We start from the raw sequence: 115,343 nt of genomic DNA, 5'->3' as shown, positions 1-115,343 counted from the left end.
ATTACAATTGGTTATTCTAACATTTTCACAACCGTCAACATCAATTCCGTCATTGTTCCAGTATGCTCTGCTTTCCACTTTCATAAAATCAATAACAATATTTTTGCATTCTCTAAAGCATTGCACCCAACCTGGACTATTTTTTAAGGTAATATGCTTCATGGTAATCGAATCGCATTTTACAAACGAAATCAGTTTTCCTCTTCCATCTTCTGGACGCATTCTTCTATAATTGTATTTTGGATCAATACGAACACCTGTATGATGCAGACTGTCAATTGCCAAAGCCAATTCCCTTCCTTGCCCGTTTATAATTCCTTTTCCGTTTACTGCAATGTTTTTGGATTCGTAAGCTAAAATCAAAGCTCTAATTCCTTCAAATTTAGGATAATCATCTGGATTAGTGCTTCCTAACAAAACGGCTCCGTCTTCAAAAAACAATTCAACATTATTCTTCAAAACAATACTTCCAGAAAGAAAAGTTCCTTTAGAAAAAACAACTCTTCCTCCTTTACTTTTATTTGCGGCATCAATTGCTTTCTGAATGGCTTTTGTATTTAAAGTTTTACCATCTCCAACTGCACCGTATTTTTTAATATCAAAAATCTTTTGCGCCGAAACGGTTAATGAAATACAGAAAATAAACAGTGTAATTATAATTTTGTTTTTCATGTTTTTTATTTTTTCATGCCACAAAGGCACAAAGACACTAAGTTTTTTATTTATTCTTTCAATGTTGCAGAGACACAAAGTTTTTTTAAGTCTTTTTCTTTCAATAAACTTTGCGACTTCGCGCCTTTGTGGCAATTACAAAATCTTACCAGAAAACAGTGTACAAAGCCACTAATATTCCGCTAATGATAAAAGAACCGACTATAAATTCTGAAGAAACTTTAAACATGGATTTGTCAACTTCTATCTGATGTTTTTCTGCTTCTTCTTCTTCAAAAACTGGTTTCGCTAAACTAATTCCAACCATTATAAATACGATGATGAAGAAAACGATAGTCATTCGGTCTAAGAAAGGATAATCAGGAAAAGCACCTTCTGTCCACATTGGCAAGAATTTCAAAACTGCTGCAATTGGCACTGTCAGCAATGCACCAGCCAATCCGGCTGTTGGAGTTGTTTTTTTCCAGAACATTCCCAACAAGAAAATCGCGAGAACTCCCGGAGAAAAGAATCCAACGTATTCTTGTATAAATTGATACGCCTGATCTAATGATTTTAATGCTGGAGCTACAAAAGCTGCAATAATCATACAAACCACAACGCACCATCTTCCTGTACGAACCAGCTTTTTTTCTGATGCCTGAGAATTGAAGTATTTTTTATAAATATCTAAAGAAAAAATGGTCGAAATACTATTTGCTTTTCCTGCTAAAGAAGCTACAATTGCCGCCGTAAGAGCCGCTAGCGCAACACCTTTTAATCCCGCAGGAAGCAAATTCATTAAAGTAGGATAAGCATGATCTGGTTTTAAAACTCCCGCTGCATCAACCATTTCCTGTTGAAACATTCCATTTTCATGCATTACAAACATGGCAATACCAGGTAAAACGGCAATAATCGGAACTAATAATTTTAGAAAAGCGGCAAATAAAATTCCTTTTCGAGCTGTTTTTAGATCTGCTCCCAAAGCTCTTTGAACGATATATTGATTGCATCCCCAATAAGCTAAATTATTAATCAGCATTCCGCCCACTAAAACGGATATTCCTGGCAATTCATTATAATGCGGACTGGATTTGTCTAAGATCATGTGCAAATGATCTGGCGCTTCTTTAGCAATAACGGCCAGTCCTTTTAGAATATCTTTCCCAAAACCAAACTGATCTGACAGTAATGTCAAAGCTAAATAAGTTGTTACCAAACCTCCTAAAATTAAAACAATAACCTGAAACATATCCGTGTATCCAATTACTTTCATTCCGCCTAAAGTCACGATTACAGAGAACAAACTCAAACCAATTACGCAAAACTGAAAGCTAACAGGAGCAATAGAAGAAATGGCTAAAGCACCTAAATAAATAATTGAAGTAAGATTAACAAACACATAGATTAAAAGCCAGATAATTGCCATAATTGCACTTACTGTACCGCTATATCTTTTAGCCAAAAATTGAGGCATGGTAAATATCTTATTCTTCAAATAAATTGGCAGAATAAACATTGCCACAATAATTAAAGTCGCGGCAGACATCCATTCGTAAGAAGCAATTGCCAGTCCAATAGCGAAACCCGAACCGCTCATTCCTATAAAGTGCTCTGCTGAGATATTAGAAGCAATTAAAGAAGCTCCAATTGCCCACCAAGTAAGCGATCCTTCGGCTAGAAAATATTCGTTAGAACTCGTTGATGCAGTTTTCTTGCTTCTGTAAATATACATTCCATAGGTGGTTACTATGACAAAGTAGATAAAGAAAACAATGTAATCTGCGGTTTGTAATACATTCATAATAGTGTGGTTAGGCGTGGTTAGTAAGTAAAATGCATTTTAAAATCCAATAGGCATCAAATTTTCAGAAACCATTTTCTTTTATATAAAAAGTACAGTAAAATAAGCTGTACGACGGTGACAGATAATGCAGCAAAAAAGGGCTGCCAAATGATCGGTGTAAAATTTATAAGTCCGCCGAAAATATAATCTGCGGTATGTTTAAAATCGACTAAACCTTCTGCAGCGATATAAATTAAAATAGAATTTGAACCAATTAAAATCAACGGAAATACCCATTTTTGAAAACCAAATAAATCGATTATCACATAAAAAAAGACAAAGAATAAAATACTAAATCCGCCAACAAAACATACAAATGAACTGGTCCATAAATGCTTGTTGATTGGAAAACTGATATCCCAAATCAAACCAGTTACAATTAAAACTACAGCTGCTAAAGTCATCAAAAGCAATTTTACATTGATTGAAAATGGACATTTTGCTTTTAAAAATGTGCCAGTAAAAACGCCCAACAAAGCGGTTGCAATAGCAGGAAGTGTCGAGAATATTCCTTCTGGATCGTAAACTGTACTGTGCAATCTTCCTGGCAATAAAAGACGATCAATATATCCTTCTAATGAACCTTCTTTGGTTAAAACTCCCGCTCCAAAATCTGGCACCGGAATCCATTTCATCGCTGCGTAATAACCTATCAGAATACCGAAAAACCAGATTAATTGCTTTTTTAAATCAAAATTCAGAAAGATGATTCCAGCAAAAAACCAAGCTAATCCTATTCTTCCTAAAACACTCGCAAAACGCGTTTGATCAAAACCATCAAATCGTAACAATCCATTTACTACAAATCCGAGAACTAGTAAAATACAAGTTCTTCTAAGCATTGATAAATATATTTTTCGCTTTTCGCTTGACGGTAAATCTTTTGGAGATTTCACACCTGCCAATTGCATTTTCTTTTCGAAAGAATATGGCATTGAAACTCCGGCAACAAACAGAAAAACAGGAAAAATCATATCATAGAAGGTAATACCATTCCATTCCGCATGATGCAGTTGCGATGACATCCAGACAAAAATAGGAATTGGAGCCGCTTTAGCCAGAGCATGAACAATATGTTCGCCACTCATGATCCAAAACATCACAAATCCGCGCAGTGCATCTAAGGAAATTAATCTTCCGCTTGTAGGGTTACTCATTTTTATAGTATTCAGTGGTCAGTGTTTAGTGGTCAGTTTATATCTAGTGGTCAGTGTTCAGGACTTTAATGTTCAGTTTAGTTTGTCTTTATCAACAAACTGCGGCTAAAACTGAATACTAAAATCCTGACCACTGATCACTTTTAAAAAAGTGGTTTAATGATAAATCCGTAGCTGTATTCGCTTTGTGTTAGAACATATTGTTCGTGTGGCGGTGCGCCCCAACTGTTGTCTCCTCCTAATCCGCGTTGGGTTAAGTCTACACAAACTACTACTTCTTCTCTTGGTGTGATGTCGCTGGAATGAATATTCTTTTTAGAAATTCCACCATCAAAATCACTCGGATAATTATTTAAAGTACTCATACCTAAAGGCTGCAGACCTTTTATTTCAATGCCGTTTCCTTTATTCGCTGATAATTTAAACCAGCGTACATCTGTCTTATATCCATTTTCTTGCGGGCGTGTATATGGCACATATTGGTCTGCAACTTTACTGGTATAAATTCCTTTTAATGATGACGTTTTTCTGTCAGGATAATTTTCCAACGGTCCTCTTCCATAATAATCCAGATTTTCTAATGTGTTCTTTAAAGTGAAAATCATTCCGAAACGCGGTAACTCTGGCAGCGGATTATTTCCCTTTTTATAAAAAGCCTGAATCTCTAAAGCGTCATCATTTCCTAATGCGTATTTGATGGTATAATCAGAAGCAACATCATTCAATTTTAATTTGGCTATGATATATTTCTTGCCGTTTTCTTCGCTTTGCTGAATGCTTTCCAGCGACGTATTTTTTCCAGCCGTTCTCCAAACATTTGTTCTAATCTGCATTTTATTTCCAATATCATTATCGGTTGGGGCTCTCCAGAAATTTGGTTCAGGATACTGTTTAAAATATTCCTCGCCTTTTAAGCTGTAGTATGAAATCAATCCAGACGTTTTACTAATTTTAACCGTAACATTATCCGAAGTCAAAACAAACTGATCTTTTTCATCTTGAATTTTTGCTGTATTTGCTTTTTCTGATTTTTCGAAATATTTCCCGTCTTCGATTACAAATTGTTCTTTAGCAATTTCAAAGTTCTGAGGCAATAATTCTGAACCTATTTTCGTGTAAGCAAAAACATTCAACAAATATTCTGCACCTTCTTTTGACTTTAATTTTGGTAAATCAAGTTTAAACTGTTTTTTTGTTTTCGGATCTAATGCAACATTAAAAGTTCCGTCTTTAATTACTTTTCCATTTTCTAAAACTTCATATCTAAAGTTGTATTTATTAAGGTTTGTAAATCCGAAATCATTATTAATTTCAATTACACCGTTTTTAATGTCAACCGCTTTAAACAAGATATTCTGATACACTTTCTTTACTTCAAAAGCGCCTGGATGCGGTGTTCTATCGGCATAAACTAAACCATTGTGACAAAAATTTTCATCATTTAAATAATTCTGACTTCCCATATCGCCGCCATAAGCCCAGTATTCCCTGCCCGCTTCATCTTTTCTTTTATACCCTTGATCTACCCAATCCCAGATAAAACCGCCTTGCATATTTTTGCTGCCGCGAATGATATCCCAGTATTCTTGAAAATTTCCGCTGCTGTTTCCCATTGCATGCGAATACTCACACATGATATACGGACGACTCACTTCTTTTCTTGCCGCATATTCTTTCATGTATTCAATCGTTGGATACATTGGACAAACAATATCTGTATTTTCATTTTCTTTTGCCTGTTCAAACTGAACCAAACGGGAATTATCTCTTTTTTTAATCCATTTGTAAGCTTCGTGAAAAACAGGTCCGTTGGCACTTTCATTACCTAATGACCAGATAATTACAGACGGCATATTTTTATCTCTTTCAACAAGGCTATAAATTCTATCCAAATGCGCTTCTCTCCATTCTGGAAGATAACCCGGATTCGTTTTGGGATTCATCCATTTTAAAGGCTGTCCTTCTACTCCCATTCCATGACTTTCGATATTGGCTTCATCCACCAAAAACAAACCATATTTGTTACATAATTTAACCCATAAAATATTGTTCGGATAATGACTGCAACGAACTGAATTAATATTCAGCTGTTTCATCATTTTAATATCTTTCATCATCGTAGCTTCGTCCTGATAATGTCCCGTTTCTGGATTGTGTTCGTGAATATTGACGCCATGAACCATTAATCGAACTCCGTTTACCAATAATTGACTGCCTTTTAATTCTACTTTTCTAAATCCGATTTGTGTTCCAACGGTCTCTACAATTTCTCCTTTTGCATTTTTCAAAGTCAGAATCAACGTGTATAAATTAGGCACCTCACTGCTCCATAATTTGGGGCTTGATACATTTTGAGTAAAATTTAAAGTCTTAGTTTTTGTAGCTTCTAAATTGACATTCAACTCTTTTACAAATACATTTTTCCCAGAAGCGTCAACCAGTTTAGCAACTAATTTTTGATTGTTAACCGAAGTTAAAGTCAGATTTTTTAAACTCACATCCACATTCAAACTTCCATTTTTGTACTTCGCATCTAAATCTGGTTTGGCAAAAAAGTCGGCAATACGAACATTATCTGTGCTGTACAAATACACATTTCTGTCAATTCCAGAAAGTCTCCACATGTCCTGATCTTCTAAATAAGAACCATCACTCCATCGGTAAACTTCAATCGCTATATCATTTTTTCCAGGTTTTAGATATTTCGAAATATCAAATTCTGCTGGACTTTTAGTGTTTTCCGTATAACCTACTTTTTCTCCATTTACCCAAATATACATGGCTGAAGTTCCTGCTTCGAAATGAAGAAAAACATGGCGGTTTTTCCAATTTTCTGGCAGCATAAAATCTCTTTTATAAGATCCAACCGGGTTATCCCAATGATTGATAAATGGCGGATTTTTTTCGAATGGATATGTAATGTTGGTGTAAATTGGCACGCCGTATCCGTTAAGTTCCCAATTGGAAGGCACTTGAAGTTCTTTCCAATGCAGCGTACTGAAATCCGTTTTGTAAAAATCTTTTGGGCGCTCGTCTGGTGTTGGCGACCAAGAAAATTTCCATTTCCCGTTTAGAGAAAAATACCAAGGTGAATTTTCATATTTATCCAATATAACAGAATTTTCATCTGCAAAAGGAAGAAAAGCAGCGCGGGCCGGTTCTCTGTTAATTTGAAAAACCTCTGGATTTTCCCAATCGTTGCGGACTTTTTCCTGAGCAAAAACCAATGTATTGGAAAGTACAAGCAGGCTTAATAAAAGTATTTTGGTTTTGATATTCTGCATTATTTTGGTTTTAGATAGCTGGCAATTATTATTCTAACACTTAGAAACATAGTTTTTCTTTTATCAAAAAGCGCTTCAATTATTTCAAAAAATAGCTATGCGTGGAAACTAGTTTCTTCTATAAATCTTTCACACTCAAAAGAAAAAACTATGTTTCTATGTGTTTAAAATAAACTTTTAAAACTTCAATTTCTCTGGCAAATATTTAGCAACTAATTCTTTATAATAAGGAAGTAGTGCCTGCACATCTGGTTTAACCGGAGCTTTTGTATACAAATCGTATGGATTGAATTTTCTAACCCAGTCAAACATTTCAATGTCTTTTTCGTTCATTAAATGCGAGTAGGCATTTTCTTTATGTTGTGAATAAAATGAATGATAACGAATCATATATAAAGCCGGATCCGGAAGGTAATCTTTCATTATCTGGTACAAATATTCGTCATGTCCCCAGCTCATTTTTACATTATCCAGTCCGCAGTTTTCTGTATAAACTCCAAATTTGGTATTAAATCGCTCGTCTGTAAAATCCGGATTTTCTTTAAAAAATTCTGAATACACGATTTTATCTGAATATGCACAGCCAACAGGAAATGTATCTCCTACAACTGCCCACTGCGGCTCTCCAAACAAACATAAAACTTTACCTAAATCATGGATAAAACCTGTCAATACAAACCAATCTGGATGACCGTCTGCGCGAATAGCTTCTGAAGTCTGTAAAAGATGCTGTGTTTGATCTAAGTCAATATCTGGGTCGCTGTCGTCTACAAGCGTATTCAAAAAATCAACAGCTTCCCAGATTGACATTTCTTTTCTATTAAACTGCAAAAAATCTTGTTCTTTACTGCATACAAAATCATAGGTTTGATAAGTATGATTTATTCTGTAAAATTCCTTAACTGTTTCTACTCTTTCTGAATCGACATAATTCCTAAATTCTTCCTTTTGCTTTTCTTTTACACTTTCATTTTCTTCAGAAGGATCAGGATATCGAATCAGCAAATCATCTTCCCAGTCATCTAAATTGTTCAACGGATTGTCTGTATCTATATGTTTTTTCATAATGATAAATAGTTAAAAGTTACAAGACAAAAATAGAATTACATATTCCGTTCAAAATGGATTAATACATCAAAAACATGGATAATTCTTGTTATTGTAGGATTTTTACATTAAAACAAATCTAAAAACCTGAATATTTGTTTTTTGTCATTTTATGGAAGTCGAAATTATATTAGAATTTCTATATAGGAAATTGCCAATGTTGGTCGATTTTCGAGTGTGGTCCTTCCTTCGTCAGGATGACAAGATTGAAGATTTGTATTTCAAATATAGCCCGTGGTTTCAACCACGGGAAACGTTGTAAGGAAAATTAGATTGTCGATATGCATTGTGTCCCCATGGTTGAAACCACGGGTTATGTTTTTGATAATCTAAAAAAATCTTTGTCAAAGTTTAAAACTTTGACAAAGATTAATCTCCTATAAATTCGTGAAAAATAGTGTAATGCGTGGCAAAAAAACTAATTAATCAGTTTGCTAGGTGGGAAACCAAATTGTTTTTTGAAGCACCTGCTAAAATACAATGGATCATTAAAGCCAACTAAATTGGTTACTTCAGAAACATTGTATTTTTTACTTTTAAGCAATTCCGCAGACTTTTTAAGACGAATCGTTCTAATAAATTCGTTTGGAGCTAAATCTGTTAATTCCTTAATCTTTCTGTAGAGTTTAGAAGAGCTCACTCCAAGCTTATCGCAAAGAAATTCGGTAGAAAGATCGACTTCGCTTAAATTATCGTTGATCAAATTGGTTACTTTTTCCATAAATTCTTCGTCAATAGGAGAATGCGTCAGCATACTTACTTTACTTTCAACTTCTCCAGAGAATTTTTGCTTAAGTTCCAATCTTGATTTGATCATGTTTTCAATTACCGTTTTAAGCAACAATGGCTCAAAAGGTTTTACTAAATAAGCATCAGCTCCTGTATCGTAGCCTTTTACTTTATCCATATTTTCTGAAAGTGCCGTAAGCATAACCACTGGAATGTGGCTAATGAACTCGTCATTTTTAAGCTGTCGACAAAATTCCAAACCGTCCATAATTGGCATCATGACATCAGTAACACATACAATCGGTTTAATTTGTCGGCAGATTTTTAGACCTTCCTCACCGTTTTCTGCATCGTACACTTTATAATAATCCGACAAATAATCAACCAGATATTTTCTAAGTTCGCTATTATCCTCAATTACAAGAATTTTCTCTTTTAAATCGGTGTTTTGAATAATTTTCTTAGCCGCTTTTTCAGGAATAAGCATACTTAGATTATCGTTTTTAATAGCATATTCAAACACTTCCTTGTGCACGTAAGAAGCACGATCAATAGGAAGTTCAACTTTAAATGTACTTCCTTTTCCTTGAGTGCTTTCTACAGCAATATTTCCTTTGTGAATCGCCACCAAAGATTTTACCAAAGATAAACCAATACCCGATCCTGTATTATTGGCCTTACTGTTTGAAGCCTGATAAAAACGCTTGAAAATCTTCTCCTGACTTTTTAACGGAATACCAATTCCATCATCAGTTACTTCAATAACCAAAATATCTTCAACGGTGTCTTTTAATCTAATATACAAATCGACATTTCCGTTTTTGTTGGTAAATTTTAAAGCATTAGATAAGAGATTGTACAAGATTTTATCGTACTTATCATTATCAATCCAACCGTTTATTTCATCATCTTCAGAGATAAAATTGAGTTTAATCTTTTTGTTATAAGCCATTTCTTTAAACGAATCAAAAATATTTTTTGAGTACGTCAAAATATTGGTCTCCGTAACTTTCAATTTCAATTCGCCCGATTGTGCTTTTCTAAAATCTAATACTTGATTTACCAAATTCAATAATCGGCTTGCGTTCTGATAAATCAGATTGTATCTGCTTTTTTCGTAATCTGTTGCATGGCTATTTTCTTCCAGCAATTGTTTCGCAGGACCTAAAATCAGGGTCAAAGGCGTTCTTAATTCATGAGAAATATTGGTAAAGAAACGCAGTTTTTCATTATTCAGCTTGATATCATGCTCTCTGTTTACTTTTTCGGTAAGCAGTTCTTGCTTTAAGCGAATTCGATTTTTGATTTCTTTCCTAACAAAATAGAAAACACCAAACAAAATGGCAAAAAACATTAAAAAAGAAGTCGGCGTTAGCCAGAATGGAGGCAGGATTTTTATTTTATAAGAAACTATTTTGCTCCAATATCCATCGCTGTTGCTTGATCTGATTTTAAAAGTATAATTGCCCGGATAAAGATTCGTATACTGCACAATTCTTGAAGTGCTATTGGCTGTAATCCAATGTTTATCAAACCCTTCCAACATGTATTGAAACTTATTTAATTTTTCGTTTGCGAATGAAGGAGCTGAAAACTGAAGAGAAAAGTTGCGATTTTTATGGCTTAATTCAATTTCTTTTCCGTAATTGAGATCTTTTGAAAGGGGAATTTCTCCATTTATTTCCATTTCTGGAAAAACTTCTTCGTTCTGAATTTTAAACTCTGAAATCACTGGTAATGGCGACCAATTATTTCTTTTCATTGCGGGTGGAGAAAAAGAAATAATTCCGTTTTTTCCCCCTAGAAAAATATTAGAATTATTAAAATAAAAGAAGCCGCTAGCGCTAAAAACATCCAATCGGTTTCCACTATTTACATGATAAATGCTAATATCTTTTAAATTCGATTTGACAAAAGCAATATTATTGTTGTTGATATTCAGCCAGAGATTTCCACTTGCATCAGATAAAATATCGGTAATCCATTTACCAGAAAGCTCTTTTAGATTTTTTACAGGTTCAAATTCATTCTTTTTCACATTGTACAAACACAATCCAAAACGCGTTGAAGCCCAAATTTTACCTTTAACGTCTACCAAAACATCACTTACATTTTCGTCGTGCGGAACTCCTTTTTCTTTTATGAAAAGCGACGAATAGGTTTCTATTTTTCCTGAACTAATATTATATTTTACAACACCAGTTTCAGTAGCAAACCAAACATTATTTTTGGCATCTCTCTCGATAGCATTAATCTGAAAACCTGGCAAAAGTTCGTTAGAAGCCTGCACTTGAAGTGTTTTAGTATTTAAAACTACGGCACCTTCGCCAAATGAACCTACGATCATTAAGTCGTTACCAATTTTGCTAAAAGCAAAAACAGGCGACTTTTCAAAACCAACTTTAATTTCTCTGGAAGAATTTGTAGCATAATTGTAAACCAAAACATTTCCATCCCAAAGACCACAGTAAAAAATCTTTCCATCATCTGAATAAATGCTGGCAATATCTTTTCCTGTATTGTGCAAAGGAGTTGAGCTTTTTGTATTCGAGATAAAAAGTCCGTTGTGGTAGGTTGCGACAATAATTTTCTGATCGTACGTTTTTGCAAATCCTCTAATTCTTGGCGCTTGATTGCCAATAGAACGTGAAATATCTTTGTTTAATGTAAACTGATTTTCGTACGGATCATATTTGTCCAAACCGTCTTCAGTTCCAATCCATAAAACGCCAGATTTATCAAAATAAAGAGCTGAAATTAAATTATCGACAAGCGAAGTATCATCAGACAAAATAGAATAATACCATTTGTAATTTCCATTCTGAATGTCTTCTAACTGGTCGCAAACCAACAATCCGCCTAAAGTTCCTACCCAATATTTACCATCTGGAGCACGAGCAACAGATAAAAAATAAGGTCCTAATGCACCTCTAACCTGTTTGTTTTCGATATATAAATTAACAAACTGATTTGTAGTCTTATCTAATTTGTATAATCCTTCACGAGTTCCAACAAAAATATCCTGTTTTGCATCTTCATAAATAAAGTTGATGTACGGATTTTTTATATTGGAATAAGGAACAGAAAGCGTATAATTGGTAATTCTGACAATGGCACCTTTGGCATCCATTGTAATTTTGGCAACAGATGAATTTTCATAACTTCCAATCCAGACATTTCCTTTTTTATCTTCGAAAATTTCTTTAACGTAATCAAACCCTTTTAATTTAATTCTCTCAAATCGATTTTCATTCAAAAAGAACAGATACATTCCTTTTGTCTTCGTACCAACCCAAACTCTTTTGAATTTATCTACATAAACCGATCTTACTTCATCATCTGGCAAACTGTTTGGATCATCTTTTTTATGAAAAAAAGTGGTAAAAACATGGGTATCCATTTTGAAAAGCGTCAATCCTTTTCGCGTACCAATCCACAAATGATTAGAAGCTTCGTCAAGTTCTAAAGCTGTGATATCATCATTGTATAATTTATTTTTTCCAGGAGTTGAACTCATGTAGTTTTTAAACTGATAACCATCGAAACGGTTTAGTCCTGAGAATGTTCCAAACCACATGAAACCTTTTTTATCTTGTACAATATGGCGTACTGAGTTGTGAGACAATCCATTATTGTCATTATAATGCGCGAATTTTATACTCTGTGAATAAGAATGATAAAAAATGGCAGATAATAAGAATACTAAAAAGAATTTTTGTCTCATGAAAATAAATTATAAATGCAATTTAATCTTTTTGAATTAATAAATATCGGAATTATTTAACAGACAAATTATCAATTTTACTATTTTTTAAGTCAATTTTAAAATGATCTGAAGGTTGACCAAACATGGTTTTAAGAAATATTTCTGCCCATAAAATCAGTTTTGCATCATTTGATTTTTTTAACTGCCTGCATACTAACTCGTATTCCTTTAATCTTTTCTTTCCAATTTCTGGAATAGCAAGTTCATCAGCGTTCTTTAATCTGTAAAAATCGAAAATCATATCAAATCCTGTCCAAGATTCAAATTCAGAAAACACAAGGGAATTTTCCTTTAAATCCTTGGTAATTTCTTTGGTGTCTTTGCCTATTTCTAGCAAATCTTTTCCTGAAAGTTTTTCTATCGACTTTAAGAAATCAGCCGGAAAATCTTCAGGTAAGAATCGCAATCGAACTAATTCTTTTAAATGCCATTTTGTAAATGCTGCATAATCCTTTGCTTTTAAAATATCTTTATCCCAAATGTTTTTGCTATTAATTTCTTTTAAATGAGCATATTCTTGTTCGTAAAAAGGAAATAAACTATTGAATTTAGCCACTTTTCCGATGACAATCGTTTCGACCTCGAGATCTGAATCCGAATGAATCGTCAAAATTTTATAAGCTGGCATATAAGCCGCAAGCGATGGTGTCTGAATATTGAAAAGTGTATTCCCTTTTGCTGTCGTTCTAATGCCTGTATCGTTAATGTGCATGTGTCCGCCAAAATGAACCTGAATTCCAGCATCTGCAAATTGTTGCGCCACTTCTTCACTTGGAACCCTTGACAACTGCATTTTATTAGCACCAAAAAGCTGTTCTAGTTCTGATGAAGCATTATTATTAAATTCAACCAGTGGATAATGACTGAAAGCAATCAGAATTTTTCCTCTTTGTTTGGCTTCTGAGGCAACTTTTTTTACCCAATTAATTAAATGGCTTTTGTAAATTAGAACATTATTGTAACCTATATTAGCTCCTGAAAAATCATTTGGATTATTGGACTGACCCGATAATTTCTCATTCGGAACATATGCATTGGCATCAATAGCCAAAAGCCAAATTCCATTTACTGGCTCGACCAAATAACTGGCATCCGGCAAAGACAAATTGGTGTTTTTAATGAGGTACGTTCTTTTTTCTAAAACAGATTCGTTTTGAGCTTTTTCGAAATTATATTGTTCATAGCTATAATCAGAAAATGGTGTTTCCCAATATAAATCGATCTTTTTTGGAAAGAAACCAAAATCGCGCATTTCTTGAATTGTTTCTTTGTAACCCCAATTTTTAATATCGGCTGTTATAATGGGCTCGAGCTCACTTTTGCTTTTGCTAAAATTATTTGGAGAACTGCTGATAATCTGTTCCTTTCCATCTTTTCCTAGAAAATCGGTTTTGACAGCATCTTGAGCAAACGGTTTTACTACATCATGATTTCCTGTGGTCACAAAAAACGAAATGCCATATTTCTGGGAATATTCATTAAGAATTTTTCTCAATCTGCGAACGTGGACAGGCTGTCCGTCATCGCTAAAATCGCCTGGAAGCACTACTTGTTTAATGCCTCTTTTTACAATGTCATTTAAGGCTTCTAAAAAAGCAAAATAGTTTTCGTTGAAAATTCGTGTAGAATGCAATTGCGCATTCATAGTTCTGATATTAGCATATTCGCCCGTTACCGGATTTTGAATGCCTTTATAGTCGCTGTCTTCAAATTTGGCATAAATATCCTGTAAATGAGCATCGGCTATAAAAGCAATTTGAACTTCTTTTTTAAAAGTCTGCTGTGATTTGCAGGAATTTAAAGAAAGTAATATTACTAATATAGCCGATATTCTAAACATGTATTTTGTATGCGTTTATTTTTTAATATATGCTTCCAATTTATCTAAAGTGTTTAATTCTGTTTCTCTCGCACTCGAAGATATAATTGAAGTCTCTAAAGTTTTTGCAGGTTTTGAAATCAATAAATATTGTGTTCCGTCGTCTGTAGTTTTTTCATAATCTTTTGGATTGTACATAATTGCAGCACCAACTTCAACAATCTCAGCAGCTACGTCTTCTGGATGTTTTCCCCAAACTGCGATATAATTATTTCCTTTTTTCGTTTGGCAATCTTTAAAGTAATTCACTCCTGTAGCAAATTGCACTTTTTCTCCAGTTAAAGAAACCGCTTCTACTTTAGCTTCTCTTTTTCCAGAAAACACCGTAACACGAACTAAAATGTCAACTTTTTTTCCTTTATATGGAACACCTCTCGAAATCATTTCCATCCAAGAAGTTGTATCTGTTTTGCCCACGCGCGCTAAACGATTTGTCACTGGATTTAAAGGAACTAATTTATCTCCGTCCCAAAGCTTAACACCGCCTAATCCTACAGTTGATGCTACTTTGTAATAATCAGCTCCCCATCCTTCTTTTTGCTGTTGCGGTGTTGGGTACCAATTTGCTTTTCTTAATTCTAAACCTGGTTTCGCTTTAGAATAAACATCGATTGCTACTTTGTCGCTGAAATAAATTCGCAATGCCATCCATTCGTTTTCAACTGCTGGACCGTGATGACCGATTGTTTTATATAAATCTCCTGATTCTGAGCCAATATCTGTTAAATAAGTAATTTTATCAGACTTCATATACAAACTGGTATCTGTATTATTTTGTCCGAAACAAATGCAGCAAAAAAGTAAAGAGGTTAAGATAGATAATTTCATAATTGATAAAAATAAAGTTTAAGTGTAATTCCTGTAAATTTAAAAACAACTTTCAACAATTTACCAAGAATTTTGCCTAATGTTCTGAAATTATCATTTTATACTGAAAATGTGATTTTTTTTAAATTGATATCTTCCTTTTCTTTATCTGCGAAAACTTTGCTTATAATTATTTTTAACTCATAGAAACATAGATTTAAATACTTTTAAATGGCGTTTTCACTTGCAATAATGCACATAGTTATATGTAAAAACTGGTTTTTCTGAAAAACTCTCTTTTAGACAAACCTATGTTTCTATGCGTTTATGATTAAATCCATATTATCTATCTGTTACTTTTACTAAGGCCGGATTTATCCCTAACGGATTCTTGATGATTTTACAAATTAGAGGGAACTCGGGATTTTTGATAATCCACATTTCCGTTTCATCAATCTGAGCAATCACATGTAACGTTTCTACCGTTTTTCCGTCAATTGAAACACTATTTTTATCTTCGCTTTTATCTAAAATGTAAGTCGTATTATTATAAACAAACGAACCTTTCTTTAATAAATCTTGATAAGCCGATCTAGAAATCATAAAAAAAGTTTCACTTGGTTTTAAGTTTAAGACTGGAGCGTACTCTCCTTGGTTGAAACTCAATTCTGTCCCATTCTTTACCGCTTCGGGAAGCATTACAATACTACTTTTTACACCTCTAGTCTCCAGTTTAAAAGTTAGTCCATCACCAACGGTTTGAGCTGTCAAAGTCAAAGTCCTAGTCTGGCCGTGAAGCTTGCAGACATAATTAAGTTCTGTATTATTCTTAATTGTTGGTACGTAATTCTGTGCTGTTCCATTCTGATAAACAATGCAGAAAAGAAACATTAAAATCATATTTTTCATTTTGCTTATCCTTTTATTTTTTTGGCGGTAAAATCACAGTTCCCCAAGCTGAAGGTTTAGAATCCATTTCTAAAATCAATTCTCCTCCATTATTGATATCATCATGTGTTATCCACGCTTTATCATACGGTTTTCCATTCAAAAGTGCTGATTTTATATATCTGTTTTTATCACTCATTTTTTTAGTAGTGATTTTAAAATTTTTACCGTTTTCTAATTTTATAACTGTTTCTTTTATGAAAGGTGTATTGATCAGATAATAAGGCTGTCCAGCATTTGGATATAATCCCATCATATGAAAAGCAAGCCAAGAAGACATTGCACCAGAATCATCATTTCCTGGTAAACCTTCTCGCGAAGTATTGAAACTTCTTTTTATAATTGCTCTGATTCTATCGCTGCTTAAATAAGGCTTGCCAATCCAGTGATATAAACACGGAGTCAAAAATGAAGGTTCGTTGGCAACATTATACAGTTCTGAATCAAAGAAAGTATTCAATCTGCTCTCAAAGGCTTTTTCTCCTCCAGATTTTTTTACCAATTCTGGCACATCATGCGGAATGCTTAATGAATATTCCCATGAATTTCCTTCGTAAAAGAAAACGCACCAATGACATACATACCAAGGAGACTCAATGATCACAGGTGTATATTTGAAAGTTGGCTTTTGGATTTTTGACTCTCCGAAAACAACATCATCTAGCCACTTTCCTTCTCTATCTTTCGGCATGATAAATCCTTTTGCGCCATTATTTTCGTAGTCTCCTCTCCACAAATTTTGCCAGCTATCGGCTTGTTTTATGTATCTTTCATAAAGATCTGTTTTGCCAAGTCCTCTTGCCACGATTGCAATATTATAATCGTTATAGGCATAATCAATAGTTCGATTTCCTGCGCGGTCGGTGCCGTACGGAACGTATCCTAATTTTAGGTAATCTATAAGTCCGCCTCTGCCTTCTCTTTCTTCATTTCCTCCTGGTGGCACTTCAGCATCTTTCAACATAGCTTGCAAAGCCAATTCGTAATCTATTCCTTTTAAATTTTTCACAAAAGCATCTGCAATTACAACTTCAGCATTTGATCCTCCTTGTGTTCTTCCGTTATCGTTTCCACTTCTACCCTCAGGAAGATAACCTTCACGCTTGTAAATATTTAGCATGGCATTAATTATTTCCACTTTTCGTTTAGAATCAATTAAAGTGATTAGAGGACTTGACGTTCTAAAAGTATCCCAGATGGTATAAAAATCATCATAATACGGCTCGTCATTTGTCCACAATGGATTTTCCCCAGTTCGGTTCACAGGCATAATCATCGTGTGATACAAACCTGTATAGAACATTTTCTTATAGTCTTCTGATGTATCTTTAGAAAGCTGGATTCTGCTTAGCAAGTTTTCCCATTTGTTTTCTAAAGTCTTTAGCACCTCATCAAAATTCCAATGCGGAATTTCAACTTCTATATTGTTTTTTGCTTTTAATTCACTTAAAAATGAAATTCCTATTTTGACTTTCAGTTCTTCTTTTCCATTTCCGAAAGAGAGCAGAGCTGCAGTCTTTTTTCCTGAATCAAACTGGGCTTTTTCATTATAAAATTTTCCGTCTTTAAAAGTGACATATTTTGCTATTGGCTGGTCAAAAACTGCCCAGAAATAAACTGTATAAGCGCGTCCATTGTTCCAGCCTCCGCGAATTCTGCTGTAGCCTCTGACTTCTGTTTCTGAGACAATTTCAATCTGAGAACCTACAAACTGCTGCGCTTCTCTTGCCTCTGGAATCTTTTCTTCTCCAAGAAAAAATCCTGGATCGATTTTTAATTCTCTTGATTTGTTTTTAGGGTAAGTAAAACGGTAAAAAGATACTTTCTCTCCTGTCGTAATCTCTGTTTTAATATTATTTTCTTTAAAGACCGTTTCATAATATCCCAGTTTTACATTTTCCTCGGTTCTGAATGAAGTTTGATCCATTTTATCCAAAGCTCCTGAAAATGGCATAATTTGGATATTTCCATATTTTGGCCCTCCACCTGTTCCGCTTACGTGAACTTGACTAAATCCTGTTACTTCTTTTGGCATTGGAAGCCAGCCGCTATTGGGACTCGAAGTACAGTCTGGACTTGGTTTCACCATTCCGTACGGACATGATGGACCGATAAAAACTCTACCAACTCCTTCTGAACCAATCATTGGGTCAACATATTGGTATACAGTTTGAGCATTTACGGCTATTGTAAACAAAAATGATATTCCTAAAAGTATATTTTTACTATATATTTTCATTACTTATTTATTTCTTTACGGACTAAAAAAACTTTACTTTGACATTTCTAAAATCAACTCTCCACCATTCGTAATTTCCTGATGTGAAAGTGTGAAATTCTTAACTGCTTTATTATTGAATTTAATGCCCTTTATATATACATTTTCAGGACTATTATTATTGGCTTTAATCACGAATGTCTTTCCTGAATAATATTTTGGATTTAAATCAATTGAGATTTTATTGAATATTGGGCTTCCTATTTGATAAACAGCATCTTTATCTGTTCCTCCATTCATTTGAAATATACCTAATTTTAGCAAAACATTCAAACTTCCCATTAATCCTTGATCTTCATCACCGTTATAACCAGTTGATGGAGACAATCCGCTGAAGGTTTCTTTAACTACATTTCTCGTCCAATACTGGGTTAAATCTGGTTTTCCTAAAACGGTAAAAATGTTTGAAGTCTGCATGGAAGGCTGATTTCCAAAATTTATCGGAATTCGGCTAAACTCTGGATGCAATTCGGCATCGTGCGATGTACCAGAAGTATAATTTTGCTTTTTAGCGGTTTCAAATTGCTCATTTAATTTTGTAACGGCTTTTTCTTTTCCTCCCATTAAATTCGCTAAACCTTCAATATCATGCGGTACAAACCATGTTGACTGTGCTCCGTTTGACTCAATAAATCCGTTTTCATATTGATAGGGATCATAATTTTCCCTCCATTTTCCATCTACATTTTTTGGGCGCATCCATCCAATGGTTTGATCAAAAACATTTTGATAGTTTTTTGACCTTTTCATGAAATAATTATAATCTTCTTCATGGTTTAATTTTTTCGCCAATTGCGCCAAAGTCCAATCTTGATAAGCATATTCTAAAGTCTGACTAGCTCCGTCTTCATGGCTTCCAAAATTGCCTTCTGGAAGCGGATACGGAACATATCCTTTTTCTAAGTAATATTTTAAACCTCCTCCAATATTGGTTTTGTGCTCATAACCGGCTTTTGACATAATTCCGTCTGTCATATGCCCTTTTTTAAGCGCAACATAAATGTCTTCCAAATCTTCTTTTACAATTCCTTTTTGGATGGCGCTTACAATAAAAGGTGTTGCCGATGCTCCTGTCATTACATAGGTATCATTTCCTCCCGAAGGTCCGCGCGGAATAGAACCGCCATCTTTGTAATACTGCATTAACGAATACACAAATTCTTCCATAATTTCAGGATATACCAATCCCCAAAGATTATTGATTGTCCATTGTGCACCCCAAAAAGCATCAGAATTATAGTGATTGAACTTAGGTTTTCCATTTGCGTTTAAGGGCAAGTGCCCTACCCTGAATTTTTCCCCTGTATTGTCAGGGTAGGATCCATTTGCATCACTGATCATTTTTCTCCCTTGCAGAGCATGCCATAGATCAGTGTAAAATCTTCTTTGTTCGGTTTCTGTTCCGCCTTCTATTTTTATTCTTCCCAACAAATTACTCCATTCGTTTCTGGAATCTTCAACCGTTTTATTAAAATCCCAATGGGTTAATTCGGTTTCAATATTGTTATTAGCATTTTCAATTGAAGTGTATGAAATACCAACTTTCATTAGTATTTGATTACTTTTTCCATTAAAAACAACCAAATAATTACCCGTTACATTATCTTTTTCGACAGAAGCAATAGGCTGATTTGTTTTGACTTTAAAGAAAACCGTCAATGGTTTTGGGCGTCTAAAATTGGTGCTTAAAACTAATGATCCTGAAAGTTCATAATCATTGTTTTTTTCTAATTTCCCATCGAAATTGTCACAAGGCCCTAAAATAGTGTTCAGATTAAAAAGTATTGCTTTTTGTGCTTTTTTAGGAAAAGTATATTGATGAAATCCGACTCTAGGCGTACTGCTCAATTCTACTTTTATCTGATATCTGTCTAATAATAACGAATGATATCCTGTTGTAATGATTTCGGTTTGATGGCTGAATTTGGAATAAAAATCTTTGAAAACAGTACTTTTATTAGCTTCCGAAATTGTTACTGGCATTATAGACACTCCCGATAATTGCCATTCATGAACATGGCTGAAACCTTTAACTGTATCTGTAGTATATTTATAACCGCCTCCCCAATCGCCTTTAATCTCTGTGTCGGGATTTAAATTAACCATACCAAACGGACGGCTTGCTGATGAAAAGTAAAACCATCTTGAATTTTCGGTGTCCAACAACGGGTAAACCATATCTGATAATTTTTTCTTTTGTAAAGAAATGGTTTGTTGCGCATTGCACGACACTAAAAAAATAAGGGTTAAACTTATGGCAATATGTCCTATTTTATATATTTTATTCAGTTCCATTATGCTTTTTGTATTGATGGGGACAAGATTAGGCAACGATTTTTTTGTGGTAATTAAATTGAAGACCTTGCAGGATTTAACCAAGAATTTTCGGGTTAAATATCCTGAAATTAAAAGAATGGCACAAAGCTTAATCTTTCATTGATTTTTAATAACCGCATTCGATTAAGCTTTGTATGCATTCAAAAAATGAAAACTAAAACTAATGATTGAGCAACTAACCAATCTGTTTTCTTTTTTATTAAAAAGGAGAAGATTTTTTAGGTTCTTCCCCTTTTCAAACTAAAACTTGCTACCATGAGCACTTAACTAACTTTATGTTTAATATCCATCATTCTGTATCAGAGCTGGATTTAAAACCATTGCATTGGTTGGAATTGGGAAAACACGACGATAAGTATCAGTATTTGTTTTGTAGCCCCAAGATCCTTCATATTTTCCAAAACGAATCATATCATTTCTATGCCATGCTTCCCAAGTAAATTCACGGCTTCTTTCTTTGTAAAGTTCTTCTAAAGTTACTCCGCTTAAAATTGCAGATGTTGTACGGTTAGAACGAACCATGTTTACTAATGCATCTGCACTTTGTCCTAAGGTTACAGCTCCTCCACGAAGAATTGACTCCGCTTTCATTAAAAGTATATCTGAATAACGCAAGAAAGGAACGTCGTTCTTTTGGTTACGATTTGTTGAAGTCGCGTCTGGATAGAATTTAATATTTCTATATCCCATGTTCCATGCAATTTCGTCATTTCCAAGATCAAATAAAGGTTCACTTTGACGAGGTATAATATTTGGTGTCAAATTTACTTGATAAGTATAAGCTGCTCCACCGTCAGATCCTGTATAAAACTGGTCGTATCCTTTTTTAGTTGTCGTCACCATAACGGGAGTAACACCGTCATTCATATATTGAAGACCTGTTAACCATTGTTTGTTACGAATATCATTAGCATCATTAAAATAAGCATAGAATTCTGGCAGCGTGCTTCTAGGCGCACTTGGCGTAAAAGGAAGACCGAACTTAGCTCTTTCAGAACGTGGAACATCATAACGTGCGTGATACATTTGTCCGTTGTACCCAACTGTAACAGCTGCTGGATCATAAGGAACTGCAAAAATGAATTCTTTCATCTGCGGTCCGTTATTTGGATAAAACATTTGAAGATAAGTCGCTCTTGGTTCAACAGAATACAATCCAGAATTAATAACTTCATCACAAGCCGCAATACAATCTGTATAACGTGCTGTTGCTGTATATACCTCAGCATTCAGATATAATTTAGCCAACATTGCATTTGCAGTTTGTCTGTTTGGTCTTCCATAAGTAGTAACTCCAGAAGCTGGATTTAAATTAGGAATAGCGCTTTTTAATTCTTTTTCGATAAAATTGAAAACTTCTTTTCTCGGTGTTTTAGCCTTAGAAGTAAAATCTCCATATAAAGTATCCAAAGGCACATCTCCATAACTGTCCATTAACATGAAATAAGAAATCGCGCGCATTGTTTTAATCTCTGAAATCAACGTTTTTTTCTCCGCCCCTTCTGGCATTGTCTGTCTTAAAATTGATATCGTCTGATTGCTTGTTCCAATTACCTTAGACGACCAATCCCAAAGACTTCCTATGATTCCGTTGTCAGCATTCCAATCGTGGTAATGCATTGCAATGTAGTTTCTATTATCAAACCAGTTTCCTCCTCTTGCAGGCAAAATAGCTTCATCTGTTGATAAAGACTGTGACCACCACCAAGCAAATGAGAATTCACCTCTGAAAGCTACGTAAACTGGGCCTGTAGCCTGAATATATTGTGTTGAGTTTTGAGGAAATACTTCAGGTGTCAATTGTGTTGTAATAGGCACCTCTAGATCATCACAAGACCATACCATACCAGCTAAAAGTACTGGAAGCCCTAAATATTTTAATATCTTTTTCATAATTTTTAGCATTAAGTTTTTAGAAGATCACATTTAAACCGAACAAATATGTTCTTGTTTTTGGATAGAAGTTATTTGAATCTACACCTGGAGCTGTTCCTCCTTGTTCTACCTCTGGATCAATTCCTGTGTATTTGGTAATCACAAATACATTGTTGATCGTATGGTAAAGACGAACACTGCTTATGTATCTTCCTACTTTACCAAAATTATACCCTAGAGTCATGTTGTCTAATCTTATGTAACTACCGTCTTCTATAAAACGATCTGAATATTTATAAGCGTTTAAGTCATTTGGCGATTCATTTCCTGCATCAACCAATATATTAGTAGTCATTGCTGTGCTTGGTCTAAATAAATCGGCACGAGTTGCATTAAAAATTTTATTTCCAAAAACACCTCTGAAGAAAATATTCAAATCAAATTTTTTGTATTGGAAAGTATTCGCCCATCCCATTAATAATTTTGGCTGTGCATCTCCTGCATAATGATAATCTACTCCAATTTGCGGTGCAGTAGTCAAGTCTCCATTTTTATCATAATACTGCGAAACTCCATTAGCATTTTTTCCTGCATATTTCAGAGTAAAGAATTGACCAAGAGGTTTTCCTTCTTTAAAAATTTGTAAAGTACTTCCCGTTTGTCCGCCTCCATCTGGCTGTACTCTACGAATAGAATCTCCACCAACAAAAAATGGACTAGTTAATTTAACAATCTCATTTTTATTATGAGCCAAATTCAGGTTTGTATTCCATGTGAAATTTGCTGTTTTTACTGGAGTAGAACTTAAACTCAACTCGATACCTTTGTTAGACATTGTTCCTCCGTTGGCTACAATAGTTCCTACTGGCACCAATACTGGATTAACATTATAGTTGAAGATCATATCTGTTGTTTTCTTATTGTAAACATCAACAGATCCAGATAGTTTTCCTTTTAAGATTGTGAAATCAAGACCGATATTTCCTGTAGCTGTTTTTTCCCATTTCAAATCAGGATTTGCAGCCTGGTTAGGCCCATAAGCTCCAATCTGTTGTCCGTTGTAATAGAAAGTTCCTAAACTTCCAGATATAAATTGAGCCGTGTAAGCATTAAATCCAGAAGAGTTTCCTGTGATACCCCAGCTTCCTCTTAATTTTAAATCGCTAAAGAAACTTTGATTTTTCATAAAACCTTCTTTATCCAATCTCCATGCTCCCCCTACAGATGGAAAATACCCCCATTGGTTATTCTCTCCAAACATAGATCCTCCATCTCTTCTAAGCGATCCTTGTAAAAGATATTTGTCTTTATAATTATAGTTTAAACGACCAAAGTAAGAGATCAAACGAGTTTTTTGATACGCTTTACTATCGCCAAAATTTACAACATAACCATTAACCGAAGTATAATTGCTTAAAGCTAAATTGTTGTATCCAACATTGTCTACAGGAAAGTTTGTCGTTGTAGCTTGAAAACCGTCTCCTAAAGTATTTTCCTGCCATGAATAACCTAAAACTGCTTTTATTTTATGCTCTCCAAATGTTTTATCCCAAGTAAAGAAACTTTCAATAATGTTGTTTCTAGTTTCGTAAGCATTTCTTAATGCTGAACCATTTACCCCAAAGTTAACCAATGTTTTTGTCAAAGGCGGATCTGGATTGTTGTAAAAGTTGGCACTATTGTATTGTGAATAATAACTATCATAAAACTCTCCATGAGACGCCGTTAATCTTTGATGCGCTAAATTCAAATTATAAGTGATTCCAAACGGAAGTTTTACCTCTGTAGTAAGATTTCCTACCAAGTTATCCGTTTTAGTCTCATCAGTACCATGCTCAATTAAAGCTACTGGGTTAAAATATCCCGTACTCACAAAATTTTCAAAAAAAGTTCCGTCAGCATTTCTTACTGGAGAAATCGGAAGGTAACTTGCTGCTTGCAAAAGTACCGTGTTACGTTGTGGTACATTTTGGTATTTTGTAGTAGAGTTAGTTACGTTTAAACCAAATTTAACTTTGTCATCAAAAGCAAATTGTTCAACAGACAAACGAGCAATGATACGAGAGAAATTACTTTTTAACATTACTCCTTCTTTATTAATCGAAGTAATACTTGCTGTATAATTTCCATGTTCTCCACCACCACTCATAGATAAGTTATGGCTACTTGATGCTGCACGTCCTTGTCTTAAAATTTCTTTTTGCCAGTTCGTGTTAGCTCCTTTATCATTCTCTGGCGTAAAGTTCAAATTATTTCTAGTTGTAAAATCTCTTAACTGATCTGCATTCATCATATCCAGATTATTTGAAACTTCTTCTAAACCAAAATATCCATTGTATGCTATTTGCGTTCTGCCTTTACTTCCTTTTTTTGTTGTCACCATGATAACCCCATTTGCAGCACGGTTACCATAAATTGCCGTTGCCGCAGCATCTTTCAAGACATCAATAGTTGCAATGTCATCTGGTGCAATCACAGAGATATCTACACCAGGAATACCGTCGATTACATAAAATGGCCCTTGCGAACTATTTAATGTTGAAGCTCCACGCAAAACTACAGAAGCTGTCTTTGTAGGGTCACCGCTTGAAGAAATATTCAAACCAGAAACTTTACCCTGTAAAAGCTGTCCCACATCGCTAATTGCTCCTCTGTTCAAATCTTCAGCTTTAACAGAAGAAACAGCAGTTGTTAAGTTTTTACGAGATCCTTTACCATAACCTACTACAACTACTTGTTCTAAATTGGTTGTGGTAGACTGTAATTTTATCGAATAATTTGTTTTTGTCCCATCTAATTTTACAGTCTGATCTTCAAATCCGATAAAAGAAAATACCAATATTGCATTTTTGTTTGAAGCCGTAAATTTAAATTTTCCGTCAAAATCTGTTGTTACAGTATTAGTTGTACCTTTCTCAAGTACATTCGCAGCTGGTAGAGGAAGACCTTTGTCATCTAATACCACACCAGACACTTCTGTTTTTTGTGCCCAGGTATTAATTGAGAAGCCAAAGAAGAAGGCTAATAATAAAAGTTTAAGTTTTTCCATTGTGATATTTGGTTAATTGGTTAAATAGTGTTGACGAAATTAGTGCTAATGAAATGTTAAGAAATGGACAAGTTATTCATAAACATGGATAATTTCTATAAAGTCAATGATAGTAAGCCTTTGCAAAGTTTTTTTTCGAAAATTATATCATTAAAAACTTACTAATAAAACGTTTTCGGGAATTTTCTTTTTCATATTGATCGTTTGGTTTTAAGTTATTTTATGAATATTAAGTTAAATTATGTTTATATACGAAGTAATTATAATCGTTGGATATTTTTATTTGCTTTCTGTCCAATTAATTTCCCAATTTTTAATTGATTCTCTTTCTTTATTTTCATCAAAAGGAGTGTTGTCAACTGATGCTTTTCTTAAAGCTTCTAAAAACATTTTCCATCTTGGCCAGTAAAATCCTTTATACATTCCTTTCCATGATCTCGAAGCATAATCATTAAGATGTCCTTCTCCCCCCCAAAGCGTAATTAATGTTTTGGCATTCTTTATATATAATGAAGACACTTCTGGAGAACTTCCATAATCTGAAGCCGATTTAACCCATTGGTCTAAACCGTTTAATGGCTGGCCTGCCATTATTTTATCAATATCCAATGCTTGTTTTTCTATCTTTTTAAATAATTGATCTCCTTTTTCAATATTTTTCTGCTGATAGGCTTTTACACATTCCATTAAATCCTCATCTATACATAATGAATAATAATGTCTTGAAACATCGATTAAATCATATTGGATAAAATCTTTTTGATCATACTTTTTAGCTTCTTTACTTAAAAGATCCAAAGCTTCTTTCAATTTTTTCTTATCGCCAGGATTTCCTTTGAATTCTGTAATTGTAGCAGTTGGACGTTTAAATAACAAATACGCTCCTGCTCTATCATTCCACCAGCGAGTTTCCCAGTATTTTACATTGTAAACCGACTCCAATAATAATTTCCAGGCTTGAAAAACAGATTCTGAAACTGTCCCACCGTATCTTGCATTTAAATATTTTGTCAGCCAATCGTTTATAGGCTGTTGTCCTTTGCTCCATGCAAGATCATATATGTATTCGTAAACAATTGAATTATTATTTAAACCCTCAGGCATTGCTCCATAACCGACAATATTTCCTTTGTGTGGATTTTTCAATAAACTTGTCAATTCTTCTTTGTAAAAATTCAAATCTCCGTACACAGGATTCGATCCTCCATAGTTATGCACATAACCGTACGTCCATTGTTTTCCATAAAAAGCTTCTTGATTTTCCCACACTTTATATCTGTCGTTGGCATAATCTTGAACCATCACTTTTTCATTCGGAACTTTACTTAAAAAAGCCTTTGTAGCTTCTTTTGTCCAAAATTCTTTATTGTCTCCAAAAAGCCAACCTTGCATAACCCAGACTGCGCCCGGAGCTGCTTCATTAATCGTTTCATAAACAGCGCTTCCGTAGTTGGAAAGTTCTTCATATTTATTATGTTCCGAAACTGGAGGTTCGATTTCATTGAAAGAATCTGCCAGATAAAAATCAGACTTTCCGTATGTTTTGGTGTAAATTTCAATAAAACGTTTCCCTATCTTTTTGAACAGTGGATCTTTTGAATCTAGTAGAAAAGTACTGGCAAAACCTCCTCCAGACCATGACTTGAGTTCTGTTATCTTAGCTTCAGGATGTTTTTCGGCGAAAGCCTTAGGCACGTATCCGCTAAAAGCAGGCACAACAGGATGCATATCTAATGCTCGCATTCTGTCTAAGATTTTCTTTTGAAGTTCTTCTTTTTTCGAAAACCATTCTTGAGGAAGCGGCCCTTCAAGACTATTAATATTTCCCATACGCTGCCACGGCAAAAATGCTGGCCCAGCAAAATGCGCTTCTAATTGCGAATTGGTTAAGCCATATTCTTTCCATAATTCCTGCCACACTGCTTCTTGCCCCTCCATAGCTGTTGGAAGATTAATTCCGTGCAAAGCCATCCAATCAATTTCCTGTTCCCAGCGTTTCCAATCCCACCAAGGTGTTGTGTAGCCGAAAGTACAGGCATTTAGATATTCTCTGTATTCAAAAGGTGTATTTCCTTTTTTACTATATTTTGGCCAAACTTTAGGAAGAGCCACTCTATTCCCTTCCCAACTTGCTAAAGCAGCTCCAATGTCGCGAAGAAAATTATAAGCCGCATAACAGATTGCAGTATTGTTTGACCCTTTAATTTTTACAACATTGTTTGTGGTTTTGATTTCAAACCAATCTGCTTGATTATTTTTACTTTTAACCAAGCTCAACTGAAAATCGGCTGCACGATTGCCTACTAATCTTTCTATTACCTCAAAAGCACTTCTTGTATTTTCATTGTTTTGGGAATACCCCTTAACGACACAAAAAAACAACAGAATAAAAATCGATATAACATTCTTTAAAGAACTTTTTCTTTTTATGCTAAAATTCTCTCTTTTCATATAAATAGTATATTTATTAAATTATATTAACTGACTTTGAACAAAAAATAAGGGAGAATAAATAGATCATTAATCTCCCTTTGAAATAAAAACAAACAAAAAATTTATTAATTAACCAACAATCTTATTTAACAAACTCAAAGACGCAATTGTATCTTCTGTAGAAGATAAAATTATAGAGAATGTTTTTTTTCAGGATGGATTAATCAATCAAAAATATAGACATATTCTTTTGGAAGGTTTGAAAGATTTCATATGCCCGCATCTAATCTAATTCTGCAATTAATTACCATCAAAAAAAATTTGACAATCAAAAAAGATAGTATCTATGTAACCGCAATCAGATAATGATTTTCAAACCACACATATAAAAATTAAAGATGTATTTCTTTTCTCGTGTCATTAATAGTTATTTTTTAACTCATTTGTAAGAAGATGTCATTATTTTCAAAAAAGATTCTTTTGAGAATTCAAAAAGCATCACCAAAAACTTTTGTAAACAAATAAGTAGAATTGTAAAACATAAAAAATGAAATTCAAATTATTTTTAAAGTGTAGCTATCTCCGTTTTTTACCACAAAAAGCTAAGGCTGTTTTAATAAGAATTATAATAAGAAGGCTGTTTTTCATCGCAATAAAATCCTTGTGCCTGGCCAACAAAATATACCATCTGTAATAGATGAATAGTTAAACCTATTTATTACAGAGGATTTCAGGAATAGAAGAATGCAAAGGAATATTTCATAGTATCTACTCAGAAGAAATACAAATGAACTATTAGTTGTTTCGAGAGAGAGAATACAGGTAAAAAAAATAGGACAAAACAATAACTTTAATAAAAAAGTCATTACATTTCCAGCAAAGAGAATTACAGCATCAAAAAAAACTTCAATCAATTAAAAATCAAAACATTATATACCTAAAATTAGGTGGTTTTATTTTTATGGCAAAATCGTGGCATTATAGTTTTTTATAAAATAAAAATGCAGGAAATAAGCAGGTTTCAAGCCTTAGGTTCGAATCCTGCACTACCCACCAAAAGGATAAAAGAAACGGTATTGATTCCTTAAGTTTAAAAAACAACCACTCTGTAAATTATCAAAGAATTATAAATCAATCCTGTAAGAAATTCTGAATAATCTGCATTGAAGCTGCTTCACAAAAATCTAAGCCAGAATAATCGGGATTAAGTCCGCCTATATAAGGCACCGCCATAATGTAAAGGTTTTTATTGTAAGCGCCGTACTGATCAATAACCTGAAAATTGTCATTTATGGCTATACCAGAAACATTCATAAAATACGCTCCAGCCTCATCTTTTTGTACTGTATCTTGATTTAATAAAAAAGCAGCATGGCCGGCTTGGTTAGATTGGAATTTTAAACGTGCAGGACTTATGGCTTTTTGTGACAAAAGCGTTTTAAAAGGAAAATCATGGTATTCCAGATGAGGCTGGCCTATACAATCAATAAACGTTTTATAATAAACCGAATGTTTTTTATCATCATCATCGCTGAAGTGATATACTATTCCTCCGTTAAGCTGGGGTTCGACTGTACTGTCAGAACCTACAGAAATAAGGTCGAGCACACCAGCATGATGAAGAGCTAGAAGTTCTTCACATGATTTCTGAGGGACAAAAGCAATTACAATGGAAATAAGCGGCATGAGAACTTTCTGAAGCCGTTGCATGTCTTCTGCCGAAAGGTATTTTGCAGGATGATTCATGGCAAAACTAAGCACGCCCAGCATTTCTTTCCAATAAACTGATTCGTGTCTTTTAATGGATTTCTCCGCCTCGACATATTCAGCTTTTAGCAATTGAAAAGGATCCAAACGCTCGCGGAGTTTCATCATTTCTTCCACAAAATCTTCAATGGATAAATCTTTGATACGTTCATAAAAATTATAATCCCTCTCACGGAATATGTCTTTAAAATTCTTTTCAAATACAAAATCAAGCGACAGAAAACCATTATTATTTTTTCTGTGCTCTTCTATTTCATCACTGCTCAATAAAGAATCATTGGAAAGGCGAGAATCTTCCAAATGGAACCGTACAGCAGGAAGCATCCCGCTTCTCGAGTGCATCATAACTTTAAACTCGCTGCTTTCAGGATTTAAATGGAAAAGCAAGTTCCCCTCTTTATCTGATTCAAATGAACCATTATGTCTTGCAATCGTTCTAATAGCATCTATAGCTGTTAAAGAAGAACCTTTTACTGCGATAGCGTGATTAAACTTCTGCACTAGTTTTTGAGGAGGATAAGGAGCATCATAATACCCCGGTATTTTTCCTTCATGAGTTCTCGGCCAGTTATGTCCCGTACAAATAACGACAGAATCAAATACCTTTATCTCTCCTTCCTCTGTTTCAAGTTCTATTGTATCGCTTTTCGCGTCATACTTAATGTCGGCAACAACACTCTCGAAATGTATTTCTGAACTAATTCCGGCTTTCGATCCTGCCTCGATCAGCATTTCAAATTGTGCGGCAAGATATTCCCCAAAAAACAATCGGGGAAATACTTTATAATCATTAAATTTATTGGGATCAATTTTAAATCTTTCGAGCAGTTCCACAGGCGCAGTGTGTACCCATTCTGACATTGGAATTACAATATCCGGAATCTCATTGCCAGAAACATTGGTAATATGTTCGTTATTTGCACCTTCACTGCTGTAGGGCATTCCTGAACCTAGCTGTGCTTTACGTTCGAAGATTTCTACTTCAAAATTATTCTTTCCAGATTCAACCAGTCTTTTATACATAAAAAGTCCGCTTGGACCTCCTCCTATAATTGCAATACGTTTTTTATTCTCAGCAGTCATTGAATTTAATTATTATGAGGTTTAGATTTTTCATGATCTTGATAACTAATACAGGAAGATATAATACCGTATTCTGTATGTTATTTTACATTTCAAAATTTTGCAATTTCAACCATTAAATTTAAATCAAATACAGCTCTGCGTCTTACAGAATCCTATCTATAAATTACATGATATCACTTAGTTCAAGTTTAATTAAATTTGATGTTTAGTAAATACGTTTGAAAGAAGACTAAATTTATGAGACAATGTGAATCTAATTTTAGATTTTTGCCAGCACAGGAATACCAAAATCACAAACAAATAAAAAATGAAAGAAATCATAGCACTTTCAGACAAAAAGATAACCATTAACAGAAATGAATTTCTGAAAATAAATGGTAGTATAGATACCAATTTATACTATATAGAAAGTGGCAGCGTGAGAATTTTTGTTTTAGACGGAACCGATGAACAAAACATTCGATTTGGATATAAAGAAAACTTTGTTGTTTCTCTCGATTCTTTTCTAACGGGACAACCTTCTAATTTGTGTATTCAGGCCATAAAAAAAACCGTTTTAAAAGTGGTAACCAAAAAACAGATTGATGATTTTTTAGCCTTAAAAAATAACCTAATGTTATGGATCAAAATTTTGGAAAATCTTGCAGTCCAACAGCTGGAACGCGAAATTGACCTTCTGAAAAATTCGCCAAAAGAAAGATATGAAAGAGTCTTGAAACGGAGTCCGCAGCTATTTCAGGAAATTCCAAACAGACATATTGCCAATTATTTAAGAATGAGTCCTGAAACTTTATCACGCCTCAAAAAGTCTTGATTTCAATCAAGGTTTATAAAAATCTATTTTTTGACCTTTACATAAAATTAAAATTATGCAGTCAGAAAAATTTATTGAAGCTCTTTTAGAACAGACAAAACAGATTTTAAAGGAAGCCGAAAAACTAAAAACTTACGATTTAAATGTATTAACATGGAAAGAAGATGAGATTTCCTGGAACATTCTGGAATGCTTGGAACACCTAAACAGGTACGGGAATTTTTATCTGCCGGAAATAGAAAAGAAAATCAAAAATACTGACAGCAGATCTGAAATTGATTTTAAGAGCGGACTATTAGGGAGTTATTTTGCAAAAAGCATGCTGCCTAAAGAAAAATTAAATAAAATGAAGACTTTTAAGGATAAAAATCCTTTAAATGAAAACCTTGACAAAACGGTTATCGACCAATTTATAAATCAGCAGTATAAATTACTGGATTTGTTGCAACAATCGCGAAATGTAAGTTTGAACAAAGTAAAAATTAAAATATCGATCTCTAGATTAATCACTCTAAAACTTGGCGATACTTTTGAGTTTTTCATTAATCATATTATCAGACATTTCAAGCAGATAAAAAAAAATACAATTAGCAGCTAAAAATACCTTAACCTTATAAAAGTTATTAAACCAAGCTCAAGAAATATAAAAGCAGTAAAAATCAAATGCTAATCTTTTGGAAGATAAATCCAAAAAGTTGTTCCTTGTCCTGGTTTGCTGGTAAAATTAATAGTCCCATTGTGATTTTCAACAATGCGCTTGCACAATGCTAGCCCGATACCATTTCCGCTGTACTGATCTCTTTGGTGTAGCCGTTGGAACATATCAAAAATGCGCCCTGAATATTCGCTGTCCATTCCAATTCCATTATCTTCAATTGAAATTACATGAAAATTACCTGAGGGAGCTGCAGGATCAAAAGTGGTGTTGCTTTGAGCTGAAATTATACGGGAGGATATATTTACTGTTGGCTGTGCTGAATTAAATTTTAATGCATTGTTTATTAGATTATAAAATAGCTGTCGCAACTGGGTATCAATTCCATTAACAGTTGGCAGCGAACTCAAATTTATCACCGCTTTTTTTTCTTCCTTAATAAGACTCAAATCTTCTAAAGTCTGTACGGCGATATCATTAAGATCAACTTCTGTTGTAAATTTATCATGATTATTGACACGGGAGTAATTAAGCACATCTGAAATTAAATTAGATAATCTGCCAGCTGCCAAAGTAATTTTATCAAAATAATAAAGCGTTTTTTGCTGCTCGGTTAAATGTTCTGCTGCTCTTGAAATCATAATCATGATTTTTCTTAGTGGTTCCTGCAGATCATGACTAGTTATAAAAGCAAACTGCTCCAGTTCCTTGTTTTTGAATTTTAGCTTTGAGTTTGCATTCTCCAACTCAAGCTGCATCTTTCGCAGCTCTGAATTGTCTTTTAAAGCTTCAACAATCATTTTCTGGGCATGATTATTTACAAAATAAATAAGCCAGCTGCTAATTGAACCGTCTTCAGATTTATTCGGCATAATAGAGACGTTATGCCAAATATAATTATCCTCTTTTTTAATTCGAATATCAGCAGAAAAATCTCCTCTGCTTTTTTTTGTATTACTCCAGCCTTCAATAATTAGCGGCACATCATCATGATGTATAAATGCGCCCAGACTTTTTTTATCAAAGGAAAGTAAAGGAACTTTTAGATAAACTTCAAATGCATTGTTTGACAGCAGCACCATGTTTCGCTCATTGACGATGCAGATTAAAACAGGAATTGTATCAACCAGAGTTCTGTAGCGGTTTTCACTTTCTCCCAGTTTTTCTGAAAGCGCTACAAGTTCAATATTCTTTTTTCTGATTTCATCATAAGCAGAAATAGGCGGTTCATACTTGAAATAATCAACCAGAGTATTTATTTTGGCATCTGAAAGAAGTCCTGGTGAAGGAACCTGATGGCTTAAAGTTGTTACCGATTTGTTATCGGTATAATGGTATTCTATATTGCCTGATATTTTGGCGGCATATTTATAGGCTTCGGGGTTGCATTTTTTAAGATCGACTTTATCGGTAAGAACAGCCAATATTTCTTTGTGACTCGCTCTGATAATGTTGATTCCCAATACTAGCACCGAATTTTTTCCATTGGCAATGGAACATCTTGCCACTTCTGAAACAGCGGTAGAAAAACGGGTCTGTGACGATAAAGGCATGCCACACATTTCAGCGATTTTCATAGAACGCTTATGAGCCAGTATGAGGTCCATTTCATTGTCAAGATTAATTTTTACAATTTCCTTCATAAAGCCTTAAATTATTTTTCCAACCAAAATTGTAGCATCATCAGTTCCCCTCACATTATCTTTATATAAGGCAGAAGCAATAATAGCTGGACTCTGTTTAATTATAGAATTAAGTTCATTTAAATTCCATCTTGTTCTAAGTCCGTCACTATGCATTATAATAATTTGATGTTTTTGGTAAGGAACAATAGTGCTGTTTATAGTCCGTGGAATATTATGACCGATTATACCATTATATGGCGTATAAGTTTTGTTGTCAAGTCCGCTATAAATTCGTGTGTTGATATTACCGATACCGCAAACACTCCAACTTTCTGTTTCATAATCAACGGCAGCAATAGTCGCAACAAGTCCTCTGCTTTTTTTAACGTGCTCATGAACATATCGAAGCACTGCCACAGGATCATTTTCTGTACATTGCTTAAAAGCTCTAATTGCTTGTTCAACTGCTTCGTGAGCATTTGCTCCGTGACCTAATCCATCTCCAACAAAAATCTGAAAACCTTTTTTGGAATATTTAATATGATATCCGTCTCCGCATACTCGCTCGCCTGGATAATTTACGCTTAATGCTGACATATCCAACTTTGTAGTTGAATTTGGAATCGAAACATCGGGTTTATCACAGATTTTAATATATTGGACCGTTCCCCATCCGCGCATAGAATAAATCTGAAAATCATTGCTTAATCTCTTAATCGCACCAATGCCATGACCAAGTGTACTCGAGGTAGAATATCCGTCTTTCATTATTTTGGAAATATTGTCAATACCAGTTCCTTTATCCAGACAGTATATTTCTATTTCATTACAGCTCCCATGATTATGTGCTCTGTAAAGCAGATCTCCACCACCTGCATATTTAATAAGATTAGAAGTAAGTTCGGCAATAATAATATCAGTTTCAGCAGCTCTGTGCGGTTTGAAACCTAATTGAAGTGCTAAATTATGTATCTCTCGTTTAATAAAAGCGATAAGACTTCTATCGTCAATTTTGTAAACGGAAAAAGTATTATCCATTTTTCCACTTTATTATAGTTACGGTTGTACCGTTTCCTAATTGGGTTTGTATATCAAATTCATTTACCAGCCTTTTTGTGCCAGGCAGGCCAAGGCCTAAACTTTTTCCGGTGCTGTAACCGTCCTGCATAGCAAGAGTTATATCTTTTATGCCAGGCCCTTTGTCAATAAAAGTTACGCGTACACCTAGATCGCGTCCGTTGGTTACAGATTCTATTATAACTTTCCCTCCTCCTCCGTACTTTAGAAGATTACGGACAAGTTCGCTTGTTGCAGTAATTAACTTGGTCTGATTTAAAATGCTCATTCCAATTTTTACACCATATTCCTTTACGCGGTTGCGCAATGGAACTACATCCTGCTCTTTTACTATAAGCAGTTCCTCTTTATTCGTTGCTGTCGTCATACGTCTGCTCCTCGTTATCGCCATTGTACATTTTCGCGCGAAGCAAATCCATGCCTTTCTCAACATTTAAGGCACTTATGACACCGTTTAAAGATAATCCAAGTTCAACCAGTGTAATAGCAACCGCAGGCTGCATACCAACCACTACCGTTTGTGCATCCATAATTTTTGACATAACCGCGATGTTTCCTAAAATTCTTCCCATAAAGGAATCAATAATAGAAACAGCAGATATATCAATTAAGACACCCTTTGAATTATGTTTATTTATAGTATTTATTAAATCAGATTCAAGATTTTCAGCCAATTGGTCATACAGATCGACCTGTATAGTAACCAGCAGAAAATCTCCCATCTTGAGTATTGGAATTCTTTCCATGTCAATAATCTTAATTCGTTATTTTCTTTTCACAACCGTAAGCTGAAGCATTTCAAAGGCTGTTTGAAGAGCACTTGCAAGTGAAGCTTTAGTAATAATACCAGTAAGATCAATTCCTAAATGCACGACAGTTTGTGCAATTTCAGGACGAATACCGCTGATAATACACTCTGCTCCCATTAATCTTGTTGCGCTTACCGTTTTTATAAGATGCTGGGCTACAAGTGAATCTACCGCTGGCACACCTGAAATATCAAGTATGGCAATAGAACTGCCTGTATCTACAATTTGCTGCAAAAGATTTTCCATTACCACCTGTGTTCTGGAACTGTCAAGGGTTCCTATAATAGGAAGTGCCACAACACCATCCCAAACACGGATAACCGGTGTCGAAATTTCACTAATCTCGTCAATCTGTCTTGAAATGACATCTTCACGTCCTTTCATATACGATTCAAAAGTTAAGATTGTCATGTTATCCAGCAGCGTAGATAATTGCAAATTAGCGTTGTATAATTCTGTAGAATCAGTTGCTGTTTCTGAAAGAATTTTAGAAGCTGCTTCTTTAAAAGCAATCAGATATTGTGCATTTTCGCGGGGAGAAAAACCACGTCTGCCTCTGGAACTTGAAATTCCGATTAACAGGTCATGAACTTTTTCAAATTCGTGTGATTCAGTATTTCCGTTTGAATGCTGTAAAGCATCTAGAAAAAGAGCGGCGAACTCCTTTGATTCTTCTTCTTCTGTTGCTCCATCAGTAGATCCGTTTGCTTGTAAAAGCTGAGACCATGTGGTCAATAATTTGTTTTGGTGCTCTTTCAAGCTTCCCAGGAGATTGTTCTGCATTTGTTGTGATATTTGGATATTCATGTAAATGTAGACAATTAATTTAAGCAAAACTGTCTAAATTCAGAAAATACTTTGTAAAAAAAACACCTGTTAATTCTTTATATACAATTGGGTTTATTATTCTCCCGTCTGCATATGCGGAGCATCTACAGGTTTAGATTGAGAGGATCCAATCTGTCTCAGATAAATAGAAAAAATAACTATAGCAAATACCGACAGAAATTCGCTCTGCCAGTTCTGGAAAGACTCAAACCAAAACCGCGAATCTCCGATATATGCCGATGCGGTTTCCAGAGGCAAACCTTTTAATGCCAGCTGTTCATTTTCATCTTTTAAACTTCCATAAAAATGTGCGGCCATTGAAGTAAAAAACAATAAAAACAAGGCAATACTTAGAGAATGCTTGTACACAGCTAATATCCACCCTCCTTTTTTAACCGGCCATGGAACATTTTTTCTTTTATCTGATGGTTCTCTGTCAACTTCTTCCTGTTTATCTAAATCCTTAGATTCTGATGAACCTTTCTGCTGCAAAAAAATTGTCAATACCACTAACAAAGCCATCTGCAGAAATTCACTTTCCCAATTTTCAAATGTAGATTCTATAAAATGTCCTGTTGAGAAATACGAAAATAGATTAATTTGCGGCGCACCGTCTTCTAAAAGATCTTTATTGTGCTCTGCAAATCCAAATAAAATCTGTCCCGCAAAAGAGGCTATAAATAATAGAAAGAAACAAATCGAAAGCCCATTATTGCGTAAAAATTTTTTCATGGTTTTAGGTGCAAATATTATATGTTACTATTTATCTAAGTTATCTTCAGCGGGCAATAACTGGGATTCCATAAATTTTCCTTTTACAATTGTTCCAACTTCATCCTCCCATTCTGTCACAACATTCTCTATCAAATCTGGTTCAAAACCAATAACTTTCATTACCTGTCCGCCAAACTCCTGTTGCACTTTCTCTCCTTTTTTAAACATAAAATTTAATTTTTAAAAATTGCACTATTGATTTACAATTCGAACTAAAGGTATATAAGCTTTATTGGAATACTTTATATTATTGTTCTACTTTATTACATTATTACACTTTCAAAAAAAAACAAACAATTGTATATCAACAATTTAAATCATTAATTCTATAACATGAGATTGTAATTCTGTAACTGGATCTATTATAGTAGAGGTAAATTTGAAAACCTGAAAAATGATTTGCAGTTTATTGCAACTGAATTTCTGAACTTCTTTTCAGGTTCTATTTTTAACTATTAACAACTACCTCATATGAAAAATTTTCAGGATGAAAAGCAACGAGATTTGCTAATCAACAAATCAGACGGCACTAATAAGTTTCTGACCACCGATCAGGGTGTCAGAATTAATGATGACAATAATTCTCTTAAAGCAGGAGAAAGAGGTCCTTCTTTACTGGAAGATTTTATTCTTAGAGAAAAAATTACACATTTTGACCACGAAAGAATTCCTGAAAGAATCGTTCACGCAAGGGGATCTGGTGCACATGGATTCTTTGAAGTTACTAATCCAATACCAGAACTAACCAAAGCAGGTTTCCTACAGGAGAAAGGTCTTAAAACGCCTGTTTTTACAAGATTCTCTACAGTTGCAGGATCTCGAGGATCTACAGATCTGGCACGCGATGTACGTGGATTTTCGGTTAAATTTTACACGCAGGAAGGCATCTATGATCTTGTTGGAAATAATGTTCCTGTTTTCTTTATTCAGGATGCATCAAAATTTCCTGATCTTATTCATGCTGTAAAACCAGAACCACACAATGAAATCCCGCAGGCTGCTTCTGCACATGATACCTTCTGGGACTTTATATCACTAATGCCAGAATCGATGCACATGATCATGTGGGCGATGTCTGACCGTGCTATTCCGAGAAGCTATCGTATGATGGAAGGTTTTGGAGTACATACTTTCAGATTAATTAATGAAGCTGGCGAATCTGTGTTTGTGAAATTTCATTGGAAACCTAAATTAGGAACACATGCAGTTGCTTGGGATGAAGCACAGAAAATTTCAGGAAAAAATCCCGACTTTCACAGACAGGATCTTTGGGAAGCTATCGAAGCAGGAAACTTTCCAGAATGGGACTTAGGTGTCCAGATTATTCCATCAGAAGATGAAAATAAATATGAATTTGATCTGCTTGACCCTACTAAATTGGTTCCCGAAGAACTGGTGCCTGTGACTATTATTGGAAGAATGGTTTTGAACAAAAACCCCGATAACTTTTTTGCAGAAACAGAACAGATTGCTTTTCATCCCGGACATGTAGTTCCTGGAATCGATTTTACAAATGATCCTTTACTACAGGGACGCTTATTTTCGTACACAGATACACAGCTTTCTAGATTAGGAAGTCCTAATTTTCATGAAATCCCGATTAACCGCAGTGTAGCGCCTGTACATAATAATCAGCGTGACGGACATATGCGCCAAGAAATTAATACCGGACGTGTCAGTTATCATCCTAATTCTCTTGGAGGAGGCTGTCCTTATCAGGCAAAAATTGCAGAAGGAGGATTTGCTAGTTTTAATGAACGCATCGATGCGCATAAAATAAGAGAAAGAAGCGAAAGTTTTAATGATCATTTCGGACAGGCAAAATTATTTTTCAATAGTCAAACCCCTGCAGAAAAAAGCCATATTGTTAAAGCACTTCGTTTCGAACTGGGAAAAGTCGAAACCACAGCCATAAGATTAAGAATGCTTGGCCTTTTATCTCAGGTAGATCAAGAACTGGCCGAAAAAGTAGCCATTGGACTTGGGGCGACTGTTCCTCCTATTTTAGAAAAACCGCTGAATCACGGTGTATCTCCTGAAAATGAAAACGGAAAACAGGAATCAACCACAGTGGAGCAGTCTGTAAAATCATCTGATGCATTAAGCATGCTGAAAAATCCAGTTAATTCGCCAACGATTGCCTCAAGAAAAGTCGCTATCATTTGTGCCGACGGAGTTTCTGAAGCTGCAGTATCTAACATGAAAAAAGCATTACTTCAGGAAGATGCTAAAGGCTGTATTGTGGCACCGCATCTCGGAGCTGTAATTTCAGATACTGATGGGGAAATTCACGTAGATTTCAGCTTTCTTACCGCGTCATCGGTGTTGTTTGATGCTGTTTATATACCAGATGGACTTGGTCTGACTGTTCTGGCGGAAAGTGATGAAGTAAATGAATTTTTAAACGATGCTTACAAACACTGCAAAGTAATTGGAGCTGACGGAAAAGCTGTTTCTTTATTAAGTGCTGCAAATTTTGCTTCTAAAATCACAAATGATGATCAAGGACTTATTGTTAGTAAAGAAGCTGCAGGTGAAAAATTTACAAAAGACTTTATACAAGCAATGGGAAAACATAGATTTTGGGAACGCGAACCAAATCTGTACAATTAAAACTAAATTAAAGAACTATGAAAAATTCAGAAAAACCAAATCATACAAAAACTGCAGACAAAACTCCTAAAAATGGAATTGTACAGCCTGCAGCTGATGCTGCCGCAGAATTAAAAGCTTTATTTGTTGACAGCCTTAAAGACATATATTGGGCAGAAAATGCCTTGGTTGGTGCGCTTCCTAAAATGCAGCATAATGCAACAGATGCAAGTCTTGCTTCAGCTATAAAAGAACATCATGCCGTAACACAAAATCAGGTTAAAAGACTAGAAAAGGTTTTTGAACTGATTGGTGAAAAAGCAGAGGGAAAAAAATGCGAGGCTATGGCAGGATTACTTAAAGAAGGAGACAGTATTCTGGAAGAAACACAGCCTGGAGCAGTTCGTGACGCAGGAATTATTGCAGCTTCACAAAAAATCGAGCATTACGAAATAGCGACCTATGGAACGCTTGTGGCATTTGCTAAAACGCTGGGAGAAAATGATGCCGCAAAATTATTGACTCAGACACTTGCTGAAGAAAAAGAAGCCGACTGCTTACTTAATGATGTCGCATTAAACACTGTGAATATTGTAGCTGCTGAATAATAGCTGTAATATTAAATTATAAAAAAATCTGCACTCGCTGCAGATTTTTTTTTTTACACAATATTTCCTCTATGCAACTTTCTTCAATTCTGATAAAAAAAAATAATACAACTATTAAAGATATTTTAAAGGTCAAAATCATAATTTTTTAAATGGTTGATTTAAACAGCTTAGCTACAAATTGGTGCAAGCATCTTCGCCATGTAAGCCATTCGTGAGCCGTTTCAGGTGATTCGTAATATTCATACTTAATTCTCTGTTGCTCAAGCATTTTTCGAAATGCACCAATTGATTTAGGAAACGGAACAGGTTCTTTTGTACCTAATCCGAGCCAAAAAAGCTTAATTTGTTTGTTTAATGCAGTCCCGTCTTTAAATTTTCCATCTAGAAATGAAGAAACGTCAATAACCTCCGAACTTGGATAATTTGCTGTACCACTAAATCCGCCGTAATAAGAAAAAGTGTCAAGATGATTCATCATGATTCTCATAGTTTGATTGGCTCCCATTGAAAGTCCTGCAATAGCTCTGCTTTCTCTCTTTGGAATCGTACGAAATTTAGCATCAATCATAGGAATAACTTCTGTAATCAGTACATCTTCAAAAACAGATTCCTGCTGTTTATTGTTGTCTGCTGCTTCGTTATTTGGAGCTTTATATGCATAACCATTATCCATTACAATAATCATAGGCACCGCTTGTTTGGAAGCAATCAGGTTGTCTAAAATTAAATTTGCCTTACCTTGTGAAGACCAGCCTGTTTCATCTTCCAAACTTCCGTGCTGCAAATAAAGAACGGGATATCGTGTTTTTGTATTTTCATTATATTCATTAGGAGTATAAACAAAACAACGTCTAAAGGAATTTGTCAGTTTAGAAAAATAAATATTTTCGCTTACAAGACCATGCGGAACATTTTTCAAGGCAAAAAAATCCTGATCTCCTGACGGAATTTCGATACCGCTTCCCCATCTTCCTGCACCATAAAAATACAAACTTCCAGGATCTGGAACTGATGCTCCATCGATATTTAATTGATAATAATGAAATCCTTCATCCTGCGGATTTGATTCTCCCATCCAAACCCCATTCTCATCTTTTTTCATATCATATTTTATCCCTCCAATATCCAACTGTACTTTTTTGGCATCTGGTGCGGCAATACTGGCACGAACACGTCTCTGCGAATTTACCTTAGGAAATAACTTTTGTGGTTGATTGACAGATGAAGGTTTAAAATCTTCAATAATAGAAGTTGGATTAGTCTGTGCAAAACCTTCTCCACCAGACAAAATTAGCATCCATAATATAACAATTAGGTACTGTTTCATATTTTTTTAGATTTAAAAATTAGATTACCCTTTTGGAGCTATAATTTGATAATTTCCACTCAAATGCATTAGACTGAAGAGATACATTAATCCATCATAATAGGGATCAAAATAACCGTCTTCGTAAGGCTCAAGTTTGGCATTCCAAACCGCATGAACAAAATCTAGACTGGCTTTGTCTTTATTTACTAATGATGCTGTAGCTGCTGTTCCTACTAACCCGATTGAATGTCTCAGTTTTTTCACCGGACCCGCCTGAAGAATAAATTCTGGAGTAGAACCATCCAGATTGAACTGATCTTCATAAGTATCTAATCCTTTAGACCTTAAAAAATTTTGAAATCGCTTCGCATAGTCTTCCTGCCACTCTTTATCTTTTCCGTACCAAGTATAATCCATGGCAATGTTCATAGGAACGCGCCAAGAATCATAACGGAATCCAGGAGGCATCCAAGGAGTCGGATGCGGTTCTCCATTAAATTCTGTATAATCTGAATTTAGCCCCGTCACAGGATGGCAGGCTTTATGTAAAAAGTTACGCGAAACATCGGCACATTCTTTGTAAAACTGCTCGTGTCCGTCTTTGGCATACAATGCCCATATTTCATAAAAGGCAGGAACATGATAAGATGGATCTGTCCAATTGTAGCCTCCCCCTTCTGGCACAAAAGAAATTTGCTTATGTTCTGTATTAATAATATTATGCACATTGCCAGTACCATCTTTTTTCCACATAGCATCTAATATTCTTCTGGCCTCTTTGTAGTAGTTTATTCCTGTATCATTGCCCCATTTATTAGAAGCGAAAAGCAGACTCGTTATATAATACAATTCTCCGTCTGAAGCAGAACCTGGAGAATTTTGTTTTTTAGTCTCTGGGTTTACGCTCCATGCAAAGTATCCTTCTCTTGGTCCATCTTGATGCTGCATGTACTTTACTGACCATCTCCATAGACGATCAAAAACATCTTTTTTATTGAGTTGAACGGCAACCATCATTCCGTATGACATTCCTTCTGTACGGGCATCTTTATTTTTGATATCAGAAATGTATCCTAAAGCATCTCCTTCTTCAAAATAAACTTTATCTGGTCCTTCAAAAACATCATAATAAGCTTTAGCCAATTTCTTGTCGATATCAATCTGGCTATAACCTGCTTCTTTAAAAAGATTACGGTATTGAGGCCTTTTTAATTCCGATTTATCCGCTTTCTTTTTATTCTGACTAATAACTAAAAACGGCACCATCAATACAAAAATCAATAACAGAATTCGGGTTCTAATCAGGTATTTATTTGTAAAATCTTTAGCAATAACCATGTTCATATATTTATTATTTTACTAGTTAATTCAAAAAAAAATATGCGCTTTGAAATCTTTCGTTTCATTAGAAAAATTAAAGCTGCTTTTTACTTGATTCTGCTTACTCCTTCTTCAGTTTGTATTATTTTTTGAATGGTTCCATCTTTATTATAATGCATATAATCTACACAGATGGAACGTCTGTAGCTACCGCCTGTTGGCAGACTTCCGTTATGATAAAAGAAGTATGATTTTCCTTTATAATCTATGATGCCAGGATGTGTGGTAAAACTATTCTGAACATTTTCCTGAATAATTCCTTGATAATTCCATGGACCTGTAATATTTTTAGCGGTGCAGTATTCTATCATTTCAGGTTTTGTGCCTTCACTGGCATATACTAAATAATAAAGTCCTTTTCTTTTATAAACCCAAGGCCCTTCAATATAATTTTTAGGTTTAAAAGTGGTAATATCTCCATCTAGCTCTATCATATTCTTTTTAAGTTTAACCCATTTACAGCTTCCGTTACCCCAGAACATATAGGCTTGCCCGTCGTCATCCACAAAGACAGTGGGGTCAATATCATCCCAACCATACTTCATATCGGTTGTCATTTCGTTTATTATAAGTGCTTTTCCAATCGCATCTTTAAAAGGACCCGTAGGACTATCCGATACCGCCACGCCTATTGCAGCACCGCCTTGGCTTACCTCATCTTTTTTATGAAATGTCGAAACAAACCAATAAAACTTTCCGTCTCTCTCAACGCATTGAGCAGCGTACGCATCGCCCGTTGCCCATGAAAAGGTGCTAGGCGAAAGTAGCGCTCCGTGATCTTTCCAGTCTTTCATATTTGTTGTCGAAAATACATGCCAGTCAGCCATTTTATAATTAGTATCCTCCTGAGTTGCTACATCGTGACCTGCATATAAATACAAGATTCCCTTATGCACAAGAGGAGCAGGATCTGCTGTAAAGATGTCTTTAATAATAGGGTTTTGTGCTTCTATGTTTATTGTAAAAAAACAAGAAATGGTCACCAACAAAATTTTACTTATATTTTTCATTTTTTGATTCAATTAATTCAAAATGCCATTTGATTTTTTCTTCGATAGTATTTCTCTAAACAATAAACAGCGCAGTAAATGCGCTGTTTATAAAAAACTAACTTAACTTAAACTAACCAAAATTTAAAGCCTTAATAACCAGGATTATTATCACTAGGCTTTATTTTAGGATTAGACGAGGTTTCTCTGTTTGGTATTGGCCATAACTCGCTTTTACCAGCAGTAAAACCTGTTCCTTGTAATACAGTATTTGCTATACCCCATCTTATAATATCATCAAAACGAGATTGTTCTCCGGCAAATTCTACTTGACGTTCGTGAACAATTGCTGCAAAAACAGCCTCTTTTGTTGGAGCAATATTAGTTGTCAGATTGGCTCTGTCGCGCACCTCTTTGATATATGCTATTGCTGCTGTCTGCGAACCGCCGTCTCTTTGGTTTTCACATTCTGCTTTCATAAGCAGCACATCCGCATAACGCATTACTTTAAAGTTGATGCTTGATCTTGTTGCTTCATCTTCTCTATTGTAATAGTTTTGATATTTTTTCCAGCCTGCTCTTCTAATACCTGCAGAGGTAGTAAAGTTATCCGCTACCATTACCTTAGTCCCTTTTAGATAAGACGATCCTGGCACATAAAAAGTATCTCCAAAGCGGTTATCTCCTGCTTCATACGAATCTAAAAGATCGTCTGACGGATAAACATTATACCAGCTAAGATTTCCATATTCCTGACCTCTTAGTGTTGACTCCTCAAAGCCTGTTCCTCCACTATCACCAACAGCACCCCATTGATCGCCAGTTCCATTTTTTTCATCAAACTCAATTTCAAAAATCGATTCTTTACCATGTTCCGTTTCTTCCATAAAGTTATTATAAAAATTTCCTTTATCTTCCAGACTGAAACCTGTCACATTATTAAACGCTGCTAAAGCTTCAGTATATTTCTTTTGATATAGCAATACTTTACCCAATTGTGCATAAGCAGCTTCTTTATTGGCTCTTCCTGCTGATTCTGATCCTCTTGGCAAAAGATTTTGAGATGCAAATACAAGATCCTCTTCAATCAAAGCATAAGCCTCTGCTTTAGGGCTTCTTGCATTACCGACAATAGTATTTGTTTTATAAATTGGCAAATCACCAAAACGTTTTACTAGTAGAAAGTAATAGTAAGCTCTTAAAAAATGAGCTTCTCCTAAATATTTATTCTTTTTTTCCTGAGATAAAGTAGAAGCTGGAAGAGCGTTAATTTTCTGCTCATTGTCTAGCACAAAATTCGCTCTGGATATTCCCATATAACAAGATTCCCAGTAATATTGAATAATATCATTTCCTCCGTTAAAAGAAAAATCCTGAAAAGGTTTCTTGTTACCTTCTAACTGCGGGTTTCCTAATGCGTCATGCCCCATAAGATCCATGGCAAAGAAAAGATTTCTTCCATAAAGCCCTCTGGTCTGAAGATTTGCATAAGAAGCATTTACAGCAGACTGCACCTGTGCTTCAGTTTTAAAGAAAGTTTCAGGCGATAAAGCATTGGGATTGCTTAATTCTAATTCGCCCGTGTCACATGAAGTTATGGTTAAAACTCCAGACAGTACTATAAGTATATATTTAATTTTTTTCATCGTCTTTAAATATTAAAATGTAACATCAATTCCAAAAATCACCGATTTTGGCTGTGGATACCTTCCTAAATCAATACCTGCTGAGTTCGCATTAGCATCTGCACGTGCAATTTCTGGATCTAGACCTGAGTAATTTGTAATGGTAATAAGATTCTGTCCGCTTACGTAAAATCTTGCTTTTGAGAAATAGCTTTTAAAGGCATCTCCAGATAGTGTATATCCTAAAGCGATGTTTTTTAATCTCGTAAAAGAACCATCTTCTATATAACGCTGGTTTGCAGAAGACCAGTTAATATCTGCACCTTGAGCTCTTGGCAATGTTGCAGAAGGATTGGTAACAACGCCATTGACAACATTTGCTCTATCTAAAACATCTGTACTGGCATTAAACAAACGGTTCATTCCTTTTAGATCAAAAGTATTTGCATTGTAGATGTCGTTACCTGCCACACCCGTTATAAAGCAATTGAAATCAAAGTTTTTATACGCTGCGCTAAGGTTTAAACCATAGGTGAAATCAGGATATGGATTTCCGATGTTTGTTTTATCATCTGAATTGATCACTTTATTTCCATCACGATCAACAATTTTGATATCACCCGGTTTTACAGATGTCTGCCCTGGTCCAAAAACAGCATCTACTTCTGCTTGATTTTGATAAATTCCATTGGTCTGATATCCATAAAAGTAAAATAACGGCTGACCTACTTCTAATCTTGAAAAATTCTCTAAACCTGCTCTTGGTGCAGGTCCTCCTAAAACGCTCGTTACTCCTGGGGCTAAACTCACTACCTCATTTTTACTGGTACCTAAATTTGCCACAGCAGACCATGTAAAGTCTCCTTTTCTGTCGTTGTAACCAATCGAAACTTCAAAACCGCTTACTTTTACGTCAGCAATATTTTGAATCTGCGTTCCACCGCCTGCAGATCCAACAGAAGCTGCAAGAGGAACTGCAAAAAGAATATCGCTACTCTTATTGTTGAAATATTCAAATGAACCCGTTAGCTTTTCATCAAAAAATCCAAAATCAAGACCAATATTTCTATCTAATTTTGACTCCCATTTTAAGTCTGGATTGGCTGCCACTCCCAAAGAAACTCCAGGTGCATTCGCTCCTCCAATTGGATAGTTGTAATTTGCTATTAAAGTAGCGCTGTATTGGTAATTTTCTATTCTATCATTTCCTGTTGTTCCTGTACTAGCTCTAAGTTTTAATGTACTGAAAATAGAATTTTGCATGAAATTTTCTTTCGCTATATTCCAACCTGCAGCAATAGAATAAAAATTACCCCAACGATTATTTGATCCAAAACGAGAAGATGCATCTCTACGTCCTGAAACTGCCAGCATATATTTGTCATCGTAGTCATAGTTAATACGAACAATATACCCTAAGTTTTTTTCTTCATAATTTGCAGATCCTAAACTTCCTTCATTATATCTTAACTGATCAATTTCATTTGAAATATAATAACGGCTGCCAGCTGCTACACTTTGCGATTTTCCATCAATTTTAGTAATAACTCCCAAAACTTCCAGATTATGTTTGTTTGCGATCGTAGTTTTATAAGTCAAACTATTATCAAAAACGATCGTCTGTCCTTGAGAATTTGTTTCGTTTGTTGAAGAAAATGCCTGCTTGTGGTAAGAACCATCTTGAAAACTCGGAATGAAAGTATGATCTTTACCTGTATAATAATCTAAAGAAACTTGTGATCTGAATTTTAAACCCTTGTAAATTTCTAATTCAGCATAAATGTTTCCAATTATAGATAAATTATTTATTTTCTGATATCCTAAATTAGCTACACGAACAGGATTTTCAGCGTCATTGCCATCAATAGCGCTCGGTCCTTGATAACCGCCTAAATTATCTTGGTTATATATCGGTAAATAAGGTGCCATTTTTATGGCATGCTCTAATAATGTTCTTCCTCCTGAAGTACGTTCTGGATTAATTGTACTGAAAGAAACACCAATATTGCTTCCTATTTTTAATTTACCAATATCTTGTGTGTTATTAGCTCTAAAAGAATAACGTTCGAAACCTGTATTAACAACGGCTCCCTCCTGTTTCATATATTCAGCAGAATAGCGGCTTGTAGAATTTTCTGTACCATTTGAAAAACTCAAATTGTAATCCTGCATAAGTCCTGTTTGAAAAATCTGGTCTTGCCAGTTGGTATTTATGTTTCCAAACTCAGCTGCTCTAGCCGTTAAATCACTTCCTAAATCTTTAGCATACTGAAGGTATTGCTGTGTATTTAAAACATTATACCTTTTTGTTACTTCCTGACCTCCAACGTAAGTACCAAAGCTTAACTGACCTGGGCCTTTTTTACCTTTTTTAGTAGTCACCATAATAACACCATTAAAAGCTTTAGAACCGTATAAAGCTGTAGTCGAAGCGTCTTTCAAAACAGAGATACTCTCAATGTCATTAGGACTTAAACCAGAAAGATTCCCAGTTAAAACTCCGTCAATTACATATAAAGGAGCGCTGTTCCCCATTGTAGCCAGACCACGAATACTAACTGTAGGATTAGAGCCCGGTGCACCATTTACAACGGTAACCCCTGCCGCACGTCCTTGCAGTGCAGATTCAGCATTTGTAATAGGTACAGCGGCAATATCTTTTGAGCTTACCGTTGAAACTGCCCCCGTAACCTTAGTTCTCTTTTGAGTACCATAGGCTACTACAACTTCATTTAAATTTTGTGTAGATTGAACAAGAGTTACATTGATCGAGCTTCTTTCGCCCACAGTAATAGTCTGTGATACTAAGCCCACATAAGAAAAGGTTACTTTATCGGTTGGATTAACTCCTTGTAAAGAGTATTTACCGTCAAAATCTGTTGATGCGCTATTCTGCGTTCCTTCTACATTAATACCGGCACCAGGCAACGGAAATCCTGAGGGGTCGGTAATCACGCCATGAATGGTCTTTGATTGTGCCATTATACTATGACTGCCCACGATCAGCAGTCCGATTAGTGCAATTTTGAGTTTTAAGTTCATATTAATAGTTTTTTGTTTGGTTTAAATAGTTAATGGTTTGTTTAATTTAATTCTAATAAAAGTTCATATGTGGTATTTTTATTTGGTTATTTATTTTGAAATTTTTTCTTTTTGAAAAAATTGAATTCCTAAAATTGTAATATTTTGGTAACAAATATAAAAAAACAACTAATAAAACAATCGGTTGTTTTATATTTTAATTAAAAAAAACTTAAAAAAACATTAAAATAAAAACATTAAAAATATTTTTAAGTCAAAATAAATGAAAATAATTTATTTTAAAAATGAATTACAAATAAATTATAATAATTTAGTAGCTAACTGACGGATTTTCTACAAAAAATATAATATTAAAAAAATGAATATTTTCCTTCAAAAAAAATAAAAATATAAGTAATATAATATTAAAATGAGTTAAAAAACTATCTTTTGCAATTTATCTTATAAATAAAAAAGCTTAAAAAGAGCCAAAAGATAAAAAACAACAATCGGTTGCTAAAAAATAGTAAAGACCCAGTTTTGCTATTTGTAAATACTACTAAAACAAAAAAGCCCGATGCGATTAGTCCATAATCTACATCGAGCTATAATTTTTAATTAAAAATCTAATTATTTCATTCCGTTTAACCCATCAGCAAAACCATTTATATTATTTATTCAAATTTTTATAGTTCGTTATTACAACTCCTCCATTGCGAGGTATCTTTATTTCTATTTCTTTATTTTTATTTATTTTCAGTGTATTTACTTTTCCATTAAGCTGATCATCATCTGTGTAAAAATTTACTATTGCTCCAGAAGAAAACATATCCAATTTTAGTTTGGTTTTAAGGGTTTTATTTTCAGCATTAATTCCAGCGATATACCAATTTTCTCCTTTCCTTCTGGCCAGTATTACATATCTGCCTGGATATCCATCCAAAAACTGAATTTCATCCCATACTGTAGGCACTTCTTTCATGAATTTTATAGCCCAATCTGGAGCATCATGTAAATTATTTGGCGCTAAAGCAAAATGCTGTACCCCGCTTTGAAAAAGCACCGAAGTCGCTAGAGCAAACACATCAGAAGTCATTCTTTTTGAGCCTTTATTTGGAATGTTATCACTGTTATAGAATTTATTTAAAGCGCTTCCTCCAAAATCCATGCTTCCTACCGTGTTTCTAATAAAAGTATGTGTTGCTGCATTTATAGCTTCGTTATCACAGCTTTGCTGTCCAAAATGCAAATTCTCACTTGCCAAAACCGCTTCGCTAGATGCAAAATTAGGATACATTCGTTCCCAACCTCGCGGTAAAGTACAGCCATGAAAAATGACCATAATTCCAAAATCATTCGCATCTGTTAAAATATCTTCATATAATTTCATGGTTACCTGCTTATCACCTCCAAAAAAGTCAACTTTAATGCCTTTAATCCCAATGCTTTTCATCCAAGCCATTTCTTTTCGTCTGATCGTAGTATTATCCATTAAGCCTTTTGGACCTTGCGGAGCATCATTCCAATAACCATTTGAATTGTACCATAAATAAAGTCCTACGCCTTTCTGAGCGCCGTATGCCGCTAACTCTGTTATTTTATCACGGCCTATCTGCGTATCCCAAAGCGCATCAACCAAAACAGTTTCATATCCCATCGAGGCACTAAAATCAATATATTGCTTTTGCACAGGAAACGTGGTGTTTCCATCCATTTTAATAATCCAGCTCCAAGTTCCTTTTGTATACGCATATTCTTTAGACGCTTCATATTTTGGTTTAACTAAATCAAACGGAATAGTGGTTTCAACTATCGGAGCAAGTGTTTCTCCAATTGTAATGGTACGCCACGGTGTTTCTCCCATAAGTGGTATTCCTGGTGCTGTTGTTCCGTTTCCGTTATTCTCTCCGGGCATTGGAAATCCAATTGTATAAACCCCATTTTCATGACCAATTAACCTGCTTGCACAATAACCGCTATCTACTCCTGTTTCAGAAATCAAGACCCATCCACTATTTACTTTAAACAAGCATGGAAATGTATATCCATTTCCCAAACCATTTTTTCCGATTGCATCATCTAGTGTATAAGAAGTCTCGTAACTAGGAGCTGTTCTAGCAAATCCTGTCATTGGATTACTTTGCGGACAAAGAAATGTAGTAGTTTCTTTTGGCAATAAAAATCCTGAGACCTCTTCTTGAACCACACAAGAAAGTGTTTCTTTCTGCGGATATAATTTATACTTAAATGCCACATTGTTGTTACTGACTCTAAAAATCACATCAAGTACTGATGTGCCTTCTTTTGTGAATGAAAAAACAGCTTCGTTCGCTATATAATGAACGCTACTTTGTTTTATATTGCGCAATTGATAGGTCTCGTCTATTCTATTTTGTTTCACATTTGATTCTAGAGACAAGCCAGAGCTAAAATCTCCTACATTTGTCTTTAGTCCTAAAGGAGATTTTTCAACAAAACTCTTTTCATTGTATGTAATGCTATACAATGGAATTCCATTACTTATAAAAACCGAAACTATTAGTTTTCCGTCTGGACTTTTTACTGTGGACTGAGCGTTTAGTTTTAAAAAACTAACCAAATATAGGAGTATTAAACTTTTAAGATTCATAATTTTAGATTAATCTTTTAATAAAAAAATTTTTAAAATGTTTTTTATGTGTGAAAATCATTCATGGTAAAACAAGTAGAATTGCCTTTGACATGCGAAGTGTAAAGATACAGTTTACTTCGTTTCTGAAATTTTATCATTCACCCTGAAATAATCAAAATCTGCAGAACCTCCAATTGTTTTTGAAGCATAATTAAACAGTCCAAATCGATAGCCCATAAAATGCGGAATTGTGTACGGCATCTTAATAGGTTTTCCTATATTGATCCATTTATTACCATCTAAACTGTAATAGAATCTTCCTCGGTCGGCTTGGTTTTTAAAATTGCATTCTGCTTTAAAATAGATTTTGTCCTGATTCAATAAAACGCTTTCCATTTCTTTTGGATTTCCATTTTCAGCATTTATCATGATGATTTTTTTCTTGCCGTTGTCGATTTTTACTCCAACGAGACCAAAATCTTTTTGCAGCAATGAAAGTCCTGCAAAATCTCCTTCTTTCATATTTGAAAGTTCCAACAAGGTTGATCCTGAACATACAGGACCAAAAGTCCTTTGCGTCAAAATATTTTTTACCTGCGTAAAACTGCTGTCTATTCTAGAAGTTCTTAACCTTAAATAACCTTTTCTTTCTTTTACAGACCAAAACTTATTATCTGGATTATGATTCCATTGCCAAACCAGCGGCAAATCATTTTCACCTTTTTTACGAGTAAATTCATCTGAGTTTACAATTCCAGGAATCAGGCTTTTATTGGCAGGAAGCTCTAGATTTTCTGGCACTTTACCATTTTCTCCCAATACTGGCCAACCGTTTTCCCATTTTATAGGAACCAGATACGGAATACGGCCAACGCCACCTGCATCTCTAAACAAATACGAAAACCATCTGCCATCTGGAGTATCAATAAGTCCTCCTTGCGCTACGCCTAAATCCTGCAGTCCAATCTTTCCTTCCCAAGGTCCAGCAATCGAATCTGCTCTATGTATGATTACCGTGCGAATACCGTTTTTGGGCCAGCAGATATTAAATAAATAATATTTTCCATTAATTTTAAAAAGTTGTGATCCTTCCGCCGGCAGCATTATATCGCTTTTAGCAGGTTCATTGGCATTTTCTATTAAAACTTTTTTAGTCTCTTCTTTAACTTCTGACAAGTCTTCTTTTAATTCTACTATTTGAATCTTTCCGCCGCCCCAAACAAGATAAACTTTACCATTATCATCGAAGAAAAGAGAATGGTCATGATAGGAATTGTTTAAAATAGTTTTTTTCCAAGGACCTTTTTCAATGTCTTTTGTAGAGAAAATATAAGTTTTACCAGTCGTACCAGAAAAAGTACTCAGATAATATACGCCATTGTGATAACGCAAACTGCTCGCCCATGAGCCTCTGCCGTAATCATTCTTGCCATGATCCAAGTTCAAGCGTTCATCATTATCTTCTAAGGTTTGATAGGCATAATTAACAAGATGCCAATTCACTAAATCCTTAGATTTCATAATCGGAACGCCTGGATTCATGTGCATGGTGGTACTGCTCATATAATAGGTATCGTTAACTCTGATTATAGACAAATCGGGCACATCTGCAAATATTATGGGATTGTGAGCTTTGCTTTTTTGAGCTTGACTTGGTAAAATAGTCAATGCAATTACTAGAACAGCATATATAAAATCTCTACTCGTTTTCATTATTGACTTTTATTTATTTTTCTTTATAATATTTTAATTTCAAATCATTTGATGTAAAAAGTATATGTTCTCCCTTTTTCTGTCACCATATCACACAGATAAGAAGTTTTAAGATACAACAGTTGGATATTTGCTTCCTTTGAAATAATAGGTTTTTCAATCTCCTCTACCTGATAAAACTGATTGAGTGTATCTCGATGATTCCAGAAGTACAGCCAAAATTACCATCAATCTGAAATGGCGGATGTGCATCAAAAAGATTATTATATGTTCCACCACCTACATGATTTACCCCAAGCGGTGTTAACTTATTTTGGATTAAGCGGTAAGCATCAAGCCATTTCTGAAGCTTTTTTTTAGTCAATTTAATATTCTTTTATCTAACAAAAAGACTTTTAAAACTTATTCGGCTATTCTTTCACTTTCTGGAGCTCCCAAATAAGAAGGCTTCAAACCTCCTGTATCGATTAATATTTTTTGAAGTACAATTCCAGGATCTAAAACCCTGAAACGAAGTGTGTGTTTTCCTGACTTCAAAATGGTATGTTTAGTGACAGAATGAATCATATGTTCTGCCTGCCACTTTCCTAATTCTCCTTTGTAATGGCCATTAAAATTTACTAGCTGCGGTTTCTCTCCATCAAAAGATATTTCATATCGAAGTCCTTTATTGCTATTAAAATTCAGTGTTGGCGCCAATAAAAGTTCTACTGTAAATTCTCCCGTTGAAGCAAAATTGATTTCATATTCTACAAAGACATTATCTTCTGACATGGAGTAGCTATTTTGCGGAAATGTTGTAATACCGCTCAACGTTTTTCCAAAATCTGGAATCACCTCCCAATGCATTTTTTTTGAATTATTAACTTTATAAAAGTGTTCTGCATTAATCGACACATAGCCATCTTTTTCTACAAAAACTTTCGGAACGACAATTTCGCTATTAGAAATATATTTTACCTCAGGAAGAATATTTTTAGGACCATCGTGCCAAGCTTTATAACCTATACGCATTTGATCCATCATGTGAGGCCATTTTCCTGATGCTATTTCATTATTGTATTTGTTTTGAAGAATAGAATCGCGGTCAAATTTTACTTTAACCTCATCTGCATAATAATTGGCAAGGCTATTTTTTTCTGCTGCCAATTTTTTATTTTTTGCCTGCGCAAAGTACATTTCATAAAGATTACAGCAAGCGTCTATTGGATATAAAACCAGCTGAAAATAAGCATCTTTATATTGATTTGGAAGTTCGTTGTACACTCTATAAGCATCCAGTGCTAAGTTTTTATAAGCATTAACAACTGTTTCAAATTCATTGTAATTTTCCAAAGAATAGGTTTTGCTGTCCAGCATTTCTGGAGTAACCCGACGATTGAATTTAGGATAGGTATTTAATAATCTGGCAATTTCTTTTGAATATTTGCTTCCAAATTGTTCTTCCGCCCAGCTTTCTGTATATTGGAATAAATTCTGAGAGTTGAAATTTTTAGGATTCCAAGCCATGTCTAAAAAGAAGCTGATAGGGAATTCCATTGGTTTTAAATCTCCAACATTTACAATCCAAACCTTATCGACTCCGTTTTCGTAACTAAGATTCATTTGTTCCCAGACCCTTTGTATCGGACTTATGTTAATCCATTTCGAATTTCTCGGACCACCCACATAATCAAAATGATAATACATTCCGTAGCCGCCTTTATGTAGCGGTTTGGAAAGATCAGGAAGTTTGCGGACATTTCCCCAGTTGTCATCACAAAACAAAAGAATTACATCATCAGGAACACGCATTCCCTGATCGTAATAATCTTGAACTTCTTTGTACAAAGCCCAAACTTGAGGTGTTTTATTGGCGCTTTGACCTGTTTCTTTCTCAATAATTTTGCGCTGTTCTTTTACAATATTTTCCAACAAACTTATATTGGTACCTTCGCTCATTGCTTCGTCTCCATCGCCACGCATCCCGATGGTTACTAGTTTTTCCCAATTTTTGCTTCGCTGAATTCCCGTTTTCCAGAACTCGTCTAAAACCGTCTTGTTTTTAGAATAATCCCAAACGTTGGGCAAATTGTTTTTTTTAATATATCGACGCCAGTCTGTCTGTGCTAAAGCCATTGGTTCATGATGGGAAGTGCCCATTACAATTCCCATTTCATTTGCCAAAGGTCCACTGGCCGCATCATCGTCATAAAATGCATTTCCCCACATTGCAGGCCACATGTAATTACCCTTTAGCCTAAGTACTAATTCAAAAACTTTTTCGTAAAACTTGCTATTAAAACCGCCAAAAGTGGCTTTTGCCCAGCCACTTAAAGCGGGAGCTTCATCATTAAGGAAAATTCCTCGATACTTTACAGCTGGTTCTCCATCTGTGTAAACTCCCTTAATGAAATAAATATTTTCTTTGTGTTTTACAGGAACATCTGCCCAGTAATACCAAGGAGAAACGCCAATCTGCCTGGATAACTCGTAAATTCCGTATATCGTACCGCGTTTATCACTCCCTGCAATTACGAGCGCTTCATCTACACCTTTGAAGGGATTTTTAACCTGCTGTATGATAAACTTCTCATTTTTGCCTTTGAGTTCTTTTCCTTCTATTTTTTTTTGTTTGATTAAATCATCAATAATCGAATTAGATCCGATCGTTCCAATAATAATGAGGGGCGATGATGCATTTGGATTTTGGTTTAAGATAATCGGACGTTGGCCTACCACTTTTTCAAAATCGGACTGAAGATTATTTACAGCTCGCAAAATACCTGCATCTAAATTTGAATTTACCCAAAAAGATAATGACAGCGACTTTTCTTTCAGCACCATAACATTCTGGTTTTTATCTTCTGTTATAAATGGCTGAGCAGCTTTTGATATAGTACTTATCAAAACAATAATTAAGGTGCTTATAAATTTCAAATAGTTTTTCATCAGGTGTTTTTTTATCTATTCATTTCAGATTCAGCTTATTTTTCAATCAAAATCTTTTAATTCTGCTTTTTGCTATTTGAACAATAATTGCGAGTACAAGAACAAATCATGTCTCCATACTGGCCATGTGTGTCCGCCAGAGTACTCACTGTAGCTGTATTTAATGCCTAATTGATCTAATTTTTGCGTCATAATTTTACAGTTTTCGTATGCGATATCTTCTTTTCCTCCCATCGAAATCCAGAAATTTTTTAGATTGGCATTGACAGTCTTTTCGTTGTTTTTCATAAACTCATATTGAGGATCTGATAATTTTGGATTGTTTGCCCACCATCCTGAACTAAAAACACCTAGACTTGAAAACATCCCAGAGTTTTTTATTCCAGCATAAAGTGTCTGTAATCCTCCCATTGATAAACCTGCTAAAGCTCTATTTTTACTGTCTGTTGCAACTTTAAAATTACTTTCAACATAAGGTATTGCTCCGTTTTTTAACTCGTTTTCAAATGCTTTTAATGTTTCTTCTCCAAATCCTGCTATTCCGCCTGTACTTCCCAAATTTCCATCAAGCATTACAATAAGCATTTTCTTTGCTTTATTTTCTGCAATTAAATTATCTAAAATCAAATTTGCCTTTCCTTGAGTGCTCCATCCTCTTTGATCTTCACCTCCTCCATGAAGAAGATACAACACTGGGAATTTTTCAGATGAAGTTTCATAACCTGGCGGCGTATACACATACATTTCGCGCCATGAATTAGTTCCTTTTGAAAAGTATTTCATTATTCTTACCTCGCCATGCGGAACGTTTTTCAATTCATAGAAATCACCATCTCTTTTCGGAATTTCTATTCCGCTGGCCATACGCCCCATTCCATAAAAAGTTTCACTTGACGGATCTGCAACTGCCACACCGTCAATCAAAAGTGAGTAATAATTAAATCCTCCATTTATTACATCAGTTGTAACATTCCAAACTCCCTGACCGTCCTTCTGCATATCGTATTTTCTTCCAAGATCTATCTGTACTTTTGATGCTTCAGGTGCATTGACTTTAAAAATTACTCTGTTGTCAGGCAGAATCTGAGGATATTTAGCATTGCGTATGTTGGTTTGAGCTGTGGTTCCTAAAATAGTGTATTTTGAAAAACTTGATTCATCAACAGGTTTGAATAATAACTGTGAGAACATGTACAAGCTGTTTTTCCATACTTTGAAATCATGAACTCCTGGTTCTAGATAATAAATATGTGGTACATTATTTTTGAATAAATAATCATGAGTTCGTCTGCTGTTTTCAAGAAGCCAATCGTTATCACCGCAAGAAATCCAAAGCAGTTTCAACTTCTTTTTTGTTTCTTCAGGATTAGGCACTAACTCTTCTGTTTTCTTTGTATTTGGAGCCGACGAAAATCCGCCTATCCAAGCAAATTTATCTAAGTTTGTTAATCCGAAATTCAAAGACTGTCCACCTCCCATAGATAATCCTGCAATGGCACGATGTTCTCTGTCTCTGTAAACATTATATTTTTTTTCAATAAAAGGAATTAAATCCTTCAATAAATCTTTTTCAAAATCTGTAAATGCCTGAACCTTATCTGGAGCCATTATGTTTCCTGTAGCGCTGTCATTTTTCATGGCTCTTCCGTTTGGCATTACCACGATCATCGGCTGTAATTTTCCTTCTGCATAAAGATTGTCTAATATAATCTGCGGACTTCCACCATTAAGCCATTCTTTTTCGTCTCCACCAATTCCGTGTAGAAGATATAAAACGGGATATTTTTTGTTTTTAGCAAATCCAGGCGGCGTATAGATGGTGGCTTTTCTGATTGTGCCAACTGTGTTTGAATCATAACTTATGGTTTCAATTTTTCCCGCTGGAACTGTCGGGTCTAACTGGTCAAAACCAACAGGTGCTTGAACTATAAAAGGTTCATTTGGGCTATCTGATTTATACCCTAACAACGAAAGCATTTTTTCTGCATAACGTTTCCCTAAAGCCCTGTATCCCGCGGCACTAAAATGCAAAAAATCTGAAGCCACTGCACAGCCTTTTGATGAAATTACATAAGAAGTTGGAATTGTCTGAGGCAGTGTTGCAATGATTTTATTCATGCTGGCACATTTTCCATTCTGTTCTTCATGAACGGTTTCTCCTGAAAGTAACGGCACTTTTTTAGGATCTAGGTTTAGATCTTTCATCAGATTATCGTATACTATTTTAACCTTTTTTGGCCATATTGTATCGCCTGTATTAGATTCTCCCTGATGTAATAAAACACCTTTTATAACTCCTTTTTTTTGTGCAATTTTTGCCATTTCAACCAATCTTGCATACGGACTGCCATTGTATTCTTTAATCATTCCCAGCATCCAGTCTGGTGCTGTTTTCATGTAATCCTCAAAATTATCTTTATCAAAAAGTTCTATTTTACACCCTCCAACAGCAACATTTACCACTCCAACTTTTATATATTTAGGAAGATTAGCAACCATAGTTCTTCCAAAATTATCTGTTAGTGTTAATCCTGTTTTGCATCGGCATAATGGCGGTATTGCGGTATACCATTTTCCCATCTCGCGATTCAGATCGGGGCAATTTACTGCTTCCAAAACCTGAAAACGAGGATCTACATTTATTTTATCTTCAGCTTCTATCGGAGCAGCGCCTTCCATATTGGACTGTCCCAAACTTAAATAAACATGAAAATTTGGATCCTGAGAATATCCATTCTGCCCTGTTAAAAAAAGAATTGCTATTGCGAAAAATCTAATTATTGATTTCATGAGATCTCGTTAAAATTATTTTAATCCAAAATGGAATTTCATTTAAATAAATTCAAATCTACTGCATCGCCCATTCTCTGATATCCCAATTCATTAGGATGCAAAAAATCGCCGTCATGCATATTCGATAAAATGGTTTTAGAATCAGTGCCCGAAGCCATTTCTTTGTCAAAATCTATTACCGCATCAAAGTGGTTATTCCGAATCCATGCATTTACAATATCTCTTGCTTCTTGCTTGAAAGGTGCGTCGTAAAATGATTTTTGAAAAGGTAAAATCGTACAGCCATACACTTTTATGCCTTTGGCGTGTGCTTTTTCTATCATAATTTTATAGGCATCTATAATTTCCTGTGCTTTTACAGGAGCATCTTCTGGACGTTTAATTCCTCCTATGTCATTAATTCCTTCCAAAATTACAAGCCATTTTGTACCTGTCTGCGAAAGTACATCACGGTCAAAACGGTCTAATGCTGTTGGTCCTAATCCGCCTTTTACAACGCAATTTCCTCCTATGCCTAAATTTAAAACTCCAACGTTTTGAGTTGTTTTATTGGCTGCCAATCTAGCGGCTAGAATATCTGTCCAACGATTTTGTTTATTGGTTCCAGAACCGCGGCCGTCTGTAATAGAGTTTCCTAGACAAACAATATTGGATGCGTTTTTTGATGCAACGACATCTAGTCCCATAATAGAATACCAATGATCTGTTTTTACAGCTTCTGAGAAAATATCATTAGTGACATTATCTCCCGATAAAATATAAGATGTCGTTCTTGATCCGGGGTGTCCAGTTGTTTTTTGTGATGCCACTCCATAATAAATGGTTATGGCGAGCAGCTGGCCTGGCTTTAATTGATAATTCAGTTTATCAGAATATATTTCCGTACCCGGATTTAATGTTATCTCTTGACTTCCATTAAAACTGAGATTTTTTTGTGTGTTTTTATCAATTGCGGGAGCATCAATCACATTGGCTATGCTGACCTTTTTTAAAACTGTAGTCTGATCACTAAATACATTTGAAAAACGCAATCGAATATACTCTCCTCCAATGGAAACTTTTATAATCTGACGAAGTGTATTTTCGGACAAACCTGGCGCTGGAGGCATATTGTTTGGTTCTACAAGCATTGGTGCACAAGCCCATGATCCGACCCAATTTTCAGTTGATGCCTTTTTAGAATTTACTATTGGCTGATTGGTCTTACATCCTATTATTAAAGTGAAAAGCTGTAAAAGCAATATATATTTTAAATATCTTTTTATCATTTCTACTAAAATTTGATGACTGCTGTTATTCTAAAAACAAAACCTAAAAAATCATTATGCAAATTGAAATAATGGGAGTTTTTTAGATTTTATTTCGGATGAGAATTATTCGATGAAGTGGCATATAAACCTACCAAAGCTCCTGTAAATCCGCCAGCAACATTTGTCGAAAGAATATCTCCTGAAACTGGATTTCCAAGATTTTCAAAATTGCCACCGTTCAAAGCATAGCTAAACTGATAATTATCGCCTGCTGCTTTAACCTGTAGACGTAATGCTCCTTTAACTTCTATTTTTGCGCTTGAAATAATTTCCGACTGTCCATTTTCTGTTCTTTCTAGTAATATATAAGTGTCCTTTCCTTTTTTAGTGACACCAAAAACATAGTTATAGCGTTCATTCTGAAGACATACTATTCCTGCCAAATCTTTTTCTGATTCTGGTTTATAATCTAATGTAGTCGTAAAAGAAAAAGTATTATGCTGTTGCCTGTAAAATAATGTAGAAGTTGGTTTTAGTTCCTTGATGTTTACGGCAAATGGTGTAATCTGCAAACCTTTTTTAACAATAGAAATGAAATGTTCTCTTGGTCCTCTCAATCCGATCCATCTGTAATCTAATTTCTCTGATGTAAAATTCTCGGTAAATGTAAAGTTGCCATTAGGGAAAAAACCATCTTTGCCCGTTTTGTTTACAACACCGTTTGGCATTTTTAATTTTGGTCCCATTGGAACCAAACCGTTCTCAAAAACAGGGAAAGTACCTGACCAGTCTACTGGAAGCATAAAGGTTTCACGTCCTGCATTTACTCTATCTTTTTCATTTGGGCGAATTCCTAAAAATACGCCATAATATTTATTATCTGGCCCAAGCACCAGATCTGCATGTCCTGCCCAATCTACTTTATTTGGTCTGTTTTGAGGGAAATATCTCTGTGTTAGAATTGGATTATTAGACGCTGGTTTAAAAGGTCCCTTTGGATTATCACTAATAAAAACAACCTCACTATGATTTCCTCCTGTACCTCCTTCTGCACACATTAAGTAGTAATGATTATCTTTTTTATACAAATGAGGAGCTTCAATCCAAATTGGTTTCTTAGAAAGGTCAACTCCGCCATCTACAATGATTTTATCTGTTCCTGGAATTACCTGATCTTTTTCTAAATCATATTCCCAAACTTTAATTACACGATGTCCGTTGTACAATTCTTTTCCTTTGTCAGGAGCATCATTGTGTACGACATAACCTTTTCCATTATCATCAAAGAAAATAGAAGGATCTATTCCGTCAAAAGCTAATTTAATTGGACTTCCCCAACCTTTTTTAGGATCTTTAGTTTTTACAATGATATTTCCCAAACCACCTGTAAAAGCAGTAACAATCATATAAAAAGTATCGTTATGAGGATTGTACGTAATTCCAGGAGCATAAACCCCAGCGCTGATTCCTGTATCGTGAGGATTAAATTCTGAAACTTTATTTAATACACCTCCTAAATCGGTCCAGTTTACTAAATCTTTAGAGTGAAAAATGGGCACTCCAGGAAACATAGCAAACGAAGAACAAACCATGTAATAATCGTCTCCTTTTCTTGTAATTGCTGGATCAGGATAGCATCCCTGAAGTATTGGAGAATAAAACTCATCTTCTTTTAACGGGTTGCTTTTATAAATCTGGTCATCGCCTACATAAGTTGCGTTTGAAAAGATAGGATCTTTACTGCTTTTCTTTTTTTTGATAGTGCTTTCCTGAGCCTGCGCAAGGATAGAACAAAACAGAATAGCAACTGATATAAGAATCTTTTTTTTATTGCTCATTTTATATTATTTGTAAAAGTACATTCGAAAAATATTAAAAAGCCGAGAGGGTTACTCCCGGCTTGTTTAAAACTAAATTAATAAACCGTAATAAGATAATTTACAAAATTGATCTTGTTTGCTTAGAATTAGTTTTTAGAAAAATAAAACTTAATACCCCGGATTTTGGTAAGCTGCTTTTTCATCAGCAGACATTTCCATTCCGTCGATTTGTCCTTGCGGAATTGGTCTTAGATAATGATGTGCGTCTATTGTTCTGGTTACTACTTCTGGTGTATGCTGTCCGTAGTTTGATCCTCCAATAGAATATTTTCCAGCAATTTCATTCCATTTCTGTGTTCTTACTAAATCATACCAACGATATCCTTCGCCAAAAAATTCACGTGAACGCTCTGCAAGAATGTAATTAATATCAATTATGGCTGGAGTTGCATTTGTCATAGCGGCGCTATTATCTTGAACTTTAGCTGTATTACCATTATTATCCCACTTCCATTTTCCAGCTCTAGCTCTTAATACATTTACCAGAGACCTAGCACTCAAAGATCCTGTAGCTCCTTTAACGGCTGCTTCTGCTGCAACCAGATATAATTCAGAGAATTTTGCTACTGGAAATGGTCTTGTGCTTCCCGCATTTGGCTGTCCTAATCCTCCCGCGTTATCTGTTCTGTAAGGTCCAAGTTTCCAGAAACCTGGGTATACAATTCTGCTAATACCTTTTGGAGAAATTACATAATCTGCTCTTCCTGGCAATACTCCAGCACCTACTCCGCTGTCACCTTGTCCAGACGGATAGGTAATTGGAGTTAATGGTTCATCATTAAGGAAGCTTAAAACAGCATCACCTGGTTTAATTGTCAAACCGTTAGCATTGGTCAACGTTGCTACGCCAGTAAGACCAGTACCTTGAAGATTCCAATTTCCTCTGAAAACTGCCGCAAATGTTCCGTCATATCTTGAATCATTCGTTTTGTCTGCAAAAGTATTGGTGAACACTTCAATAGGCGGAGCCATTCTTGTCCATGGACGTCCTAAAAATTGATTGGCTTCTCTCTGCACTGAAGAAACTGATGCTGCTCCGTTTTTACTTCTTATAGCAGTATAGTTCCAAGTCACCATCCAGCCTGAAAAGTTATCTGGAGCGCCACCGCTTCCGTACGTAAGGCTAGCTCCATTGTAATATTCGCTTTCCTGTGTATGGTCTGCAAAAAGCATTACTTCCTTATTTCTATCATTAGCTCCAGCATTAACATCATAATAAGAATCAAGCAGTCCATAAACCCCTGGATTATTAATTCCCTCTACAGCCAAATCATAAGCTTTTTGAAAGTACCACTGTGCATTATGCCCATCAGGATCTGTTCTTGGAGCATCTGGATAAGTTGGAATAGTATTTGGGTTTTCTAACCACCAAGCATAAGTAAGATATGCCTTTGCCAAAAATAATCTCGCTACAGTTTTAGTTACTGTACCTGTCAATCTAGGCACATCTGGAAGATCATTAACCGCTGTAACCAAATCTGGAAAAATGGCTTTTGTGTATACTTCAGGAACTGTATTACGTTTTGAATATCTTGAAGGCTTGCTGTTAAATTTTAATTCTCCAGCTCCTAAATCCAACGGTACACCTCCAAAAGTCTGCACCAAAAGAAAGTAATCAAACCCTCTAAAAAATTTAGATTCAGCAATTAGACTGCTGGCAACGCCTACGGCTGCACCATTTTCAATAATCCCACTCGCTGTATTGATATCGTAATACGAGTTATTCCACAAAACATCCGAGCGGCTTGAATTTGGGTTTATAATTCCGACACCCGACAAATCGTGATCTTTAAAATTCCCGTCTGCACTCTGCGCATAGGTTGCTTCATCTGTCCCTGTTTGGCAAGCATTATAAAAATAGGCCTGTCCATATATCCAGCGTAAATGTGCATAGTGAGAAGTTAGTCCCTGTTTAACACCTTGTTCGGTTTTAAAATAACCTGGTTCATAAAAGTCATGAGGCTTTTCCTCTAATATATCGGAACAGCTTGCCAATGAAAGTAAAACCGTAGATCCTATAATTAAATTTTTAAAAATATATCGTTTCATATCTGTTCTGATTAAAATGTTAAATTAAGTCCAAATAAATAATTTCTGGTTGCAGGAGTATTAGTTCCGATAACAGAAAATCTTCTTTGATAAGAGGCAACAGCTTGATTTTCGTCACCAAATGAATTAGTTTCAGGATCCATTCCAGATTTATCATGATAGGGAGAAAATAAAACAAACGGATTCTGCACGGTGAAATAAAGTCTTAATTTATCAATGCCTAAATTTCTTGTAAAGTCCTGATCAAGAGTATATCCAAGAGTCATTGCTCTAATTTTCACATAAGAAGCATCAAAGTATCCCATTGTCGACATGTATTTAGGATTATCACCGCTTCTGATACCTCTCGGATTAGGAAACTCTCCGTCTCTGTTATCTGGAGTCCAGTAATCTACATCGACGTTGCTTCTACGTCCGTTTAAAAGGTTCATGTAGCTTGCTCCCCCATATAATGTGCTTATTAACACACCTCCGCTTTTAAATGCTCCTACTGCATTAAAATCAAATCCTTTGTACGTTACATTCGTATTGAAACCTCCCTGAAAATCTGGATCTGTTTCTATAATCTGGCGATCGTTTGCATTGATGGCACGAGTTGGCGAACCATCTGCATTATACTCTCCTGTATATTTCACTTTAATCGATCCTACAACTGTACCTTGCTGATTAATTCCTGTTGGCCCCGGCTCAAGAATTGACATATAGGGATCGCCTTCCTGCCAGATTCCAACCTTTTCATAGTCAAAGATTGAATTAATATTATATCCAACAAACCAGTTGTTTGTTTCGTCACGGCTAGCACCTGATGCTAAAGCAACAAGTTTGTTTTCGTTTTTATAGAAGTTAACTCCCACAGACCATGTCACACCTTTAGGATTATCAAGAATGACCCCGTTCAATGAGATTTCATAACCTTTATTTTGTGTTTCTCCCACATTCGCCACATAGCTGCTTACACCAGATGTTGCTGGAAGCCCCACGCGCTGCAATAGATTTTTTGTATTTGTTTTATAATATTCGACCGTACCAGATAAGCGATTATTAAAAAATCCGAAATCTAAACCATAGTTCCATGTAGTTGAAAACTCCCATCCCAAATTAGGATTTGGAAGCTCAGTAACATATACTCCTGTTGAATTATTGCTTCCAAAATTGTATGGTCTTGTGCTTAAAGCCCCCAGTGTTGCGTAAGGAGCTACTGCTTGATTTGAAGTTTCTCCATACCCAGCTCGCAATTTCAATAAATTAATATATTTAACATCTTTAAGAAATGACTCATTTGAAAGTGTCCACCCAGCAGATACTGCAGGATAAGTTACCCATTTGTTGCCAGGAGATAATCTTGATGAACCGTCAGAACGAACTGTTCCAGATATAAAGTAACGGTTATCATAAGAATACATTAACCTCGCCATATAAGATGTCAATCCCCATTGTGTATAATCCTGATCTGCAGGGTTAATTACAGCTTCTTCTTCACTTTGCCCTAAATTATAAAATTGGAAAGCATCAGAAGTAATACCATTTCGAGTCACTCTTGAACTTTGTCCTGTATATTGTTCATTCGAATATAGACCTACAAAATTTACGGTATGCTTTTCTGCAAAAGTTTTATCATAAGTCAGTAAATTTTCCAACAGCCATTGTGTCGACCAACCGTTTGTGATTGCCGCATTAGAAAGTGTTGTCGGGTTTACGTCAAAAACCCCTTGACCTTCATAATATCCAGCATTTGATGTACGTAAATTCAAACCTGTATTTAGCCTGTATTTTAGACCGTCAATACCAGGTATTTTAACTTCTGCAAAAATGTTATTGTAAGAACTGAAAGCTCTATTTAAATTAACATAGGCATCTCCTAAATTTTCAATAGACTGTCTAGTATAAACCCATTGGTCATCTGCGGCCATGCTAACTGTTCTTTTCAAAGAACCATCTGCATTGTAGGGATTAGCAAGCGGTGAAGTTGCTAAAACAGTTCCTGTTCCGATATTATCACCGTTTGTAATGCTGTAATTGCTATTGGTATTGAAACCTATACGAATAGATCGATTAATTTGCTGATCTAAACCTGCTCTAAGGCTAAAACGCTCGTAGCTTTGACCAGGAAGAACTGATTCTTCTTTGTAATATCCTAAACCTGCATTGTAAGCACCAGTTTCGCTTCCTCCCGAAACGCTAAGATCATGGCTGATCATTTCACCAGAACCGTATAGTGAATTTTGCCAATCTGTGTTTACATTTCTTTTCTCATCAACACCATCCACATATAAACCTGAATAATCGCGGAGAGCTGCAAATTTAGAACCATCCATCATAGGATATTTTGAGAAAACCTGTTTAATCCCGCTAAAACCATTATAAGAAAATGTAGCTTTCTGATTTTTTCTTCCTTTTAAAGTAGTTACTAAGATTACACCATTTGCACCACGAGAACCATAAATAGCTGTAGCAGAAGCATCTTTTAAGATATCCACAGATTTAATATCTGCAGGATTAATATCTCCAATAGAACCCGCAAATGGAACTCCGTCCAATACTACTAAAGGATCATTGCTACCTGTAAGAGATCTTGTTCCACGAATCCTTATCTGCATTGCAGCACCAGGTTTAGAAGATGTTTGCGTCATCTCAACCCCTGGAAGCCTTCCTTGCAAAGCTTGGGTAATATTGGCGGCAGGCACTTCATTTAGTTCTTTTCCACCTAAAGAAGCAACTGATCCTGTAACAGCCTCCTTAATTTGAGTACCGTATCCGATTACAACTACTTCTTTTAAGGCATTTGAATCTTCTTCCAAAAGCACATTAATCTTAGTCTGTCCGTTAACACTAATTTCTTGGCTTTTAAAACCTATAAAGCTAAAGACAAGAACACCGTTTGTAGGAGCACTTATGGCATAGTTACCATCGAAACCTGTACTTACTCCGTTTTTTGCTCCTTTTAGATTAACATTCACACCAGGAATTGGACCATTTGCATCCGAAACTGTTCCTGTAATTGTAGTTTGTGCCTTAATTTGCATTGAGACCAAAAACAATAGGATCAAAAAACCGAAGCTTTGTATGTGCTTCGATTTACTTGTAATAAAAAAATTATTCATAAAAATTGATTTAATTATTAAAATTGGTTTTTGTTAGTTAGTATTTTTTTAACACTTTAAAAGTTACAATGGAACACTTACTTCATAAGTGTAGTTATTACAAATGTAGAAAAATATTTTCCACACACAATCGGTTGTGTAATTTTTTATTGAGAAGTACAAAAAAAATACCTTATAAAAAAATATTTACTTCATAATTAACCTTAAAAAAATAATAATATCATAAATTAAACTACAACGTTGTAGGTATCTTTAGTGAAAATTTCATGTTCTGGGAATATTCTTAAATAAAACATAAAAATGAAAAAATCTGCATTTATATTTGAAAAAACTTAAATTATCTCGTTTAGAAAATCGCTAAGAAATAAAAATTTCCAGTAAAATCGTACATTACCACGTAACTAACTGATAAACTAATAGCTAACATTCAAAAATCCTTTTACAAAACAATCGATTGCTTGTTTGCACAAAAAAACCTTTCATTTTCACGAAAGGTTTTTGAAACAAATTTTAGAATAAAATAAACTTTTTTGTCTTTCCTAAAACAATTTTGACTGTAACAAAGTCTTTAATATAAATGCAACAAGATTATCTCCATTATGAATCTTTCTATAATATAAGTCATAAATATATTGCCCAAGAACAACGTTCTAAAACTATCACATCAATTAATATGTAATAAATGAAAAAGCCAATATTTAAAAATTGAAAGTTGAATTGTGCATTCCAAAATATTTCATCTTTTACACATTCAAACTCTGGTTAAATATTAGATACATCTAAAAAAATGATCGAGCAATTGAATGACTACACTTCCATTTTACACAATTAATTTAATATCAATCACTACAAACCACAATATTTATCATAAAAAACAATCAATAACACAATAAAACGGCGATATTTTTTTTTGAACAAACTCTTTACTTAAATTATTTTTCTTTTCTTTACACAATCGGTTGTAATTTATTTTTAAATGAAAAAATACAGCACTCCATCTATCGAAAAATCAGAAAAAATATTCCTATGAAAACAAAAAAATTAAAATATCAGATTCTTATATTATTCTCATTTTTGTGTTCTGCCCAAAATAACATAGCAAAATATCCTTTTCAAAATACTGATCTCACTTTTGAAGAACGAGTAGAAAACTTAGTGGAACAATTAACATTAGAGGAAAAAGTAGCACAAATGCTAAATGCTGCACCTGCCATACCAAGGCTTGGAATTCCTGCTTATGATTGGTGGAATGAAACTTTACACGGTGTAGCAAGAACTCCCTTTAAAACAACCGTTTTTCCGCAGGCTATTGCGATGGCCGCAACTTTCGATAAAAATTCACTCTTCAAAATGGCCGATTATTCTGCTCTAGAAGGCAGGGCTATTTACAATAAAGCTGTTGAGCTTAAACGAACAAATGAACGTTATTTAGGACTTACCTATTGGACTCCAAATATTAATATTTTTAGAGATCCAAGATGGGGTCGCGGACAGGAGACTTATGGAGAAGATCCTTATCTGACAGCTGTTTTAGGAGATGCTTTTGTAAAAGGCCTTCAAGGAGATGATCCTAAATATCTAAAAGCAGCGGCGTGCGCAAAACATTATGCAGTACATAGCGGACCAGAATCTTTGCGTCACACTTTTGATGTTGATGTAACACCTTATGAACTTTGGGATACCTATTTACCAGCTTTCAAAAAATTAATCACAAGCTCCAAAGTTGCGGGAGTTATGTGTGCCTATAATGCGTTTAGAACGCAACCTTGCTGTGCCAGCGATATTTTAATGAATGACATTCTAAGAAATGAATGGAAATTTACTGGTTATGTCACATCTGACTGCTGGGCAATTGACGATTTTTTTAAGAACCATAAAACGCATCCTGATGCGGCATCTGCTTCAGCCGACGCAGTGCTTCATGGTACAGATATTGACTGTGGAACAGATGCTTATAAATCTCTTGTTCAAGCGGTGAAAAATGGGCAAATTACTGAAAAACAGATTGATGTTTCTGTAAAACGTCTTTTTATGATCCGTTTCAGATTGGGTATGTTTGATCCTGTATCAATGGTAAAATATGCACAGACTTCAAATTCCGTTCTAGAATCAAAAGAGCATAAAGAACATGCTTTAAAAATGGCTAGACAATCTATAGTACTGCTTAAAAATGAAAAAAATACACTTCCATTGAGCAAAAAACTGAAAAAGATTGTTGTTTTGGGGCCAAATGCAGATAATTCAATTTCTATACTTGGAAATTACAATGGAACACCATCCCAACTAACAACAGTTTTACAAGGCATTAAAGAAAAAGTAAGCCCTGAAACTGAAGTAGTTTATGAAAAGGCCATCAACTTTACAAATGATACATTACTGGTTTATAAAGATCTAAAGAGCCGTTATTCTTATGAAGGGAAACAAGGCTTTAAAGCTGAATATTTTAATAACAATACATTATCTGGCGAACCTGAAACTACAAGAACTGAATCTGAAATAAATAATTTCTGGCAAGAAGGAGAAATGGTTACTAAAAACATCAAAGCAAATCATTTTTCAGCACGTTACACTACCCATTTTAAAGCAGATGAAGATGGTTCTATAACTTTTGAAGTCGCTGCAGATGACGGTTATAGGTTTATTATTGACGGAAAAGAAGTTATAGGCGCCTGGAAAAAAAACAGATGGGGAGCAAAAACCTACAAACTGCAAACCAAAAAAGATTCTGTTTACAAATTAGTGCTAGAATACTGGCAAGGTGAAGGAAAAGCGGAAGTATCTCTGCAAACGGGAAATTTTATAAAAACAGATTTTGCTAATTTAATTGAACGCCATAAAAATGCAGATGCCTTTATTTTCGCTGGAGGTATTTCTCCTCAGCTTGAAGGAGAAGAAATGCCTGTTGATGCGCCAGGGTTTAAAGGAGGAGACCGTACTTCTATCCTACTTCCAGAAGTACAGACTAGACTTCTAAAAGCGCTTCAATCGTCTGGAAAACCAGTAATTTTTCTCATGATGACTGGCAGCGCGATAGCTGTGCCTTGGGAAGCAGAAAACATTCCTGCAATACTTAATATATGGTACGGTGGACAATCTGCTGGAACTGCCTCTGCTGATGTTCTTTTTGGCGATTATAATCCTGCAGGAAGGCTTCCTGTGACTTTTTACAAAAGCGACACCGATTTACCCGCTTTTGTTGATTATAAAATGGATAATAAAACATATCGTTACTTTAAAGGCACTCCTTTATACGGATTTGGTTATGGTTTAAGCTATACTGAATTTAAATACAGCGGAGTAAAAGCTCCTGCAAAAATAGAAAAAGGACAATCAGCTACTATTTCTGTTAAAGTAACCAATACTGGAAAAATGGAAGGGGAAGAAGTTGCACAGCTTTATCTAATAAATCAAGATACATCAATAAAGTCTCCTTTAAAGAGCCTCAAAGGATTTGAAAGATTTAATTTAAAGCCTGGCCAGAGTACAGTGATCAATTTTACTCTTACTCCAGAAGATCTTTCTTATGTAACAGAGAGTGGAACTTTAAAATCATATGAAGGTAAAATTAAAATTTCAGTTGGAGGATTTCAGCCAGATGAAAAAAATCAGTCAAAAAACAATATCATAACTCAAACTTTAGAAATAGAAAAATAATTAATCATTTCTTCTTTATAGTGCTTTTCAATTTTTTTAAAACCGAACAAAATTTCTGTGGCAAAACCGTGGCACATTGCCTATTGAAAATAAAGAATTTAGCAAAATTGGAATATCGTAAGCCACCTTACGAATAGATTAAACAAACAAATAACATGGAAAAAACAATTCTTTCCTGTTGCGTTTGAATTCGTATATTCGGCCTTTATTTTGAAAAAAGAGAATGATTGCAAAATTGAATGAAAAAAAATCCTATCCCTGGATTGTTGTTGGCCTGCTTTGGTTTGTTGCTTTATTGAATTATTTAGACCGACAAATGCTCTCCACTATGAAATCAGCGATGATGGATGACATTCCTGAATTGGCTAAAGCTGAAAATTTCGGTCTTTTGATGGCCGTTTTCCTTTGGATTTATGCGCTTATGAGCCCTGTTTCTGGAATTATAGCCGATAGGTTTAACCGAAAAAGAATCATAATAGGCAGTCTTTTTATTTGGTCTGGGGTGACTATGGCGATGGGTTATGCCACAACTTTCAATCAGATTTATATTTTACGCGGTATTATGGGTTTTAGCGAAGCTTTTTACATTCCGGCCGCCTTATCCTTAATCGCAGATTACCATCAGGAAAAAACACGCTCTTTTGCAATTGCGATTCATACCACTGGAATTTATTTAGGACAAGCGCTCGGTGGTTTTGGGGCTACTATTTCTAAATATTTTTCCTGGCATTTCAGCTTTCATTCCGTAGGTTTATTCGGTGTGCTTTACAGTTTAATATTGATATTTTTTATACAAGAAAAGAAAACGTACTTCTTAGATACCACAAAAAAGTCCTCTATCAGCATTGAATTCAGACAAATGTTCAAAGGATTGGGAATACTATTCGGTAATATCTCCTTTTGGGTTTTGCTCTTTTATTTCTCTGCACCAAGTTTACCGGGCTGGGCGGCCAAAAACTGGTTACCTACTTTATTTACCGAAACTTTACATTTGGACATGTCTCTGGCGGGTCCAATTGCAACGGTAACCATTTCGATGTCTTCCTTTTTTGGCGTTTTAATCGGAGGTGCCATTTCAGACAGATGGGTGATGAGACATCTTAAAGGAAGAATTTACACCAGCGCTATTGGATTGTTTCTTACCATCCCGGCATTGTTTTTATTTGGCTATTGCTGTGACATAACCGCTATTGTTTTTGGCGCTGTCCTTTTTGGACTTGGATTTGGAATATACGACACCAACAATATGCCTATTCTTTGTCAGTTTGTTGCTCCCCGATACAGGGCTACGGGATATGGAATTATGAATTTTGCAGGTATTTCAGCCGGAGCTGTTATCACAGAGTTTTTAGGAAAAGCCGCTGATAATGGAGGAATGAGGCACGTTTTTGTACTGCTTTTATTTGTAGTTTTTACTGCAATTGTTTTACAACTCGTAAGCCTGCATCCAAAAACTATTGATATGATTGATGAGAATTAGCTTTCAATCTAAAAAAGAGACAAGTTTGGATATTAAATAAAATAACTTTACATGAAAGCCTTATTATTTATTATCCTTTCTATTTTCCATAAAAGTTACCAAATTCGTTACTGAGCATGGAGAGAAAAACTTCTTATTTGAATCTGGATCAACTGTCCCATTTGAGACAATTCCAACAAGTAAACCATTTTCATCTACTAATGGAGCCCCACTAAGTCCTCCGAATTTCTCTGGCACAAGAATATCTTTTAATAAAATGCGATTTGAAATTGTTTTATAATATTCAAATTCATATACCCTTTGAGGTCCATTTTCCATCGTTCTGGTCCAACCCACAACATATAATTTTTCTCCCTGAACTAAAGGAGTGTTTCTCATTTCCAAAGGTATAATACTGGAAGAGTTTTGCTTTATGGAAAATACCAGCCAATCATTATCATAAGTTGACTTGGCTTCCAATAACTCAGACTTGTCTTCGTTTAATAATTTATCACAAATTACAATTTCGGACTTATTGTTTAATGGGTATAATACCCAATTTTTAATATAGCTCTCCAACGACAGGGTTGTCATTTTTTCGGGCTTAATAATCTTAAGTATATGTTTTGCTGTTACAGCAAATGTTTCATTGTTATATTTTATAAGAAAGCCGCAACTGAATTTTGGCTGGTCATATTTCGTGTTTACAAATTCGATCCCGTTCACCAAAGCGATTTCTTTAAATACTTTATTTGAAGAAATCTCCTGTCCGTAGCAGCCTGCTATCCACAAAATCGAAATAGCAGAAAAAAGTTTAAATTTCATAATAGTACCAAATTTAGAGTTCACTATCAGCCAATGCAAAACTTCCTTTTCTTGAATGCTGAGTTTCAAATATAGAAAAACAAATGTTATAAATGATAGAAGAGATTCACGAAAACAGAACCGGGATCATTATAAAATACAAGCCCGCTTCAACCAAATGAAAAAAACCGCCTTGAAAAAATCAAGACGGCTTTCAGAAATAACTAACTAAAATTTATGGTTTAAGCTCTGTAAACTTCGAATCTAATTCAAAAGCTTTCTTCACTTTCTCCACTGTAAAAGGCGGAGCACATAAAGCGCCCGATTTGTATAGTTTTGACTTGGAGAAATATAATAGTGCTCTTAAAGAAGGATTACAAGGAAACTGGTAATCACATTCTTTTCTCTTTTATTTCACAAAAAAAAAGTCCTAATCAAATTAGGACTTTTTTTCTGATTTATTTCGATACTGAAATTGGAATAAATTTATTGTTTTGATTTTTTAGGCGGCAAAAATTTAGGTCTTTCTGGGTTATTAGATAGTATCCATCCTGTTCGATACATCCACTCTGTCATTTTATGCAGTTTTGCAAAATCTATATTTTCAGATTCATCCATTGGGGTGTGATATTGACTGTGAAGTACACTGGTAAAAAAAACGGCAGGTATTCCTTTTTGCGCATAAGGAACATGATCAGATCTAAAGTAAAAGAATTCAGGATGTTCTGGTCTATCCCAAAGTTTATCGAGTTCAAATTTAGGTCCTTCGTCATTTGCTTTTTTAGCCACAGCTACAAGATCAGGAGAGTTTTGATGCGGATCGCTTGAACCTAAAAGTGCTGCTTGGTTGATATCATTTCTACCTATCATATCGCCGTTCAAAACTGCAATTATATCTTTTTCTGGTACTGTTGGATGCGAAGCGTACCAGCTTGAACCTAATAAACCGCGTTCTTCTGATCCATGAAATACAAATAAAGCTGTTCTTTTTGCAGGCTGTTTTTTATAAGCTCTGGCAATAGCCAGCATTGCCACACAAGTACTAGCATTATCATCTGCTCCATTATAAATAGAATCTTGTCCGTATTTCTGTCTTACACCATCGTGATCTTGATGTCCGCTGAAAAGCACATATTCGTTTTTTAATGCAGGGTCTTTTCCGTCTATTTTTCCAACAACATTTACAGATGGGTATTTGTAAGTTTCAGAAATTACTTCAGCCGATAAAAGGTCTTTGGTATTTTTTAAAAATTCTAACTGATCGTGATGAACCCAAAAAGCAGGCATTCTTGGCGGAACAGGCATTTTATCTCTATATCCTTCGATACCATAAACGCCGCGTTTCAACTGTGGCTCTACTTCTCTCCAGCTTTTTTCGCCTAATTCATCTGCCACAATAATAAGAGCTGCAGCACCTCTATAAGCTAGATCTTCGTAATATTTCTGTTTTACAAATCCTGGATAACGTCTTTCAAAAAGTGAAATATTATCTGAAATTCCTTCTTTAGATGCTAGGATTACAACGGCTTTTCCTTTTACATCTGTTTTTCTGATTTCATCTGCAGAAACTTTACCTAAAAAAAGTATTGGAGCTTCAACTTTGTTTGTAGTCGTTTCAGCAACTAAAACCTCATTCCACAATTTAAAATCTTTTTGTCCAATCTTAAATTTGGTGTAATTGGTAACCTGATGTCTATACAAATCGAAAAATTGAAAAAAAGTGCCATCATCTCCTGCGGGAGACATTCCGGCTTCTTTTGCTTTTTCGGCCAGCCACATAGAGACTTTTAATTCGTCTAAAGTACCCGCTTCACGTCCATTAAAATGGTCTCCTGCCATTTGGTACATATCTGTTTTAAGATCTTTTACCGTAATTGCACCAACTAATGGCTTCTTTACTGTCTGCGAAAAAACCGCCTCGCAGCATAAACTAAGTAATATAAATAACTTCTTTTTCATAATTAAAATCAAATTAAAGAATTAAGATAATTTCTTGCAAAAAAAGAAGGGCTTGAAAAAAGACAAATCTATACTTTTTATAAATATCCTTTAATATAAAATACTTTTTTTATAGTATTTTATTCAATTCTCAATTAAAACAAGACTTAACCTACAATAATTTAAATACGGTTCTGAAACAGGATTGAATCTTATGCAAAATTGAAACGTTTATTTTTACAATAATTTAATATTTTATTCATAAAATAGTAAAACAGTATTTTTGAAGGCATATTTTAGATAAATAATCTCTGTTTGAAAAAAAATAAATAATATTGCTGAATTGATTGTTACTTAAACATGGCTCAAAATTCAAATATTGACGAAAAAAAACTTCTTTTTGAGTTATCTCAAGGAAGTGAGCTTGCTTTTACAACGGTATACAACCAGTACAAAAATATTGTTTACTCTACTGCTTTAAGAATTACAAAATCAAGAATCCAGGCAGAAGAAGCGGTTCAGGATATCTTTTTAAAAATATGGCAGAATAGAGATAATTTAGCTGAAATAACTGATTTTGAGAGTTATCTTTTTATAATTTCCCGCAATCATTTATTCAATTCAATAAAGAAAATTGCTCGAGAAACGAATCTCATATCAGAATTTGATCAGAAAGAAAGTGCTATTATAGATACTGACAGCAATATTAAGGATGAGCAGTACAATACTATTTTGAATCAAATAGTAGAACAACTGCCACCGCAACAGCAAAAAGTGTATCAAATGGCAAAAAGAGATGGTCTCAGCCATCAAAAAATTGGGGAAGATTTAGGAATTTCAACTGAGACTGTAAAAAAACACATGGCTCAGGCTTTAAAATTTATACGTCTTAAAATTTCTCCATACATGAATATGTTCATGTCGCTTCTTCTTTTTTTCAAACTTTAGTCTAAAGGTTTTTCTTTCAAAAAAGCCTCTTTTTACATTTTTTTACATTTTTTTCACTTTCCACTACTCCCTCCCCTTTTTTAAATGGTCTTTATATAAAATGGACATGATAAACATGTTCTATCCCTAAAATTTGAAGGGCTGAAAAAAAAAAAAAAAAAAATCCAAATCTATCATTAACTAACAAGAACTAATTTAATCTACGAAAAAATGTCGCAAAAAAAATTCGAAGAATTATTTGAAAGCTATCTGCAGAACAATTTATCTGACGCAGAACAGCAGCAAATGATGGAAATAATTCAGCAGGGTGCTTATGATGATTTCCTTAAAGGAAAAATTCATGATATGCTGAAAGTAGGTAATGTTACAGATGTAATGGACAAAAAACAGAGTGATGATGTTCTAAACTACATTTTATCTCAACCACAAAATGAACCTAAAGTGGTGGATTTAAATCCGAAGAGACGAAGAAAAGTAGTTTTACAATCTCTATTTGCGGCCGCAAGTATTGCTTTGCTAATTGCTTTGGGTAATTCATTATTCTTTAAACAAGAAACAGTTCTTCCTGCTACGCCTAAGCTTCTAGAAGTTGTTGCAAAAAACACTTTAATTGATTTTAGCGGTAAACAATTGGTTCATCTTCCAGACGGAAGTACGGTTTTACTAAACGATAACAGTACTTTGAAATACGATCAGGATTCTTTTGATTCTAAAACTCGTGAAGTAACACTAACTGGAGAGGCTTTTTTTGATATTAAACACAACCCACAAAAACCATTTATCGTACATACTGGTAAAATTCAGACTCGCGTTTTAGGAACTGCTTTTAATATTAATGCTAAAAATTCTTCAGACAATGTTGAAGTTACGGTTGCACGAGGTAAAGTTCAGGTTGGAGATACCGAAAAAATCTATGGTGTAATTATTCCTAATCAGCAGATTAAAGTCAATAAAACTACTTTAAACTATCAACAAAATACAATTAGCGCTGCCGTTGTAACCGAATGGAAAAGCAATTACTTGATTCTGGATGATATTAATATGGCTGAAGCTGTTTCTTTAATATCTCAAAAATACAAAGTGCAGATTTTAATTTCGAATGAAAAAATTAAGAACTGCAGAATTACCGCAAGTTTCTTAAATGAAGAAGATTTAGATCACGTCTTGAAAGTAATTAGCAGTGTTTTAGAAACAGAATACAGATACAATAAAGCTGGAGCTGTCATTTTAGACGGTAAAGGCTGTGAGTAGTAGAGAAGAAAGAAGAAAGAAGAAAGAAGAAAGAAGAAAGATTAAAGATTAAAGATTAAAGACGACAAAATAAAAGCGGACTAACCTCCTACTTAGAAAGCTTAGAAAATAAATATTAACCTCTAAAAACAAAGACCAATTAACCAAAACTAAATTAAAAAAGCCATCTAGCTCCTACACCAGATGGCCGAGATTTTTAACAATTAATCCAGTAACCATTAAAAAACAAGCAAATTTATGAAATTACGCTGTAAAACAACCATGTTTGACAGTGAAAAGAATTCGTCTTTTTTTCACTTGTCAAAAAAAACCATTATGATTATGCGAATCAGTTTATTCCACATTTTTTTACTGACCTGCGGCACTCATATGATTTTCGCAACCGAAATGAGTGGTCAGAATTTAGAGTCTATATCTGTTGATATTGAACTGCATAATCAGGATATTAAAACGCTGTTTAAAACTATAGAAAATAGAACGGGACTACTGTTTGCGTATCAGCCGCAGATTATAAAAGATTTTCCGAAAGTAACAACTCAGCGCGGACGTCGAAGTGTTAGCGACATTTTGAACACTGTATTTCAAGGTACTAATTTAGTCTATAAACAGGTGGATAAAAATGTAGTTATTTATAAAAAAGAAACTTCTAAAACTCCTGAAAAAACACAAAATGAAAAGGATGTAGACTTTATGCTGAACGGAAAAGTGCTTGATGAAAACGGACAGCCTTTACCAGGGGTTTCTATAGCAGTTGTAGGTGGCAATAAACAAGGAATTTCTGATTTTGACGGACAGTTTTTTATTCAATTACCAAAAGGAAAACATGTTTTAAAAATATCTTACATAGGGTACAAAACACAAGAAGTTACTGTTGAGAATCAAACTACAATTACAATCAAAATGCAGCCCGATTTGGCTAAATTAGACGAGGTTGTGATTATTGGATATGGTACAACGACTAAAAGAACTTCGACAGGATCTGTGGTTAAAATTACTGCCGAAGATATTGAAAAACAGCCTATAACAAACATCCTTCAAAGTTTACAAGGTAGAACTCCTGGAGTATATGTTTCTCAAACTTCTGGTTATGCCGGTAGTAATATGAATATTAGTATTCGTGGTCGAAACTCTATTACGGGTGACAATCTTCCTCTTTATGTTATTGACGGTGTTCCTTATATTGGAGATGACATTAAAGAACAAGTTCAAACAAATAACGTAATTAGAGGTGCTCAAAAAAGAACTAGCCCTTTAAATATTATTAATCCTAATGATATTCAAAGTATCGAAATTCTTAAAGATGCAGATGCAACTGCTATTTACGGTTCTAGAGGAGCAAATGGTGTAGTACTTATAACAACCAAAAAAGGAGAAGCTGGAAAAACAGTCTTTACGGTAAACACTACTTCTGGATTATCTGAAGTGGCAAATAAAATAAAAACTCTAGATACGCCAACTTATCTTAATATGCTTCGCACTGCATATAAAAATGCAAATGCAACACCTAACAACTTTTCAACTGGTATAGCGCTTACAGATTTTGATCCAAATGCTTATACTGATTGGCAAGAGAAATTAATAGGCGGTGCGGCTAATTTTAATGACTTTTCTGCAAGTTTAAAAGGCGGAAACGAAACTACTAACTTTTTATTAAGCGCTGCATATCATAATGAAACTACTGTAATACCAGGAGATTTTGGTTATAATAAATTTTCAACCAATTTTAATGTTAACCATAGTACAATGGACAAAAGGCTTAAGTTGGGAGCTTCGGTGATTTTTGCTACAGACAAAAACAAACTGCCTTTTTACGACATTACAAACTATGCTGTATTAACCGCACCAAATCATACTGTTTACAACGCAGATGGAACTTATTACTGGTCGCCTACTTATTTCAGTGATGTAAATCCGCTTGGAGCTTTGGACAGAAGAGTAGAAGATAAAGGAACAAACTTAATAACTAGTTTTAGTGTTCAATTTGAAATTTTAAAAGGACTTTCTTTTAAAACTGATTTAGGATACGGAAGAGCACAAATGACAACCGAACAGTTTTTACCTGCATCAGGAATTAACCATGTTTACTATACTGCTAATAATATTTCGCTAAATGCTTCAAGATCTTATACATTATCTGTAAACAATACCAATAATTTCACTATTGATCCGCAATTAAATTATAATACTTCTTTATGGAAAGGTAATCTTACCGCTCTTGTTGGAGGATCATGGCAGACTAGAAAATCAGACATGCCAACTTATTTAAGTTCATCTGTGTATAGTTCTGACAATCTTATAGGAATTACTGGTTCTGCTGGAAATGTAACTTCTTCTAATGGTTCGTCTGAGTACAAATATATTTCACTTTTTAGTAGAGTTAATTATAATATTGAGAACAAATACATTCTTAATTTAACTTACAGAAGAGATGGTTCTTCTCGTTTTGGAGAAAACAAACGTTATGGCGATTTTGGATCTGTAGGCGCTGCTTGGGTATTTACAGAAGAAAAATTCTTAAAAGACAATTCATGGCTGAGTTTTGGTAAAATTCGCTCTAGTTATGGAAAAATTGGAAGTGATGATATTCCTGATTATGGTTATGCTTCTACTTATCTAACCTCTACATATGGAGTAGGAAATGCAGCAATGGCTCCGGCAAGAATTGCAAATCCAAATTTTCAATGGGAAGTTACCAATAAATTTGAGGCTGCTTTAGATTTGAGTTTCTTAAATGACAGAATTGCTTTTACTGCAGCTTATTATAGAAATCTTTCTTCTAATCAATTAGTGCCTACAACACTTAGTCCGCAAGCAGGATTTCCAAGTTTTCAGGCAAATTTAGATGCTGAAGTTGAAAATAAAGGGATAGAGTTTACATTGACCACAACAAATATTCGTAATAAAAACCTAAACTGGAGTACTTCATTTAATATTTCTAAGAATGAGAACAAATTACGTTCTTTCCCAGGAATTGAAAACACAAGTTCGTACTCTCAATATATTGTAGGAAGACCATTAAACAGTAACTATTTATATAATTATACTGGTACAAATGCAGCGGGTATTGCTCAGTTTGAAGATGTTAATGGAGACGGAAGAATTTCTACCGGATTTGCAGAAACAAATGTTGGGGACAGAAAATATTATGGACCAGCATATCCTGAATATTATGGCGGAATTTCAAATTCTATCACTTACAAAGGATTTGCACTTGACTTCTTATTCCAATTTGTAAAACAAGAAGGACGAAACCTGCTTTCTACAATTGCAATACAGCCAGGCTATCCTTACGGACTTGCCAATTATCAAGTTGATGATTATAATGATTACATAGCACAAGGAAATGTTTTAAGTACTAATTACCAGCAAAGTTATAACAATTACATAGGTTCAAATGCAATGATTGTTGATGCCTCTTTTATCAAATTGAAAAACGTGAGTGCATCTTACACTATTCCATTAAGTGAAAGAAGTCAAAAAATCATTAAAAATGTTCGTATTTCTTTACAGGGACAAAATTTAGTAACCTTTACTAAATACAGAGGATTTGATCCAGAAACTCAAGGTTTAGCTTTACCACCATTACGTACTATTACACTAGGAACTCAGTTAACATTTTAATCAAAAAAACATGAAAAATAATTCTATAAAATACACGTATATATTTTCGTTTTTTCTTTTAATCGGATTAACGGGTTGTGATGAAATGCTGGAAGTTGAAATTCCAAAGAGCCAGCTTCCTTCTTCTACTATATACATTTCAGATCCAACTGCAGAAGCTACGATAAATGGAATTTATCAAAGTATGGTAACAGGCTTAAGTTATGTGAGTACTATACATTATATGCCTGGAGAAACAGCAGATGAACTCATATTAAGATCACAGCTTACAGATGTTTATAACACAAACGAGATTCAGGATATTGATGGTCCAAATGGCAGTATGTGGACTGATTTTTACAAAACAATTTATAATGCAAATAATGCAATTGAAGGCATTACAGCAAGTACAGCACTTACTCCTGCAAAAGCTACACGATGGATTGCTGAAGCCAAGTTTGTAAGAGCATATTGCTATTTTTACATGACTAATTTTTGGGGAGATGTACCTTTAATTTTAACTACAGCTGTTGAAAAAACAGCTGTAGCGCCAAGAAATACTCAAACCGAAATTTACAATCAAATTGTACTTGATTTAACAGAAGCTTCTAAAGATTTGCCTATTAATTATAGTAATTATAATGCTAATCAACGTATTAGAGCTACAAAATGGGCAGCAGAAACATTACTGGCAAGAGTTAATCTTTATTTAGGTAAATGGACTGAAGCCGAATCTCACGCAAGTGCCGTAATCAGTCAGAATACAACCTATAAAATGATTACAGGGTTAACAGCTACTAACAGTCCTTTTATTGCTGATAATACTGAAGCAATCCTGCAGATCCCTTATTTTAATCTTGCATATGCTTACGAAGGAGCCGGATTGTTTCCGACTGGTGGAAAATATATTCTTCGTAAAGGGGCTACTTTATTTGAAACTGGAGATGCCAGAAAAACAAACTGGACAGATGTTGTTGCGGGAACTACATTTTTGGCGCCAAGAAAATATAAAAATGCCTATGTTGCTGCTCCTTTAGAACGTTCAACTGTATTAAGACTTGCAGAACTTTATTTAATAAGAGCTGAGGCAAGAGTAAAACTTAACAATATCAGCGGGGCACAGCAAGATATTAATGTAATACGCAACAGAGCATTATTAGCTAATACTACATTAACAGATCCTAACCAATTACTTGATTTAATTGCACTAGAAAGAGAACGTGAACTTTTTACAGAGTTTGGACACAGATGGTTTGACCTTAAACGAACAGGGAAAATCGATCAGGTTCTTAGTGTAATTCCAGGAAAAATCTGGGCTTCTACAGATAGTCTTTATCCTATTCCAGAAACTGCAAGACGTTCTAATCCCAACCTAACCCAAAATACAGGATATTAAATATTAAAAAATAACGCAGGAGTGTGCTTTAAAAACACGTTCCTGCGATTTTAAAAAACACTATGGAAACAACAACAATTGTAAGAGTTGAGGCTTTGTCGCATCAATATAGTAAGGATTGGGCAATACAAAATATAAATTTTGAAATTAAAACAAACAGAATTTTAGGTCTTTTAGGTTCTAACGGAGCTGGAAAATCTACTACAATGAATATTCTTTGCGGCGTTTTAAACCAAACCAGCGGTAATATTTTTATTGATGGAATTAACCTAAAAGAAAACCCTGTTGAAGCTAAAAAATTAATTGGTTTTTTACCCCAGACACCACCTTTGCATTTAGATTTAACAGTCGATGAATATTTGATTCATTGTGCAGAGCTTCGTCATGTAAAGAAAGAAGATTTAAAAAATGCTTTAGAAAAAGCCAAAGAACAATGCGGAATTTCACATTTCAGCAATCGCTTAATCCGAAATTTATCCGGAGGATATCGTCAGCGTGTGGGTATTGCGCAGGCTATTATTCACGAACCTAAATTAGTGGTTCTAGATGAACCAACAAACGGACTTGATCCTAACCAGATTTTAGAAGTTAGAAAACTAATTAAAAAGATCTCCAAAGACAAAGCCGTAATCTTTTCTTCTCATATTCTTTCTGAAGTTCAAGCAACTTGTCAGGATATCAGAATGATTGAAAACGGACACATGGTTTTTGCTGATACGCTTGATGCTTTCAACAACTATATCGAAGCAGATAAATTAACAGCAAGTTTTGAAAATCCTCCAAAATTGGAATCTTTAAGAGCTATTCCGGAAGTAACAAATGCTGTATTTCTTTCTCCTAAAAAAGTGCAGATAACATTTGAAGGAACGCAGGAAGTTGCGGAAAAAATCATTTCACTAAGCGTTCATAATGATTGGAAATTACGTGAAATTCAATTTGAAAAAGTTTCACTAGACGAAATCTTTGCCCAATTATCTAAAAAAGCCCCATCTAAAAACGCTATTCCTTCTTAAATAAAAAATATACAAATGAAAACAATATATAGAATTGCTAAAACAGAACTCAACACGATGTTCTACTCGCCTGTTGCTTGGGTTGTTTTAGTAATATTTTCAATCCAGTCTAGCTGGAAATTCTTTGGTACAATTGAACGTTTTGAAAAATCACAGAAAATCGGACAAGGCATGGATAATTTGTCTCAAGTTATTTTTTCTGGATTCAGCGGTTTATATACCGAAATGCAGACTTATTTATATTTGTACGTACCTCTTTTAACAATGGGATTGGTGAGTCGTGAGATTAACAGCGGTTCGATTAAATTGTTACTTTCTTCACCAATTAGAATTAAAGACATTGTATTGGGTAAATATTTAGCCATTGCCGCTTACTGCCTTCTATTTGTTGCAATTTTAGGATTACAAGTTGCAATTGCCTATTTCTCAATCGAAAATCTAGATCTTAAGTTTGCTATTTCTGGACTAATCGGATTATATCTATTGGTTTGCACCTATGCAGCAATAGGGCTTTTTATGTCTTGTCTTACTTCTTATCAAGTTGTCGCTGCCATTAGTACTTTGGTAGTTTTAGCAGGATTGAATTTTATTGGAAAACTTTGGCAGGATGTTGAAGTAGTAAAAGATATTACCTATTTTCTTTCAATCGCAGGCCGTGCCGACCAAATGCTTCAAGGTTTAATTATCAGCAAAGATGTATTCTATTTTGTTCTGGTAAGCGGTCTATTCATCGTATTGAGTATTTACAAACTTCAAACTGGAAGAGACGCGCAGACTATATCAAGAAGAGTTTTAAAATATACTTTATTAATAACTGTTGTCTTATCGTTTGGTTATATCACTTCAAGAGCACCGCTTACTTTTTACCACGATATGACCCGTAATAAAGACAATACATTAACCAAAAGCAGTTTAGATGTCGTTAATAAAATAGAAGGACCTGTTAAAATAACAACCTATGTCAATTTATTAGATATTAATTATTATATGGCAATGCCATACTCACAAAACTCAGATATTGCGAGTTTTGCAAAATATACCCGCTTTTTGCCTCAAATAGAAATGGAGTATGTTTATTATTATGACACTTCAACAAATGAAGCTTTGTACGCCCAGAATCCTGGATTAAACGACAAACAACTTGCCCAAAAAATGGTCGAGTCTCAGGGAATGAAACTTAAAAAATTATATTCTCCTGAAGAAATCAAAAAAGTAATCGATTTAGGGCCTGAACAAAACAGAGTAGTTAGAACAGTAGAATATAACGGAAAGAAAACTTTCCTGAGAATGTTTGACGACTTATTTAAAGCACCATTTGAAAAAGAAATCTCAGCTTCGTTAAAACGTTTAGTTTCTAATCCTGTGAAAATTGTGTTTGCAACCGGAAATATGGAACGCAGCATTGAAAAAAATGGAGATAAAAATTACAAGACTGGATTTAACGAAATAACATTCAGAAACTCATTAATCAATCAAGGATTTGAAGTTGCTTCTGTTGATATTAATGCGCAGAATATCCCTTCTGAAACTAATATTTTAGTCATTGCCGATCCTAAAACACAATTAAGTCAAGGTGCTGTTGACCGTATCAGCAAATATATTGATCAAGGTAAAAATTTAATGCTTTTGGCAGAACCAGAAACGAATTCGGCTTTGGCTTCTATCACAGAAAAATTAGGAATGAGTTTTACTAAAAAAACTTTAGTTCAGGCAAGCGAAACCAATTCACCAGACTTTTTAGTAACAGAACTGCAAAAAAACATTGATACGACGGTTATCAAATTAAGCAAGAATAGAAATAATAATCCTATTCCACTTATAAGCAGCAGCGGTATTACAGTGACAAAAGATGCAGGATTTAAAGTCACGCCTCTTTTAAAAACCAATAATCAGCCAGCTTGGGAATCTCATGCAGGAATTACATCCATTTCAGAAGATTTAAAAAAACAGCCTTCTATGAAAGAAATGCCTCTTGTGGCCGCTTTAACGAGAAACATCAATGGTAAAACACAAAAAATAATTGTTGCTGGAGATGCAGATTTTATGGGCAATGCCGAATTAAGTCGTGGCGGATCTGGAACTTTTCAATTTGTTACTGATATTTTTAGCTGGTTCAGTAATTACCAATTTCCAATTGATACTACACGTCCTGAGAAAACCGATAAAAAGATCACCATTAGTTCAAATCAAGTTTTTATCAATAAAATTATATTTATTGGACTGTTTCCATTACTGATTATATTAAGTGGTGCTTTTATTCTTATTCGTAGAAACAGAAGATAAAAAATAAAAAAAATGAGTACTAAAAAAAATATCATTGTTGCGTTAATGGCCTTGTCTTTTCAAGGCGCATTTTCGCAGTTCAAAACCACAATTCCGCTGCATAAAGACGTTACAACCGGAAAATTAAAAAACGGTTTAACGTATTATATTCTGCATAACGAAGAACCAAAAGACAGAGTAAGTTTTTACTTCGTTCAAAATGTCGGTGCTATTTTAGAAGATGACAATCAAAACGGATTGGCGCATTTTCTGGAACACATGGCGTTTAACGGAACAGAACATTTTAAAGGAAAAGGCATCATTAAAATGCTGGAAAAAAATGGAGTAAGTTTCGGAAAAGACATTAATGCTTACACCGCTCAGGACGAAACCGTTTACAACATCAGCACTGTTCCGGTTTCCAACGAAAAACTGATCGATTCTACACTTTGGGTTTTACACGATTGGTCTGGCTCTCTTTCTTTAACTAATGAAGAAATTGATGCCGAAAGAGGTGTAATTAGAGAAGAATGGAGAACGCGCCGTACAAGCGGTTTCCGTTTAAAAATGCAGACTGATCCTGTTTTATACAAAGGGTCTAAATACAGCAAAAGAGATGTTATTGGTGATTTAAATATCATCAATAATTTCAAATATCCTGAATTGAGAAACTACTACAAAAAGTGGTACAGACCCGATTTACAAGCTGTAATAATTGTTGGAGATATCGACGTAAAAAAAATGGAAGAAAAAGTGAAAGCTATTTTCTCTGGAATTCCATTAGCCAAAAAAGCTGCGCCGCGCACCTACTTTGAAATTCCGAAACACGACGAATTGTATTTTGGAACTGCGTCTGATAAAGAAGCTTCTTCGACTACTATTACTTTACAGTATGTTTTGGACGAACCTTTGGTGAAAGACAGCATTTTGAGCCGTAAAAACGTAATGAATTCTTTCTATACGAGTATTTTAAACAATCGTTTCAAAGAATTGATTTTGAAAAACCAAAGTGCCGCTTTAGGTTTAAAAACGTATTTCGAACCCATTTCGAGATTAAATACTTCGTTTAATATTTCGGCTGCAGGCAAAAAAGGAAAAACATTAGAAGCTTTTGAAGATGCTCTTACTGAAGCTGAACGTTTAAAACGTTTTGGAATTGCACAAGCAGAATTGGACAGAACTAAAAAGCTTTTTATAAGTTCTTATGATGATTTTTTAAGCAATAAAGATAAAGTTGACAATGACTCTTGGGCAGATAAACTGACGAATTATTTCTTAAAAGCAAAACCATTTCTTTCTGCCGAAGACGATTACAAATTAATTGTAGGCATTATCAAAAGCATTACTTTAGAAGAAATAAATACTTATATCAAAACCATTCAAAAACCGACAAATCAAGTAGTTTTAGTAACAGGTTCTGATGAAGATAAAGTAAATTTTCCAACTAAAGATGCGGTTGTTCAGGTAATGAAAAAAGTCGAAAACAAGACTTTGGAACCTTACACCAAAAAAGAAAATAATGAACCTTTAATTGCAAAAGAATTAAAACCTGCAGCAATCAAAAAGACATTTGAAATACCGGGAATTACAGCAGCAAAAGGATATACTTTAGAAAATGGTGCAAATGTAATTGTATTGCCAACAACTTATTCGCAAGATCAAGTTGTGCTTACAGCATTTTCGAAAGGCGGTAAATCTTTAATTAAAACCGAAGATTTGGCTTCTGCCGAAATCGCAACTACAATTGCAAAATCATCTGGTTTAGGCAATTTTGATAATATTGCTTTAAAAGAAAAACTGACGGGCAAAGTAGCACAGTCTGCGCCTTTTATTAGCGAAAATACGGAAGGTTTTCAAGGAGGTTCAAACAAAGCCGATTTCGAAACGATGCTGCAATTGCTCTATCTTTCTTTTGAAGCGCCGCGATTTGATCCAAATATTTTTAACTACTTAAAAGAGCAGTACAAAAACCGTTTACAAAACATCAAAAAAGACAACGGAAATACGTTTAAAGATTCTATTGCTTTAGCAAATTCTAATCACAGTCCGAGGACTTTTATTTTTGATGATAAATTCTTAGAAAATATTGATTTAAAGAAAGCAGAAAGCATTTACAGAGACCGAATCAAAAATGCTTCGGATTTTACTTTTGTTTTTGTGGGGAATATTCCTGATGGCGCTTTAGAATTGATTCAGAAATACATTGGGAATTTAAAATCAAATCCTGCTGTAAAAGAGACTTTTGCAGATCATAATATTGAGCCTAAAAAGGGAAAAACGGTTGTGCATTTTAAACGTCCGATGGAAGTGGCAAAAACTACTGTTTACTTAAATTTGACTGGAAAAACAGAGTACTCAAAAGAAAATGCAATGACAATGTACATCATTGGTGAATTGTTAGCAAAAAGATTCCTTCAGACTATTAGAGAAGAAGAAGGCGGCAGTTATGGTGTAAATGTTGGAGGAAATCTTGAATTAATTCCGAAACCATCATTCAGCCTTGCTTTGACTTTTGACTGTAATCCAGAGAAGCAGGAAAAATTAATGCAGATTGTCTGGAAAGAAATCAACGATTTAAAATCGAATCCAGTAAATGCAAATGACTTAGAAGACATTAAAAAAGCTTTATTGAAAAACAGAGAAGAATCGCTTAAAACGAATGCTTTCTGGTCAACAACACTATACAATTACAGCTTAAATCAGATTCCGTTTTCAACGGATGAAGAATACAAGAGTTTAATTTCTAAAATTAACCCAAAAACTATTCAGCAGTTTAGTAAGCACGTTTTGGATAGTTCTAGTAGCGTCGAAGTTATTATGAACCCTGAAAGCCAATCAGGAAAGTAAAACTTTAGAATACATTTTTATTTTTAATTAGTCATTAAAGGTTGTCTTGCCAAGACAGCCTTTTTTGCTGTTTGCAATTGTCTTCAAAAGTGCAACGATAAATCAATACAAATTACACACATTTATAAGATTTGAGACAGAATCGTGGCGCAATACAAATTATCATTTAATAATTATAATTCTACTAAAGTCACTCGTTAAAACCTTGTTATGGGCAGTTTTTTTTAAAGTTTTAATGTGAAATGGAAACCTATATTCTACAATTGAGATTTCTTTAAATATTTCTCTTAAAAGGCTTTTTTGCTATATTAGCTAAATAGTTAGAATCTAATACATGGTTTAATAATTAGTGATATTCATAAACAAACTAACAGAGAATGAGATTAATAAAGCAATTTAAAGATAAGTTTTTAAATCTTTACGACAATTTTACTAATGCTGATTCCAGTTGGGAGAATAGAGAATATGATTTTTACTTGATTTTTGGACAGGTTGACTATGAAAAATCTCCTTGGATAAAAACAAATTGGAAATCGAACTTTGAACCCTATTTTGATTTACTGGTAAAACAAAGCGAATTTTTAAAAGAAACCGGAGTTAGGGCAACTAAATGCAAACTTGAAAAACGTGTCTCTAAAAAGGACAACAAAGAATTTGTCTATCATTCTGATTTAAAGCTTGGACGGCTTAAATGGAATGAAAAATCACACGAAAAGTGGACGATGTCTGATAACACGGAGAATTACTTTCTTGATTTCGAACTTTGGTCACCGATTTGGACAATTTGCGAAAAAAGGCAATGTCCACCAGAAATTTATATTTCAATTTCTAATCAAAGAGATTTTGAAAACAAAAGGCATATTGAATTTGGATACTTCATTGTAGTTGCAATTGCCAAGAGTTTAAATCTTGATTCCAGACCTATTTTGAAAAAGCTATCGGAAAGGATAAATTCCAAAGCAACAATTTTGAAAACAAGAAGATGGGGTAAGCCTGAAAAAGCAGGGAATTGGACTTTCGGAAATTGGATACAAGATACTTTTAGCAGTGATATTTATAAAAATAAAAATTTACATTCGTTCCAATTTGAAGAGTTAGAATTTGAACCAACCTGGGAAGTAGTATATCGAGATAAATAAAAAAGAAGAAATTAAGTATAACAGCTGTGACAAAAAATATAAAACCTCAAAAGAAATATTTAGAAAACAATAAAAGCTTCAGATCTATCCGAAGCTTTTACTTTGTTGTGGGAACAGGGCTCGAACCAACATCTTATTAAATACTTTTCCTGTAATTTTTAGCTTATTAAATCATCAGCAATCAAATAACTATCTTTTTTTCAATTATTTGCTTTTTTACTCCTTGCAATAAAATTCCCTGTGATATATTTAGAATATATATCATCTTTTAAATTCTTGGATAAAGGAATTTTATGTTTTCCAATCTCTATTGTGTTGCCTTCTATTGCGCTGACATGTTCAAAATTTGCAATAAAAGACCGATGTGGCTGAAAAAAAAGATCGGACGGAAGATTCTCAGCTATCATTTTCAACGTGCAATAAACCGTTTCTTTTGAATTGGGGGTATGAATCAGAACATAATTCTCCATACTTTCTATAAATAGAATATCCCTGATCATTATCTTTTTAGTTTTCTTATCTGTTTTTATAAATATGTATTCTGTTTGAACAGAATTCAATTCCTTTTGTTTCTGATCGAACAATTTATTGACCGATTTCAGAAAACGTTCATATGAAACCGGTTTTAAAAGATAATCAAATACATCCATTTCGAATCCCTTCAAAGCATAATGCTCATAAGCTGATACAATGATAATTTTAGGAAGATTAGATGCAGAGGAAAGAAATTCCATACCCGTAAGGCCAGGCATTTCAACATCGAGAAAAATGACGTCTACAGATTCTTTCTTCAAAAGACTATTAAGTTCAATTGCTGTTTCACATTCTGCTATCAATGAAAGAAAATCTGTTTTTTCAATATATCCTCTAATCCCTTTACGGGCCATTGGTTCGTCATCTGTAATAATACATTTTAACTTCATATTATTTATTCTGCTTAATCAAAATTAACTTAGATTTCTATTCTTTAAGGTGAAGTGCAAGGGTTACTTTAAAAAAATCGTCACCCTTATTTACTGCCATCTGATGTTTTTCAGGATACAGCAGTTCAAGTCTTCGTTTTAAGTTACTGAGCCCTATGCCACTGTCCTTTAAATCTGAAGAAACCAGTACATCAGAAACTGAGTTTTTTATTTCAAAACATACCTGATCATCCTTAAGTTTTAACACAAGGGCTATCTCATATTCTCCTGCAACATATTTGAATGCATTCTCTAGAAGCGGCTGAAATAGCAAAGGAGCTATTCGCTGCTCTTGTAATGCATTATCTATATCTACATTTACTTTCAGCCTATCTGTTTTTCTGAGCTGCTGAAAAGCAATATAGGAACGCAAATAATTTATTTCTTGATTAAATGCGACTTCCTGATTTACATCATAAAGCTGATAACGGAGTAATTCTGATAAATATTCAATACTTTTTTTTGCTTCAGCATTATTATCATCTACCTGAAAATAAATAGTGTTCAAAGCATTGAAAAGAAAATGCGGATGATATTGCGATTTTAGAAATTCAAGTTCTGCCTCTTTTTTCTCTGTTTTCAATTTCTCCAGTGTCAGCTGCTTTTCATTTGCCTGTTTCTCTGCTAGATAACCACGAATCAATGTATAGAAAATAAGTAGCAGCGGCACATAGATAACGTTAATCAGCATATAGTCTATCCAGCCAGACCCCATAAACAATACCCCCAGTTTCTGCCCGATTTTTAGCAGAAGGTTCAAGCAAAAAATTAATTCCAAAACAACAAAAGCATAATCTTTCCCTATTCGATTGCCTTCCCTAGCTTTGAGAAGCCTTTGCCTCCATCCATAATTGAATAAATAGCAGATTAATACCGAAAGCAGCAATGCTGTTATATGCAATTTTATTTCGCCCTCCCAAAAAATACCGTGATGTGTAAGATCAGTAACTGCTCGCAGTACATTATACATCATAATACCCCAGACAGCGGGATAAATCCATTCAGTTGCTATTTTTTTGCTTTCACTCATTTTACAGGTTCTAATTTACTAATTGATACGCTTACTTTCTTCCATATTTTCGATTTTTCGCATGGCTTTTGAAGAAGTCCCAGAATCAAATCGCCATGAAAGAGTGATTCCTGCCATACGGCTGTCCCTGCGCTCTTTGTAAAACCCAGCAATTACACTATTATATAAACTGATATTAGGGCGATTGGTTAAAAAAACATCATTAAAATACGCATAGCAGCTCAGCTTCTTCTCAAAGAAACTTTTACGAACTCCCAAAGATACTGAACCAATTGAACCTATTTTGGCCTGACCTTCAGCCATCTCACCATTATAATATCCTGTCGCTTCAAATACCCATTCATTAGAAAGAGAAAATTGGTTATTAAACTGAAATGCAGGAGTCCAAAGATTATTATCATATAAAGTCTCTATTTCCTTCCAGTGAAATTCTTTGTATGTCAATGAACCGTTTAAATGTAATGTCCACCATTGTTTTGGCTTTAAATTGTTAAGGCCTGCTCTTACTCCTAATGCATAACTCTTGTCTAAGTTTAAAGGCATAACAATAGTCACGTCACTTTCTGGTTCGGTTAGATAGCTTTTGGTTACAGGATCTTTACGAGTAGTATAAAATACACTAAATATGTATTGTGATTTTACTATCCATGAAGCTTCCATATTATTTACCAGCTCCGGTCTTAAAGCCGTGTTTCCTCTTTCCTGAAGATAACGGTCATTTACTTCTGTGAAAGGATTAAGATCTCTGTAATTGGGACGAACGATACGTCTTCCATACTGAAATGAAAGCACATGATTAGCCGCGAGAGCATAATTTGCCGAAAAAGTTGGAAAAAGCTGTCCATAATTCCTCACAAGGGTCGAATCACGATTTCCTGCAGCGTAACGTGCTTTGGTCTCTGTTAATTCTAAACGAAGTCCTGCCTCTGTAGAAAATCGCTCTGACCATTTCTGATTTGACTGCAGGTAACCGGCCAGTATATTTTCTTTGTAATAAAAACGGCTGCTCAATTTCTCATCCTCCAACCATTGATCTAAATGCATCGAATTATATAATGCATTATTATCGATATGAATGGATGAGTATTTGATTCCTGAATTAAATGTAAATCTATCTGACATATCGTAGCCTATACTTGACTGCAGATTTGTAATTCTGATATTGCCTTCCATATTTCCGCGAAGACGGCTTTCTGCATCAGGCTCTGATAATGGAATCATTTTGCTTTTCTGATCTAGTTTTTCATTTTGTTCAAAAACAAGAAAATTAAATATATTTTCCCATTTTATTTTGCTGCTGAACTGATACAAGATGCTCATTCCACCTCCCAAATTGTTATGCTGAGACTGCTGAATATTGGCCGTATAAAGTGAAAAATCTTTGGAATCTGGACCTTGAAATAATTCAGACAAAGCGTTTTCATTTTTATTTCTTCCAAACCAGTTTCCAAATACATCAGTGTTTAATGTCAGTTTCTCTGAAAACTGGTATTGAATACCCGTTTTAAAATAGTGTGAATGGGACTGAAATCTTCTGTACGCATCCATATTCAAAATTGTAGCATCAGTTTTAGCTTTTAGATATTCGCGTGATGAATTGATTAAGATAAAATCCTGTCCGCTGTTAAATGAATAATTGGTATAAAATGTGTATTTTTTTTCATGAAACTGAAGAGAAATATTTTGATTCTGTCTGCCGTACTTTCCTGCTTCTATATTAGATGAAAGATTAAGGTTCAAACCGCTTTCTTTTCTTTGTCTGCTTTTAATATTAATAAATCCGCTTGTTCCTCCTGCATCATATTGCGCAGAAGGATTCGAAACCATTTCTATTTTATCGACAGCACTGCCCGGCATAGAACGAAGCAGATTTAATAAATTTTCCCCCGTAAGATATGTCTGTTTTCCGTCTATCATTACATTTGCTCCGGCCTTTCCATTTAGGAGAACCGTTCCATCATTCAAAATCAATATTCCGGGAATTTTTCCAAGTGCATTTAAAAGCGAGCCATCTGATCCTATGGAGACAGCCGAAAGCGTGACAGTAGTTTTTCCCGGCTCAGTTTTAAAGGCAGAGCGCTTTGCTTTAACAGTCACTTCATTCATCGCAAAAGGCTCAATTTCCAAAACCGTCTCAGGCATCTTTAAATCTTCCGAAACCATCTTGATATCAAATGTTTTCTTCTCATAGCCTATGAGTGAAAACAACAATTTATAACTTCCGGGTTTTACATTTTCTATTTCATAAAAACCATCTCTATTTGTTTCCACTGCGTTTACATAACTTGAGTCTTCTTGAAGAACTATGACATTTACTCCAGAAAGGGACTGTTGGTTATCAATTACTCTTCCAGAAATAGTTTTCTGAGCCTGCAATCCTAGTGACATTATGCACAACACAGCATGAACAATTATTTTTTTTACCTTCATTTTCATATTTTTAATATTCTTGAAGGCAAATCTATCGGGACAATACGCCCTTAAGAAACTTTCTTGATGAATGGATAAAATTGCTTGATGAATAAACTCGAAACAGAAAGTCGCATCAATAAACTGTCAAAATCTACCTATTTGCATCCTTAAATTTTAAAAGTGGTTATTTTTAGTTATTGTGGCTTCTTTAGTAAGGAATTACTTTTACGAATAGTATATTCAAAAGATTAACAAGGATGCTTCATTTTTTGTCTTTCGCGATCAACAATCTCTTTTTCAAAGAAATGCCAAAACTTAGTATGACTATATTAAGTGTTCATTTTAAACAACCTGAAACCAAAATTTAGTACAACCATTTAAAGATTAAATAATGAAAAAAATAATTCTCATTTTATTTACAACATTAATTCCCGCAATCACTTTTAGCCAGAACATTACCAAAGCATGGGTATCAGATTCTCTTTTCTTAAAACCTGAATCTGCACTTTATGATTCTTCAAAAAAGATTCTCTATATCTCAAATATAAATGGTGAATATCTTGCAAAAGATGGCAATGGATTTATTTCGAAGCTTAAAACAAATGGCGAAATAGAAGTTTTAAAATGGGTTGATGGATTGGATAACCCTCAGGGAATGGGATTATATAAGAAAAAATTGTATGTTGCAGATATTGACAGAGTCGTCCAGATAAATACTGAAACAGCTAAAATTGAGAAAGTGTATCATGTAGATAATGCTAAATTCCTTAACGATATAACAATAGATACCAACGGAGATATTTACGTTTCTGACTGCTTTGGCAATAAGATCTATAAAATAGCAAACGGAAAAATAAATGTATGGGCTGAATCTGGTTTTCTTTCTAAACCAAATGGATTGTTATGCACTAAAGAGGATCTCTTAATTCTGAATATGGAAAGTAAAACTGCCTTTGCCATAAACAAACTGACCAAAAAATCTCACCAGATTTTTAGCGGAATTGATAATCTGGATGGTATTGTCAGTTATGGCAAAAATGGGTATATAGTTTCGGGAGCTTGGCAGGGACAGCTTTTCACTATTGATTTAAATGGAAATAAAAATTTACTAATTGATTTAGGTAAAGAAAACATCATTACTGCAGATATTGAATATATCGAAAATGATGATTTACTCATTGTTCCTACACTAAATAAAACAGTAATAGCCTACCGATTACTCCACTAAAAGGTTATTTTTAATGCTGCTGTCTTCAATCTTAATCTGGCACATCCATTTTTAAACACTTAAAAATGGAGCAAAATCAAAAGATTTTTTACTTGTCTAAATCCTAAGAGTTGCACTTTAAAAAAACAGCTTAATAGTTTTTCTTAAATTTGCAGATTACTCTTATTGTTGCTATCTATTGTCTAAAGATGATGGGACAAAAAGAAAAAACATGACATTACAATACCTATATTTAACAAATGGATTTAAAACGGTTTAAGCTTACACATAACATCCAGAAGCAGGAGGATACGAATCTATCTTTTCGAGTTTTTGAAATAAGCGATCTCAATATCAGCGAATATCTAAAACCGCATAAAAATGACCATTTTTACATCTTAATAGTTGAGGCTGGAAAAATTGACATCCAAATTGAAGAAAAAGTTTTTAATTTAAAATCTGAAAAAATATCAATTGTTTTCCCTGGCCAGATTAACTTTATATCCAACCCCAGCACTGACCTTAAAGGCAAAATAATATTATTTGAAGAAGTATTGTTCTGCTCTGATATATTAAAAAATGAATTAAGTCCTTATAATGTAAACTTATCGGCAAATCTAAACTGCAGTGCACTTTCTAAGGAAGAGTTCATACAAGCATTATCACTTATTGAACACATCCGAGTTATTTATAATAATCCAAGTCTTGTGAGAAAAGAGCAGGCTCGTTTTTACATTAAGATATTGCTGCTGGGACTTATTGAATCGGTTCATGGCCAGCATCCCGTATTGCACCAAAAGACCAATCAGCATCTTTATATCGGTTTTAAAAAACTGCTAAATGAACAGTTTAAAAGCCAACGTACGGTACAGTATTACGCATCAGAACTTAACATTACTCCAAAAAAACTTAATGATATTACTAAAAAACACTGCGGAGAAACAGCAATTAACGCCATACATAATCGAATCCTAAAAGAAATAAAAAGACAGCTGCTGTTTTCTGATTTTTCGCATAAAGAAATTGCATTTGATCTCGGCTTTAGTTCTCCGTCTGCATTAAATAAATTTGTGAAATCAAAACTCAAAGAAACACCGACAGAACTTCAAAACGAACTGGCACAAATTTATAATGCATAGTATTATTTTCACATCACAGATACGAGTACATACAGCTAAACAGTGCTACCCATAACGCACTTTTTCTTTTACCTTATTCTACAATAATTTATATTTTGAATCTATTTCTTTAATAGAAAAATGGCCTATACTCAAAACTCAAGAAAAATATTTTTATGAGATTGATCAATTCTTTTATTGCGCTTTGGAAAGTTAAATCGGCTTGATCCATTAAGTAATTATTAAATCCCGATTCACGCAGTTTTCTGAAGCTACTTTTATAGCGCTGTTCTGGATAAAACTGGCGCAAATTTATACCGCGTTGTCTCATATGTATAACACCCTCCCCTTTCTGCTGATTTATCTTTGCCTCAGCAATCAGAATTTAGTATAGTTCCATAAAAACTTAAAAAAATATCCAGAAATACGCTGTTTAATTCAATTGGATTGGATAAAAAAATCCATAATAAATTCAAAAATCATCACTAAAATAATCCTATCCTGTTACTAACAATTTTGCAAAAACAGGCTGGTCTCGATACTTAAAAACAAACAGATGAATAAAAAAAATTCTACAAAGGAAAACCTAGAGACTATTTTAAACGAAAATCTAAAATTAGCAGACCAGATTAATCAGCAGGAAATAGATGTTCTGATTCACGAAATTAAAGCGGCAAAACGAATCTTTATCATGGCAGCTGGCAGAAGCGGACTAGCATTAAAAATGGCGGCAATGCGATTTATGCACTTGGGCTACCATGTTTATGTTGTAGGAGAAATTGTAACACCTGCAATTCTTGAAGGAGATCTTCTGCTGGTAGCTTCTGGATCTGGAACTACTTCATCTGTGCTTTCAGCCGTCGAAAAAGCAAAAACACAAAAGGCAAAAGTTATCGCAATTACAGCCGACGCAAAAAGCATACTGGCACAATCATCAGATAATATACTGCTAGTCAATGCTGCAACAAAAACAGATTTCGGCATATCAGTTTCCAAACAATACGCAGGAAGTCTTTTTGAACAATTTACACTGTTTATACTGGAGAGCATTTTTATGAGCCTATGGCAGCAATCTGGTCTAACCAAGGAAGACCTCTGGCCTAAACATGCTAACCTGGAATAACTTTTTATAATTAATTTTTTTAAAACATTTTGAAATGACAAAATTACAAGTCGCAATTGATTTACTTACTACAGAGGCAGCATTAGAACTTGCTGGTAAAGTAGCACCTTATGTAGATATTATAGAATTAGGTACGCCCCTTATTAAAGCTGAAGGCCTTAAAGTTGTAACAGCGATGAAAGCTGCCTTTCCTGACAAACTAGTTTTTGCAGATATGAAAACTGCAGATACTGGTGCTCTGGAAGCAGAAATAGCGTTTAAAGCTGGTGCTGATCTAGTTACCGTTATGGGTACTGTAGATGATGCAACCATAAAAGGTGCTGTAGAAGCTGCAAAGAAATATGGAAAACAGATTGTAGTGGATACTATTGGTGTTAAAAACAGAGTACAGAGAGCAAAAGAAGTAACTGAATTTGGAGTCGCTTTTGTTGAATTACACGCTGGTCTTGATGAACAGGCATTACCTGGCTATTCTGTACAAACGCTAATTGCTGAAGGAAGAGAAGCAAAAGTTCCGTTTTCTGTAGCAGGTGGCGTTAATATCGATACGATAAAAGATGTTGTAGCTGCTGGTGCAGATGTAGCTGTAGCGGGCGGTGCTATATATGGTGCTGAAGATCCAGCCGCTGCTGCCAAAGCATTAAAAGAGGCTATCAGCAGTGTAACTGTTCAATAATTAACTTTAATAAGGCTGAGCGAAATGCATATTTGCTGCAGCCTTATTCTTTTTTGTGCAAAATAATACTTTATTACTATATCCATTATAAAAAACACATCCTACATTGGAATCGTTCGTCTGGGTATTAGCATGCGCAGTACAATACAATCTGTAGTTCATCTCTGCTACAGATCTGGTGAATTCTATTAAAGAATAGCCTCAAAAAATTATGAAGCAGAAGATTGTATAATTCTTACTTTGTGGTTTCGCGGTCTTATCCGTAAACCCAATGCAGTCCATCTGTGATTTGAAATCCGACCATGGCACTAAATGAGGCACTCCACCTGTATGCAAGACCAACAACAAAACGGTCAATAAACATGAAATTGGCAGAAATATCAACTTGAAGAGGTGCTCCTTGCACCATTTTTGCCGCTACGGCAGGTTTGAATTTGTAATACTGGTATCTATCTAGATTAAAGACATAACCCCTATTAAATAGTAATTAATCTTGTCTTGCAGATTGCTTCATTAGTAAAAGTTATCTACAATTAATTCTATTCTATTTATTATCCTACCAATAGTAATATCCCAGAGTAATATCTGAAATTGTTGCTGCATTCAAGACCAATAGACTATTTACATTTACATTAGCAATAGTCGTTGTGTCTGTTGAGTTTTTTAAATTAACTCTAGGAATTAATACCCCTTTATCAGCAGCGACAACTTCTAATTGGGGAAGAAGTATTTGGTATTGATGTTCCAATACCAACTTGACAATAAGCTGCATAACTACCTAAAAATAAAATTAATGAGAGTAATTTATTCTCATGAGTTCAAATAATTAGGGTTATCAATTTATTTGTAATAGAAATAAAAGATTCAAGGCAAATAATTTGAGAATAATAAAGACAGGGGAACAAAAGTGACAAATCTATCTAGCGATATGTATTTGATTTGGTTCTGATAGTATTATAAAAACTTACCTGCTATTGCGGTATTTTGTTTTCAAATTACTTCTTCATGACAAAAATTTTTGAAACCAATAGTATTAAAAGTTCCGCCCTTTTTTAAACTACCCATATAAGACTTAATTGCATTTTAAATCCTAATCATTTGCTTTCTGAAGATTAGCGTTTTTTTACAAAAAATCATCGTCAAAATATACCCTTAAAAGTTAAAAAAATAATACTATAAGACCACAATAAAAAATTTTATTCATCTTATTATCAATTAATTAACAATTAACTTTCTTTTATTATATAGTCAAAAATATTTATTTACTTTTGAATCCATTTTAAAACAAAAAATAAATAATTTCTTACAATGAATTTACAGTTCACAGAAGAAAATCTTAAAGAAAAAATTAAAGAACTTACTTGTCTTTATGAAATTTCAAAGATTATTTCCAAATCCAATTCTATACATATTCAAACACTTTATGAGATTATTTTTAGCACAAAAAAGGCATGGCGTTATAATCTTGATGCCATCGTAGAAATTCATATTTTAGATTACCATCTTTCAACATCTGAGAAAAAATATCCGAGTATTTTTCAATCCAGTATTTTACACATTAAGAATATAGATTCTGGATATATTAAAGTTCATTATCCCTCTGCAAAATATACACTGGATGATTTTAATGAAGATGAGCAAAAACTTCTAGATACTATTGCAATAGAAATCGGAAATTATATTGAAAAGTTTCAAACACTAGAAAAAAAAGCAGAATTAAGAAAAACCATAGAACGCATGGAACGACTATCCTTGCTTGGCGAAATGACTGCTGGAATAGCACATGAGCTTAATACACCCTTAGGTAATATTTTAGGTTTTGCAGAACTTATAAAAGAGCAAAATTCCGATCCCGAAATTAGTGCTGATATTGCTATTGTTATTAATTCAGTTATCTATTCTCGTGAGATTGTCAAAAGACTCATGTTCTTTTCTTGTGAAATGCCTCAAAAATTAGAATTGCAAGAAATAAAGCCTATTATTGTTTTTGCCTTATCTTTTCTAAAATCTAATTTTCAGAAAAAAGCAATTAAACAAGAATTGATCTTTGAGGATGACACTATAATAGCAAAGGTCGATTCGGTTCAAATTACCCAAGTATTATTTAATCTGCTCATAAATGCTATTTATGCCTCGCCAGAAAAAAGCACTATTAAGATAATAGTGAATCATGACGAAGCTAATCTTTATCTAAAAATAGAGGATCAAGGAACAGGAATTCCAGATGCTATTAAAGAAAAAATATTTGAACCTTTTTTTTCAACCAAACCTGTCAATTATGGCTGCGGACTTGGTTTAAGTGTAGTTCATGGTATCATTAAAAATCACAATGGAGAGATTACACTTCAAAACAATGTTCCAAATGGATCAATTTTTACCATTCGCATCCCTTTATCTTAAACAAAATGACTTTTAAAAAAGAGAATATACTGGTTGTCGACGATAATAATGATATGCTGGATTTAATTCAAAGGCAATTAAAATCTTTCAATTATCGAACTTACAAAGCTTCTTCTGTAAATGAAGCTATTGAAATCTTAAAAAGCGCAGATATAGACTTACTGATTAGTGACCTAAATATGCCCAATATAAACGGAATTGAACTATTAAAATATGCAGAAGAGCACTTTCCTGCAATACCAAAGCTTGTAATATCGGGCATCCTGTCTGTATACAATGTTGTAAATGCCATGAAATCGGGTGCATTAGATTATTTAACAAAGCCTTTTACAAGCGACGAGCTCCATAAAACCATTTTAGATTCACTTAAGAAAAGAACGCTTGCCTGTAAAGATTCAACTAATTTTCTAAACCTAGATAATGAAAAATCGTATGGTGGTCTCACCGGAAATTCAAGTCAGTTTAGGGATTTAATTGAGACAATTAAACGCGTAAAAGACACCAAGGCAAATGTTCTTATAGAAGGCGAAAGCGGTACAGGAAAAGAAATGATTGCAAGGGCTATCCATTTTACTAGCAAACTTGCAGACCAGCCCTTTATTGTAGTGAACTGTGGAGGAATACCCGAAAACCTCATAGAATCTGAATTATTCGGACACATAAAAGGCTCTTTTACAGGAGCTTCAGAAAATCGAATAGGTTTATTTCAATCTGCCTCTGGCGGCACTATTTTTTTAGATGAAATTGGAGACGCTCCTTTATCTGTACAAGTTAAATTATTGCGCGTCATTCAAGAAAAAGAAATTCTACGAGTTGGCGCAACAAAACCAGAAAAAATAGATGTAAGGATTTTATGTGCCACAAACAGCAATCTGGAAGAGATGGTTCTAAAAGGCACTTTCAGAGAAGATTTATATTATAGAATAAATGTTATTACAATCAGAACTATTCCTTTACGAGATCGAAAAGAAGATTTATTGACATTAATTAATCTTTTTATAGAAAAATATTCTCTTGAATATAATAAATCGAACGTTCAAATAATTGAAAAAGCAATCGAAGTTCTAATGCGATACAGCTGGCCTGGAAATATAAGAGAACTTGAAAATGTAATTCACAGATTGGTTATTATGAGTGATGACACTATTACTTTGGATCATATACCGGAAAATCTAAAATATCATATTCCTTCGTCAGATACACTTTTTAAACCTTTAAAAGAACATGAAAAAGAGCAGATTTTAAAAGTCTTAACAGCTGTTAACAACAACAAAACAAAAGCAGCGCAAATCCTACAAATTGACAGAAAGACTTTGAATCAAAAAATTCTTTAAAAACGGGTATTTACTCCTCGCCTGTTCATAATTTACTAAGACGATTTATACGTTTTTAAAATAGACAAAACACAATTTACTGATTTACAAATTAATATAAAAAAAGGCATATTATTTGCCCCTAAAAGTCTAAAAAGTATTAAAATAAATCAAATTAATTATCAAAATGTCTATACTGAAAAAAAAAGCAAACGCAATAATGGATAAAAATTTACTATCCATTAAAAGCTTAGAAGTCTTTTACATCTCCAAAACTTCCATTTTCTTTTTAAACATTCTTAAAAAATATACTTGCGATATTTTTAGCCCAAACAACGCAGACAAGCCTAAATTGCTCAAGCCAGTATTCTAAGTTTATTCTTTTTTAAAGTTATTATCATTTACACATTATTAATTATCAATAACTTATAAAGTCAAATATGCATTTATGTTCTTAAAAAAACTTAACTTTATAATATAAATCCAGATTTTCATGAAAATAATTAAACATTATTATGACGCTGATCTTTCTTGGGTAAAGCATTATGCTAAACAAATTGGAGGAAAAATTGAAGGCAATTTTATCAAACTACCAGAAGATTCTCAAACTGGAATAAGATACTTTTTAGACTGTGGTGACGGTATCATCGCTTATTACATTAATGTAGAATACAAGAGAAACTATCAGTTAATACAAGAAAATCTAAATCAAGATTTTGTCGGATTTTATTACAATCTAACAGAAGGGGAAGCCACTGTAAATACGGAACATTTTATATACAATGTAGGCAGGTGGAAATACAATCTTTCTGTTATTGATGGATCTTTAAATTCTGAATACAATGTAAAAAAAGGAAGCAAAACTTTTGCCTTATGCATTTTTATTAAAAAGAGCATGCTAAAAAAATTCATAGAAAAAAATAACATTAAAATTGAGAATATTGACTCTGTCGTTGATCCAAAAGAAAATACAATAATCCGCTTTGACCGAATGAGCAGTGAAAGTTTTCACATTTTAAACGATCTCCGAAAATTAAATGTTGGAGGTGCTATTTTTGATTTAAACTTAAGAGGAACTGTTCATCTCCTTATTTCCAACTATTTAAAAAAAATCGCTACAAAAAGGATCATTATTCAAACTGTAAATGAAAAGGATTTAGCTAATATTATTAACATTCAGATGTACTTAATAAATCATATTCATGATCATTTTCCTAGCATAACCTCTATGGCTAAAATGGCCAATATGTCTGAATCTAAATTTAAAAGTTTGTTTAAAAAGATTACTGGAAATACAGCAAATGTTTTTTTCATGGAAAACAAACTGCTGCTTGCCAAAGAACTTCTCGAAAAAAAACAACTAACAGTTTCGCAGATTTCAGACCAACTTCATTTTACCAATAATTCTTATTTCTCTTCTAAATTTAAAGAACATTTTGGGCTGTCGCCTAAAGCATTTTATAAACAATTGTAAGTTATTTTGATCTATAGTAAATAATAAGCCTATGAGAAAAATTACGCATTCATATACGCTAACTCCTGGGTGGCAGTTAGATTTAGTAGAACAGTTAAATACTAAATTAATTGATGACAGACTTATTAAGCTACCAGATGATATAGGAAAAGGTTTTTTTTACTTTTCTCAAATTATGGATGGCATCTCGGTTGTTTACGCAGATTTTAAGGTCACAAAACCTTTGAAAATAATTCGTAAAAAATCAAACAACGAATTGTATATTTTTCATTTTGATTTGAGTGAACATATTAATCTCATTAAAATCAATAATATTGATTATGAAATTGGTTCTTTTAATCAATTGGATTTGGCTATTCTTGACAATGAAATTGAAAGTTCTTTTAAGCCGGCAGTAAATGAAAGAACAATTGCTTTACGATTACTAATTGATAAGAAACTGCTGCAGGATTTTATTAAAAATTTGAATAAAAGAGAAAACTCATTCAGCAAAAAAGATACCAACAAAACATTTTATCATTATGGCAATATTGACAGCAATAGCATATTGCTCATACAATCTATAAAAAACAAACAGGTTGATGATTTATCTTTTGATTCTTTTTTAAAAGGTGTTTCCTTAAAAGTATTAGGCAACTTCTTTAATAAATTTTACGAACCTGCAGATAAAAACAATGAAGCTACAGAACTTGAAAATGAGGCTATAGAAAAAACCAAAAACTATTTATTAAATAATTTGTATGGTCCTTTTCCTTCTTTAATTTTTCTAGCGGGTATGGCCGGTATGTCGGCTTCTAAATATAAAAGCCAGTTTAAAAAACTGCTTAATAATACACCCAAAAATTTATTTATAGAAGAAAAAATTAAACTCGCTCAAAAATTATTAAAAAGCGGTCAGTACAATACTTTAACGGCGGTCATGTACGAACTTAACTATACTAAACTTAGCTACTTTTGCACTAAATATTATGAGCAGTTAAAAAGAAAACCTACAGACGATTTTGTCAAAAATAACCAAATAAAAAAAGAGACTTAAGTCTCTTTTTTTATGCCTGGAATTTAAATTTTACAATAGCCGTTGCTATTAAAAAAACTGCTGCCAATATTTCTACCGACAGCAGTTCTCTGCCTAATTAACAACCTTTTATTATTGTTGGAAACTGATAATAAATTCTGAACGTCTGTTTAATTCGTGTTCCTGCTCAGAGCATTTAACTCCATTAGAACAATGATTCAACAGATTGGTTTCACCGAATCCTTCACCACTAATTCTTTCCTGAGGAATACCTGCACTAACGATGTAAGCAACCGTAGATTTGGCTCTGTTTTCAGAAAGTTTCATGTTAAATTCGTCCCTTCCTCTACTATCTGTATATGAATTTACTTTTATTTTAACATTTGGACGATCTCTCATTAATTCTACCACTTTATCCAATTCTTTTTTAGATGATTGTCTAATGTTATATCCGTTTAAGTCAAAATAAATAGGTTTTAATTTTAATTTTTTCGCTAAATCATCCCCATCTTCAATTTTAACTTTCTCTCCGTCTACAATAACCTCCATTACTTTGGTAACTTCAAAACTGATTTCTTTTTTCTCTAAAGGTTTCAGTTGTTCTGTATTTACCGTTTTTTCTGCATAGTTAGTTTTAGTGTAGTATGCTCTGTAATTTTGATATGGATCAACCATTACTTTGTATTTCCCTTCTGCATCTGTCACTACTTTACCAACACTTTCATTGGTGCTTGCTTTAAAAATCTCAGCATTGAAATCTGGAAGAGGCTTGCCATTTTCTGTAATCGTTCCAAAAATCATTGCTCTATTGTCAAAATCAAACTGTAAAGGTCTGTTTTCTGTAAAAGTATAGATGTCATCATTATTAGTTCTGTTTGAAGCGAAATATCCTTTTTTGCTTTCGCTATTGATCACATAAGCAAAATCATCTGCTTCTGTATTCACGCCATCTCCAACATTTACTACATGGTACTTGCCATCATTGTCTTTCATTGCAGCAAAGACATCTAGTCCTCCAAGTCCTGGATGACCGTCAGAAGAGAAGTATAAAATACCGCTTGCATCCATAAAAGGATATGTCTCACGACCAGGAGTATTAATTTCATCTCCTAATCTGGTTACATCATTTCCGACCAAAGCTCCTTTTTTCAGCGATACTACAAATATGTCTGAGTTTCCAAAGTTATTGTCTCGATCTGACACAAAAAATAATTGTGTTTCATCTGGGCTTAATGCTGGGTGTGCAGAAGAAAAACCGTCACTATTGATTGGATAAGGCAATTCTTTAATGTTTTTCCATTCGTCTTTAACGTTTTCTGCAACATATAGTTTCAGGAAGTTAGTTCCTGATTTATCTGCTCCTAATTTTCCATCATTAAAATTATTTCTGGTAAAATACATGTATTTACCGTCTTTTGTAATTACAGCACTACTTTGGTGGTATTTTGTATTTATATCCCCTTTAATTGGTGCTGCATCAGTCAAATCTCCATCTGCACCAATTTGTGCAGTGTATAATTTCATAAATGCTTTTTCGTTCCAGCTGTGTTTACGCTTAATAATTACACCAGTGTCTTTTGCCGATGCATATACTACTTTGTCTTTGCCATAAAACGAAGCGCCAAAATCAGAAACTGGTGTGTTTATACTTACTGTTTTTAGGCTATAACGGCCTGATTGCTTAGCAATATCTGCAAGTAATTTTTTTTCCTCCCAGCCTTGGCTTTTGTCCACTTTACCTGTTATTGCATAATACTTTTTCATAACAGCATTGGCTTCACTGTAATTCTTTTCGTTATTTAAAGCCTGAGCATATCTAAAGTAAAACTCGGGATCTGCAGATTGTCCTGAATTAAAAACTTTAGCATACGATTCTGCTGCTTCTTTATACTCTGCATTAAAATAATGGCAATTTCCTAGTTTTGTGTAGACTTCTATTGAAGTATTTCCTTTCTCTACTAGTCTTTCGTATAATTTAGCTGCTTCAACAAAAGCAAATTTGTTGTAAACCTCATTTGCTTTCACAATCTTTTTATCCTGAGCGTTAATACCTCCTATTTGTAATAAACAAATGCAAAGTAAAACCAGTCCTGTTTTTATCTTTTTAGATATCATTTTTATCATGCTAGTTTAAGGTTATTAAAAGAATCTAGGTGTAACCATTCTGTATTTTTTTGACGCGAACAAGTCAAAACGCAGAAAGATTTCGTGTGATCCTGAGTTGTAGTTTCCAATATGGGTAGTGTCGTAATCATAACCATATCCGATCTGAAGACCATCGCTGACTTGAAAACCAGCTAGGGCACTTACAGCTGCATCCCAACGGTAAGCTGCACCAAGAGTTAACTTGTCATGGATAAGAAAGTTGGCTGATACGTCTACAGAGATTGGCGAACCTTGAACTCCTTTTACTAAAACTGCCGGTTTGAATTTTAAATATGGATTTAAATCAAATACATATCCTCCAATAAGGTAAACATGCGTTTTGTTAGAATATGTTGTTTCTGTCGCATCATCAAACTGACTTGATTTCAACAATTTAGGTGCTGATAACCCTACATACCAATTGTATGAGTGTACATAAAATCCTGCTCCAACGTTTGGTGAGAACTGAGATTCTTTTCCTGCAAGGTATACATCTGGATTTTCGGTATTTAATTTGGTGTAGTCGATATCATAGTTATCGAATCCTCCTGAGATACCAAAAGAGTATTTCACTTCTGAACTTCCAAGGATTGTGTATGCATAATTAACTGTCATGCCAGAAGTTTTTGTTGGTCCGATCTGGTCACTTACTACATTTACTCCAAGAGCTGAATGCACTCCTACTGGAGACTGAACAGAAAAGTTCAATGTTTTTGGTGCTCCTTCCAATCCAACCCACTGCGTTCTGTACAATCCCATTACACTCAACAGCTCTCTTGACCCGGTATATCCCGGGTTAAATGTCATTGTATTATACATATATTGTGTATACTGGGCTTCCTGCTGAGCCGACATCTCTGAGACTCCCAATACAAATATTGCTATTATATAAAAAATTTTCTTCATTAGTTCTACTTCTTAATTACTTAAATTATTCGTATCCTTTATTGATTATTGATATACAGGTAACCCGCTTTTTGCTGGCCTTTACCGTCTTTGTTGTATTTCAGAATATAGAAATAAGTTCCTGTTGGAAGTTTATCTCCTCGTTTTATCGTTACACGCCCATCAGAATATCCTCTAAACATATTGTCGCTTTCGTTATATGAGTTTGCATCGTATACTTTTACTCCCCAACGGTTGTAGATTTCCAATGTATTATCAGGATAGTTATTGATTCCTTTAATGTGGAATGTATCATTGATTCCGTCATCGTTTGGCGATACTGCGTTGTATACAATTAAGTCGTCTGGTTTCTGATCTGCCGTAACAAGTGCCATGGTAAATAAACCGTATCCTCTTACTGTAGTGGTTAACAGGTTTGAATAAGCTTCTCCCGCAATAGGATCACTTAATACACCGCCTTCGTTTACCCATTTTCCAGCAGCCTCATCCCAACGTACAATTGCTAATCTTGTCGTAGAAGTTTCGCTAAAAAATTGTGCTGGTGTTGTATCGTGATCTAGTGTAAGACTTAAAACAATTTTCTCTGCTCCTTTATCCTGTGTTACTACCCAATATTCCTGGTCGTTGATAACTTGAATTGATTCTTCTTTGCTAGAGTGTGGGTGTAAACTTGAAGAGTTACTCTTGAAATATTGTGTGGTATAGATATTATCCCCAGAGGTAGCCGCCTGAAAAGAAGGTCTGAAAAATTTTTCTGCTCCTACAGGATATTCAAAATCATTTTTACCGATTTTCTGCACTTTACCATCCACAAAACTCTGGTCTCCCGCTTTGTCATGAATTGCATTGTTATTAAAGATGACCAAACCGTCTAAAGAAACACCGTTAACAATTCCTTGTACAAATTCTGCTTTGTTGTTTACAGAAATTTTTGTTCCTAAATAGAAAGGAACGGGATCTGAAGTATTATTGAACTCTACATTCTGAAAATTAGACTGCATTGCTCCTTCTATATACTGGTCTCCTGTTCCAGTAAAAAAGGTTTTACCATTGCTTGACGCTTTTGTAAAGTCTACGATACCGTCATTTTTCCAGTTTTGAAAAATATAAAGCTTACCATCGTTGATTAAATTACCGCTGTTTGTGTTCTGATAATCCATATATACCGAAAGGATCGTATTATCATTCACTTTCAGGTCTCCTTCGTTGACCATTTGGGCATTTCCCTGATTGCAGGCCAATAAAGCTGCAAAAAGTCCCAATATACAAGAAGTATCCTTTTTGTTTACTGCTGTAAAAACTGGCAGTTTTACATTATAAAAATTATTATTTTTCATAGAATTGTATATTTTTTCCATATAATTATACTTTCAATTCGCCTGCTTATAACCCAACAACAAGTTTTGTTTTATCCTGATTTTTTTTGTTACCGAAATAAGAGGTAAAGTCATGCTTAGTTTTTTTAATTCTGGTTAATACTCTCTTTTTTTGCTTCAATAATCTTCTTTATTTACACTGCAAAATTCCAGCTATTACCCATCACCAATAGCCCGCATAAGTTTTTAAAATTGCAGATTAAGGTATTTTTTAATTTTGAGGTAAAAAGCCCTTATTTTATAAGGCTTCCTGAGTGATTGGAATTAGAAAACGGTAAAAAAAAGCCCGATTACTTTTGACGCAATCGGGATTTATTGCATTTTTAAAATTTGTTGTTGTATACTTTACAATGCAGCACTATGTCTTTTCTTCTCGTTATTTATCTCCAGAATGTCCACTCGGTACCGTTGAAAACACAAATCTCTTTTTTGACTGTGTCATAACAAATCGTACCTGCCATAGGCTTGATGACAGCTGTTTGTGGTGATGCCATTTTAGGAAGAATCAATGCTTTGTCTGTTGCTTCCAAAACCAGTACACCTTCAGCATCACTTTCCTGAGCACCAATAATGGTTCCTTGTCTTGTTGATTCTGCCAATGCTGCCTGCGATGGTACATTAACAGTGCCTGCTTTTGATAAATTTATCCACTTTTCACCAGTGTAATATTTTACTTTGTTATCAGTAGTATCATAAAGCATAACACCCCCCGTTAAGGCTGCTCCCGTAGGCAGTGTGGTAACCCATGGCAACACCAAACCGGATTTGTCTCCTGCTTTAAACTCCAGGATTGCCGATTTATTAAGTGTCTGCGTACCTATAGCAGCCTGCTGTGCATTTGCTGCTACTCCTGCAAAAACTGCGCAGATTATAAATATGACTTTTTTCATGATTATTTGTTTAAAATTAAATTCAAACTCCAACCCAAAACCCGATGATCTATCACGATCTCGAGGTTTTGGTTTCGGGTTTTACCCAAAAGTTTGGAATTTTTAGTTCTTAATTTTTGATTGTTTCCTAGTTATCCGGACACGCTTGTATTAATTTTTTCCATATTGTACCGTTGTATAGTTTTAATACATTTTCTGCCGTATCAAAAATTAACATACCTTCTACCGGTAATGCAATATTGGTTTCCGGAGAAGCCAGTCTGGTTAATACAAATCCTTTTGTTTTAGATTCTAAGATCAAACTTCCTGTAATAGGATCTGACCAGTTACGATCTGAAATATTCCTGTCCAGTGTTGAGATGATTGTTTTAAAAGCTGCTGCTGTACCAGTAGTAACAGGTGGTTTTACACAAACCTCACAACTTGCATCCAGCGTAACTGTAAGTGTAGCACTTGGAGAATCACAATCAAATTTTGCTGAATAATATTTTACATAGTAAGTACCTCCAGCAGTTACCGTAGTAGGATCTGCAATTTCTACCAGATTTGAATCATACCATTTTACTACTACTCCCGGCTCCAATACCTTAGGAGTCAGGTAATCATTTAGGTTAAACTCGGTTCCTTTACATGGTTTTACTGTGGATTTAGGCAAGTCTGGTTTAACATCTCCTGCGGGACAAGCAAATACAATATAGTTACTACTGGTATATGTACCAGGTGTACTACCAAAATCTGCTGTAATACCAATACGATGTACATTTGCCGGTGGAGGGGCAATGTGATTTGATAAAGTCATAAAACCTGCTTTAGGATCCTGAACACCTGTAGGAACTCCCCAGCCAGAATAATAACTGTCCCATGGTATACCACTAATATATTCAAAAGCCTCATAAAATCGTCCTGCCTTAACCCCCATTATCAAATCGGGAGCTGTTCCTTTTAAAACACTTTCCTGCACTCTATGCCAGAAAGTATCATCAAAGGTAGGAGTCCAATCTAAAAAAGGATTCCAGCCATGCAGCAATTTTACTTTTTCTGTATTACCTGGCGGAATTACTACCGAATAGTCAATACGCATTTTCTGATCCGGATTGGTATAAGTATAGGTTACATCAAAGTAATATATCAAACCGTTTTTGGTGGCAGACATTCTTATTTTGTTCGTATACAGATCAGGATTCGTTTTTGACTGAATAAAAGATTGACGGGTACCACTTACCATCGTTAATCTATTTATACCAGGTGCGTTACCAAAGAATACAAGATCGGCATCGTTCATATTTCCCCCTGTAAACGATGTCCCACCTATAGAAAACACCATAGCCTGCTCGTGACTCACATTATCATAATTCGGATTCGTAGTTCCCTTTACTATATCGTAAGTAGTAAGGCTTGAATGACCAATCATACCTCTGGATAGTCGTCTCACCTGCATTTGTCCAGTTCCCGATAGAAAAACTCTTAGACCGTCTGTTGCATCAGGTTTAACTCCTCCTTTTAAATTAATTACTGCCTGTCCGTAATGCGTACACTCAAGACCTTCGTCATGATTGAGAAAACGATACACCTGTCCGCTTGCAGGACGCGTTGCAATAGTTTTACTAAAAGTCTGGGAATTTCCTGGGCTCGCTGTAGCGTCTGAAAGCCATAATTGTTTTGCAGTTGCTGTATACACACCATAATAAATACCAATAGCAGCAGGACTACCAGGACCAGAAGACATTGCACCTCCCTGATTGTAAATATATTCTACTGTATTTGTACCCTCGTAAATTTTTACTTGAAAATTAATCGTATTACTATTACTACCCCATTTCCAGTTTTTCCATTCTGCTGTAAAAACACGACTTCCTTCTACACCAGAAGTAAGATAGGTGACAGTACCACCTGTTCTACTTAGGTCACCACTCCAAAAAGGGGCCAAAAATGCCGCTCCAGGACTATTTGCCTGAGCTCCGGGTGGAGGAATACCAGGACTCCCATGCGGCACGACAAAGTCAAGGGCATTAACTCCTTTAATCCCAAGAGACAACATACCATACTCATTAATATAAAACTGATCATAATCATAACAGCCCATATTAAAAACAAATCCTATATCAGTATAATTTTCGTTTCCACGAATACCTCCACCAGAATTAGCATAATAAGTAATACCTCCTACTAAAGGGGTGTAGGTCGTGCTTTCTGCCTCAACCGTATAGGGGGCAAGATTACTCGCTTTACTACCCTGCAACTCTGGTACACCTACACTTTGTGCCATCATCTTTGCAGGAAGCCCAATGAGCAATGCAAAAAACAGCGAAAAACAAAAGAATGTTTTCCTTGTATTATTAAAATTTTGTATCATTTTAAATAGTATTTAAAAGAATTAATTGTTAACCATAAAGCGCTTGCGCCCTATGGTTCTGCAATTTTGATATTAAGCTATAGTAAAGAAGCATCGCCGGCGTAGTGCCGGCAATGCTACCTCTTACTTAAAAATTGCTTACTTTTTGTCTAAAACTAATTTTTCTAATTTCTCCAAACGTTGGTTTAACATCTGGATTTCGTTATTTTTAGCATCAAGTTCTTTTTTCTGCTCGATCACGTGCAGGTAAAGCTCTTCTGTTTTTTCTAACAACTGAATTGACAATTCAGATACGTTGAAAGAATATCCTTTATTTGTTTTTTCCAATTCGTTAATCGGTGTTATACCCGGTAAGTGTTTGTTTGCTTTAATGAAGGCATCAACAGCATCCAGAGATTTAAATTTATAATCGGCTTTAATGTCAGAGAATCCTTGGAAGTAATCTTCGAAAACGTAATCTGCATAGTATGAGCCTACCGTTGTAATTGCTCCATTTACTCTTAATTTCTCATTTGGCGCTGCAGGTGTAGTTTTTTCATCAAAACCAATTCCTACCCATCCGTTCGTATAGATATCTTCAGTATTAGAAGTAGCTCCTTTTTTAGTAGCAACTGCAAACCAAGGCTCATTTGCTTGTGCAATATCAACAGCACTTGCCCATGAAACAGCTCCAACATCATCTGTAGTCATGATCTGATTTTTAGAACCAGGCACGATTTCTACAGTTGCATCACCTTCTACTAATCTGTCTTTACCACCAGTAACTTTTAATAGTGCTGTTGCAGATTTTAATTCTCCTCTTCCAAATGTTACCTGCGCCCAGGTTTCTGTTACAGGATCTTTTACATAGATAAAGCCTGTTTTAGTGTCTATCCATACCAGAGCTTTTTTAGGTGCAGTAACACCGTCTTTTCCAGGAACACCAGGTCCTCCGGCAATACCGTCTGATCCGTCTAGTCCGTTAATTTTAATCCAGCCACCGTCCTGATCTTTCCATGATCTTTGACGACCTGCAACAGTTGTTTCTGACCCAACGTAAGCATAAACATCATCCCCATATTTTAAAATAGCATCAAGTGTTGTAATTGCTCCGTCAGCTCCAGGAGGCCCACCAGCACCAGGAATACCATCTGTTCCGTTTAATCCGTTGATTTTAACCCAGTTGATAGACTTTGCTTTCCATTCGTCCTGACGTGCTTCAGGAGTATCAGCTTGACCAACATAAGCATAAATATTACCGTCAGGGTCTTTTATAATAGCATCCAGTGTTTTAATAGCACCATCTGTTCCCGGAGGTCCACTCACGCCCGGAATTCCGTCATTACCATTTACTTTTTTCCAGTTCCCTGCATCATCTTTTACATATATAAAACCGGTTCTGGTATCAATCCAAACTTTAGCTTTTGTAGGTACATTTTCAGCATCTACTCCAGGAACACCAGGCCCTCCTGCAATACCATCTGAACCGTCAAGTCCGTTAATTTTTACCCATTTTCCGTCTTTATCTGCCCATGATTTATCACGCAAAGCAACCGTTTTATCTGAACCTACATACGCATAGATATCATCTCCATATTTTAAAATAGCATCAAGCGTTGTAATTGATCCTGGAGTTCCCGGAGGCCCGTCAGCACCTGGTATCCCGTCAGGTCCGTTTAATCCGTTGATTTTAACCCAGTCAGTAGATTTTTTCGTCCATGCCTCTTCACGTCCTGCAACAGTATCATCTTTACCAACGTACGCATAAATATTTCCAGCAGGATCTTTTACAATTGCGTTTAGCGTGGTAATAGCACCAGGAGTTCCCGGAGGCCCAGGTACTTCTGGAATTCCATTTATATCGTCACTGCTGGCTACTTTAACCCATTTATTATCATACCAGTAGTAATAACCCGGTACAACGTCTAATGCTGTTGCAGTATTAAAAACAAATAAACTGTTTACATTTCCTTTTGTAATCGTTGTAGCATCTGTTGAACCTGTTAATGCTACTCTTGGAAATAAAACCCCTTTGTTAAGCGATAATACTTCCAGCTGAGCTGAAGCATTTGGATTAAGCGTTCCGATTCCTGTTTGCGAGTATGCCCCGTAACTTGCCAAGACAAATAGTAATGGTAGAAATTTATTCTTCATAGTGTAATTCTATTTAATAGACAATTAATTCTATTGGATATAAAATCCGGTTAGTAAAACATTTTATTATTGTAGTACAAAGGTGTTTATATAATAAAATTCTTACTACCCCGAGAAGTTTTTAAAGTTGTATTTTAAGGTATTTTTAAGTGTTTTTCTTAATAAAAAATAAAAACATTTTGTTTTTATTTATACCACAAACACTTGATCACTAAAAATTTTTATTGTATTTTTTTATACAAACCGCTTTCAGAATGCGTGTAGCCGTAAATTGTTTTAAACAAAAAAAAAGGAGAAGTATATACCTCCCCTTTTTTCAAATAATCAAAAGAATTAAAAAATAAATTATGTTTAGAATTTAGAAAGAACTTGCCATTTTAATGGAGCTATAGATTCTATAACAATCTGAACTGTGTTTGTAAGTCCAAGCGTTATTGTTGTATCTGTTTCATCAATTGTACCGCCTGTAGCGACAATCTTAACGGTAGCGTTATCATTAGCATCTGCTCTTTTTATCGAGAATACTTTACCAATCATACTGTCATCTGTGATCGATCCCGGCAAGTTTAAGTTAATCGTTCCGCTTGTAGCAGATCCGTCAATAACTATTATACTGTCTGAAGTTTCGTCTAATTGACCGTTTGCAGTAATTCTTCTGATGTTCATTTTATTGTTCTGCGGTGCTTTCCACTCTACTCCTGCTGCAGTTGTTGTTAAAACATCTCCTTTATTAACAGAAGGAACAAGATCTACAGTTGCTGCAACCAGAGTCGCTTTTGTACCAGTTACTTTTAACACCGTATCTGATGTTGTCGTAGTAAGATCTGCTTTTGCAATCGCATCATTGATACTGATTTCCTGATCGTCTCCATTTGCATCTTTATAATAGAATTTTTGAGTATCTGCATTGTAGCTTACGTTTCCGCCAGTTACTTTGATCAATTCTTCCAAAATTCTTTTTACGTCAGGATCTGCTACAATTGTAGTGAAGTTTGAAGTTACATCGTTAATTACTTCGATGTCAACAGTATCTCCCGCCTCATTGGTATATCTGTAAACC

The 115,343-nt window shown here is 34.5% G+C and carries 69 protein-coding genes and 2 pseudogenes (1 of these 71 cut by a window edge); 22 read left to right on the top strand and 49 right to left on the bottom strand.

Annotation, left to right across the window (positions count from 1 at the left end; genetic code table 11):
• From ACFO3N_RS05055 to ACFO3N_RS04985, 15 genes are all read right to left on the bottom strand, one after another.
• Positions 1 to 672: the start of a glycoside hydrolase family 28 protein gene (locus ACFO3N_RS05055; protein WP_379795754.1), read on the bottom strand. It extends 858 nt beyond the left edge of the window; only the first 672 of its 1,530 coding nucleotides appear in the window; it begins with the start codon at positions 670 to 672; its stop codon lies off the left edge, out of view.
• Between the two features lie 145 nt (positions 673 to 817).
• Positions 818 to 2,458, bottom strand: coding sequence for a sodium/sugar symporter (locus ACFO3N_RS05050; RefSeq protein WP_379795752.1), 1,641 nt, complete (start codon positions 2,456 to 2,458; stop codon positions 818 to 820).
• Positions 2,459 to 2,514: 56 nt separating this feature from the next.
• Positions 2,515 to 3,657: an acyltransferase family protein gene (locus ACFO3N_RS05045; protein WP_379795750.1), complete on the bottom strand. Its 1,143-nt coding sequence runs from the start codon at positions 3,655 to 3,657 to the stop codon at positions 2,515 to 2,517.
• A gap of 143 nt (positions 3,658 to 3,800) precedes the next feature.
• Positions 3,801 to 6,941 carry a beta-galactosidase, LacZ type gene (lacZ, locus tag ACFO3N_RS05040; RefSeq protein WP_379795748.1) on the bottom strand — a complete coding sequence of 1,047 codons (3,141 nt, stop codon included), beginning with the start codon at positions 6,939 to 6,941 and terminating at the stop codon, positions 3,801 to 3,803.
• A gap of 177 nt (positions 6,942 to 7,118) precedes the next feature.
• Positions 7,119 to 8,006 carry an inositol oxygenase family protein gene (locus ACFO3N_RS05035; protein WP_379795746.1) on the bottom strand — a complete coding sequence of 296 codons (888 nt, stop codon included), beginning with the start codon at positions 8,004 to 8,006 and terminating at the stop codon, positions 7,119 to 7,121.
• A 460-nt stretch (positions 8,007 to 8,466) separates the two neighbouring features.
• Entirely contained in the window at positions 8,467 to 12,501 is a 4,035-nt protein-coding gene (locus ACFO3N_RS05030; RefSeq protein WP_379795744.1) for a hybrid sensor histidine kinase/response regulator transcription factor, read from the bottom strand.
• 52 nt (positions 12,502 to 12,553) lie between these two features.
• Entirely contained in the window at positions 12,554 to 14,383 is a 1,830-nt protein-coding gene (locus ACFO3N_RS05025) for a metallophosphoesterase family protein (protein ID WP_379795742.1), read from the bottom strand.
• Between the two features lie 15 nt (positions 14,384 to 14,398).
• Entirely contained in the window at positions 14,399 to 15,250 is an 852-nt protein-coding gene (locus tag ACFO3N_RS05020; protein WP_379795740.1) for a DUF4861 family protein, read from the bottom strand.
• A gap of 321 nt (positions 15,251 to 15,571) precedes the next feature.
• Complete coding sequence (locus tag ACFO3N_RS05015) at positions 15,572 to 16,138, bottom strand: hypothetical protein (protein WP_379795738.1); 567 nt, start codon at positions 16,136 to 16,138, stop codon at positions 15,572 to 15,574.
• 13 nt (positions 16,139 to 16,151) lie between these two features.
• Positions 16,152 to 18,416 carry a GH92 family glycosyl hydrolase gene (locus ACFO3N_RS05010; protein ID WP_379795736.1) on the bottom strand — a complete coding sequence of 755 codons (2,265 nt, stop codon included), beginning with the start codon at positions 18,414 to 18,416 and terminating at the stop codon, positions 16,152 to 16,154.
• 33 nt (positions 18,417 to 18,449) lie between these two features.
• On the bottom strand, positions 18,450 to 20,750 hold the full coding sequence (locus ACFO3N_RS05005) for a GH92 family glycosyl hydrolase (protein WP_379795734.1): 2,301 nt from the start codon (positions 20,748 to 20,750) through the stop codon (positions 18,450 to 18,452).
• 321 nt (positions 20,751 to 21,071) lie between these two features.
• The gene (locus ACFO3N_RS05000; protein WP_379795732.1) at positions 21,072 to 22,685 is read right to left on the bottom strand and encodes a RagB/SusD family nutrient uptake outer membrane protein; all 1,614 of its coding nucleotides are present in this window, start codon (positions 22,683 to 22,685) and stop codon (positions 21,072 to 21,074) included.
• A gap of 19 nt (positions 22,686 to 22,704) precedes the next feature.
• Positions 22,705 to 25,716 carry a SusC/RagA family TonB-linked outer membrane protein gene (locus tag ACFO3N_RS04995; RefSeq protein ID WP_379795730.1) on the bottom strand — a complete coding sequence of 1,004 codons (3,012 nt, stop codon included), beginning with the start codon at positions 25,714 to 25,716 and terminating at the stop codon, positions 22,705 to 22,707.
• Positions 25,717 to 25,995: 279 nt separating this feature from the next.
• Positions 25,996 to 28,167 (bottom strand): alpha-N-acetylglucosaminidase, encoded by a 2,172-nt coding sequence (locus tag ACFO3N_RS04990; RefSeq protein ID WP_379795728.1) that lies wholly within the window; start codon positions 28,165 to 28,167, stop codon positions 25,996 to 25,998.
• A gap of 1,113 nt (positions 28,168 to 29,280) precedes the next feature.
• Positions 29,281 to 30,999 (bottom strand): FAD/NAD(P)-binding protein, encoded by a 1,719-nt coding sequence (locus ACFO3N_RS04985; protein WP_379795726.1) that lies wholly within the window; start codon positions 30,997 to 30,999, stop codon positions 29,281 to 29,283.
• Positions 31,000 to 31,309: 310 nt separating this feature from the next.
• On the opposite strand from ACFO3N_RS04985, the gene ACFO3N_RS04980 reads away from it, so the two are divergent.
• Positions 31,310 to 31,816 (top strand): Crp/Fnr family transcriptional regulator, encoded by a 507-nt coding sequence (locus ACFO3N_RS04980; protein WP_379795724.1) that lies wholly within the window; start codon positions 31,310 to 31,312, stop codon positions 31,814 to 31,816.
• A 55-nt stretch (positions 31,817 to 31,871) separates the two neighbouring features.
• The gene (locus tag ACFO3N_RS04975) at positions 31,872 to 32,414 is read left to right on the top strand and encodes a DinB family protein (RefSeq protein ID WP_379795722.1); all 543 of its coding nucleotides are present in this window, start codon (positions 31,872 to 31,874) and stop codon (positions 32,412 to 32,414) included.
• A gap of 68 nt (positions 32,415 to 32,482) precedes the next feature.
• Here the strand turns inward: ACFO3N_RS04975 and ACFO3N_RS04970 are convergent, their stop codons facing one another.
• From ACFO3N_RS04970 to ACFO3N_RS04940, 7 genes are all read right to left on the bottom strand, one after another.
• Positions 32,483 to 34,114 carry a sensor histidine kinase gene (locus ACFO3N_RS04970; protein WP_379795720.1) on the bottom strand — a complete coding sequence of 544 codons (1,632 nt, stop codon included), beginning with the start codon at positions 34,112 to 34,114 and terminating at the stop codon, positions 32,483 to 32,485.
• A gap of 6 nt (positions 34,115 to 34,120) precedes the next feature.
• The gene (locus ACFO3N_RS04965; RefSeq protein WP_379795718.1) at positions 34,121 to 35,134 is read right to left on the bottom strand and encodes a SpoIIE family protein phosphatase; all 1,014 of its coding nucleotides are present in this window, start codon (positions 35,132 to 35,134) and stop codon (positions 34,121 to 34,123) included.
• Positions 35,127 to 35,540, bottom strand: coding sequence for an anti-sigma regulatory factor (locus ACFO3N_RS04960; RefSeq protein ID WP_281233790.1), 414 nt, complete (start codon positions 35,538 to 35,540; stop codon positions 35,127 to 35,129). Before ACFO3N_RS04960 ends, ACFO3N_RS04965 begins: the two co-directional genes overlap by 8 nt.
• Positions 35,521 to 35,895 (bottom strand): STAS domain-containing protein, encoded by a 375-nt coding sequence (locus ACFO3N_RS04955; RefSeq protein WP_379795715.1) that lies wholly within the window; start codon positions 35,893 to 35,895, stop codon positions 35,521 to 35,523. The genes ACFO3N_RS04960 and ACFO3N_RS04955 overlap by 20 nt, the downstream gene beginning before the upstream one ends.
• Before the next feature lie 42 nt (positions 35,896 to 35,937).
• On the bottom strand, positions 35,938 to 36,765 hold the full coding sequence (locus ACFO3N_RS04950; protein WP_121361360.1) for an STAS domain-containing protein: 828 nt from the start codon (positions 36,763 to 36,765) through the stop codon (positions 35,938 to 35,940).
• Between the two features lie 120 nt (positions 36,766 to 36,885).
• Positions 36,886 to 37,542, bottom strand: a complete 657-nt coding sequence (locus tag ACFO3N_RS04945; protein WP_379795713.1) for a DUF6766 family protein — start codon at positions 37,540 to 37,542, stop codon at positions 36,886 to 36,888.
• A gap of 27 nt (positions 37,543 to 37,569) precedes the next feature.
• Positions 37,570 to 37,752, bottom strand: coding sequence for a hypothetical protein (locus tag ACFO3N_RS04940; RefSeq protein ID WP_379795711.1), 183 nt, complete (start codon positions 37,750 to 37,752; stop codon positions 37,570 to 37,572).
• A gap of 303 nt (positions 37,753 to 38,055) precedes the next feature.
• Between ACFO3N_RS04940 and ACFO3N_RS04935 the strand changes: the two genes are divergently transcribed.
• Both ACFO3N_RS04935 and ACFO3N_RS04930 read left to right on the top strand, forming a co-directional pair.
• Positions 38,056 to 40,197, top strand: a complete 2,142-nt coding sequence (locus tag ACFO3N_RS04935) for a catalase (protein WP_379795708.1) — start codon at positions 38,056 to 38,058, stop codon at positions 40,195 to 40,197.
• 17 nt (positions 40,198 to 40,214) lie between these two features.
• Entirely contained in the window at positions 40,215 to 40,784 is a 570-nt protein-coding gene (locus tag ACFO3N_RS04930; RefSeq protein ID WP_379795705.1) for a YciE/YciF ferroxidase family protein, read from the top strand.
• A gap of 148 nt (positions 40,785 to 40,932) precedes the next feature.
• Here ACFO3N_RS04930 and ACFO3N_RS04925 read toward each other — a convergent pair whose 3' ends face one another.
• From ACFO3N_RS04925 to ACFO3N_RS04860, 14 genes are all read right to left on the bottom strand, one after another.
• Entirely contained in the window at positions 40,933 to 42,114 is a 1,182-nt protein-coding gene (locus tag ACFO3N_RS04925) for an alpha/beta hydrolase-fold protein (RefSeq protein ID WP_379795703.1), read from the bottom strand.
• 24 nt (positions 42,115 to 42,138) lie between these two features.
• Positions 42,139 to 43,440 carry a glycosyl hydrolase family 8 gene (locus tag ACFO3N_RS04920; RefSeq protein ID WP_379795700.1) on the bottom strand — a complete coding sequence of 434 codons (1,302 nt, stop codon included), beginning with the start codon at positions 43,438 to 43,440 and terminating at the stop codon, positions 42,139 to 42,141.
• Positions 43,441 to 43,523: 83 nt separating this feature from the next.
• On the bottom strand, positions 43,524 to 44,486 hold the full coding sequence (locus ACFO3N_RS04915; protein ID WP_379795698.1) for a glycoside hydrolase family 43 protein: 963 nt from the start codon (positions 44,484 to 44,486) through the stop codon (positions 43,524 to 43,526).
• A 131-nt stretch (positions 44,487 to 44,617) separates the two neighbouring features.
• On the bottom strand, positions 44,618 to 46,111 hold the full coding sequence (locus tag ACFO3N_RS04910; protein WP_379795696.1) for a RagB/SusD family nutrient uptake outer membrane protein: 1,494 nt from the start codon (positions 46,109 to 46,111) through the stop codon (positions 44,618 to 44,620).
• A 12-nt stretch (positions 46,112 to 46,123) separates the two neighbouring features.
• Positions 46,124 to 49,132, bottom strand: a complete 3,009-nt coding sequence (locus ACFO3N_RS04905; RefSeq protein ID WP_379795694.1) for a SusC/RagA family TonB-linked outer membrane protein — start codon at positions 49,130 to 49,132, stop codon at positions 46,124 to 46,126.
• A 649-nt stretch (positions 49,133 to 49,781) separates the two neighbouring features.
• A complete protein-coding gene (locus ACFO3N_RS04900) occupies positions 49,782 to 51,740 on the bottom strand; it encodes a glycoside hydrolase family 97 protein (RefSeq protein ID WP_379795692.1) in 1,959 nt (652 codons plus the stop codon).
• A 114-nt stretch (positions 51,741 to 51,854) separates the two neighbouring features.
• Positions 51,855 to 53,435, bottom strand: coding sequence for a glycoside hydrolase family 43 protein (locus ACFO3N_RS04895; protein WP_379795690.1), 1,581 nt, complete (start codon positions 53,433 to 53,435; stop codon positions 51,855 to 51,857).
• Between the two features lie 166 nt (positions 53,436 to 53,601).
• Positions 53,602 to 53,799, bottom strand: coding sequence for a glycosyl hydrolase family 95 catalytic domain-containing protein (locus tag ACFO3N_RS04890; protein ID WP_379795688.1), 198 nt, complete (start codon positions 53,797 to 53,799; stop codon positions 53,602 to 53,604).
• A 38-nt stretch (positions 53,800 to 53,837) separates the two neighbouring features.
• Entirely contained in the window at positions 53,838 to 56,366 is a 2,529-nt protein-coding gene (locus ACFO3N_RS04885) for a glycosyl hydrolase 115 family protein (protein WP_379795686.1), read from the bottom strand.
• Between the two features lie 72 nt (positions 56,367 to 56,438).
• A complete protein-coding gene (locus ACFO3N_RS04880; RefSeq protein WP_379795684.1) occupies positions 56,439 to 59,156 on the bottom strand; it encodes an alpha/beta hydrolase-fold protein in 2,718 nt (905 codons plus the stop codon).
• 38 nt (positions 59,157 to 59,194) lie between these two features.
• On the bottom strand, positions 59,195 to 60,427 hold the full coding sequence (locus ACFO3N_RS04875) for an SGNH/GDSL hydrolase family protein (protein ID WP_379795682.1): 1,233 nt from the start codon (positions 60,425 to 60,427) through the stop codon (positions 59,195 to 59,197).
• 89 nt (positions 60,428 to 60,516) lie between these two features.
• Positions 60,517 to 62,247 (bottom strand): glycoside hydrolase family 43 protein, encoded by a 1,731-nt coding sequence (locus ACFO3N_RS04870; protein WP_379795680.1) that lies wholly within the window; start codon positions 62,245 to 62,247, stop codon positions 60,517 to 60,519.
• 150 nt (positions 62,248 to 62,397) lie between these two features.
• Positions 62,398 to 64,338 (bottom strand): RagB/SusD family nutrient uptake outer membrane protein, encoded by a 1,941-nt coding sequence (locus ACFO3N_RS04865; protein WP_379795678.1) that lies wholly within the window; start codon positions 64,336 to 64,338, stop codon positions 62,398 to 62,400.
• A gap of 11 nt (positions 64,339 to 64,349) precedes the next feature.
• Positions 64,350 to 67,439 carry a SusC/RagA family TonB-linked outer membrane protein gene (locus tag ACFO3N_RS04860; protein WP_379795676.1) on the bottom strand — a complete coding sequence of 1,030 codons (3,090 nt, stop codon included), beginning with the start codon at positions 67,437 to 67,439 and terminating at the stop codon, positions 64,350 to 64,352.
• Positions 67,440 to 68,465: 1,026 nt separating this feature from the next.
• Here ACFO3N_RS04860 and ACFO3N_RS04855 point away from each other — a divergent pair.
• Together ACFO3N_RS04855 and ACFO3N_RS04850 are read left to right on the top strand one after the other, a co-directional pair.
• A complete protein-coding gene (locus ACFO3N_RS04855; RefSeq protein WP_379795674.1) occupies positions 68,466 to 71,093 on the top strand; it encodes a glycoside hydrolase family 3 C-terminal domain-containing protein in 2,628 nt (875 codons plus the stop codon).
• Positions 71,094 to 71,316: 223 nt separating this feature from the next.
• A complete protein-coding gene (locus ACFO3N_RS04850) occupies positions 71,317 to 72,573 on the top strand; it encodes an MFS transporter (protein ID WP_379795672.1) in 1,257 nt (418 codons plus the stop codon).
• Positions 72,574 to 72,636: 63 nt separating this feature from the next.
• Here ACFO3N_RS04850 and ACFO3N_RS04845 read toward each other — a convergent pair whose 3' ends face one another.
• The gene (locus ACFO3N_RS04845) at positions 72,637 to 73,377 is read right to left on the bottom strand and encodes a trypsin-like serine protease (RefSeq protein ID WP_379795670.1); all 741 of its coding nucleotides are present in this window, start codon (positions 73,375 to 73,377) and stop codon (positions 72,637 to 72,639) included.
• 465 nt (positions 73,378 to 73,842) lie between these two features.
• Complete coding sequence (locus ACFO3N_RS04840) at positions 73,843 to 75,315, bottom strand: M28 family peptidase (RefSeq protein WP_379795668.1); 1,473 nt, start codon at positions 75,313 to 75,315, stop codon at positions 73,843 to 73,845.
• Positions 75,316 to 75,654: 339 nt separating this feature from the next.
• Here ACFO3N_RS04840 and ACFO3N_RS04835 point away from each other — a divergent pair, with 339 nt between their 5' ends.
• The 8 genes from ACFO3N_RS04835 (at position 75,655) to ACFO3N_RS04800 (ending at position 89,750) form a co-directional block, all read left to right on the top strand.
• The gene (locus tag ACFO3N_RS04835; RefSeq protein ID WP_379795666.1) at positions 75,655 to 76,242 is read left to right on the top strand and encodes an RNA polymerase sigma factor; all 588 of its coding nucleotides are present in this window, start codon (positions 75,655 to 75,657) and stop codon (positions 76,240 to 76,242) included.
• 210 nt (positions 76,243 to 76,452) lie between these two features.
• Complete coding sequence (locus ACFO3N_RS04830) at positions 76,453 to 77,493, top strand: FecR family protein (RefSeq protein ID WP_379795664.1); 1,041 nt, start codon at positions 76,453 to 76,455, stop codon at positions 77,491 to 77,493.
• A gap of 315 nt (positions 77,494 to 77,808) precedes the next feature.
• Positions 77,809 to 81,114, top strand: a complete 3,306-nt coding sequence (locus tag ACFO3N_RS04825; protein WP_379795662.1) for a TonB-dependent receptor — start codon at positions 77,809 to 77,811, stop codon at positions 81,112 to 81,114.
• A 10-nt stretch (positions 81,115 to 81,124) separates the two neighbouring features.
• Positions 81,125 to 82,489, top strand: coding sequence for a RagB/SusD family nutrient uptake outer membrane protein (locus tag ACFO3N_RS04820; protein ID WP_379795660.1), 1,365 nt, complete (start codon positions 81,125 to 81,127; stop codon positions 82,487 to 82,489).
• 62 nt (positions 82,490 to 82,551) lie between these two features.
• On the top strand, positions 82,552 to 83,502 hold the full coding sequence (locus ACFO3N_RS04815; RefSeq protein ID WP_379795658.1) for an ABC transporter ATP-binding protein: 951 nt from the start codon (positions 82,552 to 82,554) through the stop codon (positions 83,500 to 83,502).
• A 15-nt stretch (positions 83,503 to 83,517) separates the two neighbouring features.
• Positions 83,518 to 85,785: a Gldg family protein gene (locus tag ACFO3N_RS04810; RefSeq protein WP_379795656.1), complete on the top strand. Its 2,268-nt coding sequence runs from the start codon at positions 83,518 to 83,520 to the stop codon at positions 85,783 to 85,785.
• Between the two features lie 12 nt (positions 85,786 to 85,797).
• Complete coding sequence (locus ACFO3N_RS04805; RefSeq protein ID WP_379795654.1) at positions 85,798 to 88,611, top strand: M16 family metallopeptidase; 2,814 nt, start codon at positions 85,798 to 85,800, stop codon at positions 88,609 to 88,611.
• Between the two features lie 377 nt (positions 88,612 to 88,988).
• Positions 88,989 to 89,750: a hypothetical protein gene (locus ACFO3N_RS04800; RefSeq protein WP_379795652.1), complete on the top strand. Its 762-nt coding sequence runs from the start codon at positions 88,989 to 88,991 to the stop codon at positions 89,748 to 89,750.
• 200 nt (positions 89,751 to 89,950) lie between these two features.
• Here ACFO3N_RS04800 and ACFO3N_RS04795 read toward each other — a convergent pair whose 3' ends face one another.
• The 3 genes from ACFO3N_RS04795 to ACFO3N_RS04785 are packed head-to-tail and all read right to left on the bottom strand — an operon-like array spanning position 89,951 to position 94,172.
• A complete protein-coding gene (locus tag ACFO3N_RS04795) occupies positions 89,951 to 90,673 on the bottom strand; it encodes a LytR/AlgR family response regulator transcription factor (RefSeq protein ID WP_379795650.1) in 723 nt (240 codons plus the stop codon).
• 37 nt (positions 90,674 to 90,710) lie between these two features.
• Entirely contained in the window at positions 90,711 to 91,742 is a 1,032-nt protein-coding gene (locus ACFO3N_RS04790; RefSeq protein WP_379795648.1) for a sensor histidine kinase, read from the bottom strand.
• Between the two features lie 18 nt (positions 91,743 to 91,760).
• Positions 91,761 to 94,172, bottom strand: coding sequence for a TonB-dependent receptor domain-containing protein (locus ACFO3N_RS04785; RefSeq protein WP_379795646.1), 2,412 nt, complete (start codon positions 94,170 to 94,172; stop codon positions 91,761 to 91,763).
• 373 nt (positions 94,173 to 94,545) lie between these two features.
• Here ACFO3N_RS04785 and ACFO3N_RS04780 point away from each other — a divergent pair, with 373 nt between their 5' ends.
• The 4 genes from ACFO3N_RS04780 (at position 94,546) to hxlA (ending at position 98,278) form a co-directional block, all read left to right on the top strand.
• Positions 94,546 to 95,382 carry an SMP-30/gluconolactonase/LRE family protein gene (locus ACFO3N_RS04780; RefSeq protein WP_379795644.1) on the top strand — a complete coding sequence of 279 codons (837 nt, stop codon included), beginning with the start codon at positions 94,546 to 94,548 and terminating at the stop codon, positions 95,380 to 95,382.
• 239 nt (positions 95,383 to 95,621) lie between these two features.
• Positions 95,622 to 96,500 carry a helix-turn-helix domain-containing protein gene (locus ACFO3N_RS04775; protein WP_379795642.1) on the top strand — a complete coding sequence of 293 codons (879 nt, stop codon included), beginning with the start codon at positions 95,622 to 95,624 and terminating at the stop codon, positions 96,498 to 96,500.
• 535 nt (positions 96,501 to 97,035) lie between these two features.
• Positions 97,036 to 97,602 (top strand): 6-phospho-3-hexuloisomerase, encoded by a 567-nt coding sequence (gene hxlB / locus ACFO3N_RS04770; RefSeq protein ID WP_379795640.1) that lies wholly within the window; start codon positions 97,036 to 97,038, stop codon positions 97,600 to 97,602.
• A 34-nt stretch (positions 97,603 to 97,636) separates the two neighbouring features.
• The gene (hxlA, locus tag ACFO3N_RS04765) at positions 97,637 to 98,278 is read left to right on the top strand and encodes a 3-hexulose-6-phosphate synthase (protein ID WP_379795638.1); all 642 of its coding nucleotides are present in this window, start codon (positions 97,637 to 97,639) and stop codon (positions 98,276 to 98,278) included.
• 259 nt (positions 98,279 to 98,537) lie between these two features.
• Here the strand turns inward: hxlA and ACFO3N_RS04760 are convergent.
• Positions 98,538 to 98,779: pseudogene (locus tag ACFO3N_RS04760) on the bottom strand (type IX secretion system membrane protein PorP/SprF); the annotation flags it as partial.
• An 807-nt stretch (positions 98,780 to 99,586) separates the two neighbouring features.
• Between ACFO3N_RS04760 and ACFO3N_RS04755 the strand changes: the two are divergent.
• The 4 genes from ACFO3N_RS04755 to ACFO3N_RS04740 all read left to right on the top strand — a co-directional run bounded on the left by ACFO3N_RS04755 (position 99,587) and on the right by ACFO3N_RS04740 (position 104,501).
• Positions 99,587 to 100,678 (top strand): sensor histidine kinase, encoded by a 1,092-nt coding sequence (locus ACFO3N_RS04755; protein ID WP_379795636.1) that lies wholly within the window; start codon positions 99,587 to 99,589, stop codon positions 100,676 to 100,678.
• A 5-nt stretch (positions 100,679 to 100,683) separates the two neighbouring features.
• On the top strand, positions 100,684 to 102,012 hold the full coding sequence (locus ACFO3N_RS04750) for a sigma-54-dependent transcriptional regulator (protein WP_379795634.1): 1,329 nt from the start codon (positions 100,684 to 100,686) through the stop codon (positions 102,010 to 102,012).
• 472 nt (positions 102,013 to 102,484) lie between these two features.
• Positions 102,485 to 103,465 (top strand): helix-turn-helix domain-containing protein, encoded by a 981-nt coding sequence (locus tag ACFO3N_RS04745; RefSeq protein ID WP_379795632.1) that lies wholly within the window; start codon positions 102,485 to 102,487, stop codon positions 103,463 to 103,465.
• A gap of 31 nt (positions 103,466 to 103,496) precedes the next feature.
• Entirely contained in the window at positions 103,497 to 104,501 is a 1,005-nt protein-coding gene (locus ACFO3N_RS04740; RefSeq protein WP_379795630.1) for a helix-turn-helix transcriptional regulator, read from the top strand.
• Positions 104,502 to 104,612: 111 nt separating this feature from the next.
• Here ACFO3N_RS04740 and ACFO3N_RS04735 read toward each other — a convergent pair whose 3' ends face one another.
• The 7 genes and pseudogenes from ACFO3N_RS04735 to ACFO3N_RS04705 form a co-directional block, all read right to left on the bottom strand.
• Positions 104,613 to 106,595, bottom strand: coding sequence for an OmpA family protein (locus ACFO3N_RS04735; RefSeq protein ID WP_379795628.1), 1,983 nt, complete (start codon positions 106,593 to 106,595; stop codon positions 104,613 to 104,615).
• Between the two features lie 24 nt (positions 106,596 to 106,619).
• A complete protein-coding gene (locus ACFO3N_RS04730) occupies positions 106,620 to 107,531 on the bottom strand; it encodes a PorP/SprF family type IX secretion system membrane protein (protein WP_379795626.1) in 912 nt (303 codons plus the stop codon).
• A 38-nt stretch (positions 107,532 to 107,569) separates the two neighbouring features.
• Positions 107,570 to 108,889, bottom strand: a complete 1,320-nt coding sequence (locus ACFO3N_RS04725; protein WP_379795624.1) for a gliding motility-associated C-terminal domain-containing protein — start codon at positions 108,887 to 108,889, stop codon at positions 107,570 to 107,572.
• A gap of 398 nt (positions 108,890 to 109,287) precedes the next feature.
• Positions 109,288 to 109,797: a hypothetical protein gene (locus ACFO3N_RS04720; protein ID WP_379795622.1), complete on the bottom strand. Its 510-nt coding sequence runs from the start codon at positions 109,795 to 109,797 to the stop codon at positions 109,288 to 109,290.
• Between the two features lie 127 nt (positions 109,798 to 109,924).
• Entirely contained in the window at positions 109,925 to 112,150 is a 2,226-nt protein-coding gene (locus ACFO3N_RS04715; RefSeq protein ID WP_379795620.1) for a hypothetical protein, read from the bottom strand.
• A 138-nt stretch (positions 112,151 to 112,288) separates the two neighbouring features.
• On the bottom strand, positions 112,289 to 114,283 hold the full coding sequence (locus ACFO3N_RS04710) for a hypothetical protein (protein WP_379795618.1): 1,995 nt from the start codon (positions 114,281 to 114,283) through the stop codon (positions 112,289 to 112,291).
• A 351-nt stretch (positions 114,284 to 114,634) separates the two neighbouring features.
• Positions 114,635 to 115,343: pseudogene (locus ACFO3N_RS04705) on the bottom strand (hypothetical protein); the annotation flags it as partial.

It is taken from the genome of Flavobacterium chungangensis (genome assembly GCF_042654045.1).
Taxonomy (GTDB): domain Bacteria; phylum Bacteroidota; class Bacteroidia; order Flavobacteriales; family Flavobacteriaceae; genus Flavobacterium; species Flavobacterium chungangensis.
The sequence above is the reverse complement of the archived record's forward strand: the minus strand, read 5'-3'. Positions and strand labels throughout refer to the sequence as shown.

Bases quoted from the DNA above. Each gene is read 5' to 3' on its own strand.
- ACFO3N_RS04780 (WP_379795644.1), top strand. From the start codon at position 94,546: ATGAAAAAAATAATTCTCATTTTATTTACAACATTAATTCCCGCAATC.
- ACFO3N_RS04875 (WP_379795682.1), bottom strand. From the start codon at position 60,427: ATGATAAAAAGATATTTAAAATATATATTGCTTTTACAGCTTTTCACT.
- ACFO3N_RS04750 (WP_379795634.1), top strand. From the start codon at position 100,684: ATGACTTTTAAAAAAGAGAATATACTGGTTGTCGACGATAATAATGAT.
- ACFO3N_RS04885 (WP_379795686.1), bottom strand. From the start codon at position 56,366: ATGAAAAACTATTTGAAATTTATAAGCACCTTAATTATTGTTTTGATA.
- ACFO3N_RS04955 (WP_379795715.1), bottom strand. From the start codon at position 35,895: ATGGGAGATTTTCTGCTGGTTACTATACAGGTCGATCTGTATGACCAA.
- ACFO3N_RS04960 (WP_281233790.1), bottom strand. From the start codon at position 35,540: ATGACGACAGCAACGAATAAAGAGGAACTGCTTATAGTAAAAGAGCAG.
- ACFO3N_RS04925 (WP_379795703.1), bottom strand. From the start codon at position 42,114: ATGAAACAGTACCTAATTGTTATATTATGGATGCTAATTTTGTCTGGT.
- ACFO3N_RS04790 (WP_379795648.1), bottom strand. From the start codon at position 91,742: ATGAGTGAAAGCAAAAAAATAGCAACTGAATGGATTTATCCCGCTGTC.
- ACFO3N_RS05050 (WP_379795752.1), bottom strand. From the start codon at position 2,458: ATGAATGTATTACAAACCGCAGATTACATTGTTTTCTTTATCTACTTT.
- lacZ (WP_379795748.1), bottom strand. From the start codon at position 6,941: ATGCAGAATATCAAAACCAAAATACTTTTATTAAGCCTGCTTGTACTT.
- ACFO3N_RS04920 (WP_379795700.1), bottom strand. From the start codon at position 43,440: ATGAACATGGTTATTGCTAAAGATTTTACAAATAAATACCTGATTAGA.
- ACFO3N_RS04825 (WP_379795662.1), top strand. From the start codon at position 77,809: ATGATTATGCGAATCAGTTTATTCCACATTTTTTTACTGACCTGCGGC.
- ACFO3N_RS04930 (WP_379795705.1), top strand. From the start codon at position 40,215: ATGAAAAATTCAGAAAAACCAAATCATACAAAAACTGCAGACAAAACT.
- ACFO3N_RS04995 (WP_379795730.1), bottom strand. From the start codon at position 25,716: ATGGAAAAACTTAAACTTTTATTATTAGCCTTCTTCTTTGGCTTCTCA.
- ACFO3N_RS04830 (WP_379795664.1), top strand. From the start codon at position 76,453: ATGTCGCAAAAAAAATTCGAAGAATTATTTGAAAGCTATCTGCAGAAC.
- ACFO3N_RS04740 (WP_379795630.1), top strand. From the start codon at position 103,497: ATGAGAAAAATTACGCATTCATATACGCTAACTCCTGGGTGGCAGTTA.
- ACFO3N_RS04840 (WP_379795668.1), bottom strand. From the start codon at position 75,315: ATGAAAAAGAAGTTATTTATATTACTTAGTTTATGCTGCGAGGCGGTT.
- ACFO3N_RS05015 (WP_379795738.1), bottom strand. From the start codon at position 16,138: ATGAAAAATATGATTTTAATGTTTCTTTTCTGCATTGTTTATCAGAAT.
- ACFO3N_RS05045 (WP_379795750.1), bottom strand. From the start codon at position 3,657: ATGAGTAACCCTACAAGCGGAAGATTAATTTCCTTAGATGCACTGCGC.
- ACFO3N_RS04735 (WP_379795628.1), bottom strand. From the start codon at position 106,595: ATGATATCTAAAAAGATAAAAACAGGACTGGTTTTACTTTGCATTTGT.
- ACFO3N_RS04870 (WP_379795680.1), bottom strand. From the start codon at position 62,247: ATGAGCAATAAAAAAAAGATTCTTATATCAGTTGCTATTCTGTTTTGT.
- ACFO3N_RS04810 (WP_379795656.1), top strand. From the start codon at position 83,518: ATGAAAACAATATATAGAATTGCTAAAACAGAACTCAACACGATGTTC.
- ACFO3N_RS04985 (WP_379795726.1), bottom strand. From the start codon at position 30,999: ATGACTGCTGAGAATAAAAAACGTATTGCAATTATAGGAGGAGGTCCA.
- ACFO3N_RS05020 (WP_379795740.1), bottom strand. From the start codon at position 15,250: ATGAAATTATCTATCTTAACCTCTTTACTTTTTTGCTGCATTTGTTTC.
- ACFO3N_RS04865 (WP_379795678.1), bottom strand. From the start codon at position 64,338: ATGAAACGATATATTTTTAAAAATTTAATTATAGGATCTACGGTTTTA.
- ACFO3N_RS05005 (WP_379795734.1), bottom strand. From the start codon at position 20,750: ATGGAACTGAATAAAATATATAAAATAGGACATATTGCCATAAGTTTA.
- ACFO3N_RS04815 (WP_379795658.1), top strand. From the start codon at position 82,552: ATGGAAACAACAACAATTGTAAGAGTTGAGGCTTTGTCGCATCAATAT.
- ACFO3N_RS04860 (WP_379795676.1), bottom strand. From the start codon at position 67,439: ATGAATAATTTTTTTATTACAAGTAAATCGAAGCACATACAAAGCTTC.
- ACFO3N_RS04855 (WP_379795674.1), top strand. From the start codon at position 68,466: ATGAAAACAAAAAAATTAAAATATCAGATTCTTATATTATTCTCATTT.
- ACFO3N_RS04775 (WP_379795642.1), top strand. From the start codon at position 95,622: ATGGATTTAAAACGGTTTAAGCTTACACATAACATCCAGAAGCAGGAG.
- hxlA (WP_379795638.1), top strand. From the start codon at position 97,637: ATGACAAAATTACAAGTCGCAATTGATTTACTTACTACAGAGGCAGCA.
- ACFO3N_RS04755 (WP_379795636.1), top strand. From the start codon at position 99,587: ATGAATTTACAGTTCACAGAAGAAAATCTTAAAGAAAAAATTAAAGAA.
- ACFO3N_RS04935 (WP_379795708.1), top strand. From the start codon at position 38,056: ATGAAAAATTTTCAGGATGAAAAGCAACGAGATTTGCTAATCAACAAA.
- ACFO3N_RS04835 (WP_379795666.1), top strand. From the start codon at position 75,655: ATGGCTCAAAATTCAAATATTGACGAAAAAAAACTTCTTTTTGAGTTA.
- ACFO3N_RS04715 (WP_379795620.1), bottom strand. From the start codon at position 112,150: ATGATACAAAATTTTAATAATACAAGGAAAACATTCTTTTGTTTTTCG.
- ACFO3N_RS05025 (WP_379795742.1), bottom strand. From the start codon at position 14,383: ATGTTTAGAATATCGGCTATATTAGTAATATTACTTTCTTTAAATTCC.
- ACFO3N_RS04945 (WP_379795713.1), bottom strand. From the start codon at position 37,542: ATGAAAAAATTTTTACGCAATAATGGGCTTTCGATTTGTTTCTTTCTA.
- ACFO3N_RS04800 (WP_379795652.1), top strand. From the start codon at position 88,989: ATGAGATTAATAAAGCAATTTAAAGATAAGTTTTTAAATCTTTACGAC.
- ACFO3N_RS05035 (WP_379795746.1), bottom strand. From the start codon at position 8,006: ATGAAAAAACATATAGATACAGACAATCCGTTGAACAATTTAGATGAC.
- ACFO3N_RS04730 (WP_379795626.1), bottom strand. From the start codon at position 107,531: ATGAAGAAAATTTTTTATATAATAGCAATATTTGTATTGGGAGTCTCA.
- ACFO3N_RS04805 (WP_379795654.1), top strand. From the start codon at position 85,798: ATGAGTACTAAAAAAAATATCATTGTTGCGTTAATGGCCTTGTCTTTT.
- ACFO3N_RS04980 (WP_379795724.1), top strand. From the start codon at position 31,310: ATGAAAGAAATCATAGCACTTTCAGACAAAAAGATAACCATTAACAGA.
- ACFO3N_RS04905 (WP_379795694.1), bottom strand. From the start codon at position 49,132: ATGAACTTAAAACTCAAAATTGCACTAATCGGACTGCTGATCGTGGGC.
- ACFO3N_RS04940 (WP_379795711.1), bottom strand. From the start codon at position 37,752: ATGTTTAAAAAAGGAGAGAAAGTGCAACAGGAGTTTGGCGGACAGGTA.
- ACFO3N_RS04785 (WP_379795646.1), bottom strand. From the start codon at position 94,172: ATGAAGGTAAAAAAAATAATTGTTCATGCTGTGTTGTGCATAATGTCA.
- ACFO3N_RS04950 (WP_121361360.1), bottom strand. From the start codon at position 36,765: ATGCAGAACAATCTCCTGGGAAGCTTGAAAGAGCACCAAAACAAATTA.
- ACFO3N_RS04725 (WP_379795624.1), bottom strand. From the start codon at position 108,889: ATGGAAAAAATATACAATTCTATGAAAAATAATAATTTTTATAATGTA.
- hxlB (WP_379795640.1), top strand. From the start codon at position 97,036: ATGAATAAAAAAAATTCTACAAAGGAAAACCTAGAGACTATTTTAAAC.
- ACFO3N_RS05010 (WP_379795736.1), bottom strand. From the start codon at position 18,416: ATGAAAATATATAGTAAAAATATACTTTTAGGAATATCATTTTTGTTT.
- ACFO3N_RS04900 (WP_379795692.1), bottom strand. From the start codon at position 51,740: ATGAATCTTAAAAGTTTAATACTCCTATATTTGGTTAGTTTTTTAAAA.
- ACFO3N_RS04720 (WP_379795622.1), bottom strand. From the start codon at position 109,797: ATGAAAAAAGTCATATTTATAATCTGCGCAGTTTTTGCAGGAGTAGCA.
- ACFO3N_RS04880 (WP_379795684.1), bottom strand. From the start codon at position 59,156: ATGAAATCAATAATTAGATTTTTCGCAATAGCAATTCTTTTTTTAACA.
- ACFO3N_RS04975 (WP_379795722.1), top strand. From the start codon at position 31,872: ATGCAGTCAGAAAAATTTATTGAAGCTCTTTTAGAACAGACAAAACAG.
- ACFO3N_RS04965 (WP_379795718.1), bottom strand. From the start codon at position 35,134: ATGGATAATACTTTTTCCGTTTACAAAATTGACGATAGAAGTCTTATC.
- ACFO3N_RS04795 (WP_379795650.1), bottom strand. From the start codon at position 90,673: ATGAAGTTAAAATGTATTATTACAGATGACGAACCAATGGCCCGTAAA.
- ACFO3N_RS04850 (WP_379795672.1), top strand. From the start codon at position 71,317: ATGATTGCAAAATTGAATGAAAAAAAATCCTATCCCTGGATTGTTGTT.
- ACFO3N_RS04910 (WP_379795696.1), bottom strand. From the start codon at position 46,111: ATGAAAAAAATTAAATATATACTTATAGTACTGTCTGGAGTTTTAACC.
- ACFO3N_RS04710 (WP_379795618.1), bottom strand. From the start codon at position 114,283: ATGAAGAATAAATTTCTACCATTACTATTTGTCTTGGCAAGTTACGGG.
- ACFO3N_RS04745 (WP_379795632.1), top strand. From the start codon at position 102,485: ATGAAAATAATTAAACATTATTATGACGCTGATCTTTCTTGGGTAAAG.
- ACFO3N_RS04970 (WP_379795720.1), bottom strand. From the start codon at position 34,114: ATGAAGGAAATTGTAAAAATTAATCTTGACAATGAAATGGACCTCATA.
- ACFO3N_RS05000 (WP_379795732.1), bottom strand. From the start codon at position 22,685: ATGAAAAAGATATTAAAATATTTAGGGCTTCCAGTACTTTTAGCTGGT.
- ACFO3N_RS04895 (WP_379795690.1), bottom strand. From the start codon at position 53,435: ATGAAAACGAGTAGAGATTTTATATATGCTGTTCTAGTAATTGCATTG.
- ACFO3N_RS04845 (WP_379795670.1), bottom strand. From the start codon at position 73,377: ATGAAATTTAAACTTTTTTCTGCTATTTCGATTTTGTGGATAGCAGGC.
- ACFO3N_RS05030 (WP_379795744.1), bottom strand. From the start codon at position 12,501: ATGAGACAAAAATTCTTTTTAGTATTCTTATTATCTGCCATTTTTTAT.
- ACFO3N_RS04915 (WP_379795698.1), bottom strand. From the start codon at position 44,486: ATGAAAAATATAAGTAAAATTTTGTTGGTGACCATTTCTTGTTTTTTT.
- ACFO3N_RS04820 (WP_379795660.1), top strand. From the start codon at position 81,125: ATGAAAAATAATTCTATAAAATACACGTATATATTTTCGTTTTTTCTT.
- ACFO3N_RS04990 (WP_379795728.1), bottom strand. From the start codon at position 28,167: ATGAAAAGAGAGAATTTTAGCATAAAAAGAAAAAGTTCTTTAAAGAAT.